The organism is Parascardovia denticolens DSM 10105 = JCM 12538, from assembly GCF_001042675.1.
In the GTDB taxonomy this organism is placed as follows: domain Bacteria; phylum Actinomycetota; class Actinomycetes; order Actinomycetales; family Bifidobacteriaceae; genus Scardovia; species Scardovia denticolens.
Map to the genome: position 1 here is coordinate 1,208,222 of NZ_AP012333.1, position 115,343 is coordinate 1,323,564.

94 protein-coding genes, 3 tRNA genes, 1 pseudogene and 1 riboswitch (2 of these 99 running past the window's edge) are annotated in these 115,343 nt (G+C 56.7%); of the genes and pseudogenes, 21 read left to right on the forward strand and 77 right to left on the reverse strand.

The genetic code is table 11. From position 1 onward, the window contains the following. Window positions 1–1,595, forward strand: the 3' portion of a protein-coding gene (locus PSDT_RS05035) for a hypothetical protein (protein WP_006290322.1). The gene continues 778 nt to the left of window position 1, outside the view; 1,595 of the gene's 2,373 nt are visible here — the last part of the coding sequence; its start codon lies beyond the left edge, outside the window; it ends in the stop codon at window positions 1,593–1,595. Between the two features lie 154 nt (window positions 1,596–1,749). Here PSDT_RS05035 and PSDT_RS05040 read toward each other — a convergent pair whose 3' ends face one another. Beyond that, window positions 1,750–2,994, reverse strand: a complete 1,245-nt coding sequence (locus PSDT_RS05040; RefSeq protein WP_006290321.1) for a pyridoxal phosphate-dependent aminotransferase — start codon at window positions 2,992–2,994, stop codon at window positions 1,750–1,752. 717 nt (window positions 2,995–3,711) lie between these two features. Beyond that, complete coding sequence (ppgK, locus tag PSDT_RS05045) at window positions 3,712–4,482, reverse strand: polyphosphate--glucose phosphotransferase (protein ID WP_006289023.1); 771 nt, start codon at window positions 4,480–4,482, stop codon at window positions 3,712–3,714. A 153-nt stretch (window positions 4,483–4,635) separates the two neighbouring features. On the opposite strand from ppgK, the gene PSDT_RS05050 reads away from it, so the two are divergent. Next, the gene (locus PSDT_RS05050) at window positions 4,636–5,424 is read left to right on the forward strand and encodes a nitroreductase family protein (protein WP_006289022.1); all 789 of its coding nucleotides are present in this window, start codon (window positions 4,636–4,638) and stop codon (window positions 5,422–5,424) included. Window positions 5,425–5,482: 58 nt separating this feature from the next. Here the strand turns inward: PSDT_RS05050 and PSDT_RS05055 are convergent, their stop codons facing one another. The 4 genes from PSDT_RS05055 to PSDT_RS05070 form a co-directional block, all read right to left on the reverse strand. Then, a complete protein-coding gene (locus PSDT_RS05055) occupies window positions 5,483–6,868 on the reverse strand; it encodes an NADPH-dependent oxidoreductase (RefSeq protein WP_006289021.1) in 1,386 nt (461 codons plus the stop codon). A 212-nt stretch (window positions 6,869–7,080) separates the two neighbouring features. Next, window positions 7,081–7,731, reverse strand: a complete 651-nt coding sequence (locus PSDT_RS05060; RefSeq protein WP_006289020.1) for an NADPH-dependent FMN reductase — start codon at window positions 7,729–7,731, stop codon at window positions 7,081–7,083. Next, complete coding sequence (locus PSDT_RS05065) at window positions 7,728–8,819, reverse strand: FAD:protein FMN transferase (RefSeq protein ID WP_006290317.1); 1,092 nt, start codon at window positions 8,817–8,819, stop codon at window positions 7,728–7,730. Before PSDT_RS05065 ends, PSDT_RS05060 begins: the two co-directional genes overlap by 4 nt. Before the next feature lie 2 nt (window positions 8,820–8,821). Beyond that, window positions 8,822–10,090: an MFS transporter gene (locus PSDT_RS05070; RefSeq protein ID WP_006289018.1), complete on the reverse strand. Its 1,269-nt coding sequence runs from the start codon at window positions 10,088–10,090 to the stop codon at window positions 8,822–8,824. Between the two features lie 147 nt (window positions 10,091–10,237). On the opposite strand from PSDT_RS05070, the gene PSDT_RS05075 reads away from it, so the two are divergent. Further along, window positions 10,238–11,137 carry a DUF3784 domain-containing protein gene (locus PSDT_RS05075; protein ID WP_006289017.1) on the forward strand — a complete coding sequence of 300 codons (900 nt, stop codon included), beginning with the start codon at window positions 10,238–10,240 and terminating at the stop codon, window positions 11,135–11,137. A 128-nt stretch (window positions 11,138–11,265) separates the two neighbouring features. On the opposite strand, the gene PSDT_RS05080 is transcribed toward PSDT_RS05075, so the two are convergent. The 7 genes from PSDT_RS05080 to PSDT_RS05110 form a co-directional block, all read right to left on the reverse strand. Further along, on the reverse strand, window positions 11,266–12,735 hold the full coding sequence (locus PSDT_RS05080; protein ID WP_006289016.1) for an alpha-L-fucosidase: 1,470 nt from the start codon (window positions 12,733–12,735) through the stop codon (window positions 11,266–11,268). A 91-nt stretch (window positions 12,736–12,826) separates the two neighbouring features. Then, a complete protein-coding gene (locus PSDT_RS05085) occupies window positions 12,827–14,536 on the reverse strand; it encodes an acid phosphatase (RefSeq protein ID WP_006289015.1) in 1,710 nt (569 codons plus the stop codon). Window positions 14,537–14,607: 71 nt separating this feature from the next. Continuing rightward, on the reverse strand, window positions 14,608–15,456 hold the full coding sequence (locus PSDT_RS05090) for a GRP family sugar transporter (RefSeq protein WP_006289014.1): 849 nt from the start codon (window positions 15,454–15,456) through the stop codon (window positions 14,608–14,610). Window positions 15,457–15,502: 46 nt separating this feature from the next. Next, a complete protein-coding gene (locus PSDT_RS05095) occupies window positions 15,503–17,239 on the reverse strand; it encodes a hypothetical protein (RefSeq protein WP_006289013.1) in 1,737 nt (578 codons plus the stop codon). Window positions 17,240–17,258: 19 nt separating this feature from the next. Next, complete coding sequence (locus PSDT_RS05100; RefSeq protein WP_006290316.1) at window positions 17,259–18,137, reverse strand: carbohydrate ABC transporter permease; 879 nt, start codon at window positions 18,135–18,137, stop codon at window positions 17,259–17,261. Then, entirely contained in the window at window positions 18,134–19,039 is a 906-nt protein-coding gene (locus PSDT_RS05105; protein WP_006289011.1) for a carbohydrate ABC transporter permease, read from the reverse strand. The genes PSDT_RS05100 and PSDT_RS05105 overlap by 4 nt, the downstream gene beginning before the upstream one ends. A 97-nt stretch (window positions 19,040–19,136) precedes the next feature. Continuing rightward, the gene (locus tag PSDT_RS05110) at window positions 19,137–20,408 is read right to left on the reverse strand and encodes an ABC transporter substrate-binding protein (protein ID WP_006290314.1); all 1,272 of its coding nucleotides are present in this window, start codon (window positions 20,406–20,408) and stop codon (window positions 19,137–19,139) included. 227 nt (window positions 20,409–20,635) lie between these two features. On the opposite strand from PSDT_RS05110, the gene PSDT_RS05115 reads away from it, so the two are divergent. Then, window positions 20,636–21,724 carry an ROK family protein gene (locus PSDT_RS05115; protein ID WP_143828303.1) on the forward strand — a complete coding sequence of 363 codons (1,089 nt, stop codon included), beginning with the start codon at window positions 20,636–20,638 and terminating at the stop codon, window positions 21,722–21,724. Window positions 21,725–21,766: 42 nt separating this feature from the next. Next, window positions 21,767–22,699 (forward strand): N-acetylglucosamine kinase, encoded by a 933-nt coding sequence (locus PSDT_RS05120; protein ID WP_006289008.1) that lies wholly within the window; start codon window positions 21,767–21,769, stop codon window positions 22,697–22,699. A gap of 59 nt (window positions 22,700–22,758) precedes the next feature. Here the strand turns inward: PSDT_RS05120 and PSDT_RS05125 are convergent, their stop codons facing one another. The 6 genes from PSDT_RS05125 to PSDT_RS05150 form a co-directional block, all read right to left on the reverse strand. After that, window positions 22,759–23,856 (reverse strand): glycoside hydrolase family 88/105 protein, encoded by a 1,098-nt coding sequence (locus tag PSDT_RS05125; protein ID WP_006291824.1) that lies wholly within the window; start codon window positions 23,854–23,856, stop codon window positions 22,759–22,761. Window positions 23,857–23,937: 81 nt separating this feature from the next. Then, window positions 23,938–24,579, reverse strand: a complete 642-nt coding sequence (locus tag PSDT_RS05130; RefSeq protein WP_006289006.1) for an RpiB/LacA/LacB family sugar-phosphate isomerase — start codon at window positions 24,577–24,579, stop codon at window positions 23,938–23,940. Window positions 24,580–24,659: 80 nt separating this feature from the next. Beyond that, entirely contained in the window at window positions 24,660–25,463 is an 804-nt protein-coding gene (locus tag PSDT_RS05135) for a gluconate 5-dehydrogenase (RefSeq protein ID WP_006289005.1), read from the reverse strand. Between the two features lie 60 nt (window positions 25,464–25,523). After that, the gene (locus PSDT_RS05140) at window positions 25,524–26,360 is read right to left on the reverse strand and encodes a sugar phosphate isomerase/epimerase family protein (protein WP_143828283.1); all 837 of its coding nucleotides are present in this window, start codon (window positions 26,358–26,360) and stop codon (window positions 25,524–25,526) included. A gap of 21 nt (window positions 26,361–26,381) precedes the next feature. Further along, entirely contained in the window at window positions 26,382–27,035 is a 654-nt protein-coding gene (locus tag PSDT_RS05145; RefSeq protein WP_006289003.1) for a bifunctional 4-hydroxy-2-oxoglutarate aldolase/2-dehydro-3-deoxy-phosphogluconate aldolase, read from the reverse strand. Continuing rightward, entirely contained in the window at window positions 27,016–28,050 is a 1,035-nt protein-coding gene (locus PSDT_RS05150; RefSeq protein WP_006290310.1) for a sugar kinase, read from the reverse strand. The genes PSDT_RS05145 and PSDT_RS05150 overlap by 20 nt, the downstream gene beginning before the upstream one ends. Before the next feature lie 330 nt (window positions 28,051–28,380). Here PSDT_RS05150 and nagB point away from each other — a divergent pair, with 330 nt between their 5' ends. Together nagB and nagA are read left to right on the forward strand one after the other, a co-directional pair. Continuing rightward, window positions 28,381–29,169, forward strand: a complete 789-nt coding sequence (gene nagB / locus PSDT_RS08110; RefSeq protein ID WP_006289001.1) for a glucosamine-6-phosphate deaminase — start codon at window positions 28,381–28,383, stop codon at window positions 29,167–29,169. 45 nt (window positions 29,170–29,214) lie between these two features. After that, window positions 29,215–30,534 (forward strand): N-acetylglucosamine-6-phosphate deacetylase, encoded by a 1,320-nt coding sequence (nagA, locus tag PSDT_RS05155; protein WP_006289000.1) that lies wholly within the window; start codon window positions 29,215–29,217, stop codon window positions 30,532–30,534. Window positions 30,535–30,824: 290 nt separating this feature from the next. On the opposite strand, the gene PSDT_RS07920 is transcribed toward nagA, so the two are convergent. From PSDT_RS07920 to serS, 4 genes are all read right to left on the reverse strand, one after another. Further along, on the reverse strand, window positions 30,825–31,841 hold the full coding sequence (locus PSDT_RS07920; protein WP_197540486.1) for a low temperature requirement protein A: 1,017 nt from the start codon (window positions 31,839–31,841) through the stop codon (window positions 30,825–30,827). Beyond that, entirely contained in the window at window positions 31,726–31,974 is a 249-nt protein-coding gene (locus PSDT_RS08425; RefSeq protein WP_006290306.1) for a low temperature requirement protein A, read from the reverse strand. The genes PSDT_RS07920 and PSDT_RS08425 overlap by 116 nt, the downstream gene beginning before the upstream one ends. 339 nt (window positions 31,975–32,313) lie before the next feature. After that, window positions 32,314–32,399 (reverse strand) — tRNA-Ser (locus tag PSDT_RS05165). A gap of 131 nt (window positions 32,400–32,530) precedes the next feature. Then, entirely contained in the window at window positions 32,531–33,817 is a 1,287-nt protein-coding gene (serS, locus tag PSDT_RS05170; RefSeq protein ID WP_006288999.1) for a serine--tRNA ligase, read from the reverse strand. A gap of 167 nt (window positions 33,818–33,984) precedes the next feature. Between serS and PSDT_RS05175 the strand changes: the two genes are divergently transcribed. Then, complete coding sequence (locus PSDT_RS05175; RefSeq protein ID WP_036737397.1) at window positions 33,985–35,262, forward strand: diacylglycerol/lipid kinase family protein; 1,278 nt, start codon at window positions 33,985–33,987, stop codon at window positions 35,260–35,262. Between the two features lie 83 nt (window positions 35,263–35,345). Then, a complete protein-coding gene (gene pgm / locus PSDT_RS05180; RefSeq protein WP_036737396.1) occupies window positions 35,346–37,022 on the forward strand; it encodes a phosphoglucomutase (alpha-D-glucose-1,6-bisphosphate-dependent) in 1,677 nt (558 codons plus the stop codon). 318 nt (window positions 37,023–37,340) lie between these two features. Here pgm and PSDT_RS05185 read toward each other — a convergent pair whose 3' ends face one another. The 4 genes from PSDT_RS05185 to PSDT_RS05200 form a co-directional block, all read right to left on the reverse strand. Next, complete coding sequence (locus PSDT_RS05185) at window positions 37,341–40,109, reverse strand: polyribonucleotide nucleotidyltransferase (RefSeq protein ID WP_006288996.1); 2,769 nt, start codon at window positions 40,107–40,109, stop codon at window positions 37,341–37,343. 168 nt (window positions 40,110–40,277) lie between these two features. Continuing rightward, window positions 40,278–40,547: a 30S ribosomal protein S15 gene (rpsO, locus tag PSDT_RS05190; RefSeq protein ID WP_006288995.1), complete on the reverse strand. Its 270-nt coding sequence runs from the start codon at window positions 40,545–40,547 to the stop codon at window positions 40,278–40,280. 256 nt (window positions 40,548–40,803) lie between these two features. Beyond that, window positions 40,804–41,247 (reverse strand): large conductance mechanosensitive channel protein MscL, encoded by a 444-nt coding sequence (mscL, locus tag PSDT_RS05195; protein ID WP_006291834.1) that lies wholly within the window; start codon window positions 41,245–41,247, stop codon window positions 40,804–40,806. 93 nt (window positions 41,248–41,340) lie between these two features. Further along, entirely contained in the window at window positions 41,341–41,973 is a 633-nt protein-coding gene (locus tag PSDT_RS05200) for a hypothetical protein (RefSeq protein WP_006288993.1), read from the reverse strand. Window positions 41,974–42,084: 111 nt separating this feature from the next. Between PSDT_RS05200 and PSDT_RS05205 the strand changes: the two genes are divergently transcribed. Continuing rightward, window positions 42,085–42,158: transfer RNA gene (locus tag PSDT_RS05205), tRNA-Gly, on the forward strand. 70 nt (window positions 42,159–42,228) lie between these two features. Further along, the gene (locus tag PSDT_RS05210; protein ID WP_006288992.1) at window positions 42,229–44,289 is read left to right on the forward strand and encodes a DUF6020 family protein; all 2,061 of its coding nucleotides are present in this window, start codon (window positions 42,229–42,231) and stop codon (window positions 44,287–44,289) included. Window positions 44,290–44,403: 114 nt separating this feature from the next. Here the strand turns inward: PSDT_RS05210 and PSDT_RS05215 are convergent, their stop codons facing one another. The 20 genes from PSDT_RS05215 to PSDT_RS05305 all read right to left on the reverse strand — a co-directional run bounded on the left by PSDT_RS05215 (window position 44,404) and on the right by PSDT_RS05305 (window position 67,518). Then, window positions 44,404–45,156, reverse strand: coding sequence for a ribonuclease HII (locus PSDT_RS05215; protein ID WP_006290302.1), 753 nt, complete (start codon window positions 45,154–45,156; stop codon window positions 44,404–44,406). Then, window positions 45,157–45,978 (reverse strand): signal peptidase I, encoded by an 822-nt coding sequence (lepB, locus tag PSDT_RS05220; RefSeq protein WP_223293552.1) that lies wholly within the window; start codon window positions 45,976–45,978, stop codon window positions 45,157–45,159. A gap of 266 nt (window positions 45,979–46,244) precedes the next feature. Then, window positions 46,245–46,613, reverse strand: coding sequence for a 50S ribosomal protein L19 (rplS, locus tag PSDT_RS05225; RefSeq protein ID WP_006288987.1), 369 nt, complete (start codon window positions 46,611–46,613; stop codon window positions 46,245–46,247). A gap of 264 nt (window positions 46,614–46,877) precedes the next feature. Next, window positions 46,878–48,467 carry an NAD(P)/FAD-dependent oxidoreductase gene (locus PSDT_RS05230; RefSeq protein WP_006288985.1) on the reverse strand — a complete coding sequence of 530 codons (1,590 nt, stop codon included), beginning with the start codon at window positions 48,465–48,467 and terminating at the stop codon, window positions 46,878–46,880. Window positions 48,468–48,579: 112 nt separating this feature from the next. Continuing rightward, window positions 48,580–48,903, reverse strand: coding sequence for a DUF2469 domain-containing protein (locus tag PSDT_RS05235; protein ID WP_006288984.1), 324 nt, complete (start codon window positions 48,901–48,903; stop codon window positions 48,580–48,582). Window positions 48,904–49,055: 152 nt separating this feature from the next. Beyond that, entirely contained in the window at window positions 49,056–50,216 is a 1,161-nt protein-coding gene (locus PSDT_RS05240) for a GNAT family N-acetyltransferase (RefSeq protein ID WP_006288982.1), read from the reverse strand. 61 nt (window positions 50,217–50,277) lie between these two features. Next, window positions 50,278–51,774 carry an Asp-tRNA(Asn)/Glu-tRNA(Gln) amidotransferase subunit GatB gene (gene gatB / locus PSDT_RS05245; RefSeq protein WP_006288980.1) on the reverse strand — a complete coding sequence of 499 codons (1,497 nt, stop codon included), beginning with the start codon at window positions 51,772–51,774 and terminating at the stop codon, window positions 50,278–50,280. A 73-nt stretch (window positions 51,775–51,847) separates the two neighbouring features. Continuing rightward, window positions 51,848–53,386 (reverse strand): Asp-tRNA(Asn)/Glu-tRNA(Gln) amidotransferase subunit GatA, encoded by a 1,539-nt coding sequence (gene gatA, locus PSDT_RS05250; RefSeq protein ID WP_006288978.1) that lies wholly within the window; start codon window positions 53,384–53,386, stop codon window positions 51,848–51,850. 21 nt (window positions 53,387–53,407) lie between these two features. Beyond that, complete coding sequence (gatC, locus tag PSDT_RS05255) at window positions 53,408–53,701, reverse strand: Asp-tRNA(Asn)/Glu-tRNA(Gln) amidotransferase subunit GatC (protein WP_036737394.1); 294 nt, start codon at window positions 53,699–53,701, stop codon at window positions 53,408–53,410. A gap of 18 nt (window positions 53,702–53,719) precedes the next feature. Then, window positions 53,720–54,346, reverse strand: coding sequence for an ABC transporter ATP-binding protein (locus PSDT_RS05260; RefSeq protein ID WP_231859822.1), 627 nt, complete (start codon window positions 54,344–54,346; stop codon window positions 53,720–53,722). A 62-nt stretch (window positions 54,347–54,408) separates the two neighbouring features. Further along, a complete protein-coding gene (locus PSDT_RS05265; protein ID WP_006290300.1) occupies window positions 54,409–56,397 on the reverse strand; it encodes a hypothetical protein in 1,989 nt (662 codons plus the stop codon). Window positions 56,398–56,652: 255 nt separating this feature from the next. Beyond that, window positions 56,653–57,003, reverse strand: coding sequence for a lactococcin 972 family bacteriocin (locus tag PSDT_RS08735; RefSeq protein WP_081442123.1), 351 nt, complete (start codon window positions 57,001–57,003; stop codon window positions 56,653–56,655). A gap of 189 nt (window positions 57,004–57,192) precedes the next feature. After that, window positions 57,193–57,936: a TrmH family RNA methyltransferase gene (locus PSDT_RS05270; protein ID WP_006288974.1), complete on the reverse strand. Its 744-nt coding sequence runs from the start codon at window positions 57,934–57,936 to the stop codon at window positions 57,193–57,195. A gap of 114 nt (window positions 57,937–58,050) precedes the next feature. Beyond that, a complete protein-coding gene (locus PSDT_RS05275) occupies window positions 58,051–58,800 on the reverse strand; it encodes a type I phosphoribosyltransferase (protein WP_006288973.1) in 750 nt (249 codons plus the stop codon). A 104-nt stretch (window positions 58,801–58,904) separates the two neighbouring features. Then, window positions 58,905–60,020, reverse strand: coding sequence for a hypothetical protein (locus tag PSDT_RS05280; RefSeq protein WP_006290299.1), 1,116 nt, complete (start codon window positions 60,018–60,020; stop codon window positions 58,905–58,907). A gap of 194 nt (window positions 60,021–60,214) precedes the next feature. Next, entirely contained in the window at window positions 60,215–62,821 is a 2,607-nt protein-coding gene (gene clpB / locus PSDT_RS05285; RefSeq protein WP_006290298.1) for an ATP-dependent chaperone ClpB, read from the reverse strand. 89 nt (window positions 62,822–62,910) lie between these two features. Beyond that, entirely contained in the window at window positions 62,911–64,014 is a 1,104-nt protein-coding gene (locus PSDT_RS05290; RefSeq protein ID WP_006288971.1) for a nucleoside hydrolase, read from the reverse strand. Window positions 64,015–64,135: 121 nt separating this feature from the next. Then, the gene (locus PSDT_RS05295) at window positions 64,136–65,371 is read right to left on the reverse strand and encodes an ABC transporter substrate-binding protein (RefSeq protein WP_006290297.1); all 1,236 of its coding nucleotides are present in this window, start codon (window positions 65,369–65,371) and stop codon (window positions 64,136–64,138) included. Window positions 65,372–65,522: 151 nt separating this feature from the next. Then, window positions 65,523–67,313, reverse strand: coding sequence for an arginine--tRNA ligase (argS, locus tag PSDT_RS05300; protein ID WP_036737391.1), 1,791 nt, complete (start codon window positions 67,311–67,313; stop codon window positions 65,523–65,525). Window positions 67,314–67,445: 132 nt separating this feature from the next. Further along, a tRNA-Arg gene (locus tag PSDT_RS05305) sits at window positions 67,446–67,518 on the reverse strand. 349 nt (window positions 67,519–67,867) lie between these two features. Here PSDT_RS05305 and PSDT_RS05310 point away from each other — a divergent pair. Beyond that, complete coding sequence (locus tag PSDT_RS05310; protein WP_006290295.1) at window positions 67,868–68,521, forward strand: CYTH domain-containing protein; 654 nt, start codon at window positions 67,868–67,870, stop codon at window positions 68,519–68,521. Window positions 68,522–68,542: 21 nt separating this feature from the next. Here the strand turns inward: PSDT_RS05310 and PSDT_RS05315 are convergent, their stop codons facing one another. The 3 genes from PSDT_RS05315 to PSDT_RS05325 form a co-directional block, all read right to left on the reverse strand. Further along, entirely contained in the window at window positions 68,543–69,562 is a 1,020-nt protein-coding gene (locus PSDT_RS05315) for a co-chaperone YbbN (RefSeq protein WP_006288967.1), read from the reverse strand. A 118-nt stretch (window positions 69,563–69,680) separates the two neighbouring features. Further along, window positions 69,681–70,745, reverse strand: coding sequence for a hypothetical protein (locus tag PSDT_RS05320; protein WP_006288966.1), 1,065 nt, complete (start codon window positions 70,743–70,745; stop codon window positions 69,681–69,683). Continuing rightward, window positions 70,738–72,453, reverse strand: coding sequence for a hypothetical protein (locus tag PSDT_RS05325; RefSeq protein WP_223293551.1), 1,716 nt, complete (start codon window positions 72,451–72,453; stop codon window positions 70,738–70,740). Before PSDT_RS05325 ends, PSDT_RS05320 begins: the two co-directional genes overlap by 8 nt. Before the next feature lie 134 nt (window positions 72,454–72,587). Continuing rightward, a riboswitch (FMN riboswitch) is annotated at window positions 72,588–72,705 on the forward strand. A gap of 3 nt (window positions 72,706–72,708) precedes the next feature. Between PSDT_RS05325 and PSDT_RS05330 the strand changes: the two genes are divergently transcribed. The 6 genes from PSDT_RS05330 (at window position 72,709) to PSDT_RS05345 (ending at window position 78,406) form a co-directional block, all read left to right on the forward strand. Next, entirely contained in the window at window positions 72,709–73,266 is a 558-nt protein-coding gene (locus tag PSDT_RS05330) for an ECF transporter S component (RefSeq protein ID WP_006288964.1), read from the forward strand. 2 nt (window positions 73,267–73,268) lie between these two features. Further along, window positions 73,269–75,668 (forward strand): energy-coupling factor transporter ATPase, encoded by a 2,400-nt coding sequence (locus PSDT_RS05335; RefSeq protein WP_006288963.1) that lies wholly within the window; start codon window positions 73,269–73,271, stop codon window positions 75,666–75,668. Between the two features lie 622 nt (window positions 75,669–76,290). Next, complete coding sequence (locus tag PSDT_RS08275; protein ID WP_143828282.1) at window positions 76,291–76,536, forward strand: hypothetical protein; 246 nt, start codon at window positions 76,291–76,293, stop codon at window positions 76,534–76,536. Between the two features lie 14 nt (window positions 76,537–76,550). Then, complete coding sequence (locus PSDT_RS08590) at window positions 76,551–76,925, forward strand: hypothetical protein (RefSeq protein WP_211205032.1); 375 nt, start codon at window positions 76,551–76,553, stop codon at window positions 76,923–76,925. A gap of 38 nt (window positions 76,926–76,963) precedes the next feature. Beyond that, window positions 76,964–77,497, forward strand: coding sequence for a hypothetical protein (locus tag PSDT_RS05340; RefSeq protein WP_006288962.1), 534 nt, complete (start codon window positions 76,964–76,966; stop codon window positions 77,495–77,497). A gap of 60 nt (window positions 77,498–77,557) precedes the next feature. Further along, complete coding sequence (locus PSDT_RS05345; protein ID WP_006288961.1) at window positions 77,558–78,406, forward strand: type III pantothenate kinase; 849 nt, start codon at window positions 77,558–77,560, stop codon at window positions 78,404–78,406. On the opposite strand, the gene PSDT_RS05350 is transcribed toward PSDT_RS05345, so the two are convergent. The 14 genes from PSDT_RS05350 to map form a co-directional block, all read right to left on the reverse strand. After that, window positions 78,400–80,055 (reverse strand): MDR family MFS transporter, encoded by a 1,656-nt coding sequence (locus tag PSDT_RS05350; protein ID WP_006288960.1) that lies wholly within the window; start codon window positions 80,053–80,055, stop codon window positions 78,400–78,402. The genes PSDT_RS05345 and PSDT_RS05350 overlap by 7 nt on opposite strands. A gap of 231 nt (window positions 80,056–80,286) precedes the next feature. Beyond that, window positions 80,287–81,078: a pseudouridine synthase gene (locus PSDT_RS05355; RefSeq protein ID WP_006288959.1), complete on the reverse strand. Its 792-nt coding sequence runs from the start codon at window positions 81,076–81,078 to the stop codon at window positions 80,287–80,289. Window positions 81,079–81,173: 95 nt separating this feature from the next. Beyond that, window positions 81,174–82,415, reverse strand: coding sequence for an ADP-dependent NAD(P)H-hydrate dehydratase (locus tag PSDT_RS05360; RefSeq protein ID WP_223293550.1), 1,242 nt, complete (start codon window positions 82,413–82,415; stop codon window positions 81,174–81,176). 162 nt (window positions 82,416–82,577) lie between these two features. Further along, window positions 82,578–84,464 (reverse strand): glutamine--fructose-6-phosphate transaminase (isomerizing), encoded by a 1,887-nt coding sequence (gene glmS, locus PSDT_RS05365; protein WP_006288957.1) that lies wholly within the window; start codon window positions 84,462–84,464, stop codon window positions 82,578–82,580. A 120-nt stretch (window positions 84,465–84,584) separates the two neighbouring features. Continuing rightward, window positions 84,585–85,157, reverse strand: a complete 573-nt coding sequence (locus PSDT_RS05370; RefSeq protein WP_006288956.1) for an NADPH-dependent FMN reductase — start codon at window positions 85,155–85,157, stop codon at window positions 84,585–84,587. Window positions 85,158–85,343: 186 nt separating this feature from the next. Then, window positions 85,344–86,144: an amino acid ABC transporter ATP-binding protein gene (locus PSDT_RS05375; protein WP_006288955.1), complete on the reverse strand. Its 801-nt coding sequence runs from the start codon at window positions 86,142–86,144 to the stop codon at window positions 85,344–85,346. A gap of 13 nt (window positions 86,145–86,157) precedes the next feature. Beyond that, window positions 86,158–87,132, reverse strand: coding sequence for an amino acid ABC transporter permease (locus PSDT_RS05380; protein WP_006288954.1), 975 nt, complete (start codon window positions 87,130–87,132; stop codon window positions 86,158–86,160). Further along, window positions 87,129–88,232 (reverse strand): transporter substrate-binding domain-containing protein, encoded by a 1,104-nt coding sequence (locus tag PSDT_RS05385; protein WP_006290289.1) that lies wholly within the window; start codon window positions 88,230–88,232, stop codon window positions 87,129–87,131. Before PSDT_RS05385 ends, PSDT_RS05380 begins: the two co-directional genes overlap by 4 nt. 183 nt (window positions 88,233–88,415) lie before the next feature. Then, a complete protein-coding gene (gene smpB, locus PSDT_RS05390; RefSeq protein ID WP_006290288.1) occupies window positions 88,416–88,910 on the reverse strand; it encodes an SsrA-binding protein SmpB in 495 nt (164 codons plus the stop codon). 104 nt (window positions 88,911–89,014) lie between these two features. Continuing rightward, window positions 89,015–90,502 carry a CHAP domain-containing protein gene (locus PSDT_RS05395; protein WP_006290287.1) on the reverse strand — a complete coding sequence of 496 codons (1,488 nt, stop codon included), beginning with the start codon at window positions 90,500–90,502 and terminating at the stop codon, window positions 89,015–89,017. A gap of 266 nt (window positions 90,503–90,768) precedes the next feature. Then, the gene (ftsX, locus tag PSDT_RS05400; protein WP_006288949.1) at window positions 90,769–91,692 is read right to left on the reverse strand and encodes a permease-like cell division protein FtsX; all 924 of its coding nucleotides are present in this window, start codon (window positions 91,690–91,692) and stop codon (window positions 90,769–90,771) included. A gap of 14 nt (window positions 91,693–91,706) precedes the next feature. Next, window positions 91,707–93,047, reverse strand: coding sequence for a cell division ATP-binding protein FtsE (gene ftsE / locus PSDT_RS05405; RefSeq protein WP_006288948.1), 1,341 nt, complete (start codon window positions 93,045–93,047; stop codon window positions 91,707–91,709). A 117-nt stretch (window positions 93,048–93,164) separates the two neighbouring features. Then, window positions 93,165–94,298 carry a peptide chain release factor 2 gene (prfB, locus tag PSDT_RS05410; protein WP_006288947.1) on the reverse strand — a complete coding sequence of 378 codons (1,134 nt, stop codon included), beginning with the start codon at window positions 94,296–94,298 and terminating at the stop codon, window positions 93,165–93,167. A gap of 242 nt (window positions 94,299–94,540) precedes the next feature. Continuing rightward, window positions 94,541–95,338, reverse strand: a complete 798-nt coding sequence (map, locus tag PSDT_RS05415) for a type I methionyl aminopeptidase (RefSeq protein WP_006288946.1) — start codon at window positions 95,336–95,338, stop codon at window positions 94,541–94,543. Window positions 95,339–95,722: 384 nt separating this feature from the next. On the opposite strand from map, the gene PSDT_RS05420 reads away from it, so the two are divergent. Beyond that, window positions 95,723–97,810, forward strand: a complete 2,088-nt coding sequence (locus PSDT_RS05420) for a M13 family metallopeptidase (protein WP_006288945.1) — start codon at window positions 95,723–95,725, stop codon at window positions 97,808–97,810. Window positions 97,811–98,086: 276 nt separating this feature from the next. Here the strand turns inward: PSDT_RS05420 and PSDT_RS05425 are convergent, their stop codons facing one another. The 4 genes from PSDT_RS05425 to orn form a co-directional block, all read right to left on the reverse strand. Further along, window positions 98,087–98,644: a single-stranded DNA-binding protein gene (locus PSDT_RS05425; RefSeq protein WP_223293548.1), complete on the reverse strand. Its 558-nt coding sequence runs from the start codon at window positions 98,642–98,644 to the stop codon at window positions 98,087–98,089. A 404-nt stretch (window positions 98,645–99,048) separates the two neighbouring features. After that, entirely contained in the window at window positions 99,049–100,842 is a 1,794-nt protein-coding gene (locus PSDT_RS05435) for a proline--tRNA ligase (RefSeq protein ID WP_171820999.1), read from the reverse strand. 127 nt (window positions 100,843–100,969) lie between these two features. After that, window positions 100,970–102,454: an ATP-dependent DNA helicase gene (locus PSDT_RS05440; RefSeq protein WP_006288942.1), complete on the reverse strand. Its 1,485-nt coding sequence runs from the start codon at window positions 102,452–102,454 to the stop codon at window positions 100,970–100,972. A 109-nt stretch (window positions 102,455–102,563) separates the two neighbouring features. Next, a complete protein-coding gene (gene orn, locus PSDT_RS05445) occupies window positions 102,564–103,292 on the reverse strand; it encodes an oligoribonuclease (RefSeq protein ID WP_006288941.1) in 729 nt (242 codons plus the stop codon). 394 nt (window positions 103,293–103,686) lie between these two features. On the opposite strand from orn, the pseudogene PSDT_RS05450 reads away from it, so the two are divergent. Beyond that, window positions 103,687–105,435 (forward strand): annotated as a pseudogene (locus tag PSDT_RS05450) (glycoside hydrolase family 13 protein). Window positions 105,436–105,659: 224 nt separating this feature from the next. Then, window positions 105,660–106,193: a peptidylprolyl isomerase gene (locus PSDT_RS05455; protein ID WP_006288940.1), complete on the forward strand. Its 534-nt coding sequence runs from the start codon at window positions 105,660–105,662 to the stop codon at window positions 106,191–106,193. 109 nt (window positions 106,194–106,302) lie between these two features. Here the strand turns inward: PSDT_RS05455 and guaB are convergent, their stop codons facing one another. From guaB to PSDT_RS05500, 9 genes are all read right to left on the reverse strand, one after another. Beyond that, window positions 106,303–107,847: an IMP dehydrogenase gene (guaB, locus tag PSDT_RS05460; protein ID WP_006288939.1), complete on the reverse strand. Its 1,545-nt coding sequence runs from the start codon at window positions 107,845–107,847 to the stop codon at window positions 106,303–106,305. Between the two features lie 77 nt (window positions 107,848–107,924). Next, window positions 107,925–108,581: a hypothetical protein gene (locus PSDT_RS05465; protein ID WP_006288938.1), complete on the reverse strand. Its 657-nt coding sequence runs from the start codon at window positions 108,579–108,581 to the stop codon at window positions 107,925–107,927. Further along, entirely contained in the window at window positions 108,578–109,741 is a 1,164-nt protein-coding gene (locus tag PSDT_RS05470; RefSeq protein ID WP_006288937.1) for an MraY family glycosyltransferase, read from the reverse strand. The genes PSDT_RS05465 and PSDT_RS05470 overlap by 4 nt, the downstream gene beginning before the upstream one ends. Before the next feature lie 36 nt (window positions 109,742–109,777). Beyond that, the gene (locus tag PSDT_RS05475) at window positions 109,778–110,653 is read right to left on the reverse strand and encodes an L-threonylcarbamoyladenylate synthase (RefSeq protein WP_006288936.1); all 876 of its coding nucleotides are present in this window, start codon (window positions 110,651–110,653) and stop codon (window positions 109,778–109,780) included. A gap of 47 nt (window positions 110,654–110,700) precedes the next feature. After that, window positions 110,701–111,327 (reverse strand): YesL family protein, encoded by a 627-nt coding sequence (locus PSDT_RS05480; RefSeq protein WP_006288935.1) that lies wholly within the window; start codon window positions 111,325–111,327, stop codon window positions 110,701–110,703. Between the two features lie 303 nt (window positions 111,328–111,630). Next, entirely contained in the window at window positions 111,631–112,956 is a 1,326-nt protein-coding gene (locus PSDT_RS05485) for an ABC transporter substrate-binding protein (protein WP_006291882.1), read from the reverse strand. 347 nt (window positions 112,957–113,303) lie between these two features. Further along, entirely contained in the window at window positions 113,304–114,143 is an 840-nt protein-coding gene (locus PSDT_RS05490; protein WP_006288933.1) for a carbohydrate ABC transporter permease, read from the reverse strand. After that, the gene (locus tag PSDT_RS05495; RefSeq protein ID WP_036737545.1) at window positions 114,140–114,994 is read right to left on the reverse strand and encodes a carbohydrate ABC transporter permease; all 855 of its coding nucleotides are present in this window, start codon (window positions 114,992–114,994) and stop codon (window positions 114,140–114,142) included. Before PSDT_RS05495 ends, PSDT_RS05490 begins: the two co-directional genes overlap by 4 nt. Window positions 114,995–115,123: 129 nt before the next feature. Further along, a protein-coding gene (locus PSDT_RS05500; protein WP_006288931.1) for a hypothetical protein crosses the window boundary here: on the reverse strand, window positions 115,124–115,343 show its end. The gene runs 545 nt beyond the window's last position; only the last 220 of its 765 coding nucleotides appear in the window; its start codon lies off the right edge, out of view — the gene reads right to left on this strand; its stop codon occupies window positions 115,124–115,126.

Consider the following 115,343-nt stretch of genomic DNA (forward strand, 5'->3'; position numbering starts at 1 on the left):
TGAAAGGCCAGCCTTGGGTCGATCTGCCCGTGGACCCCCTTCTGGCCAAAGCGGCACGCCCGCATTCGGTGGCCACCCGCAACCACCTGCTTTCCCAAGGCGCGACCATCTACTGGGACTACGTCTTCTATCAGGGGCACTGGTATTCCTATTTCGGGATCATCCCCGCCCTCCTGCTTTTCCTCCCCTTCCAATTCCTCACCTCGGGCATGCATCCGGGCGGACTCTGGCTCAACTCCATCACCGCCTCCTTCTTCCTTCTTGCCTCGGCCATGCTGTTCGGGACCCTGGCCCTGATCCGCTTCCTTAAACGGTATTTCCCCTCCATCAGCCTGGGACAGACCATTCTGGCCATCATCGCCATGCTCTGCGGAAGCAATATCATCTCCCTTTTGACCAACCTCAGTTTCTACTGCATCCCCACCGCCAGCGCCACCGCTTTGATGGCTCTGGGCTTCTGGCTTTGGCTGGGGGCGAGGCGGATTTACGATCCAAAGCTCGGCCGTTATCGGATGTGGACAGTGGCGGACGCCGATGCCAGGAACGATGCCGATGCTAAAAATGATGCCGGCGCTGGAAACTATGCCAAAGTCGGAGACCATGGCGGCGCCGGAAACACTGTCAATACTAAAAACACCGCCACTGCTGGGAACACCGTCACTGCTGATCAAGCGGAATTCTTCTCATCAGCCCGCATCTTCTGGGGATCCTTCTGCATGGCCCTGGCCCTCGGCTGCCGACCTCCCTTCATCCTTTCCACCCTCTTGCTCATCCCCCTCTACCGCGAACTCCTCGTCGTCCGCCGTCGGGCGACCGGCCGCAAGTCCAGCTGGATCCCGACCACCTTGACCGCCCTTATCCCAGCCCTCATCGCCATGGCCCCGGTGCTCATCTCCAATAAACTGAAATTCGGTTCCCTGCTAGATTTCGGCAGCAAATACCAGATGACCGTGGAGGATCTGACCACCTACAAGGCCCCCCTCAGCTCGGTCGTCCAAGGCTTCCTGACCAATTTCTGGGCCCCCTTCCAAACCACGCCTGGATTCGCCTTCCCCTTCATCAACTCCTACGCCCCGACCTTCCGCCCTTGGATGTATTCCGATAACCTCATGGCCGGGATCTTCGCCTTCGCCCCACTCTGCTGGCTGATCCTGGGCGTCGTGATTCCTGGTGTCTGGCGCGGGCTCTGGCGCAGCCGCACCTTCCTTCTCTTCTGGCTCAGCCTGGGCCTGGCCTTCGGTCTCAATCTGCTGGAGGCCTACATGGGTGGGATCGACTGGCGTTATATGAACGATTTTTCCTGGCTGATCACCCTGGCCTCCCTGCCCGTCTTCGTCCTGCTCACTTCCCGTTTCCTGGTTCCAGCCGCGACTGGCGCCCCAGGAAAACCGGCAGGTCCGGCATCGGCAAACAACCAAGGCGGCAAGGCGATCGGTCGCTTCTTCGCTTCCTTCGCCCTGTGGATCCTGGTCTTGGTCGTCCTTTTCGAACTCCTGGTCTTCGTCTTGACCATCTTCGATCCCTCGCGAGCCCATAGTCTGCTGGCGGTCAGCCCGTCCGTCTTCTACGCCATGAAGAGCGTATTCCTGATTTAGCCAGCTTTAGCTGTGCCTGCCAACTTTGGCCAAACTTAGATAGCTTTAGCCAAACTCAACAAAACTTGGCCAAGCTTAGCCAGTTTAGCCTGAATCAGCCGACTTTGACGCGACTCGGTGCGCCCCTCGTTCAGGCGCCCTTATTCGCCCTTATTCACTCCCATTCACCCTCATCAAGTAAATCAGCCACCGCCTCCATCAGAATCGCCACGTTCCGACGGAAAACCTCCACTTGCGGCAACAGGGACAGAGTCGTATAACCATTCGCCGGCATATCGAAAAAATATCCGGGCTGGGACACCTTGTGGAAGCGGTCAAGCAAGACCGTCGACAAGCGGTTCTCATCTATGCTGGAGGGGAATTTGACCAAGACGTTCCACCCTCCTTCCGCCCTCAAGACATCGAGGGTGGACGAAGGGTCCGCCGCCAGCATCCCCTTCAAAATGGCCAGATTCCGCCGAGCCCTCTCCCTCACTTTGTCCGTTCGCTCCGGAACCTCCCGCAGCATAGGACCCAAAGCGCGAATGTGGAAATCGGAGAAAGGAAGAAAATCATCGGCGATCACGTCCAGGCGCCGCTGAGCCTCGACCACTTCCTCCCAGGGACCGCTGACCTGGATCCACCCGACCTTGGCATGCGGGGCGGCCAGAGCCTTGGACAGGCCATCCAAAGCGAAAGTGAGAACGCTCTTTTCGCCTGCGAGACGGGCACGTCCGGGAAGGGGGTCCAAAGCATAATCGAAGAAAACCTCGTCGGCGATGATGGCGATCCCGTGTTCCCGGCACAGATCCACCAGGGACCGCCGCTCCTCGCTCTTCACGTAGGATCCGGTGGGATTGTTGGGGTTGATCAGCACCAAGGCTTTGACCTTCCTGCCGGCCGACTCCTGCTCGTCAATCAGGCCGTTCAAGTGCTCCACATCAATCGCCCATGAAAAACCGTCATAGAAAAGAGTGTACGGAACCGCGCGGGCCGAGGTGAGGCCGGCGATCGATTCGATCAGTGGGTATCCCGGTTTCGGCCCCATGACCACATCGCCCGGATTGCACAGGAGCATGAAAAGCCAGGCGTAGGCTTGGGACGTGGAGCTAAGCAGATATAGACTATCCGGGTCGACTGGGTCGACCGGCTCGACTGCATCAAGCGCCTCAGCCGACTCGGCTTGTTCTCTTCGCATTCTCGCCTCAAGGAACCGGGCCAACTCTTCCCTGGCGCTCCTTTTCCCTCGTGGATCAGCCGTGTATTCCTCAGGCAGAATGCGAGGCGCCAGACCGAAATGCGTCGGATTCGAATCGTTCAGAGCTGTCAGCTGTTCGCCTTGGGCTTTCAGCCGGGCGGTTTCACGGGCGATGGGGTTCAGCGGGGACTCGTCAATGCGATGGGAGAATTGGTAGGTCACCAGAACAGTCTAACTTTTATAGCTGAATTAGACCCTTTCTCCCCTCATGCTCCGCCATCTCCCACCCTCGAATTTCCTTGTTCTCGCCCTTATTCCCTGCCATTATTTCAGCCTTCCCCTCCCCTCTTCCCAACTGCGTGTGGACTAACTTGATCTATTTGACAAGACCCCTTGTTTTTGGCCCATCTTCTTCTGTACTTTGAGTTAGTCCACACTCCGATGACCAGAACAGAAATTCATGGCGCAAAGTACAGCCAAAAATACCAAAAACCTCCCATTCCGGGATAATTACGCACGAAAAAAGGAGGGCAAAAGTCAAGATTGAAAGAGCGCAAGGGATGAGGGGAAAGGAAGGAAAAAGGAAGAGGAGAAAAGAAAAGAGGAGGAAGCGGGAAAAGAAAAGGTAAAAGAGGAAAAATAAAAGGCGAAAGACGAAAAAGGATAAAAGAAAAAGCGAGGGGTGTTTTGCTTGCCTTCAAGCCAAACACCCCTCACCACAGCTCACCGGAATCGCCTTATTTCAGCTTTCCCTAGGTACTACTTATCCATGTCCAGGCGCTACCTATCTATGTCTAAGTGATACTCATCTAAGGCTTTATGCTCGAATCCCCGCGACCCTGATACCACAAGGCGTAAGACGCGAGGCACGAGATACAAGGCGCGAAGCCCGAGGCGCAGCATCCCGAGTCACAAGGATTCCGGCTGCAACCTCGACGATCAGAGCTGCTGCCCTTCCGCTTGGGAGGCGAAGTAGGCGGCGCCGACGATACCGGCATCGTTCAGGAGCTGCGCGGGAACAATGGGGGTATCAATCTTGATGAAGGGGAAGAACTTGTCGCTCTTCTTGCTGACGCCACCGCCGACCACGAAAATGTCGGGGCTGAAGTAGTGCTCCAGCAGCTTGTAATACTTGGTCAGCCGCTTGCCCCATTTCTTCCAGGTCAGTTCTTTGGCGGAACGGGCGGAATCAGCGCAATACTTCTCGGCGTCCTTGCCATCAAGAATCAAGTGGCCTAACTCGGTGTTAGGGACAAGCACCCCATGCATGATCAGGGCGGTTCCAATGCCGGTCCCGAGGGTGGTGGCGATGACCAGACCTTTTTCGCCTTTGGCTGCGCCGAACTGGGCCTCAGCCAGACCGGCGGCGTCAGCATCATTGACCACGTGGCAACGGCGACCGGTCCGCTCCGACATCAGTTTGTTGATGTCCACGCCGATCCATGATTGATCCAGATTGGCCATGAAGTCCAGAGGCTTGCCGGGCTTGATTGGCGCAGGGAAGGCGATGCCGATGGGAGTTCCGTCCTGCACATCGAAGTGGTCCAGGATCTGCTTGACCACATCAGCCACGGCCTCGGGGGTGGAAACCTCCGGGGTGGGGATGCGCAGACGCTCGTCCGCGAATTTTCCTTCGTACAGGTTTACCGGCGCACCTTTGATGCCGGAGCCGCCAATATCAACGCCAAAAGCTTGAGCCGACTCGATCATGATCCCTCCTTGGACTGCGATTCTAATCGTCTCTTCGATTTTACGCCGGGCGACGCCCAAAATCACGGCCGCTGACTACTCGAGGCGGAACATCAAGGAACGCCGAGGAAGAAAACGGAAGCGGGTAAAGCGAAAATGAGCCATAATAGGTCTATGAGTGATTTTCATACTTCCTTATTGGACGCCATTGATGTGCGCGTCACCACCCGTTTCTATGAGGACAGGCCGATTGATGAGGACCTGAGCCGTCAGCTGCGTCAAAACATTGACGCGATCAATGCGATTTCCGGCCTGCATATTCAGCTGATCGAAGGGCATCCCGAGGTCTTCGCTGAGGCCAATACCTCCGGTCATCTGCGCAATGCCCGGAATTTCATCGCCCTCGTCGGCCCGAAAGACCAGTCGGATGCCTTGGAAATGCTGGGATACTACGGCGAGCGCCTGGCTTTGTCCGCGACCTTGTCCGGTCTGCAGACCGGTTGGGTCGCCGGTTCCTGGGACAAGGCCGCCGCCGAGGCCGCCTGCGCCATCAACCCCGACGAAGCCTTGTACCTATGCCTGACCATCGGCTATCAAGAGGATTACGACCAGCTCATGAACAAGTCGTATGAGGAAAGATGCGCCGAGCAGCAGTCGCATCGCCCCAGCAAAAAGCTGGAAGAGCTTTACAGCGTGGTCGATGACGCTCAAGCTCCCCTGCCCGACTGGTTCCTCGACGGGATAAAATCCGTGCAGAAGGCCCCGTCCGCCATGAACCGCCAGCCGATACACTTCACCTTCAATCCCGGCAACGATCTGGTGCGGGCTTTCAGCCAGTCCAGTTTGGAAGGCCCCGGAATTTTCAGCCTCGTGGATTTGGGCATTGCCAAGCTCCACTTCCAGATCGGCGCCGGCGGCGGGACGTGGGAATGGGGCGATGACGCCTCTTACGCCCGGCGATAAGCGGCGGCCCCCTGCGGAAGCCGCCACAAGACGGAAGCCGCCACAAGACAGAAGCCGATCAGTGCTTGGAAGCTGAAGACCCTGCATCTGCCGATGCTGATCCAGAAGCAGAGCCGGAGGCGGCGGGGATAGAAGCAGAACCGGCAGGAGAGGAGGCGGCATCGGATCCGTGCTTGGAAGCGGAAGAACCTCCGTCGGCATCAGCAGCGGAGTTTCCAGCGCCTACTCCGCCAGGTACGGAAGCCGCCCCAGCGTTCTCGGGAGAAACGATGCGCCCGTCCGCCGTCACCAGCATCTGTCCGGTGCGCTTCAGATAGTCAGCGACGATCGGCCAGACGTCCAGCACCCATTCGTTCACTCCCCTATATCGCCCATCGGAATCCTGCATGGCCTTGTAGCAGTGCATGATGTATTTCTGATTCACCTTGTTACCGGGAACAGCCATGAGCACCAGGTCGGTCCCCCGGCGCAAAGCGTGAATCACCCGCTTGACCCCGGGGATGGCGCGGCTGGGGTGGACGTCCACCATGGCGTCTCCCGCCTGGCTGGGGTCGCGGGGGGCGAGCATCTGGGAGCCGGGGGCCGTGCGGTTATAGTAGAGGAACTGGTTGTTGTCGTCGGCGTAGGTGAGTTCCATTGGCATGGTGTTGAGGAACCAGTTGAGCTGGTCGACGCTCAGGACACCCCGATCCAGCATCACGTAGTCCGATCCGTGGGCGGCTTGGGTCTTTTCCGCGGCTTGCTCCACCCAGTCGTCGGCCTTCATATCCACCCCTTCGATGGTGGTATCGATCGGTTGGCTGGCGGCCAGGTTTTCGGACTCGAAGGAATCGGCAGTCGCTGGACTGGCACCTACACCAGTTCCGGCTCCGGCTCCGCTTCCCTCCCCTTTCATGGCCTGCATGACTTTGACCCAGGAGACGAATTTCGTGAAGACGGTGGTCAGGAATTCCACGGTCTTCGGATCGCGCAGACCGCCTTCGTCGGGCAGGTTCTCGATGGAGTTGCCTAGGAGGAACTCGTCCCCGGGCATGACGACGGCGTTGACGCCCGGGGATTCCAGTACCTGCTTGAGGTCGAGTTGGGCGCGGGAGGACCCTTGGTTCGTCCATGAGGCGCCGACCAGGAGGACGGGCTTGCCCACAAACGGGTGCAGCTTGTAGGACATCCATTCGACGATGCTCTTCATGGCCGGGGTCGTGGTGTGGTCATGCTCGGGTGTGGCCAGGACTACGCCGTCTGAGCCGGCGATTTTCGCGTTCAGGTATTGCAGGAGATCGCTCTCGCTCAGGTCTTCGGATTCGTTGAAAATCGGCACCTGGCTGATGTCGAGGATCTCGATGTCGGCCTCTTGGCGGAAATGGTTGGCCATGAACATGAGCAGTTTGGTGTTATAGGATTTCTTGTCGATGGATCCGCTGATGGCCACGAATTTCAAGGTCATGATCGCTCCTTTGCGTTTTGTTGTCGGTTTGTTCATTGATTCGTTTTTAATTTCGGTTATTGACCCATGCGCCGACTTATCGGCTTATTGGCCTGCCAGCCCGGCCGTCGATTCGATCGTCGAATCAAGCTTCCTCAAATCCGGATTCGGCTTAGGAGGCGTTAAGGCGCTACCCCTCGCCGCCAGCCATGGGTCTTGCCATGGCCCCTGTCTCAGCGCCCATAGACCGGGGAATCAGGGTCGGAGACATACACATAGCGCTTCATCTCCTCCTTTTCGTAAGCGCGGGGGGTCACGGCCTTACTGGCTTGGGCGAACTCCAGGAAGGAGCGGAAGAGGGAATCCAGCTTGGCCACTTGTCCGGAATCGATCAGGTTCCCATCATCGTCGAAGGCCTGCAAGGAATGGTCGACTAGGAATTCCGAGCTGGGCAGGACGAAGGCGTGCAGTTCCGGGGCATCCAGGATGCGGCGCAGGTGCAGTTGGGCGCGGGAAGTGCCCAGGTTCCCATACGAAGCCCCGACGATCATGACCGACTTATTGTAGAAAGGGTGGATTCCGTAGGAAAGCCAGGCCAGGGCGTTCATGAGGACGGCGGGCACCGCATGGTCGTATTCCGGGGTGGCGAAGACCACGCCATCGCTGGATTCGATGGCCGCGGCCAGGTCCTTGACCTGTGGCGGGACTTCTTCTTCGGCCACTTTGGAGAAGATCGGCAGGCCGGCGATGTCCAGGGTCTCGAAGCTTACCTCCGGCCCGTCTTCGCCCGCTTCCGACCGCCGATACCGGTCGGTGATGTAATCGATCAGTTTGCGATTGGTCGAGCCGGTCTTATTGGTCCCGGCGATGGCGACGAATTTCACGTGAACCTCCTTGTTACTACAGGTCCCAATTTACCGTGAGGCCTTCTCATGACCAGACAGGTCACGTCGCCTCCAGCCTGGTTGATGGTATGCGTAACATCCGCGATGGTACGGTCCGATTTCCCGAAGAGCATGCTCGTCCAGATCTCCCCGTCGACGGACCTGCGGGACCGGATGGTGATGGACTCCATATCCGTTTCAAGGGGGCGGCCGGTTTCCGGATCGATGATATGGTGATAGCTTTTGCCTCCGACGACCAGCTTCCGCTCGTAGACCCCCGAAGTGACGACCGAGTTGAGGACAGGCCCACCGCTGGCATCCTCCTCCGGCTCCTGTAGGGAATCCCACGCCTTCCCTGGGGTCTCTATGTTCCTCACCTTCTCTGGGTCTCCCGCTTCCCTAGGATTCCTCACTTTCCCAGAATCCCCTGGAAGATCGATGACCCGCTCATAGACCCCTTCCGCTCGACCCGGGTCCTGCAGACCGACCCGCCAAGGCCGCGACCCCGAATCCGTCATCTTCTCCCCGATCGTGATGATATTCCCGCCCAGGTCCAGCAAGACCGAACGCAGGCCGAGCGAAAGGAGGGAGTCCGCCACAAGATCGCCGATGTATCCTTTGGCCAAACAGCCGAGGTCGATCTCCATCCCCTCCCTTTCCAGAAAAACCGTCCGCTTATCATCATCGCAGATGATCAGGGAGGGGTCGGTCAAAGCCAATCGTTCGCGGATGGCCCCGTCTTCGGGGATGCGGGCGTCGGCGAAACCGATATGCCACAGTTTGACCACAGGCCCTATGGCGATATTGAGGTTTCCGCCGGGCAGGAGGCTATGGAAACGGCCGAGACGGATCAGATCATACAGCTGGGGCGAATCGACCGGGACCGGATGCTTGCCTGCCGCCCGATTGATCTTCATGAGGCCGGAGGAATCATCATTAGCGCTGAAAATCCGCTCATACGAGCGCAAAAGATCTTCGGTCCGATCCAAAAGATCCTCGGCGGATGAATCGCCTGTCCGCCCCGCGGGAAGGCACAAGGCGATTCTCGTCCCCATCAGGCGCAGCTGACGCCAGAGGTAAAAATCCATGATCAGACCTCTTCGACCCCGCGAATGGGAGGCAGCCGTTTATGTTTTTCATACCTGGCGCTGAAAAACCCGAGGAGGATGACGGCGACCAGGTCTATCGGGGCTCCGGCCAAGGCTATGGAATGATAGTCCATGAAGGCGGCCATCAGCGCCCAGCCGCCGATGATCGACCCCAAGGAATTGCCCAGGTTGAAAGCGATCTGCGCCAAGGCGGCCCCCAGCATCTCGCCACCGCCTTCCGAGACTTTGACCATCAGATACTGTTGCGGGGCGGAGACGAAAAACATGCCGAAAGCCAGGATGAAAGTCAAGAGGGCGCTGGTCGGCCGGGACCCCTTGTCGAAAAAGATGACCAGCAAAGCCGCAGTCGCCAGAAGCTGCCCCAAGGCAGCTGTCCCTCCTGGGACCCAGTGGTCGGACACCCTCCCGGCGGTCAGCCCGCCCAGGACCATGCCGAACCCCGCCAGGGCCATCAAAGCCGGCACCGCGGCCGAAGGATAAGTCCCCACATGGGTCAGCCAGGGGGAAACGTAGCTCCACCAGCAGAAAATGCCGGTATTCCCGAAAAGCACCGCCCCCAGGACCAACCAGGCCCGGGGGGACTTGAGGAAACGGAACTGGCCTTTCAGCCCTGCGTCGGGAATCGGCTTCAACTGCGGAATCCAGGCCAGCATGAGGACCACGGTCGCCGCCGCCCACAAGGCCAGAATCGCGAAGGCCAGCCTCCAGGAGACCTTATCCCCCAGCAAAGTGCCCAGGGGCACCCCGACCATGTTGGCTACGGTCTGTCCCGTGACCATGAGGGAGACCGACCTCGCCTCCCTGCCCGGAGCAGCCAGCCGCTGGGCCGCGATGGTCGCCGTCCCGAAGAAGGCCCTATGCGGCAGGCCGGAAATGAACCGGCCGGCGAGCAGGAGGGCGAAATTCGGGGCTGAAGCGGCTATGAGGTCGCCAACCAGGGCGATGATCATGAAGGAGATGAGCAGATTCTTCGGTTTGGCCCGCCGGCCGAAGACCAGGATGAGGGCCCCCAGACAGACCCCGAACGCATAGGCGGAGATGTAATGGCCGGCCGTGGGGATGCTGACGTGCGTGCTCGCCGCCGCTTGGGTGAGCACTCCCATCATGACGAATTCCGCTGCCCCATAAGCGAAAGCCCCGAAAGAGAGAGCGAAAATCCCCCTCCCGCTTTTCCCGGGTTCCGTCTCAACCCTTTGACCGACCTGATCTATGCGGTCCTTGCGATCGACCTGTTCGACGCCTTGTTCCATAGCCGTCCTCCATCGTAATGGTCCTGAGCCTACTCAGAGGCGTGGAAGCGGGGGCTTCTCCAACGATTCCGGTAGATTGGCAACCAATCATTATTGATGAAAGTGCACAACCATCATTGATTTTGCATCATATCGAAGAGAGGCTTTATGGATGACGCCGTCGCGAACCAACCCTCAAAAGCGGGCTTCCTCCTGCGACCTTATCATCCACGCATTGATGACATCCTCTCCGGCCACATGCGGATCTTCCCCGACCAAGAGAAATACAAGATGATCCAATTCGTCAAGGTGGGGGATGATGACTCGCCTCTGAAATCCTCCAGCAACGGTGATGGCAACGGCAACGATGACGATGAAAGCGGTAGAAGCTCCGTCTTTGACAAAGGCTATGCTTTCTTTCTCCTCGCTGGCTGCATCTTTCTCCCCAGCTTCATTCTCGGCCCCAAGTATTCCATCTATTTCTACATCCCCTGCATCATTGTCGCAGCGATAGGGGTCATCCTCATCCTCACCAGCGCCTACCGGGAGAGAAAGCTGCAGGCAAGGATCGGAAGGGATCTGCGGGAGGCCGCCCGAAGCGGCAGCGCCGACCTTTTCAGGAGGGCTCTGAACCAAGCACAGAGGCAGGGCGGCGGCTCCAAGCTCAAAACTCCTTGCTGGAGGGATGCCGCCGACCAAATCGCCAAGGGATGGCCGCGGGCCCGGGACTCCTTGGAAACGAAGTACCGGTACGCCCACCGCACCGGTGACACCAGCGAGGACCCTATCGCCGGCCAGTACACTCTGCTGACCACATGCGACGAAGGCCACCGGCATAAGGAGTTCACCCTGAAAGGATCCATCAACGGCTCCCCTGTCGTTTTCACCGCACGATGGGAGCCGACGCTCGAGGCCTATTCGGTTTCCGCCGCCGATTCGGCCAAAGGAACCGAGATTCCCCCGACCGGGCAGGTGCAGGAAAGCGAGATCGACGCGGCTCATGGTCTGCTGACACTCAAGGATTTCCCCAACGACTTGTATCTTGAAGCAGCTTTGGGGGCGGAATAACTCGAGCTCCAGTTCGCCGCTCACGGTAAACCCCCCCGGAACTCCGATTCTTCCACCCCTCAAATTGTTTTTCATCTAAGTTCTTCAGAGTTTGGGAACCAGAGCAGATACCTAAAGCTTAGAAACCGCTAATTTACATTTATACGAAAGCAAATCGGTGTTTCATCGAATTCATTCTTATTCTGAGACCAAATCACAAGTCCTTCATCACCCTGTAAATATCGAACTACTCCAGCCCCCAATTGCTCAACGGATTCAATTAATCCGTGGAAAGCTGGCATATTCCCTTGGTGATATCGAGCAAAACTACGGACAACAAAACGATCTTGCTTCGAGGGGTTAAGGCAATAGACATAAATCGACCCCCCATTAGTCGTAAAACGGAAATCTTGACTAGTCCACTGCGGAGCGGTCGAGTCAGCAAAAGATCCTGCGGGGGTATGCGTAGGGCCTTCTCCGAATTTCTTCCATGGCTTGCTCCCATAGATCCCATCTCCATTAGCTCGGAGCCACCGTCCTACTTTCTTCAGAATCTTTTGGTCCTGCTCAGGAATTTTTCCATCTCCTGCAGGACCGATATTTAAAAGTAAATTCCCATTTTTACTCACCGTATCAATCAATGTTGCGATAATCTCAGCGGTAGACTTATAGTCTAGATTTTTTGTAAAACACCAAGAATTACGCGCCACAGCCGTATCGGTCTGCCAAACACTAGCGCTTGTCGTTTCGAGTCCCCCTCTTTCCACATCAACGATTCCGCTATTCCATGCCATACCATCCCCTTTGAAACAGATAGCGACATCTTTCTCCAAAGCGGCTGCTCTGTTATGATAATAAGCGCTAAAATCCTTGAGATATGGCTTAAAAGCTTCATGTTGTATCCACCAATCGAAATACACTAGCTCCGGCATGAATCTATCAACCAATTCACAGTTGCGCAACAACCAGTCAGTTAAAAACTCGCGATTAGGGTATGGAGTACTATGCCAATCGAAATGGTCGGAGGGCTCAGGCTTAGCTGGCCAATAGAAGTCCCCACGAGACAAATCTTCGTTGATATCCGATTCAAAATCATGGCCACGTCCCATAAACCACCAGTGTTCGGCGCGATGGTTTGACAAGGCGAAGTGAATCCCACGATCTAATGCGGCTTTTCTCAATTCGGCGATTATGTCACGATAAGGCCCCATCTCAAAAGAATTATAGTGGGAAAGGGAGCTCGCATACATTTGAAACCCATCATGATGTTCAGCGACCGGGAAGTAATATTTTGCACCTGAACTTGCAATGATTTCCATCCACTCGTCGGGGTCAAATTCCACTGCCGCAAACTTTGGGATAAAATCTTTATAGCCAAAGTCTTTTGGAGAACCATAAATACGTTTATGATATCTGCATTCAGGTGAATCCTGGATATACATATTCCTTGAGTACCACTCGTTTCCAAAAACTGGCAGGGAATATAGCCCCCAATGAGTGAAGATTCCGAATTTCGCTGAGGAAAACCAATCTGGGATTTTTGCCTGAGACAGCGACCTCCAAGTCGGCTCATATGGCCCATCAGCAATTACGCTCTCAACATGCTGCATTGTCAACATTTTAAATACTTTCTAATTATCATAATAAATGTCAATATAACGGTTCGATACCGCATCCCACTAATAGTGAAAGGGGAAGAAATATACTTGGCTATCTCGGAGAATCCTTCCTCAAAGCATCATTCCTCCACATCCAAAACCTGCTTTGCATCAAAATAGCCGATGCCACCAAAGCGAGGAAAGAAAACATAAGGAATCTTTGAGTATCTACCCCGGTAGCTGCCAATGTTGGAGGAAGGGACTCCGCATCTTGATGAGAATGGATTCCCCCACCCTCGCATTGAGATTGGGGCTTAACAGCTGGCGTGGAACTCGCAGACTTTTCACCGTTATCCCCTCCATGATTGTTTCTTCCTGGTTGTCCAGGATAAGCAGACGTATCACCTTTTTTATCATCCTTCTGGCTCGGACTGGTTTGGATAACAACTTTAGGACTGTCAGAATCAGTGATTCTGACAATTGCGCCTGTCTTGTCAAGAACAACTTCACTGTCCAACGCGCGGGCTAAATTAATCCTGTTCCAGCCTTCAGCGGACGTATCGAAGACATAGCCCGATTCAATGGAGGTTTTCTCCAGCACTTCTAAGCGCTGTTTCTCATTTAGTGATGGATAAGCAAACTGAAGGAGCGCACTAGCCGATAAGGGGGAAGAGGGTTTTACCCCTTGAGCGTTAATTTTAGGTAGATTGTAGGTCATTCGGCGTGTATAAACAGCCAATGCTGATTTTTTATCTTTGACCGATTCACGAGAAACCACATCAACAAAATCATTCTTGTATCCCCGAGTGGAATCAGCTTTTACATTGCTAATGCATGCTTGAAGGGTGTTCCCAAGATTATCATTTTTGCAACGCCTAACAAGATAAGAGACCAACTCATGATGCGCATTAATAATTTGCTCTTGATTCTTATTGAAATAGTCTGCCGTGGATGCTGTTCCGCTGATACGTCCAGCAATCACATCAAGGGGATAGTGTACTCCCAAGACAATTCGGTTATTACCAGCTTCCGAGGTCCTTGCCAGTATTTCAGGCGCAAGTTCAGGAATCATGGTCGCAAGGATCAAGCCTCTGGAATACGCCTTGTTCGTATGTCCCGAGGGGAAAGAGCCCTCATAACTATTCTTGGGGTAGTCGGCGCTATGCCTTTTCCCATCCGAACCATATGCGTCTGGGACCTTGATGATATCCAAGGTTGGCGCCAACCCATTGAGATTGTTTGTCCCTTTAACTAAGTTCTCTTTATTCGGCAGCCAACGGTCACGCTGAACATATGGCCGTGGAGTTTGGTACGCGTTCTTGGCAGGGTTCGTGCTCCAGCCTGTGGATTCCATAACCGTCTTCGTCAGCTCCAAACTTCCACCATTATAGCCTTCTTCAAAATACCGGCCAAGCACTGGGCCAAAACCATCTTTAAACTCATGCGCTACATCATCGTCTGCGTTCCGATCACTTAAAGCACGCGCTTGCTGTGCATTAATTCCCGAATTCCGGACATCATGTTGGCCGAATTCGTTTCCTTGATGGTTGATTTCCACAATCGTCGAATCATTAGCTTGAAAAAGGAGCTTCCCAGCCTGCTTGACAGCGCCTCCCCGCGCAGTTCCATCATAAGGCGCAGCCGGAGGTGTCCAATAATTATTGATTTCCGAAAATAGAGTCGTTTGTCTGTCTTGGGCAGCGTAAGCTACCTTTACTGGTGTGTTGATACCCGCACATACCAAAACACAGGAGAGCAAACAACCCGCGAGACTTGGCAAAAAACCTTGACTGCTACTTAATAATGTAGTTCCCTTTTTCATAGGATGTCCTTTCAAATGATCGGTTATGGAACTTTTGTTGAAAACGTAAGCTACAATTAATAGAAAACCCCTTATTTCATAATCATTAGAGCGGCTCCTGCAATGATGAGCACCAAGCCTAAAAGTATCCGAGGAATATAACGTTTATCGGTCTCTTGTAAAACAAGGATTGCCGCTACCGTAGAGACGACCACATTAAGTTGTGATAGGACAAAAGCATTAACCATTCCCAACCGCGACATCGCAACGAGGTAAGTAAAAGCCGCTATAGCAAAAATTACCCCAGAGCTAAGATTCTTGAGCGTCTCTTTCGATAGAATTTCAGAGCGTTCACGGGCTGAAATTAGTATTGAAGACAGGAACATCCCAAACGCTTGCGGAAGGAAACCAATCACTTTTGATGACTGATCCGCCAACAATGGTAAAGCCGAATAGAGCCAGTAACCGCATGTAGAGAGAACCAAAATCATATAGTTCTTAAACGTTCCCTCGGAAGAATCCTGTCCACGTTTGTTGGTCAATATGACTCCGACTAAGATGACAAAGAGAGCGACAACGCCCAAAAAAATGAGGCGAGGGGAACCTTTCCACTCGGCAAAAAGAATCCCACCAATGAAACCGTTCCCTACTACTTGCAAAGCGGTAGAAAGGGGCATGGTCAAGCTCACGCCTAAGGATTCATAAGAGAAATACTGCCCCGCTTGCCCGAAACTCCAGAAGAAACCGGACAGGAAAAAAATTATAAAAGCCTTCGGAGTCACGGGGAAACGGCAGAGCACTTCCATGGTCAAAGCAACTAGTAAAACACCTCCAGTAGTTCCTACAAGTTGACTTTGATAAGTCCCACCTGTGACCTTTCGAAGCCACAAAGGAAGAATCCCCCAAAAAAGCGCGGGAACTAGGCCAATAAGTATATTCAACTGGCACCTCTACTGGTTCTAGAGCATGCGACGGATAAATTCAAAATCATCTCAACCTACCTTCGATACTAAACGCATCAGAAGTAAGCCCATTGAAAACGAGCTTTAGTCCGGGAAAAACATCATCCCCATTGATATATTCATAAGCTTCCCCTGACTTATAAGGAAAGTGATATGGTAGAGAGGCGCCGTGCCCCACCAAATCCAAGGCTTGATGTCCGTTGGATACGACCACGGGAGAACCCTCGACAGCGTAGTAAGCTTCACCGTCCTTCAGAGCTCCTTGGATAATCTTAAGGTGTCTGCCCGTAAGACCTAAAGCGCAAGCAAAGGGTGTCGTAGGCCCAGCAAAATGGACACGAACCGAAAAAGCACCGGTCTTAACAGATATTGAAATCCTCGCCGACAGTTCCATCCTGCTCTTATGACGCTTCCCGAACGCCATCTGAGCATAAAAGCGTCCATCATCGGTTAACTCGTATTCGCCTGAAGCCGATTGCTCGGACGAGACTAAGGGCCCATAATATCCACTTGAAATCGTATCTTCAAGAATCCATAAATCCCGATCTCTGGAGAGAGAATCAGGTCTTAAAGGACCAAGATCGAAAAAGTTCGGAGAAATCCGTAACGATTCTAGGCAAATCCCCTGAGTTAAATAACTGAAAATTGTGGGATTGTTCGATAGCCCTGATGCGACACGGAAGAACCGGTTGAAGTCGGATCCTGCATACACGGTGGCCGTCTCTGTAGGCTTTATAAGGCTTCCTCTGAGTACGACACGAGAAAGTTTACTTTCACAGAAATCCGTATAACTCAATTCCTTGCCAGATTCTACCTTCGATTGAGCAGAACAGTTACCATGGTCTGGAAGACAAAGAGCAATCAGCGGATTAAGGACCAGCTCGGTGAGATGACGGGCTGGATCTAAGATCTTTCGTGATGAAAGCTCACGGGCAAAGTCAACTACCAAAGGGTTCTTTTCAATCTGCGCGAGTAATCGAGCTTGGGAAAGAAAAGGCCGCGGGTCGAATGGCTCGAATTGATCCTGCCGCCGGGATTCGATTGTCTCAAGCCGGCCATCAGGCCGTAGCAGCAAGGCTTCAGATCTCAAATTCCGATTGACTATATGCATATAGTCACCCTTTACTAATCGTCTGCTGATAGAAATGAGACAAGGGTTTGTTACATAGGCGGCATAATTCGGACTTCGTTCGGAGTAAAGACCATCCGATTGGATGTCAATGCCCTCACCAAGCCACAATTGCGCACGGTCCAAAAGAGTGGAATCTTCGAGGAAAACGCCGAGACCAATCAAAGCGGATGAAATCTCCCAGCGGTGATTCGGCGTATGGACCCCTCCTCCATACATGGCAGGAGCTGCCTTGCGAGCGATTCGTTTCAAAGAATCCAAGGTGCTTTGTTGCCAAGGAGACAAAGACCCCTGTATCGAGAGCATCTCGATAGCCGAGCAGAGATCATTAATGGTAAAAGCGCTGTCGGGAGGTGATTCAAGGTTATCTCCTCCCGAGAACAAACCATTCTCCAGCTGTAAGCTCTGTAAATGTTCCAGAAGAACGTCGGAAATTCCAAACAATTTTTCGATTTCAGCGATTTCCGCTACTTCTTCGAAACAGCTCAGTGCCACCACTCCTTTGATTCGTTCCATCGTCTCCCGGTGTGACAACTGTTGAAACGTCTTAAAGGCATCAGTCCGTAAGAGATCAGGGACAAAATCCGATAAAGTAGCTTCGATGAGTTTTCTTTTGTAAAGCTTGTCAAGCATTGCCGGTCCTTTCGAAATATCAACCTTTCAAACCTGCATCAAGATCCGCACCAACAATGTATTTCTGGAAAATGCAGAAGAGGATTAAGAGAGGAATCATTGAAATAACAGAGGCTGGAAGCAACACTGACCAATCCACTTTTTCTGCCCCTACCAAGCTTCGGAGTGCGACTTGCAGCGTGAAATTCTTGGGATCGTTCAGAATGATCAATGGCCAAATATAATCATTCCAACGCCATTCCATGGAAAAAATAGCCAGAGTAATCATCGTGGGGAGTGACATCGGTAACATCACGTGCATGAAAATTTGTAGTTCCGAACAACCATCAACACGGGCCGCCTGCATCATTTCGTCGTCCACACTGATGAAGAATTGCCGAAACATGAAAATTCCTGTTGCTGTGATGATGGAAGGAACAATGATGCCTGCGAGGGTGTTATACATCCCCATCTTGTGAACGACAATAAATGATGGCGACATGATGACTTCCGTAGGAAGCATGGTAGTCAGCAAAAGCGCGATGAAAAATGCCCTTGTCCACCAATAATCATATTTTGCCAGCGCATAGCCGGTAATGGCACTCAATGCGACAGTTAAAACTGTGGTGATTATCGCTACGACAGCCGTATTCATGAAGTAGCGTGCAAAATCAATTCGCTGCCAAGCAGCTATATACCCCGAAACTGTCCAGCGCCGCGGGAAGAAACTCATCGGCAAAGCGAAAAGCTCATCGGGGCCTTTGAAGGAGGATAGGAGCAACCAGAAAATGGGAAAGGAGTAAATGATGACCATAACCCAAAGAGCTATGGTTACCGGTCCACAATTCCTCAGTTTAGCTAATACTTTCCGTACAGGATGACGGCTTTGTTTGCTGTTTTCAATCTCATTCGTCATCATTGACCTCCGTTCTTACGATTGACAACCATTTGAATGAGAGTCAAGACGACCAGGATTATCATGAGAATCATGGAGGCCGCAGATGCGTATCCAATTCGGGAATATGAGAAGCCTGTCTGGTAGATATACTGCACAACCAGCCTATTAGAGGTTCCGGGGCCACCATTATTCAAAGCCTGAACCATAGCGAATTCCTTAATCCCACCGATGGAGCCAAGGAGAATCACCATAAACATCGTGGGTGCAATACCGGGGAGAGTGATGTGAATGAATCGTTGCCAAGCATTTGCTCCATCAATCTCCGCCGCTTCATACAATGAAGTGGGAACATTTTTTAGCGCGCCGATAAAGAGAAGCATATTGAACGCGATACCCCAACAACTGGCAAAAATTAGGACAAGAAAAGCCAGGTTGGAATCCGTCTCCCAATGCAAAGCTTTTCCGCCAAAGGCGTGAATAACTTGATTGACAATTCCAAAGCTTTCCCCAAACATCCAGCGCCAAATCAATCCGATGATGATTGGAGAGACCAAGGATGGTATGAAGAAAAGCAATTTCGCAGCTGAACTGCCCAAAGCATGCCTGCTTGTTACAAGAATCGCAGCTAAAAGAGCAAGCGCTGTTGCACAAGGAACATTTATGACAACGTATTCGAATGTGCGTTTCAGAGCAGACCAGAAATCCGGATCCACAAAGAGCCGCTGAAAATTTCGAATTCCAACGAACTTATAATTATCTAGCCCTTTATAGTTCGTAAATGAATAATAAAGGCCAATTACAGCGGGTCCAACAAAGAAAATTATATACAAAATCGCTGCGGGGATGATAAGAGCCAGAGGGAACAGAATTGGCTTTTTCATTTTCGAGGGATTCTTTGCATCACTATATCGTCGCAGAGCCATGAATAATGCTCCTTTGTATTATGTCTCCTGCTCCACAGGAAATCATCGATTCCACAAATGGAGCAGGAGAGCGTTAAGTTACCTGAGCCGATTGAATTTAATCATCCGTAGCGTTGTACCAGGAAGTGTACCCAGCATTCATGCTGCTAATGGCTTTATCCAAAGTTTCTTCGCCAGTGAGATACTTGAGAGTATGAGCTTTCATAGGATCTTCCTCTGTCGTGCCTCCTGCTAAAGTTGCTTGCAGTTGAACGATGATTTGGTGCGAAGCCAGCTCCTTATCAGCAACCTTATTGATATACGTAAGATAAAGTTGCTGATCCTCGTTACGCTGCGCATAGACAGGTGAAATTCCTGCAGTTGCTGGGAGATAGCTCCCCTGCTCACAGAATTTCGTATAATTCTTTTTCTGATAAAACCAATTGAGGAATTTCCGACCTGATTTACTAAAAGTGACCATATAGCTGGTTCCGAGATTGGTTGCCCTTGTTGGCTGCTGCGGCATCACGACGCTCTTCCATTTAAAAGAGGAGATTGAATTGATGAAATCGGCAATTTGCCAATTACCAGAATAATACGCAGCAACTTGTCCTGTTTTGAAGAGAGCTGACGGATCGGCGTTGGAGGCGAAAACCGATTTAGGCATAATCACATCATTATCGATTTTCTTCAAAAACTGCAATGCATCCTTAGCCTTATTATCAAGAGCCCAGCTGCCATCTTTCTGCTTCCGAACCCCCTTTGACCCGAATGAATACATGAAAGACCGTTCGCGATGTGTCGAGGGGTCCATAACAAATCCGTATTTTGCACCAGTCTTCTTCTGAACTGTTGTAACAGCTTGGATGAATTCGTCCCAGCTCCAACTCTCTTCATAAGACTTGGGATAAGAGACGCCAGCTTTATCAAATAATGATGTGTTGATGAACATGCCAACAGCCGTCAAATCAGACGGCATTTGTAGGATTTTCCCTTTCGAATCTTTGGTAACGAGGCTTTTCATCACCCCCGTCTTATTTGAAAGGTCTGTCAGATCCTGTAATTTACCCATCCAGACCGGATCCAGCTGTGGAACGCGGGCGACATCAGGCAAATCGGCGGCCTTACTCGCGTTCGAGATTTTCGTATTCAAATCAGAATAGGGAACTTCCATGATATTGACTTTTACGCCTGTTTCTTTGGTGTAAAGTTTTGCCATGGTCTTGTATGCATCATTCTGATCATCCGAAAAAGTAAGCGTGATGCTCTTTTTATTTCCATCATCCGACGATGTAGAACCGCCATTACCATTCGCTCCGCAAGCTGCGGTGGCAAACAGAGTGGCTGTGGATAAGAGAAAGGCCAATGCTTTCTTCCATTGATTTCTCATAATCGTTTACTCCTCTAGGAATTAACCGGAACCACACCATTGCGTCCGATCAATTTCAGTATAGCATATCTTTTGAGAAAAAAGCCAATCCTTTAAAATAAGCCCTTTACGGCGTGTCTTTTCTCGAAATATCTCGAAATGCTTGGTACAATTTTTATCAAAAATCATATAATTCTCGTCTCTGTGGATGGTTACTGTATGATAAAGACGGATTACTTGGAGGCGCTATGGATTCTCAAAATACCGAATCTCTGCTTGCGAAACGCTGTACCGCGATCGTCAACTATCTATGCACATATCAAACCGCATCAAGCAAAGAGATCGCCGATGGGATTGGGGTTCCTGCATCAACCACTTATAAGTTATGCTCATATCTAAAACAGCTTCACGTAATCCAAGCATCGGGGAATCGGCATATCCAGAGAGGACGTAGTCAGCAGCTTTTTTCACTGAACTCAAGTTTCCAATCGTGCATTGTGGTTGATATTGAGCTGAAAGCTATCGATGGCTATATCACGGGGATTGATAACAGCATACTTTATCACGCCGCTGTTTCCTCTGAATCCTTTCATGATAAACCGAACCACATCGATTTGACTTTGAACCTTATTGATGAGCTTAAGAGCTGGGCAAGCGATCATCAAATCCCTTGCAAAGGACTTTCTCTCATCGTTCCAGGAAGCGTCAAGAAAAATGGCGTTGTAAGTACTGCCAGTGAACTGTCGTGGATGAATGTCTCTCTTGGCGATATCCTCCGCGTAAAATATCAAGACCCGATTTTCATCATCAATAACGCTAACGCTTTCGCAATGGGCGAATCTATGAAACATCAATCATCGGAAAGTAACCGGAAAGTTTTAGTTGGTCTGGTCATCAGGGAATTTGGGGTTGGCACCGGATTAATCGTGAACAATCAAATGATCAATGGTGTACACGGATCAGCGGGAGAAATCGGTTTCAGCTTAACCAATTTGAATTCTTTCGATTCTTATTACACCCTTTCAGGTGATTTGGAGACCCGACTTCGAGATGAATTCGTCCAGGCTAACGATAATAAGGAGAGAGCTTATGACACGATTATCTCTCTCATTTCCATGGCAATCGCGAATATCTGCGTCCTTCTTGACCCAGATACTGTTTTCTTCGATATCGCCCCAAACATCAAGGCGTATATCGACCTCGAAAAAGTACATGAAAAACTCGTGGGCCGTATCCCCTATCCACCGAATCTCGTCGAAGATACGGCAAGTCAAGAAAGTAGAGCAATTGGGGCATCCGCCCTTGTCACAGCTAAAGTAAGAACAACCCTCTTTTAGGGGTGAGACAGCCAAATTCGCCTGATCAGATCGGACTTTTATATGCCCATTCAACAATTTCTCGGTATCGATATCGGAGGCACGAAGACCTCCTTTGCCCTAGAAGATGAAAACGGCACTCGAAGTGATATCACAGTACCAACCACTAGTTGGAGAGAGTGCAGCGATACTGTTAAACTCGAAGATTTGGACCATCTTTTAAACTCCTTTGGACATCTCGAACTACCCATTGACCCGAGGATCACTTCCATCGCCATTGGTATGCACGGTGCGGAGACCGAATCACAAATCCGTAAAATACAATCGTATCTCCGTGAGAAGTTACATTCATCAATAGCCTTGGTGAATGATGCCGAATTGATCAGCATGGCGGAAGGAATCGACGATGCAATAAATCTCGTTATCGGCACCGGTACGATTTGTCTCTCACGCGATAAAGACAACAGACTTATCCGAGCCGGAGGATATGGATACGGCTGGCTCTTAGATGACTATTGCAGCGCACCGGCACTTGTCAGGGAATCAATGAAGGAGATGCTCTCCACGGCGACTACCCAAGGCACCGATTTTATTCTTTCCGATCCCCTTTTCTCCCTTTTTCTTCAAGCTTTTCACGCAGACGACCTTTTTTCATTGACCTTTGCCTTCGGAGAGAATGCACAGGAAACAGCTTGGGGCCATTATGCCCCCCTCGTATTCGATGCGGCAAACGCTGGATCCCCAATCGCACATCGGGTAATTCGCAATGCTATAGACCATGTTTTGGAATATTTAGAGTCGGTTCAAAGGCAGGGAGCGACAGGAAGTTCCGTTGTAGCTGCCGGCGGCGTAATTTTGCACCAGAGAAAGTTACAGGAGTTCCTTGCGAAGAAGCTTAGAACTCTCCCCTTTCCGCTTACCTTGCACATCGCCAACACAGCCCCAGTCGAAGGCGCACTCCGGCTCGCCCAACGGATCGTTGCCCAACAGGCATAAGGGGAAAAGCCTACGGACTCTTCTTTGCCAAGCTGACTGTCAGCTTGGCAAAGAAACCATCAATAAAATTCTCTCAGATACTCGGTAAGAGCAAGAATAGCCATAGCCTGCCCATAAGGCATGGTGGAGAGACGGATATTCATATAAGATTCCTTATTTTTGCCAAGAGGTGTCCCAATTGATACTTGGTTAAGGTCGCCCGTATCAGTGATCTCCCCTATCAAACCATGGACTGCCCGTAAAGCAGCGGCGTGGTAATGACGGTCGAGTAATCGCATATGAATACCTAAAAGAAGGCCATAAGCGATTCCTGCTGTCGCGGAACTTTCCTCATAGGAAGCATCATCATCCAAAACCGTATGCCACATGCCTGTTGGACTCTGCACTTCCAGCAAAGAGCGAACCTGATTCTCAAAAGAAAGCTGCACTACCTGATAGAAGGAATCACTTGGCCCCAAGCCCAATACCGCGACTAACTCAGGCAAAGCAATGGTTGCCCAGGAATTTCCTCTCCCCCAGAACACGGAGCTCAAATTGCTCCGCTCGTTAAAGGACCAACCATGGTACCAATAGCCTGTCGCTTTATCTTGGAGATAATAAATGTGTAAAAGCGCCTGCTTCTTTGCTTCTTCGACATATGACTTATCGTTAAGAAGCACACCAATTTTGGCCAAAGCGAGGACTGACATCATAAGTGTATCATCCCAAATCTCACCAGGATGGCTATCGCCCAACGTTACATGTTGAAAGGCGCCGCCCACACGGGGCAGTTCATGATAGATCCAATCGCCCCAGTTCTCCAGATAAGGTAGATATTTTTTATCGCCGGTCTCTTCATACAAAAAAGCGAGCGTCAGAACCGGAGCCATGGTATTGATGTTTTTTTCCACTTGCTCATTACTCGAGAATTGATCACTGAACCATTCTTCAATCGAATGCAGAATTCGCTGCTCCCGTGTAAGGGAATAATATCGCCATAAGCCGTAAAGACCAACGCCAGCAGTCCATTCCCAATAACGAAAACTTTTGTTATCAATCAATCGCCCATTTTTAGCTCTGAACGAGAACTCTCCTGTATCATCAGTGAGTTCAACCATTCTTAGCGACAACTTATTAATAACTTTGATGAGAGTAGATTTATCAAAGTCTGATTTCATAATCATCTCCTGCTTATTAAGAGACCCTGCAAGAACAGCATGAACGGTTCTTACAGGGATCCATAGTGAGGTGGAAAAAGGTTAGCCCTTCAGCATAGCCGCGATAATATCGCGGATTTGACCATCTTGGGCATTTGCCAGGAAATACTCTTCGAAATGTTTGCCGGAAATCGTATTTTTGACGAATTCTTCATCCAATTCATGAAGAATTTGAGGCATAGGCTTATAAAGGGTACTCTTGAGCGAACGCAAAATTCTCGCATTGCACTGCTCAGGAATTGCACGTTCTCGAGGATACCCTCCACCAATCGGATCGGAGAACAAGCGTTCAAAAATCAATTTCAGATTCAGCTCAGCCCCCCATCCAAAACCTTTCGCGAAAGGAATAGATAAAGCGTTCCCACCATTAATCTGACTGAAAAGATACGCATCGGTGGGCTCAACCGCAAGGCCACAAACCACTCCCGGGAAAGCGTTCAATGCAGTCATGGCGCCTTCACCAGTGCCACATCCGGTGATGACGAAGTCGGCCGCGCCAGAATTAAGCAGGATAGCAGCTAAAAGCCCATTTTGTACATAGGTGAGCTGTGGTTCGTCTTCTTCCCCATACATCCCATAGTTAAAGGATTCATACCCTTTCCTATCGCAAACGACTTTCAACGTATCGAAAATCAGCTGATTTTTCCCAGCTTGAGAATTTTCGTTAATTAAGGCTACTTTCATATGTTTTCCCTTTTTAAAATGTTTAATTTGCACAGTTTTTGCTACTGGTCTTCAAACATCATCACCTACAGACACCACAATCATTGAGGCTGCTTGCCAATATATGCCAAGATGCCACCATCGACATAAAGAACATGCCCATTGATAAAATCCGATGCCTCAGAGGCCAAGAAAACAGCAGGTCCTTGCAAATCCTCTGTTGTTCCCCAACGTGCAGCAGGAGTTTTAGCGATAATGAACTGATCGAATGGATGCCTCGAACCATCAGGTTGAATTTCCCGCAAAGGCGCAGTCTGAGGTGTGGCGATATACCCTGGTCCAATTGCATTGCACTGGATATTCTCACCGCCATATTCTGAACAAATATTTCGAGTAAGCATCTTAAGACCACCTTTCGCCGCGGCATAAGCACTTACCGTTTCACGACCAAGCTCACTCATCATCGAGCAGATGTTGATGATTTTCCCATGCCCCTTTTCAATCATACCTGGAATCACCGCCTTGGAAACAATAAAGGGACCCGTGAGATCGATATCAATTACCCGGCGCCAGTCAGATTCAGACATTTCCACCATTGGGATTCTCTTGATAATACCTGCGTTGTTGACAAGAATATCGATTACCCCCAAATCATTTTCGATGGATTCGACTAACTGACCAACAGCCTTCTCATCCGTAACATCGCACACATATCCCTTAACAGGAATACCGGCTTCCTCGTATGCCTTCATACCACGCTCGACTGAGCTTTCGTCGATATCGTTAAACGAGATCCGAGCACCAGCCTTATGCAAGGCAGAAGCAATCGCAAACCCAATCCCATAACTGGCACCGGTAACCAGCGCGACCTTCCCCTGCAAAGAAAACTTTTCCATTGAGAACATATTGCACTCCTTTTAATATTCTTTCCTATTTTCAAAGGAAAACAAAAAATCAAAGTTGAATCAGTATTCGCTATATCTATCGACAATTGATCGTATTGCGTCTCCTTTCGTCTCTTCAAAAACCACTGATGCCATAGGCTTATTCGTCTTGACCAAATCCAGGATATGCGTGGTTGGAAGAACTCCTAAACCGTTATCACAGGTCTGGACTTGTTCCTGGCCAGGTACAACAGTGAAGTCCCGGACATGGATTGCGAAAATATCGTCGCATAAGGAGTCAAAACCTTTCTCGATGATCCTGGGCAATTCTTCAACATTATGTGCGCAAACCAAAGAGGTGGGATCGAAAATGACGCCTAGCCATGGTGAGCTTATTTCATGAAGAATACGCAGAGTCTTAGAAAGAGAACAAATCGGATGATTGATTCCCGGTTCAATCGCAACCCTGCAACCCACCTCTTCTCCATAAGAGACGAGTTCTTCTATTACAGCCCGCACCGCAGTATATGATTCCTCGGCAAAATTCTTCGGATCATAAACGTTGGGGATGGGGCGTACCGAGCCTGTCTCGCTCGCGACGAAATCCGCGCCAAAACAGCCAGCGAAACGCAGATAGTTCTTGAAACGGCGAATTAGCTGTCGCCGATAGACTGAATCCGGATGTATCATGTTAAAGTAACAGCTTAAAACCGCGATTTGTACATCCGCTGATGAGAACACTCGCCTACAATAAGCTCCAAGTCCAGGATTCATCTTTTTCCCATCAGAGATTTCAGGAAATTGTATCGGAAGCGAAAGCTGGACACCATGAACACCATATTCTTGCAATTTATTTGCAAGTTGAGGAATCGTAGTGACATTAGAAACGTCATGTCCGCGAACTGCTATATTGATCATACTTTAATCCTGAGAATAGCTTCAATCTAAAGCGCTTGAGAGAATCATCCTCATCTTTTTACAATGCCGTGTGACCGCGTCCCAATCATGTGCTTCGTACGCTTGATTCGGCACGGGAAATGAGCCACCAACAGCGAAGACATTTTTGAGTTTGGCAAAAGAAATCATGTTGTCCAAATTAATCCCTCCGGTTGGCAAGAAAGAAACATCAGGGAAGGGCGCCTGGAGCGACGTTAGGGTTTGGACTCCCCCATAGGCGACAGCAGGGAAAAACTTCATATACCGTAGTCCTAATTCACGCACGCACTCGATATCCGTCGGAGTAGCTATGCCAGGAATCACTGACACATCGTTCTCAATACACCATTTCACTACTTTGGTATTAAGAGCAGGTGTAACGATGCCGGAGCAACCCGCGCTGATAGCATTCTTCGCCATGTTGACTTCATGAACCGTCCCCGCAAGAAGAATTATCTCGGGCATCTTTTCGTGAATCTGTTCCATGCCAGCGATTGCGGCACCCGATCGAAAAGTAATTTCAGCTACTGGTGTATCAGCCTCGGCCAAGGCTTTAGCGAGAGGAACGGCATCGTGAGAATCCTTCAAAGTGATTAGAGGTACTAAGCCGATTGTCGAGAGATTCTCGACCAAGGAATCAGTTTTGCTCAATTTCATTACCTTCCCTTAATTGTAATTGTAGGTGTGATTCAATAAAATTCGTTAATTCCTCAGAATTAGGAAGCCCGTCGTTGTCCGACTCAGATTGAGTTTGTATTGCCCCTATCGCACAGCCTCTTTCGAGAGCCCGTGCGAAAGGAAGCCCCTCCGCCAAGGCAGACAGAACTCCCGCTGCAAAACCATCTCCAGCTCCAACGGTATCTACGACCGACTCGACGATAAAAGCACTTACATAAGTCTCATGCTTCCCATCAGTTAGATATGCACCTTTGACCCCATCTTTGATAATCACAAACCGTGCGCCATTCTTGATGAAGAAAGAACCCATCGCAGCGAGGCTATCCTTTTGGCTCAAAAAAGCAGCCTCACCTCGGCCAGGAATTACCAAATCGGCCTTGGAACAGAAATCATTGAGACGGGAACGCATCATCCTCTCGTCCTTCCAGAGAGAAATGCGAACATTTGGATCGAATGATAAAAATATATTATTCCTTTTCGCAATATCCACCATTTCATAAGCGGCTTCTAAGCAAGAATCTGACAGCGCAGGGAGAATCCCGGTCATGTGGATAGCTTTGATTTCATCAAAATCGACTTCGCGTATATCCATGGGCGCGATGGTTGACGCGGCTGAATCATGGCGCCAATACACGACTTCAGGATCACCTTCAGAAACTCTGGATTTCATCATCAAACCAGTGCGGCGATTATCCAGCTTAAACAAATATTTATCAGAGATTTGATTCGACTGTAATTTCAACCGTATTTTACGACCTACCGGATCATCTCCTACTTTGCTAAGGAAAAGAGCTCGCTGTCCTAGACGAGAAAGCCCAATTGCTACGTTCAACTCGGCACCTGCCACAGAGCTGGAAAAATGCCTCACTGTGGCAAGATCTCCTCGGTCGTGTGCGACAAAAAGGCCCAGCGCTTCTCCAGCCAGAAGAAAGGCCTTAGTTCCGCACTCCCGGTTGGTTGAGGACCGAAAGTCATCCATCCGCAGATCAACCATAACAATACACTTTCACATGCTGCCTCTTTGCACCAACAGCTTCTTGTATTGATTATATCTTCTCATTTGATATAAATGAAGCTCGACACGCCACAATTTTGAAAAAAATTAATATGCTTACGAATAGACCTAAATATCCCGTTGTTTTCAACACTTTTATAAGCATCAAATAATACTCTCGTCGCCTTTCAGCTACCGCGAAGAATACGCTATTTGAGTAATTGTTTTATAATCCACCAATCAATTTCAAATATTTTTTCTTATCTGAGAGTTTGTCTTATACTAAGACTGTAATCATTAAGAGACGAACCTCCTAAGGAAAGGATGACCATGTCCGAGATAATCATTGTGGATAGTGAAGAAACCGCTGGAAAGATTTATGCCCGTTTTGTGGCCGATTCCATCAAAAAAAAGCCCGATACTGTTCTCGGACTTGCTACCGGTTCCAGCCCTCTAACCGCCTATCACTGCCTTGCATCGGTAATCAAAGACGAGTGTATCGATATGGGGAGCGTGAAAGGGTTCGCACTGGACGAATACGTTGGTATTGCAGATAGTCACCCAGAATCATACAAAGCCACCATTGCTCGTACGGTCACGAAACCATTGGGGCTTAATCCTCAACTAGTCCATGTTCCAGATGGAAGCCTTGACGGTCTCAAAAATGCTGGATCTGATTATGAAAGAAAAATAATCGAGGCCGGAGGAATTGATATTCAACTTTTGGGAATTGGAGTTGATGGACATATCGGATTCAACGAACCCGGTTCATCACTATCTTCGACAACTCGGGTTAAAGCCCTCACCAGACAGACTCGTATAGATAATGCACGCTTTTTTGGAAATGACCCGAATGCGGTTCCTACGCATGCAATAACGCAGGGAATCGGAACCATCATGCGTGCAAAACATCTAATTTTATTAGCCTTCGGGCGGAATAAAGCTCATGCTGTCGCACAAGCTTGCGAGGGCGGCATCACATCTTCCTGCCCAGCCTCTGTTATTCAACTTCACCCCCATGCAACGATAATCCTTAATAACGCTGCGGCATCCGAGCTCCGCTACAAGGATTATTATCAGTTTTCATATGAACACAAGCCATCTTGGCAAACAATCTGAGTCGTACGAACTCATTTGCTTTTCACGCTGAAACGTAGGTACATCATGCTTTCATCTCAGGAGCAAGAAAAAATTTCTGAATTGATAAACCGAGCTGTACTCGGAACCGATACTTCGCTCTCTCGTAGGAGAGGGTCTTCCGATGAACCTTTAGCAATCTTTAACGCAGTTAAAATCGATGCAAATGGAATATCCCCATCGTTCTGGCTGTTAGCCGAGCAAGGGAAAATCGTCTTATGCGGACACGGAGACACCTTCCAAGAGGAGATTCATCACTATTATCATCAGCTTGCACCGTCTCAAGTTCCCAACGATGAAACAAAACTGAAAATGGTAGATGCTCAGGGATCAATACTTGTTCCAGGATATATCGATATACATTCACACGGAAGCTGGGGGCATAGTTTTGATGAGTCCAATATGAGTTCAATTCACCGTGCTCGTAATGGCCATTTGTACCATGGGACAACGAGACAGGTTTTGTCACTTGTTTCCGCCCCGATTCCTTCTATGCAAAAAAGTATCAGAACTATCTCTAATATAATGAAAAATCGGAATGATGTTCTCGGCTGTCATTTAGAGGGTCCCTTCATCTCCCCTCGCAAGAAAGGCGCCCACGACCTTACGTTCCTCAAATCGCCAACTCTAAGAAACGTGCAGCGATTGACGCATACTGATTCCCATGCAATCAGACAAATTACTCTTGCACCGGAATTGGATAATGGGATTGAGGCGATTGAAGATATTTCCAATTCAGGCATCATCCCCGCTTTAGGACATACTGATGCTGACTATGAGAAATCAGTCGAAGGAATCCAGCATGGGTCGAGGATCCTTACACATATCTATAACGCCATGAATCCCCTTCTTCATCGAGCCCCCGGCCCAATCGCCGCCGCAGTGGAGAACCGCCAGGTCTTTATCGAACTCATCAACGATGGATTCCATATCAAGAATTCAATGGTGTCGATCGCAATGAAATTAGCGCCTCACCGCATCGCATTCATCACGGATTCGATGGCCGCGGCTGATTGCGCGGACGGATTGTATTCCTTAGGGAAATCAGCTGTAACTGTGTACAACGGGCATGCATACATTTCAGGTACAAAAACAATCGCAGGGTCCACGCTCTTTCTTGATGAGGCTGTAGCCCGCGCAGTGTTCGATGAAGGCATCGAGCCGAAAGAGGCCGTGGAAGCTGCAACATTAACCCCAGCGAAAGCACTGGGTCTAGACTCTCCCAACTTAATAACGCATTATCCTCTAGGATTAATTCAACCTGGTTTTTCTTGTGATGTCCTGCTATTGAATAAGAGTGATTGGACAGTTAAATCCGTCTGGCTTGAGGGCATCCCCATTCGTTGATCATTTTCAAGATGCTCATGGATGTTGTAGAATTCCAGAAATTGAATTTATCCTTATGCGCCAATCGCCTTCGTGACCGTGCTTGGAATTATCCTCTTCCCCTCTTGATAAAATGGCAGTAACCGCAATACCTAACAGCAACACAAAATGACGTATATGCCAAAAAGAGCGAGGAAATAAAAAAGGGTGAGGCTGAAACCTCACCCTGCAAAAGCCAAAAGCTAATGCGGAGAATTCAAAATGGCAACCTCGCAATGTGAGCACCATTCTTACTTGGAATTATCCGGAATTCAGGATACATCACTTTTGATCGGCTTGCAAGTCCCCAGAATAACGCCATTGATCCCTGCACAGAGGGCGGCAAACGCGGCTATGGCGAGCGCGTTCCTGCCGATCAGACTCAAGCCAAAGCAGACCACCACAGAAGCGGCCATCAGCCAGCCTTTGCCGGCAGGCAGAGGACGCCGGGCTTGGTTATATCTGCGAGCCAGCCAAATCCCCAGGTAAAACAACCCTATCCCGCAGAAAAGATAGGAGACGGCCGCGAGGAGATTCGCCTCGCTTTCGCTGATGAAATTGAGGGAAACGGTCACCAGGCTGATTCCGAACAGGATAGGATAATGGAGGTAGATCAAGGCGTTGCCGGTCTCCCCCGTCCTGTCTTCATCGATCAGCTGGTCGAACTCGATCACATAGGAGACGAAGAGCAGGGCGACCACGGCGAAGACGAGCACGGACAGCGGGGAGAATTTCGAAGGCAGGAAATAAGCGGCGATCCCCACGATGGTCTCCCCGAAGGTGATGATGGTCAGCAGGGTCAGTCGTTCCAGCAGGTGGCTGAAGATGATCGGACACTGGCTGGTATATTTGCCGGTCAAGCCGGGCGCTATCCAGCTCAGGAGGATGCCGGTCAGGGCGATGATCAGGCCGGCCGCGGTATTGAGTATTCCGCCAACCAGAAGGATCAGGCTGCGGAAAAGCAGAATTCCGGAGAAGGTTAGGGCGATCTGCTTGTCATGCCGCTTCTTGGAGAGGATACAGGTTATGCCGTATTGGACGAAGAGGGTCAGGGACAGCAGGCCGGCGACCAGGAGGAAAGGCCGGTAATCGGCCACATCGGTGAAGCTGTTCGACAGGTAAAGCAGCAGACCGGCGTCGACGAAGTAGAAAAGGGCGTCAATCCACGATGACTTACCATATCGATTGGTGAAAAACTGTTTGGACCATCCAGGAATTGATGAAGACGATGACGACGATGGTGAAGGTGACCAAGGCCAGCGGGCTGATGACGCCCTCGTACAGGTGATGGATCAACTCGGTCGCCCGCGAAATCACATAGACGAAAACCAGGTCGTAAAAGAGCTCGAACAGCGTGACCTTTTTCGCGTACGGACCCTGACTTTTCGTGGAAGCCGGACGCCCGTCTGAAGCCGAGGTCATGGTTACCTCCCCCCTGGAGATGCTTGAGATATGAATGCTTTAGCCGATGCAGCGACTTACGCGATAGCCGATGCAGCTGCTGCCGTAATCAACGTAATCAATGCCACGACCAATACAACGACTCTAGATATAATACAGCTTTGGGCGCGATAGATCTGCGATAGCTCAGCGATAGACTGGCGGTAGCTGAGAGATAAGCGACAAGCGAGAGGACAAAGGCAGATAAGGAGACAAGGAGACAAGGAAACAAGGAAACAAGGAAACCCCCAGCTTGAGGACCGAGTGGCATCGGTCTCCTGGCTGAGCTGAGGGCTCTTTCTCGCTTCTTCGAGCAAGCTGTGGCGGACAGGGCGGGATTCGAACCCGCGGAGCTTTCGCTCGACGGTTTTCAAGACCGTTTCCTTCGACCGCTCGGACACCTGTCCAGTGTGCATGAGGAGGCTCATACGTCCATTCCCTATGCACAGGTTTCAATTATAGCTGAAAGAAAGCCATTGGCAGGCTGGCCGACACGCACGAACCGCGAACCACTATCTATGCCGGCTCACCGGAAGGCCTAGGCTTCCCAGCTGGTAGGTTCGATCACTTCCCGGCCGCCCATGTAAGGACGCAAGGCGGCGGGGATGACCACGGACCCATCCTTCTGCTGATGGTTCTCCAGGATGGCGACCAGCCAGCGGGTGGTGGCCAGGGTGCCATTCAAAGTGGAAACAGGCCGGGTGGAGCCGTCCTCGGTACGCTCGCGGATGTTCAGACGCCGGGCCTGATACTCGGTGCAGTTGGAGGTGGAAGTCAGCTCGCGGTAGCGTTCCTGCGTGGGGACCCAGGCCTCGCAATCGAACTTGCGGGCGGCGGAAGAACCCAGATCGCCGGCCGCGGTGTCGATGATGCGGTAAGGCACTTCGACCTTGCCCAGCATCTCCTGTTCCATGGCCAGCAGCTTCTGGTGCTGCTCGTAGGATTCCTCCTGCTTGCAGTAGACGAACATCTCCACCTTGTTGAACTGGTGGACGCGGATGATGCCCATGGTGTCTTTTCCGGCGGCGCCAGCCTCGCGGCGATAGCAGGAAGACCAGCCGGCGTACTTGAGCGGACCGTGGGACAGGTCCAGAATCTCATCCTCGTGCATGCCGGCCAAGGCCACTTCGGAGGTGCCGACCAGGTACTGCTCATCCGGTTCGCGCAGACGGTAGATCTCCTCCGCATGGGAGTTGAGGAAACCGGTTCCGGCCATGATTTCAGGGCGGACCAGGGTCGGGGTGGTCGCCATGATGAAGCCGTTCCGCTCGGCCTGGTCCACGCCCATGGTCAGCATGGCCAGCTCCAAGCGGGCGATGGCCCCCCGCAGGAAGTAGAAACGGGAACCAGAGACCTTGACGCCACGCTTCATGTCGATGCCGGCGACGCCTTCGCCCAGTTCCAGATGGTTCTTGGGCTCAAACCCTTCGGCTGCGAAATCTCGGATCTGGCCGACCTTCTTGACGACCACGTAATCATCTTCGCCGCCTTCGGGAGCCTCCGGCTCCACGATGTTGGACAGCTTCCACATGGCGGTGGTGTAATCCTCGGTCGCCTTATCAGCGGTCTCCTTGTATTCGGAGACCTTGGCGGCCAATTCCTTGGTCTGGGCGATGATGGCGGGGCGCTCCTCAGCCGAAGCTGCGGCCACGGCCTTGCCCATCTTCTTCTGTTCGGCCCGGGTGGATTCGAAATCGGCCAAGGCGTCACGACGCAGACGGTCGGCCTGGAGGACCTGGTCCACCAGGTCCGCGGATTCGCCCCGCTTGCGCTGGGATTCCTTCACGACTTCGGGGTTTTCACGGATGAATTGAATATCAAGCATGGTTACACAATAGCTGGAAACACAGACGGGGGACGGCCCCGGAGAACATCGGGGAACGCTGGAGAAAAGGAAGGGACTTCCGCCTCCACAGCGGCTCTTTGTGCGAAATCGTGAAATATTTTAGCGTTTCTCAGGAAAAAACAAAAAAATCCATAATAATATTACTTATGAGTCGTGGATGGATCATCGCCCTGCTGGTAGTGGCGGCACTGATATCGCTCGCCCTGCTGGTGGGCCTGATCGTCGGCCTGCGCCGGCGGCATCAAGTGGTGCAAGCCGAGCAGCGCTACGGAGATAAGGTGAATTACGCCTTCATCATCAACCCTTCCAAACCCCAAGCCGAAGAGACCCGCGCCTTCATCAAGAAATTCTGCCTTGACCATCACATCAGCGACATCATGTTCATCGACACCCAGCTGGATAAAGATGGCCGGGCCTGCGCCGAAGAAGCCCTGGCCCACGGGGCGGACGTGGTGGTGGCCTGCGGCGGCGACGGAACCGTGCGCACGGTGGCATCGGCCATATCCGGGACTTCGCACGCCTTCGGGATCGTCCCCATCGGCACCGGCAACCTCTTCGCCCGCAACATGGGCATTCCGGTCGACAACCTGGAGGCCGCCATGACCATCGCCACCTCCCACGGCTCGCGCCGGGTGGACATGGGACGTATGGCCCTTTTGGATTCCGACGACCCTGAGCACAAACATGGCTTCCTGATCATCGCCGGGGTGGGGTTCGACGCCCAGATGATCGACGACACCAATCCCGACCTGAAAAAAGCCATCAGCTGGATGGCCTACTTCTGGGGGGCGATCAGCCACCTGTTCGAGTCCCGCATCCACGGGTCGATCATCCTGCGGAAGGCCGATGGGTCCATCCACGAAACCAAAGGCGAGACCTTCCGCACCCTGATGGCCGGCAATTGCGGGCGCATCCCCGGCTTCACCCTCATGCCCGACGCCGCCTTCGACGACGGGCTGCTCGATTTCGAGACCCTGGACACGACCCACGGGCTGCTCGGCTGGTTCAACCTGGCCATCGACGTGATCCATCAGACGGTGACCCGCAAGGCTGAGCAAAGCCCGATCACCAAGCATTCCACGGTCAAGCAGTACCAGGCCCGCAGCGCCGAAATCATGCTGGAGAAGCCCGCCTTGGCCGAAGTGGATGGGGACCTTCTGGAGAAGACCCAGCATATCCGCTTCACCGTGGACCGCCAGGCCCTGACCGTCCGCGCCCCGCAAATCAATGTAGCCGGCCAGTCCGGGTCTCAGGAGGGTACCGGGAACCCGGGAGACCCTGAGACCCAGAGAGAGGGAAAGACCACCGGGGCGACTTCCCAATCAGCCAACCCGAGAACCAACGACCCTCGGACCACTGATTCCCGCGATAACGGTCCTCTGACCAGCAAAGAAGCCTCCACCCTCGGACAGGTGAGCCTTTAGACTGTCTTCGAAACCGAAAACGCGACTGGCGTCGCCGGTGACCGCTACCATCAGCGTCTGCTTGGCGTGGCACAATGGAGGGTATGGTTGCAAAAAATGCGGGCATGCCCGCCACCCCAGAAGATCTAATCAATGTGGATGAGGTTCTAGGAAAGTACTACGACCTTGTCCCCGACGTGAACGTGCCAGAAGAGCGTGTGATTTTCGGCACTTCCGGACACCGCGGCTCCAGCCTGAAGACCTCCTTCAATGAAGCCCATATCGTGGTGATCTCCCAGGCCATCGCCGAAAACCGCAAGGCCGCCGGCATCACCGGCCCCCTCTACTTGGGCCGCGACACCCATGCCTTGAGCCTGCCCGCTTGGAAGACCGCCATCGAAGTCCTGGTCGCCAACGGCGTGCGCGTGCGCATCGACTCCCGCGACGACTTCACCCCCACCCCCACCGTCTCCCATGCGATCCTGACACACAACCGGGCCGCTGACGGCACCCAGCGCTTCACCGGGGACGACTTGGCCGACGGCATCGTGGTCACCCCTTCGCATAATCCGCCCACCGACGGCGGTTTCAAGTACGACCCGCCGACCGGCGGCCCGGCCCCCGCCGAGACGACCAACGCCATCGCCGCCCGCGCCAACGAGCTCCTGCCGAACTGGAAGAACGTGGCCCGCGTGCCTTACGAGCAGGCCATCAAGTCCGACCTCATCAAGCGTTTCGACTACCGCGAGCATTACGTGGACGATCTGAAGAACATCATCGACCTCGACCTGATCAAGAACTCCGGCGTCCGCTTAGGCATCGACCCCTTGGGCGGAGCTTCCGTGCATTACTGGGAGCTGATCAACGAGAAGTACGGCCTCAACATCGGCCTGGTCAACCCCGAAGTGGACCCCCGCTGGTCCTTCATGACCATCGATCACGACGGCAAGATCCGCATGGACCCCTCCTCCCCCTACGCCATGAAGGGCCTGGTCGACCGGCTGAACGCCGGCGCCTGGGACCAGTATGACCTGGTGGGCGGGACCGACCCCGACGCCGACCGGCACGGGATCGTCTGCCCGGGCAGCGGGGTCATGAACCCCAACCATTACATCGCCGTCTGCGTGGAATACCTTTTCGGAGGCAACCGTCCTGATTGGCCCGCCGGGGCCGGCGTGGGCAAGACCCTGGTCTCCTCCTCCCTGATCGACCGCGTGGCAGCCTCCATCAACGCCAAGCTGGTGGAAGTCCCCGTCGGCTTCAAATGGTTCGTGGACCCGCTCTTCAACGGCGAGGTCGGCTTCGGCGGCGAGGAGAGCTCCGGCATGAGCTTCCTGCGTTTCAACGGCCGCGTCTGGACCACCGACAAGGACGGGATCATCCCCGACCTCTTGGCCGCCGAGATCACCGCCAAGACCGGCAAGAACCCCGGCCAGCTGCATGAAGAGCAGGTGGCCCGCTTCGGCCAGAGCTGGTACAAGCGCATCGATACGCCCACTACCCTAGAGCAGAAACAGAAGTTCGCCTCCTTGACCCCCGAGTCCATGACCGACACCACCCTTGGCGGCGAACCCATCGAGCAGAAGATGACCACCGCCCCCGGGAACGGCGCCCGCATCGGCGGCATCAAAGTGACCACCAAGAACAATTGGTTCGCCGCTCGGCCTTCCGGCACTGAGAACATCTACAAGGTCTATGCGGAGTCCTTCGATTCCGAGGAGACCTTGGACAAAGTGTTGGATGAGGCGACGGCCGTGGTCGACAAAGCCTTGGGCGAGTAGTCGCAGCCTCCGGTTCCGATAATTTCGAATTCAAAAGGATCCCCGTCAGGTTTCAGCTTCGGCTGAGCTTGGCGGGGATTTTTGAAGTAATCGGTGAAACAATCAATGAAGTAATCTCAGCACAGTAATCAGAAAGGCTGGCCCCGGGATTCCGGAGTCAGCCTTTATTCTGAATCGGCCTCGTTACTTCAGCTTTATCGCTGTATTCAGCCTTATCACTGTATTTTGTTGCTGATGCCTTATTTTGCCATCTAAGCTTTGCCGTCTAAGTCTTGCCGCTGCCTAGCAACGAGCGTCAAGCCGAGCGGCTTGGCAGGCCTAGTCGTCGAAGTCGAAATCACGACGGACGCGGCGACGAGGACGGGAGGTGCGCTCTTCACGAGCGGCACGGTACTCGTCGTAGTTCTCATCCTCCTCGAAGTGAGGAGCGCGACCATGGCCGGAGCGGCCACGGTCAGAGCGATCGGACCAGTCGGAACGACGGCTGCGGGACCCACGACCCCGGTCGGAACGGTAACCACGATCGTCGCGGTCATCGCGGTCGGACCTGTCGGAACGGTCATCCTCTTCGTAGCGAGGGTTACGACGATCGTCGGAACGACGGTCATCATCGTAACGGTCGGCACGGGAAGAGCGAGGACGGCGATCGGAGCGAGAAGGACGGTCGTCGAAATCGCGGTCGTCCTCGTCGAAACGGTCGGAGCGGGAACGGCGATCGTCACGATCTCCCCGATCCTCACGATCATAGCGGATGGAACGGCCCCGGTCACCCCGGTCACCCCGGTCACCCCGAGAAGAGCGGTCATCCCGACCGCCGCGAGGACCACGGTCATGGGAACCACGCCCGCCACGGTCACCACCGCGGGAGCCGCCATTGCCCTCTTCATTCTCGAAGCCGGGGATAGCCAAGGAGATCTTGCCCTTGTCGTCCACGCCCTGCACGACCACCTCAACGGTGTCGCCTTCGCGCAGCACGTCCTCCACGGCGTCAATGCGATCGCCGTTGGCCAGGTTGCGGATCTGGGAAATGTGCAGCAGACCATCGGTGCCAGGGGTCAGGTTGACGAAAGCGCCGAAGCTGGTGGTCTTCACGACCTTGCCCTGATACTTCTCGCCAGCCTCGGGGATGTGAGGATGGGTGATCTGGTCGATGATCTGGCGGGCGGCCTCGGCGGCCTCTCCCCCTTCGGAAGCGATGTAGACGGTTCCGTCATCCTCGATGCTGACCTCGGCTCCGGTCTTCTCCTGGATCTCGTTGATCATCTTGCCCTTGGGCCCGATGACTTCGCCGATCTTGTCCACGGGAACCTTGGTGGTGATGATGCGAGGAGCGTAAGGGCTCATCTCGTTGACGCCGTCGATGCACTCGTCGATCACTTCCAGGATGGTGGTGCGGGCCTCATAAGCCTGCTGCAAGGCGCCGGCCAGGATATCGGCGGGGATGCCGTCCAGCTTGGTGTCCAGCTGCAAGGCGGTGATGAACTCGGAAGTGCCGGCCACCTTGAAGTCCATGTCGCCGAAAGCGTCTTCAGCGCCCAGAATATCGGTCAGGGTCTTGTAGACCATCTGGCCGTCGACTTCGCCGGAGACCAGGCCCATGGCGATGCCGGCCACGGGGGCCTTCAGAGGAACGCCGGCGTCCAGCAGGGACATGGTGGAGGCGCAGACGGAGCCCATGGAGGTGGAACCGTTGGAACCGATGGCCTCGGAGACCTGACGGATGGCGTAAGGGAACTCTTCGCGAGAAGGCAGCACGGGGATCAGAGCACGCTCGGCCAAAGCCCCATGGCCGATTTCACGGCGCTTGGGAGAGCCAACGCGGCCGGTTTCGCCGGTGCTGTAAGGGGGCATCTCATAGTTATGCATATAGCGCTTGGTATCAGGACCGGACAGGGCGTCGGTGGTCTGCTCCATCTTGAGCATGTTCAAAGTGGTCACACCCAGGATCTGGGTCTCGCCACGCTGGAAGAGGGCGGAACCGTGAACGCGGGGCACCACGTCCACCTCGGCGGACAGGGTGCGGATATCGCTCAGGCCACGGCCATCGATGCGGTAATCCTGGGTCAGGATGCGGCGACGGACGATCTGACGCTGCAGTTCCTTGAAGGCGTTGCCGATTTCCTTCTCCTTCTCGGCGTCCTCCATGCCGGTGAACTCGGAGGTCAAAGTCTCCACCACGCCCTGCTTGATTTGGGAGATCCGATCCTGACGGGGAAGCTTCTCGGCGATGGACAGGGCCTCATCCAGGTCGGAATGGGCGATCTGGTCGATGCGGTTGTAAAGGTCCTCGGTGTACTCGGGGAAGAGGGGGAAGTCCTTGGTATCCTTGGCCGCCTGAGCCTTGAGCTCGTTCTGGGCCTGGCAGATGACCTTGATGAAAGGCTTGGCGGCCTCAAGGCCGCCGGCGACCACGACTTCATCAGGCTTGGTCATGCCTTCGTCGTAGATGAGCTTCCAGGCGTTCTTGCCGGCGCCGGCCTCGATCATGGCGATGGCCACATCACCGTTGTCAAGGACCCGGCCGGCCACGACCAGCTCGAAAACGGCGCGTTCACGCTCGGACCAGCTGGGGAAGGCCACCCACTGATCATCGATGAGGGCCAGGCGGACGCCGGAGACCGGTCCTTCGAAAGGCAGGCCGGAGATCATGGTGGAAGCCGAGGCGGCGTTCATGGCGATCATGTCATAAGAATCATCGGGGTTGATGGAAAGGATGGTCTCCACAACCTGAACCTCATTGCGCAGGGTATGAGGGAAAAGGGGGCGCAAAGGACGATCGATGATCCGGCAGGCCAGGATGGCCTCGGACGAAGGACGGCCTTCGCGACGGAAGAAGGAGCCGGGAATCTTGCCGGCCGCGTACATCTTCTCCTCCACGTCCACGGTCAAGGGGAAGAAATCGAAGTTCTCCTTGGGGCTGCTACCAGCGGTGGTGGTAGACAGGACCATGGAATCATTATCAAGGTAAGCCGCTACCGCCCCATCGGCTTGCTGGGCGAGACGACCTGTCTCGAAGCGCAGAACGCGCTTGCCAAAGGAGCCGTTGTCGATGACGGCTTCCACTGCTTTAATATCGGGACCCTCCATGGGTTCCTCCTTTATTTTTCTATCAACCTCATTCGCAAGACCCTCTTGCGAATCATCAGCGGCCCGGGGACTTTGGAGGCGGATCCGTGAGCGATCCGCGTTCGGGAGTCCTTGATGAAGGGCCTTAATCAAAAAGAGCCCAGGCTAGGAACCTGGGCCGAAAATTTTTTAGTGACGAAGCTCGAGGCGCTCGATCAGGCTGCGGTAACGATTGATATCCTTGCCTTTGAGATAATCGAGCATACGACGACGTTCACCGACCATCAGAAGCAGACCGCGATTGGAATGGAAATCGTGCTTGTGCTGCTTCATGTGGGTGGTCAAGTTGTTGATACGGGCGGTCAAGAGAGCGACCTGAACTTCAGGGGAACCAGTGTCACCCTCATGGGTCGCGTACTGGGAAATGATCTCTTGCTTTTCTGCATTGCTGAGTGCCACAGTGGCCTCCTTGATTCGTTGCGCGGTGCTCCGACCCGATGCCGAAGCGCTCTTTATCCGCGGGCGATCCTCACGCCGAAGAGCAACTCTACCATCAGGTCCCTATAAAAGGACGACTGAGCGGACCACGGCGGGGCGGAAAGGAAAGACTGACGAAAAACAGGCCCTGGCGGGCGGAAAACCCGAAAGAGCCTGTCGAAAAAGGTCCGGTGAAAAGGCCAGCCGGAAAACTATCAGCCGAAAAGTTCAGGGCCGGTCAGCCAATCCCCTCTTCAACCGCGTGAGCCCTGGAACCGGCGGTCGGAGCCTGCTGGGCGAGCAGCTCCTTGATGTCGGCCAAGAGCTCGGTCTGCTTCATTTCGTTGTCCAGCTCCTCTTCCTCTTCGTCCTTCTTATTGCGGTTGAGCAAGGCGGTCAGCTTGTTCATGGGCAGAACGATGCAGAAGTAGACCACAAGGGCGATGATGAGGAAGTTGATGATGGACCCGACGAAAAGGCCGAACCTGATCGGGGAATTATTGAGGGTGACGACCCAGACGTGCTTCATATCCGGCATCTTGAAGATGGCGGCGATGAGGGGCTGGATCACGCTCGTGACCAGGCTGTTGACGATGGCGGTGACGGCGGAGCCCATGACGAAGGCGACGGCCATCTCCACCATGTTTCCGCGGGAGATGAATTCCTTGAATCCTTTGAACATTATGATTTCCTTCTCGGTCGAAACAGGAAGCAGCACCGGTCCGATGCCGCGATGGATTCCTTCATTTTATGCATAGGGATGGGCAAAAGGAGGTCAGTAGACGACCATGGACACGATTCCCCCCAAGTAACAGATGAGCAGGACCAGGACTTCGACCAGGAAAAGGAAGAGCAAAGCCATCCATGACCGGGTGAGGATATTCAAAGACGAAGTCTTCTTCACGGCCAAAAGAAGGATCAGATAGATGATGAGGAAAAGGGCCAGCCCCGCCCCGGAGGCGAAGACCCCGATGTTGAGGGCGTTGGCGTAACCGGCCGCGCGCCCGTAGACGACGGCGGTGGCATGCCAGAAGCCGGTCTTGACTAGGCCGATTCCGCACAGGAACTGCTGGAGGCTGAAAGCCAGCAAGGTGATGATCCCCCACAAGGTCCTCTTGGAATCCGCCAGAAGCATGCCGGTGGCCATGAAGGTCAAGGTGGTGATGGCCCAGGAGAGCAAGGCCCCACTGGAGGGGTCGTAGGCGGAGACGAGACGGATGAGGCTGGAGGTCTTCTCCAGGGCCAGATGACGGCCGAGGCCATAAGGGAGGGTCAAGGCCAAGATGGTCAGGATGACGAAGACGCCGATGCGCACCGGGTGGGACTGCCTTTTTTGCACGTCGGCCACCGAGAGGTTGGATTTCTCGGCCGATTCCACCAATTCATCTTGCTCTGGCGCGCTGTTCATGACCTCTAGCCTAGCAGCGAGTCACGCCACGGCGGCGACGTCGATAATTCCAGAGCCTATGTATAATGAATCTTGTTCCTGATGGCTTGGTGACTCGCCTGCGGAAACATCGCGAACGTAGCTCAATGGTAGAGCCTCAGTCTTCCAAACTGATTACGCGGGTTCGATTCCCGTCGTTCGCTCCACACCTGCCTCCCGAATGGCGCCTTCCCCATTTTTGCGGGTCTTGGCAAGAATCGACAAGCGAGGTGGCGGATGCATCCTGAAAAGAAAGAAGCCGATTCGCAGGCGGACCTTCGCCTGTCCCCTCCCTCCCGTTTCTTCCGTCTGGCCTGGATCGTCCTGCGCTGGATCCTCGTTTCCTTGGTCTGCCTGTGGCTGGCCTTCTGCACGGCCGTCGGCCCCCTCTACCGGAAGGACTCCACCATCGCCGCCTTCTCTTGGCCAAACGCGGTCATCCTCATCGTGACTTTCCTAATCTACCTTGGCCTGGTCGGGCTCATGGTCTCCCTCAGCCTGAGGGAATCAAGGACCAGGGCCTTCCTGCGGACCCTGGGGTCGAAGCTCCTCCGCCTCCTCCAACAGGCCGGTCGCCTGGCGGCCAAGGCCTTGCTCCCGATCGGCCGCAAAATCCGAAGCCGGTTCCCTGTGATAAATAAGGGGGATAAAGGGAATAGGAGGAACAAGAAAAAAGAGGAGGGAAGCAAGGAGAAGAGGCGGATCTTCTGCCAAAAGATGAAGGTCTGGTCCGTGAGACACACCCAGTCCCCCTGGCAGATCGCCCTGGTCATCGGCTTGTTCTGGGGAGTCTTCCTCTTCTTCATCCCCTCCGTCTTCAGCGCCGACGCCATCTCCCAATGGACGGAAGTCAACCGCTGGATGTGGTTCCTGCACGGGGGGCGGCCCTCCTACTCCGATTCCTTCAACATCGCGGACATCTACCCCATCGCCCATTATCTATGGCCGACCACCTCCACCTACCTGACCAATCAACACAACATCGTCCTCACCCTCATCACCGGTTTCCTGGTGGAGATGTCCTCCCGCTGGACCGGCTCCTTGGATTGGGGGCTGATCGCCGCCTCCGTGCTCCAGGCCCTCTTCGCCCTCTTCTGCGTCTGCGTCACCCTTCCCCGCTTCTTCCGTTATTGCCGCCCCCGCCGGGTCTACCGGGATCCAAAAGGAGCAGGCCGTCAACAGGAGATCAGGCAGGAGGCCGGCCCCTGGATTCGCCTGATCGTCCTCCTCTTCTTCGCCCTGAACCCCCTGGCCGTCTTCAGCATGGGGGCCCTGACCAAATCCCCGGTCTTCGCTTACGCCTTCCTTTGGTGGTTCGGCATCTGGTATCAGATCCTCTCCACCCCGAACAGCCGGAAAATAAGCCCCCGCACGATCATCGGCCTTTTCGTCAGCTCCCTGGCTATGCTGGTCAGCGCCAAATACGCCGTCTACATCATCGCCGCCCAGATCGTCCTGATCCTCATCTGCGACCGGACCCGGTGGAGGGTCTGGCTGATCGGGCTCATGGCTCCCCTGCTCATCTTCCAAATCGGCCTCAACGTGGCCATCAGCACCGGGTCCATCATTAACGGGGACCCCATCGAAAGCCGCGGGGTGCAGGTGCAGCAGATCGCCCGGGTCATGAAGCTGGACCCGCTCAACATCTCCCCTGAAACCAAACAGGAGCTCCAGCCGATCTTCAACCTCTATGCCATGGGAAACACCTACTTCCCCAACGACGCCGACCGGGTCAAGTCATCCGGCAGCGACAGCAAGGTGGAGACCTACAAGTGGAAGACGGTCACGGCTAAGGACATGGAGAAGTTCAACCATGCTTGGCTGGCTTTGGGCAGGCGGAACCCGGTCATTTACACCGACGCCATGCTGGCCAAGATATATGGCTATTTCGACGTCAACGACAAACCTTACACCTCCGTCTCCTACTACCTCAGCACCCCCCAGCTGGACACACAGACGGAATGGCTGAAATCCTGGTTCCCCTGGATGCGCAAGGGCTTGCGAGACCTGACCGATGACCTGCAGGACCTGCCTCTGATCGGCTGGATCATCCGGGGGAATTTCTATGTGGTGGCGGCCCTCCTGCTCATGGGGGCCGAGCTCATCCTGCGGCGGTGGAAGCACCTTCTGCGGCAATTCCCCCTCCTCCTGCTCATGGGGGTGATGATGCTCTCGCCGGCCAACAATTTCGACCGCCACATGCTCCCGGTGGCCTTCGTCTTCCTCCTCATGGCCATCGAGTTCTGCCACGAAACCAGGCGGCATCGGGCCAGGACCCGCCGCTCCTACCTTATGTGAGGCGTAGGCCGCCTTGTGTGATCGGCATGCTTGATTATGCTTGCCCGGCCTGGTCATGCGTAGCGTAGACCGCCTTCCCAGCGGTACCATCTTGGGCGCTTCCGGAAGCCGGCCTTAAACCAGATGCCAGGAAAGACGATGATAAGGACTGGGCCCTTGCTCTTTGATCGCCTCTCGATGCTCGGCGGAACCGTAGCCCTTGTTCTTCCGCCAAGCGTAAGCCTCCCATTCAGGATGCCGGTCGGCCAAATCTACCATATACCGGTCCCGGGTGACCTTGGCTATCACCGAGGCCCCGGCCACGCAGGCGCAGCGCCGGTCCCCCTTGACCACGGTGGTCACGGTCATGTCGTCCGGGTCGATGCGGGCCTGAGGGGCCAGCAAAGACCGGAAGGCGGGGCTGATGTAGTCATAGGGCCCATCCAGGATGACCGCCACCCTGTCCCCGGCCCCGATCAAGCCGAAGACGGCCTGGTCGATGGCCTGGATGGCCGCCGCCCCTAAAGCCTCCATGATTCCGTAAGAATCAATTCCCCTGTTGTCGCAGGAACCCACGGCCGTCCCCGCCGCCCATGCGCGAAGAGGGTCAAGGAGGGATTCGCGTTTTTTCGGGGTCAGGAGCTTGGAGTCTTTGAGACCAGCCGGGATGGGCAAGAGGGGGATGTCTTCGGCCCGGAAAAGGCAGGCCCCAACCATGACCGGCCCGGCCAGACAGCCCCGGCCGACCTCATCGCAACCGATGATCCACTGTGGCCGACGGTCGTCCGCTTCCTGGAGCAAGGCTTCCTCCACCTGCCAGGAAGGAGAAGAATCGTCCCGACCCTGCCGGGGCCGCAAAAGCCGGGAGCGAGGTCCTTGGGCGTCCATTCAGAGGCGCTTCCACTGGGAGGCCGGCCAAATCACCGCCACGGCCACCCCTACGACCGAAGACATGGGGACCAGACCCTGATTGCCGTCGTTGGCATGATAGCGGGAATCGGCCGAGTTCGGCCGGTTGTCCCCCATGACGAAAAGGTTGCCGGGACTGACCCGAACCCGGAAGGCGAAGTCGCTGGGGTTGGCCCCCGCCTTCAGATACCGGCTTTCGTCCAAGGCCTTGCCGTTGACCATGACCGGCTGCCCGCCTCCGGCGCATTCCACCAAGTCGCCGGGCAGCCCGATGATCCTTTTGATCAGGTAGCCGTTCTGTTTCTGACCCCCGTTCACCTTGGAAAGCAAGCCGTTCAAGCCGCCCTGGCCCTGCATGTCTTGGTCGGCCGAAAGCCACTGATGGGTATCGTGGAAGACGATGATCTCCCCCCTCGCCAGGGAGCTCGGCCGCCGGCGGAGCTTGTTGACCAGAACGCGGGAGCCGACCGGCAAGGTGTCCTCCATGGAAGACGAGGGGATGATGAATTGGTCGGCGACGAACAGACGGATTCCGATGAGGATGACGGCGATGATGACGATCATGACCAAGGTGTCCCTGACGGAAGCCATAGTCTGGGCCCGTTTGGACGCGGTCTTGCCGTACTGGGGGATGATGTAGCCGCCGGAGCTGGAGTTGGCTTGGGGGTCATAGTCCCGGGAATAGGCTGAGCGGGGGATCCTCCGGCCTTGGGCGTGCAAAGGCCACCCTGCGCCTGATGGTCTGGTGGGCGTCCACTCTTCGCGGGCGTCGTTCTGTCCGTCATCCTGATTTTGGCTCATAAGCATCCCCGTTATGACAATATCATGACAATGATTATTTGAATTATAGAGAGAGGAGGGGGAATGCCCTCTGGCGTCCCCTTTCCACAGTATGGACAAGCGATGAAGTTTGAAGTTAAGTTATGAAGTCAGAGCTATGGAGTTTTGAAATCTGAAGTTATGGAGGGAGCGGGCCGGACCGGGGAGATAAGCGGGTAATGGCCGGTTATGACCGGGGTTATAAAAAAGTCCCAGGAGAAAACGTCCTGGGACCGGCTCGATGAAGGCTAAGCGACCTTCTGAGTGTTATTGCGACGCTCCACAATGCGGGCGGCCTTACCGCGCAGGTTGCGCAGGTAATAAAGCTTGGCGCGACGCACGCGACCACGGCGGACGAGTTCGATGGACTCGATGACCGGGGAATGCAGAGGGAAGCGACGCTCGACGCCGACGCCGAAGCTGATCTTGCGGACCAAGAAGGTCTCGCGGTAGCCCTTGCCCTGACGGCCGATGACCACGCCCTGGAAGGCCTGGATACGGGAGTTGTTGCCTTCCTGGATCTTGACGTTCACCTTGACGGTGTCACCGGGGCGGAAATCGGGGACTTCCGGGGCGTCCTGCAGACGCTTTGCTTCGAACTGTTCGAGAGCGTTCATGTTCTATCCTCCATCGCCGCCGCATATCAACGATTGAATTTTTTCTCAGCTTGCGGTTTGCCTCAAGCTTCCAGCCGGTCCGGACGGCCGTGACCATCCTGGACCCAAGGGAGACGGCCCTATGCGGCAGACCGAATCCGACAGATACAGACCCACATTATACACGCGGGGGTGAGAATACCCGCTCCCGTGTGGAATCTGGCCGAAGCCGTCTGATTTACTTCTACTTGTTGTCTATTTGTCCACTCTGCCTACCGTGATCGCCTATTTGGCCTCGTGGTAGGACTTTTCGGTGTTGACGCTCCAAACGTTCTTCTTGGAGGTCTTGCCGGACTTGATGTTGCTGACGGCCTCGATGGAAGTGCCCATGGAGTGGTCCTGGTTGTTGTAACGGTGCTGGCCGTTACGACCCACGCAATAGAGGTTGCCGAAGGAATCCAAGTACTCGATCAGCTGGTCGATGTCCTGATAGGTGTCGAAATAGGCCGGATAAGCCTTGGGAACGCGCTCGCGGTGGGAATCAAGGACGTCCTTCTTGCCATTGATCACCTTCATACGGGTCAGTTCCTTGATGGCCAGGTCCGTGGCTTCCTCATCGGTCAGGTTCCAGAAGTCATCGCCTTCGTCGCAGAAGTATTCCATGCCAATCCAGACGGTGCCATCAGGATCGTTGACCAGGTAGGGGCTCCAGTTGTTGAAGATCTGGAAGCGACCGACCTTGTAGCCGGGATCCTGCACGTAAATCCAGTTATCGGGGACGATGGGAGGATGGCCCAAAGTCGGTATGCTGGTGGTGTTGCGGATGCGCAGCTTCTTGACCAGGAGACCGATGGTGACGAAATCGCGGTAAGGCAGGCCGTAGGCGATCTGCTTCATGTCTTCGGGGGCCTTGACATTGGCGTTGTCGATGGCCTGGACCAGATTCTTGAGCGGCATGGAGGAGATGAAGACGTCGGCGTCCAAGGTATGCTCGGCACCAGTCTCGTCCTGATAGACCACGGAGGAGATCTTGCCGGCTTCCTGGTTGATCTTGGTCACCATGGCGTTGATCAGCACCGTGACTCCCTTATCGGTGGCCTTCTTCTCCACTACTTCCCACAGCTGACCGGGACCGAGCTTGGGATACCAGAATTCCTCGATCAGGGAGGTCTCCACCTTGGAATTGTCGGTCTTGTGCTTGGGCATGAGCTTGAGGAAGGCGTTCTTGAGCACGTTCATGATGCTCAGGCCTTTGACCCGCTGGGCGCCCCAATCGGCGGAAATCTCGGAGGGGTGACGGCCCCAGAGCTTCTCCGTATAGTCCTCAAAAAACATGGAGTAAAGCTTGCGGCCGAAACGGTTGATATAGAAGTTCTCCAGATTGTCTTCCGGCAGCTTGTGGAAGACGGAAGCCAGGTAGGAGAAGCCTACCTGCATGGCGATCTTGGGACCCATGGCCTTGAGGGTGTCAGCGCTCAAAGTGACTGGGTAATCCAGGAAGTGCTGGTTCCAGAAGATGCGGGACACGCGGTGGCGCTTGAGCATGACCTCGTCGGTCTTCTCGGGGTCGGGGCCGCCGGGTTCCAGGTCGTGATGCCGGCCCAACTTCTTATCGTCATAAGAGGGGGCGCCTTGCAGGGGAAGGATCTCCTTCCACCACTGCATGATGCGGTCGTCTTTGGAGAAGAAACGATGGCCGCCGATATCCATACGGTTGCCGTTATGCTTGACGGTGCGGGAAATCCCGCCGAATTCCTTCGTCGCTTCCAAAAGGGTCACATCGTAAGCCTGGGAATCATCCTTGACGAGTTCCCATGCCGCCGTCAGACCAGCGGGGCCGCCACCGATGATGACCACTTTCTTTTTCTCTGCCACATTTCCTCCCTTACGGAATCTGAAAAGCAGTAATAAACTTAATAATTCTACCGAGAGAGGCCAACAAGGGAGGATCAGGAGGCGGGAAAGGCGAGCCGGATCCCAGCTGCCTTTAGATTCCGGCGGGGATGGTGGGAGGCATGTCGATGTCGGACTTCTGGATCTCCTCCACGTTCACGTCTTTGAAAGTGACGATGCGCACGCTTTTGACGAAACGGGAAGGCCGGTAGACGTCCCAGACCCAGGCGTCGGTCAGCTTCACGTCGAAATAGACGTCCTGCCCGGCGGAGCGGACGTTGAAGTCCACCCGGTTGGCCAGGTAGAAACGGCGCTCCGTCTCCACCACGTAAGTGAAGAGTTTGATGACGTCGCGGTATTCGTGGTAGAGGGAGAGTTCGGCTTCCGTCTCGTACCGATCCAGGTCTTCAGCGCTCATGTCCGCCTCCTGCTTCTGGGCTCGTCCTGTCAGATGTCCGACTTTTCTTCGTCGCCTTCTGGCGACCCCCTCCCCTCTCAATCTCAGGCTATCTCAAGTCAGCCTAAGCCCTCTCAGGCCGACTCATGCCAGATTAGGCCAGTCTAAGCCTCTCAGTCCGCGTCTTTCCTGGCCTCCGGCTTCTCCTCCGGTTTGCGGCCCCGGCCCAGCTTGCGCCACCAGGGGGTCTTCTCCGGTGTCTTCTCTTCGGCCTCGTTGGGCAGGAAGCCGGCGGGAATCTCTTGGGCGATCTCCTCGGCCACGGCCTCCTCCTCCCGATCCCGCTTGTCGGTCTTGGCCTGGGCCGGATGGTGGGCCGAAGAAGCGGAAGGATCGAAGTCCTCCTGCGTCCGGTCCAGGGAGAAATCTCCATCCATATGGTTCCACTGTTTGCGGGGGGACCCGGATTCGGACTCCCCCTCATCGAAAGTGATGTCTGCCACGGACTTGATGAAGGAATCCTTCTTATGCATCTGAACCGAATGTTCATGCATGGCCATGGCTTCGTTGATGCCCGGGTTGGTCATGATCGGCCTCATGCCGAAGGCTTCCAAAGAGCCGATGGGATCGAACTCGTCCGCCAAAGTGCCCAGGACCTCCAAGTCCTGATACCGCTGGTTCTCCTGGTCCCAGAGGGCGTCCCGGGAATCCCCTTCAGACGTGAAGCCCAAGGATTTGTAGACGGTGGAAGAGCGGCTGTTGCTCTGCGGGACCGCCACCCAGATGCGATGCAGGCCCAATCCGGCCGGCCGGGGGGCGAAACCGTAAGTCATGACCCGGGGCATGGCGTCGCGGGAGAAGCCACGGGAGCGGTAATCCCTCCCCAGCAAGACCTGGATGCGGGCCGACGAGGCCCAGGCGTCGATGTCGACCAGGAAGATCATGCCAATGAAGGCCTCGGAAAGGGGCTGGCCATCCGGCTGATCGTCATCGACCGCGGAAGTGAACATGGACCAGGCGATCAGGCCGCGAGCCTCGGGGTCGTCGAAGCTTTTCTCCGTGCGGAGGTTGCCTTCCGACCAGGCCAAAGACCGGGAGACCCAGGCGTGCACCGTGTCCCGCTCGGCCTTTTCGCTTTTTCCGGTGATGACAGCCGAGTCATGGAAGGCGTCCAAGCCGTCCAGACGGAGGCAATCCTCCCAGGTGGCGGGCCGAAGGACCAGCATCTCGCCTTCGATCTCAGGGATGGCGATGGTGGTCGGGAGCTTGCGCCCCTCGTCCGCCTCGCCCTTGTCGGGACGAATGTCAGTGAATCCAGGTTGAGACTCAGTCATCGGTACTTCCTTGATCGTCATCGGTCTTCGGCTTGCTTCGTCTTCTTTTATTTTACCCGCCTCATTTGATCCGTTTCATGACGATGGCGGTGACGGCCTTTGCGTCGGCCTGGCCCCGGGTGGCCTTCATGACGGCGCCGATGATGGCCCCCATAGGCTTCATGTTGCCGGACTTGAGCTTCTCCACGATGTCGGGATTGGCGGCCAGGGCCTTGTCCACTTCGGCTTCCAAGGCGCCATCGTCGGAGACGACCTCGTAGCCATGGGTCTTGACCACCTGGTCGGGGTCCCCTTCGCCTGCCAGCACGCCGGCCACGGTCTGTTTAGCCAGCTTGTCGTTCAACTTGCCTTCGGCCACCAGGGCCTCCACCCGGGCCACATCGGCCGGAGCGATGCCCATATCGTCCAAAGACTTGCCCTGCTCGTTGGCGGACCGGGCGATCTCGCCCAGCCACCACTTGCGGGCCCCGGAAGCCTGGGCTCCGGCCTTGACGGTTTCCTCCACCAGGTCCAGGGCGTCGGCGTTGACCACGTCGCGCATTTCCAGGTCGGAGAAGCCCCACTCCTTCTGCAGGCGGTTGCGGCGTTCGCGCGGCATCTCCGGCATCTGGGCGGCCAACTCGTCGATGTGATCCTGGGTCACATGAACCATGACCAAGTCGGGATCCGGGAAGTAACGGTAGTCGTCGGCGTCGGTCTTCAACCGGCCGCCTGCCGTGGTCTGCGAAGCCTCATCCCAGTGACGGGTCTCCTGCAGGACTTCCCCACCGTCTTCCAGCAAAGCAGCCTGACGACGGATCTCGTAGATGATGGTCTTCTCGATTCCGCGGAAGGAGTTGACGTTCTTGGTTTCGGACCGGGTGCCGAGAGGATCGTCGGGGCTCTTGCGCAAGGAGACGTTCACGTCCGCTCGCATATTGCCCTGCTCCATACGGGCGTGGGAGATGTTGAGGGCCCGGGCGATGCCGCGGATGGTGCGCACATATGCCCCGGCCACTTCGGCCGCCCTTTCCCTGATTCCGGTGATGGGTTTGGTCACGATCTCCACCAACGGCACGCCGGCCCGGTTGTAATCCACCAGCGAGTGGTCCGCGCCTTCGATGCGGCCATCGGCCCCGCCCACGTGGGTGTTCTTGCCGGCGTCGTCCTCCACATGGGCCCGTTCGATCGGCACCCGGAAGATATCCCCGTTCTCCAGCTCCACATCCAGATAACCGTTGCCGTTCAAAGGCTTGTCGTACTGGGAGATCTGGTAGTCGCGGGGCATATCGGGATAGAAATAGTTCTTGCGGGCGAACTGGGACCATTCGGCTATGTCGCAATGCAGGGCCAGACCCAGCTTGATGGCGTAGTCGATGGCGGTCTTGTTCACCACCGGCAGGCTCCCGGGCAGGCCTAGGGAGACAGGGGTCAGCTGGGTGTTGGGCTCGCCTCCGAACCGGACTTCGGCCGGGCAGAAAAGCTTGGTCTTGGTGCTCAGCTCCACATGGACTTCCAGGCCGACGACGGGATCGTACTTCTTCACCGCGTCAGCGAATTTCATCAATTTTTCAGCCATAATCTTTTAACGCTTACCTTTCATCATTCGCGGTCGAATCACAGATCCGAACCAGGCGTTCGATCATCCGCGGTCAGTCGGCCAGCCAAGGGGTCCGCAGGGACTTCCAGATGGGGCCGCCCCACTTGTCTTCCAAAGCGGCTTCCAAAGCGGCGGCCGGCTTGTACATGACATCATCCTGCATCTGGTGGGATATGAACTGGAAGCCGACAGGCAGACCATCATCACTCAGACCGCAAGGAATGGACATGGCCGGGACCCCAGCCAAGTTGGCCGGGATGGTGGCGATATCGTTGACGTACATCTCCAGAGGATTGTCCATCTTCTCGCCGAACTTGAAGGCTGTGGAGGGGGAAGTCGGGGAAACCAACACATCCACCTGGTCGAAGGCCTTCTTGAAGTCGTCGATGATGAGGGTGCGGACCTTCTGGGCCGAGCCGTACCAAGCGTCGTAGTAGCCGGCGGACAAGGCGTAGGTGCCCAGGATGATGCGGCGCTTGACTTCGTCGCCGAAACCGGCCTCGCGGGTGTAAGCCATCATGTTGGCCGAAGTCTGACGGACGTCATCCGGGGGCATGACGCGCAAACCGTAACGCATGCCGTCGTAGCGGGCCAGGTTGGAGGAGACCTCGGAAGGCATGATCACATAGTAGGCGGCCAAAGCGTATTCGGCGTGAGGCAGGGAGACTTCGGTCACCTCGGCTCCCATGGCGCGCAACTCATCCACGGCCTCGTTGAAGCGGGCTTCCACGCCAGGCTGGAAGCCGCCTCCGCCCAGCTCCTTGACCAGGCCGATGCGCATGCCGGTCAGGTCGCGCCTGCGGCCTTCGGCGGCTTGAGCGGACAAGGCGGGAACGGGTCGAGGGATGGAGGTGGAATCCTTGGGATCATAGCCTCCGATGACTTCCTGCAAGAGGGCCGCGTCCATGACCGTGCGGGTCACAGGACCGATCTGGTCCAAAGAAGAGGCCATGGCGATGGCTCCGAAACGGGAGACCCCGCCATAAGTGGGCTTGACTCCCACGGTTCCGGTCAAGGCGCCCGGCTGGCGGATGGAACCGCCGGTATCGGTCCCCAAGGCGAGAGGGGCTTCGAAAGCGCCGACAGCGGCGGCCGAACCACCGCCGGAGCCGCCGGGGACCCTGTCCGTATCCCACGGATTCTTGGTCGGGCCGAAAGCCGAATACTCAGTGGAAGACCCTTGGGCGAATTCATCCAAATTGGTCTTGCCCAAGATCGGCATGCCGGCCTTCTTCAGCTTCTCGATGACGGTGGCGTCGTAAGGGGGCACCCAACCTTTGAGGATCTTGGAGGCGGCGGTGGTCTCAATGCCTTGGGTGACGATCATGTCCTTGATGGCGATGGGGACGCCGGTCAAAGGGGCCAGGTCCTCCCCAGCCGCGCGACGCTTGTCGGCGGCGTCAGCCTGCCCATAGGCCTGCTCCTTGCTGACCGTGAGGAAGGCGTGAATATCGCCTTCGGCGGCTTCGATCACATCGAAATGAGCGTCGACCAGTTCCCGGGAAGACACTTCGCCCGCAGCCAGTTTGTCCGCCATCTGGCTGGCGGAAAGCTGGACCAATTCCTTACGCTCTTGTGCGCTGAAAGTCATATCTTTTCCATTCCTTCCCGGTTAATCCGCCAAAATCTGGGGAGCGACAAACATGCCGTCTTCCTTGGCCGGGGCGCCGGACAGGGCCTGATCCTGGGTCAAAGGCTTCGCAGGCTCATCGGGACGCAAATAAGCTTCCAAAGGGACCGGGTTCGCGGTAGGGGGAACGTCTTCGGAAGCCACCTCCTGCACCTTGGCGATGGAATCGGAAATGACGTTCAATTCGCCTTGGAGGCGTTCCGCTTCTTTGTCGGAGAGAGCGATGCGGGAAAGGTCCGCCAGATGCTCAATCTCCTGTCGTGTGAATCTAGGCATAGACCCCACTATAGAAGTTCAGCCTGACTTGCTCACATCATAGCAGTAGTCGCATCGGGACATCAGCCTGTCGTCATGCGTGGCGATGAAAACGATGCCTCCACGACGCGCGTGATCGACCAAGAGATCCGTCACCAGTCCCCGATTCGCCGCGTCCAAAGAGGCGGTCGGCTCATCGGCGAAAATAATCTCCGCCCTCTTCCACAAGGCGCGAGCGATCCCCAACCTCTGTTTCTCTCCCCCGGAAAGAACGGCGGCTTTATCCCTCAAACGCCCTTCCAAATGGACCATCCGCAGAATCTCATTGATCCTTTTATCTTGATTCTCTCTTTTCTTCGCGGAAACCTGGAACTTCCACGGCTGATGGGTCAAAGTGATGTTGAATTCCACGGTCTCGTCTTCGATGATTCCATAATCTTGATAAATGAAAGCGCAGTCATTTTTCCATAATTTCCTCCGGGAGCCATCGGTCATCCTGGTGGCGTCCCGACCGTCGAAGCTTATGCTTCCCGAGCTGGGGTCAATGAGCCGCCCGATGATGTTCAGCAAAGTCGTTTTGCCACAGCCAGAAGGCCCGATCAGCCCCACCACCTCCCCCGCGGAGGCCTTGAAGGACACGTCATGGAAAAGCAGCCTTGGCCCCACTCTGTATCCGATATTTTGCAAAGTTATCTCTTTGATGTCCATGAAAGTCCGACCTTTCTATCCTATTCACGGTGAATCATAGCCGCAAAAGCCTGCCGCGCATGGAAAAACGCGAAACCGCATTCCAATCCGATGAAAGCCAATAAAATCATCACGACCGTCAAAACGGGGTGAGAGACAGCCTGCCACTCGTGGGCGAAAAGAAGCTGGGAAAGGGTGAGGCTCCCCGCGATGATGAAGACTGCTTGCAGGAGATAGGAGGAGATGATGCTCAAGTATGGCTCCCCGGACGTATGTCTGACGAATATCCATCGACGCTTGCGGATCATCCATAGCCTGCTGGATATGGCCGCGCAGAGTATGATCGCCATGCAAGCAGTGATGACGAGAATGAAGTCAAGGTAGACTTCATATTCCATGATCTGAGAAGCCAGAACGGCGTCATCGACAATGGAATTGATGGCGTAAACAGCCTGCTGAGCGTTCTCTTGATGCAGGGCCTCTTCGACACCATCAGGCTGCGTGAAGAAAAGATTACCCGTCGTCATGGCCGGATAAAGGAATTGATCGGGATTGAGCGCCTTCAAATCCTTCACCAGGATGATCAAAGGCTTGTGGACCAAGGAGAAAGTTCCGACTCCGCCGGTCGCTAGGAGGACCGGGATGGAAGCATGAGATCCCTGACAGGGGGAATAAAGCATGTCGGTCATGGACTTGGTGGAACCCTTCGCAAGCCAGAGATCATCGTATTGTCGGATTTTCCCAGCCAGAGCGGGGTCGATCATCGAAGGCTGAACCTTGCACAATGACTTTTCCTGAATATGGAGACTGGTCAAAAAGGTCGGATTCATTACGGCGATGCTGTCATAAGGAGCCATAAGACCTGCGTCTATAGTCCCGCGGCTGTTCTGCGCGATGCTATTCGCAGCGGAATAAGACAAAGCGGCTTGCCGCTTGCCTTCCATCCGATAGGCCACACGGACGAGTTTCCGAGCATACGAATCCTCCGTTTTCTCGGAAGGGTCAATCTGGAGGTTCACCGCATGGGATATCTGTCTCCAGCGCGACACGGACCCAAGCTGCTGCCTTGCGACGCCGAAGTTCGCTAAGGCCGTGGGGAAAACAGATACGACGACGATGGTGGATAAGACTTTGATCACGATAGAGCCAACCAGGGAGGCCCTGGGGGCTCCTTCGCGGATGGCGATTTGATGGGTGGAAGGAAAAATCACCACCGTACTGATACTGATGAAAAAGGCCGGGAGAAGGAGAAGACCGAGAAAGAAAATCAGGAGATATTTGATGACGAAGCCAAAAAGATAGAATTTGTGGAGGATACTTAGAATAAGACAAGACAAGAGGAGAAGAAGAAGGAGCTGCAAAGACGAATAACGGAGAAACTCGTAGACACTTTGGGCAGCGATTTCCGCCTTTCCTAGACCGCTTTGGGTTTTGATCCTGACACTCGGCATTTTTTCAGCAAGAAAAGCCCAGACGAGGGAAACGATGAAAAGCAAGGCTGCCACGGCGAGAAAGGGAATGGTGGAATGCGAGCGCCACATATATGCCAATAAATGGTCATTCTTCTGCATATTCTCTTCGATCGTCACGCCCTGTCCTCTGAGGAAACGCGAAAAAGAGAAACACTGGTTCGAATCGTGAAAGAGATAGGTTCCGGAGAGATTTAAGGCTTTTATCTCGCTCGCTGGCAGATAACGCCCTTTCATCCCCCTCCGATACCACGATACGGGGCAGTCCCCTGACGCGCATCGCTTGGGTTTTTGACCGAAATAATAGAGGTTTTTGACGTGAATCACATCCGTCGTATCTGGTTTGACCAGAACCGGAGTTATCCGGGATTCACGGGCCCATTCGTCTATGTTTTCGATCAGCTGCCGTTTCGGGGAAGAAGATGAGGAGACATTAACATTGATTGCATAAGAATAACCCTCAGGGAAATCCTGATCGATCTCGCCCACGGTCACATCGACTAAGACAGCGCAGACAAGCATAATGATGCACAGGGCTATTTGGGTGACTTTTTTAAGCATATCCGTCCTAAATCTTCCTAGCTGCTTCTCAAGTCCAGCCGAACTCACCAGCTTTATATCGTGCTATCTGTCGGTTTCCTACTACTTGAATATCATAACCAATAACCGAATACGTTAAAAACAAGCCGTAGCGGACACGCATAAGTTGCGATGGTGCTATCCATACGTTTTACAACTGATATGGATAGCACCATCGCAACTTACCCGCTTTGTTCAGAACTATCAAATTAATATCCCTGTTAACCGAGCACAGTTTTACCGCACTCTGTAGTAATAGCTGGGAGTACCATCAAATGCCCAAATCTCAGCTGTTGACCATGAACCTTTTGCCGCATATGGAGTGACTAGCTGCTTATTCCTCGATTTAACTGTCGAAGCGTGGGCCCAGCTCGGATGCCAATAATTCGACCATGCTTTTATCTGTAGCGCATGTCCATATTGCCAAGTTCCGCCCTCTGCCGGATGCGTCTCCGCAGCGCAAGCCATTCCCGCTGGGAAAGCTAACATAGTCAACGCAATAACCGACACAATAACTTTGTTCCCATCATTCGCTCCTTTGCAAACACTGTATATGACGAGTAAGAAGAGCGGTACTACTGTTGACATACCACTGTCTGACCATATCTTCTTATCTGTCAGTATATCACAGATATACACATCGGCTCATATATAAATCGCCTTTATATTATCCTCCTCAGATAAACTCCCCCATTTTTATCCGTTTTTCACTTCTTCTCCCTTTTCACTTCTCCGCCCACCTGTAAGCTCGAGCTCAATCCGAGGCTTCACCCGTCCTTAGCCGTGCTGCATCATCCAAGCATGCATGGAAACCGCGGCTGCGGCGCCAGCATTGAGAGAGCGGACAGAGCCATACTGAGTGATGTAGACCACGTCATCCGCTATGCCCAGAGCCTTCCGAGTCAAGCCAGGTCCCTCGGCCCCGAAAAGCAGGACGCACCGTTCGGGGAAACGGTAGGTCTCGATGGGGACCGCTCCGGGAACGATGTCCAAGGCGACGATGCGAGTGTGGATAGGTTGAGCTTTGTTACCCTCTTTACCCTCTTTGGCCGCGGCCTCTTGGGACTCCTTCCGATCGCGAGCGCGGATGTCCGCCACGAATTCATCGATGGACGGATGGTAGTCGATGGTCTGGTAAAGCTCGGTCATAAGGGAGCCTTTGCGGTTCCACTTATGCGGGCCGATGATGTGCACTCGTTTGGCGGTGAAGGCGTTGGCCGTGCGGACCATGGAACCGATGTTGAAGTCGTGGGTCCAGTTTTCAATGGCGACTTCAAAGGAATGCCTCCCGCGGCTATCCAGGTCGGCCTTGATGGCCTCCACAGTCCAGTAACGGTAGCGGTCCATAACGTTACGGCTGTCGCCTTGGTCCAGAAGCTCCGGGTCAAATCGTGGGTCTTGCGCGGGGTCCGGCCGCGGCTGATCCGGGTGCTCCCGCTCCCACGGCCCGACGCCGATCGGCCGCAACTGGGGGTCTCCCGCGGCCATCACTCGTTTGGTGTATTCGCTTGGTTCGTACATATGCTTTGACTGCCTTGACTGGCTGACCTTGTTGTTCTTGTTATCCCTGCTATCGTTGCCTTGGGAAACCTGTCTGCGGAAAACGTATCTTGGGAAAACTTATCCTCCGCAAACTTATCCTCGGAAAAGAGGCAGGAAAGGAAGGTCCTGTTTTTCCTGGGAAAGCGGGTTGACAAGGGTGATGGTCATTTCCTGATCCTGCCCCTCGTCGATATTCAAATCCAAACCCATATCTGTGCCTGAGCCCACATCCGTAGCCGTATCCGTGGACCCCCCGGCGGCCAAGCCCTTCCCCAATGAGCCAACGAGGGAAGTGATCGCCAGCAGCTCGGCGCCTTCGTTCTGCAGGATGCTGAAGTCCAGATTGAGTTCATTGCCATGGCGAAGGGTGACCAAAGACGAGGTCTGCACGAAGGATTTCTCCGACAACCAAGCGTCCACCAAAATGACCTTCTTCCCCTTGATCGACGGCCCTTTGATGGACGGATAGACGAAATCCATCAGGAAACCGTCCAAGTCCTCTCCCCGGGAAGCGGCCGCATGCATGATGGCGCAGACCAGGGGTATGGCGGCTGCGGTCAATGCGCCGACGGCGGTGAAGTCACCGATGACAAAGCCTTTTTCCTCCAGGTTGTCCAACATGACGTGGCCGCAGAGCTGGGCGCCATCGTGGTCATAGGTCACCTTGGTCAATTCGCTGAAAGGCTTGCCCTCGATGTCCGCTCTCACCATTTTTTCCAAGCGCCTGCGGGGATCAAGCATATCGACCGGCAACCGGGAGATCTCCCGTTCTAACTCCTGGCGGGCCTGGGCCGGGCCCGTGGCCTTGAAACCGTCTTGGCTGATATTCCGTTCCTGTGTCATATCCGTTACTTTAGCGGGGCGCTTGCCCAATCTTTCAAAAGACGAAGTGGCACTCAACGCAAGTAGAAAATTGAAAACGTTGAAATTCCGCCGTTCTCAGAAAACTATCTGCCTTGAGTGCCACTTTCCATTCCCAACCTTCGTCTCTTTTCGTCCTTCCACAGCCTCGTTCGACCATCGGCGATCTGCGCGACGGTCATCGGACTGCTGAGGAAACCCGTGCTTTCGGCACCAGCCACGGACAGGGCGCTCATCACCTGCATCATAAAGGAGGTACGCCAGACCGGGTTATCGATCATCTCCTTCTCCGCGATAAAGACCTGCCATCCGTGCGATTGAAGGGAATTGAACCGATTCCAATCTTCGAACCACTGTTCGTGATGGTGCTTCCCGTTATATTCCACCCCGATCCGCCACTGGGGGTAGGCCAGATCCAGGTAATAGACACGCCCGGTAGGGTCTTCCATGCGGAAATTCACGCAAGGCTCCGGTAAGCCATAGCGAAGCATCCACAGGCGAAGCAGCGACTCGCGCGGAGAATCGACGCCTGACCGCATAAGACGCAGGGCTTGCCCGCACTTTCGCCGGCCGGCGAACCTTCCGCACGAATCGACGAACTCGGTTAGCGCGTCAAGCGAGGTCTTGGCCAAACCTTCGTCGCGGCAAATCAAGGAATCACCCAAAACAACGAGATCCCCGAGGAAACAGGTGGAAGCTAGCTGGCAGAAAGCCGCTTCCGGCGAAGAACAACGGAACTCCCCCACCGAGATCGTCTGCCGTGACAGGCTTTGGGACAAGCGATGACAGCGAACTCCTTGCAGATTCACTCGCGTCTGACCGGGCGGGACCAGAACATGCTGGAGCGGGAAATCCGCACGATCTTTGGAAACGTCGGGCTCGGCAATATGGTCTTCGTAGGTGCGGAGATCGGATAGGCGGTTTTCGGAAACTCGATGCTTGGAAGCACGATTCCCGGAAATGCGGTTTTTGAATGCACGGCCCTCGGAAGAATGGCCCTCGTAAGCACGGTCCGGCTTCACGGCAGCCGTATCCAAAAAGCCTACGCCCATAAGACCGAGCGCACTCTCGTGGCTGAAAATCAAGCGGTTTTTCGTGCGGGCCTGGACCTGCCCGCACCACCGAAAATAATCGTTCTGAACCCGCCACGCCGTAAAACGCATAATCTGGCCCGGCAGCGGCGGGTGATAGAGCTCGAACATAAATCGAGTCTATAAGGCGGGCGGCGGAAGCGCCAGTGGAAAATTTAAAATGTGGATAAGTGAGACGAAGTGGCACTCAACGCAAGTAGAAATTCGAAAACGGCGGAATTCCAACGTTCTCTATTTTGTACTTGCGTTTTGTGCCACTTCACTGACGTCGCTTACCTCTCCTCAGAGACCAAATCCTCAGTAGGTCAGGCGGAAAGCTCCAAATGGTCGCCCCCGGTCTGGTCCACCAAGACGGTGTCACCGTCGTGCACCTGCCCGGCTAGGAGCATGCGGGCCAATTGGTCTCCCACCTCGTTCTGCACCAGGCGGCGCAAAGGACGGGCCCCGTAAGCCGGGTCGTAACCGGTGTCGGCCAGCCATTCACGGGCGGAATCGGTCACATCAAGGGTGATACGACGTTCCTTGAGTCGGTCGGCCACACGAGCCACCTGAATATCGACGATCCCAGCCAGCTCATCGCGGGTCAGAGGGTTGAAGACGATCATGTCATCCAAGCGGTTGAGGAACTCCGGCTTGAAGTGGGCGTGTACGGCGTCCATGACCGCGCTCTTGCGCTGGTCGGCGTCCAGGCCTGAATCCACCAGAAACTGGGAGCCCAGGTTGGAAGTGAGGATGAGGATGGTGTTCTTGAAGTCCACCGTCCGGCCTTGGCCATCGGTCAGGCGGCCATCATCCAAGACCTGCAGGAGCACATCGAAGACCTCCGGATGGGCCTTTTCCACCTCGTCGAAGAGAACGACGGAGTAGGGACGGCGGCGAACGGCCTCGGTCAGCTGGCCGCCTTCCTCGTAGCCGATATAGCCAGGGGCGGCGCCAATCAGGCGGGAGACGGATTCCTTTTCCATATACTCGCTCATGTCGATGCGGACGATGGCCTTTTCATCGTCAAAGAGGAAGTCAGCCAGGGCCTTGGCCAGCTCGGTCTTGCCCACGCCGGTCGGCCCCAGGAAGAGGAAGCTGGCGGTAGGACGGTCGAGGTCGGAGATGCCGGCCCGGGAGCGGCGAACGGCGTCGGAGACGGCGGCGACCGCTTCCTTCTGCCCAATGACCCGCTTGCCCAAGACCTCTTCCATGTGCAGGAGCTTCTCGTTCTCGCCCTGCATCAGGCGGCCCACGGGGATGCCGGTCCAGGAGGAGACGATGGAGGCGATGGAATCAGCGTCCACGTGATCGGGGACCATGGGCTCCTGGGCTGATTCCCCGTCCGCGCCAGTCGCGGCGGTCTCCGCGGAGGCGCTGTCCTCAGCGGCGGCCAGCTCCTTCCGGATTTGCGGGATCTCCCCATAGAGGATGCGGGAAGCGTGTTCCAAGTCCCCCTCGCGGGTGGCCTTATCGGCCTGAACCCGCAAATCGTCCAGCTTGGCGCGCAAGTCACCGACTTTGTTGTGACCGGCCTTCTCCGCAGACCACCGGGCGTTCAGTCCAGCCAGTTTTTCGCGGGTGTCGGCCAGCTCGGATTGGATCTTGGCCAAGCGCTCCTGAGAAGCCGTATCCTGGGACTTCTTCAGCTGCATCTCCTCCATTTCCAGGCGGGTCACGCGGCGTTGCAGCTCATCGATCTCCTCAGGCTCGGAATCCAGTTCCATGCGCAGGTGGGCGGCGGCCTCATCCACCAGATCGATGGCCTTGTCCGGCAACTGACGTCCGGAAATATAACGGTTGGACAAGGTGGCTGCTGCCACGAGGGCGTCGTCCCCGATGGTCACTTTGTGATGGGCTTCGTAGCGCTGTTTGAGGCCGCGAAGGATGGCCACCGTGTCCTCCACGCTGGGCTCTCCCACGAATACCTGTTGGAACCTACGCTCCAAAGCCGGGTCTTTCTCGATGTTCTCCCGGTACTCATCCAGAGTGGTGGCACCGATCAGACGCAGCTCGCCGCGGGCCAGCATAGGCTTAAGCATGTTGCCGGCGTCCATGGATCCTTCCGTGGCCCCGGCCCCCACGATGGTATGGATTTCGTCGATGAAGGTGATGATGCGGCCGTCGGACTTCTTGATTTCGTCCAAGACGGCCTTCATGCGCTCTTCGAATTCGCCCCGGTATTTGCTGCCGGCCACCATGGAGCTCATATCCAAGGAGACGATCTTCTTGTCGCGCAGACCGGTAGGTACATCCCCGGCCACCACACGTTGGGCCAGGCCTTCCACCACGGCGGTCTTGCCCACGCCGGGCTCGCCGATGAGGACAGGGTTGTTCTTGGTGCGGCGGGAGAGGATCTGGATGACCCGGCGGATCTCCGAATCGCGGCCGATGACCGGATCCAGTTTGCCTTCCCGGGCCTGCTCGGTCAAGTCAGTGGAATACTTTTCCAGAGCCTTGTAAGAGCCTTCGGCGTCGGGAGAAGTGACTTTGGCTCCGCCTCGAACTTGGGGGATGGCCTTGCGCAAGGCTTCCACGCTGGCCCCCGCATGGCGAAGGATCTCCCCCGCTTCCCCATCACTGGCAGCGATGCCAATGAGCAGGTGTTCGGTGGACACATATTCGTCCTCCAAGGCCTTCATCTCTTTTTGGGCGGAGGCGATGACCTGGGAAAGTTGACGACTGCCATCAGGCTGGGCGGTGGCTGAACCGCTGGCGGAAGGCAGCTTTGCCAATGCCCGTCGGGTTTGAGCCCCGATGGACTGTGGATCGGCCCCAGTGGCCTGGACCAGGCCTCGGACCACGCCCCCATCTTGGCGAAGGAGGGAATCCAGCAGATGAAGGGGTTCCACCTGGGGATTTCCGGCCGCGGAAGCGGATTGGATGGCGTCGCCGAGGGCTTCCTGGGCCAAGGTCGTATACTTTTCGCTCATGTTTTCTCCCGATTCACTTGGATTTTTACACTCTAAGCGGATTAACCGGGAGAATAGGAAGATTATTCCAAAAGTTGAGTTAAATCGGCTCAACTTTTAGAGCAAATCGTCAGCAGCTTGCCGAACCAATCGTCAACGAACCGCTTGGAATCAACCCCTAGGGCTACCTTGGTATGAGGCCGAGGGCCATTGAGCCTGGTTGGATCGCCGATGGTCCGACCGCGCACGCCGAAACCGACGCCCGTCGCCAACTCCACCCGCAGGGCGATGGGAAAAGTCTCGACCAAGCTCGGCTCAAGGGCGACGGCGGCCGCCAAAGGATCATGCAGAGGGCTGCCCGCCAAAAAGACCGGGTCAGATTTCTCGTTCGCGCTCAGGTAATAGTCCAGCATCTGGCCGACGAAGGTCGCCAGGGGGGTCCCCAAGGCTTTGACCTGAGCCTCCTGTTCCCGAGTGACCAGACACCGGTGGGTCACGTCCAAACCGACCATGGTGATGTCCATATCCGTGGCGAAAACGGCCTGGGCGGCTTCGGGATCGTTGATGATGTTGGTCTCCGTCACCAGATTATAGCCATTGCCGGGCTGAGTCAGGACCCCTCCCATCAGGACCAGGCGAAGATCCGGGATGATGGACGGCTCCCTGCGGATCGCCTCGGACACATCGGTCAGGGGTCCGGTGGCCAGGACTGTCAAGCTGGTCCCGAATTCTTTGACCGCCTTGATGATGGCTCCGGCTGCATCGGGAAGAATCCGAAACCGCTTTCGGGGTTCTTGGCGCAGGGCTTGACTCGCGTTTTGAGGGGACTCTTGTTGGGATTCCAGACTGGTTTCCCAAGGGATTCCTCTCCCGTCTTTGGCCGAGCTCGGCCTCACAGGAAGTTCCGCATTCCCGAAACCATTGATCCCGTGGAAAACCGTGCAGCCGGGGTCCACCTGGTAGGGCTTGTCCATGGTCTCTTCGGTCTTCCCCCAGAAGGAAGGCCGAGCGGCCCCCCGATAAACGGGGATCTCCTCCCGACCCAGAAAATCCAACAAGTCCCGGCTGTTCTTGGTCGCGACCTCCTCCGGGACATTCCCGAAAACGCCGGAGACCCCCACCAGGTCGGCATGGGATTCCACTAGGTAGAGGATGGCCAGGGCATCGTCGATGCCAGTGTCGCAAGAGAGGAAAATCCTGGGAGAAGAAGTCATGAGAGTCCTTGCTTTGTCGCTGATTTCCGGTTGCTATTTTCCGGCCGCTGATCCCCAACAACCGTAACGGATACTTCGTCGTGACGGTTATCTCACCGTTACGGCTACTTCACCGCAAAGCCTACTTAACCGCCGCCTGCAGCTCCTCCGGCGAGGTCAGGTACGTGTCGGTGGCCTGTTCGCTGGCCTGGGGGGCGGAGGAGATCGGCCGACCTTTGGCGTCCTGATAAGAATGGGATTCGAAGAGGAAGTCGAAATACTTCTGGGCGGATTCGGTATCCACGGTGCCGAAGGTGGCGGAAGCGGACCGGTAGGCGGTGGCATTCCCCCAGTAGGAACCGGCGGTGATCACCTGCATGCTCCGTTTGACGAAAGGCAGCTTCAGCCCGGCGGTCTTGCCTTCGGGGGAATCGGTCAGAATCTTGGCGGCTTCGTTGGGATGCAGGTAAGCGCGCAGGTAGCCTTCCTGCGTGGCCAGGATGAACTTGCGGGCGATGTCCGGATGCTGGGACAGGTAGGGGCCGGAAGAGATGATCCCGATTTCGTCCGCATTGCCCGGCACCCCGTAGGCGGGTTCGGTGAAGCAGTTCAGCTTAGGGCCGTACATGTCCGCCTGCACCCCTTCCCAGGTGGAGTAGAATCCGCCGAAATCGGCCTTGCCGGTGGACAAGGTGTTGAAAGTGGAGGTTCCCACGGTCACCTTGCTGAACTGGCCTTTGCCCCCATCATGTTGAATCATGCGACGGACGACGGAGTCGGATTCATTGCCTCCGAAAGTGGCGAAGACCTTGCCATCAAAGTCCTTGGGGGATTTGATTTTCTTGTTGGCCGCCAGGGAGCACCAGATGGCGGAAGGCTTGCGCTGGACCTGCATGATGAAGGAAAGCCGTCCGTCTTTGATGTTGGCGTCGGCCACGTTGGACATGTTGGACAGGGCGAAATCGGCGCCACCTTTGGAGACGGATTGTTCGGCCCCGGCCTGGCTGGTGGCCAGGATGGTCACGTCCAAGCCCAGTTTTTTGTAGTAGCCCTTGTCCCTGGCGACGAAGACGCCGATGTGATTGGTATCCGGCGCCCACGACATCATGAAGGTTACTTTGGTCAGGTGGGAGGCCTGCTCTTGGTCGGCGCCAGGGGCGGTGCAGGCGGAGAGGCCCACGACGGATATAGCGGCCACGGCCGTGACGGCGGCGGTCTTGAAAGGACGAGGGCCCCTACCGCTGCCGGCTGGCGCCGACACCTCTCCGGCCAGCCGCGAAGGACCACTCTGCCGGGATGAAAATGAAAGAAATAAAAGAACAGACCGCAGACGCTGTTTGATCGTGGCGAACATGCCATACTCCCCGTCTCTAGCCATAAGCTTGGTGCTTTCAAGACGGCAAGGACTGGCAGAGACGACAAGGTACAGACCGGCCGCCCCAACGCCAAGCGGGAATCATCCTTCCGATCGCCGCAGGTGCCACGCGTTGGTAAGCAGGGTCCATTTTTCCCCCTAGTGGAGACAAAGTCTACATCTTGTCGGGAGCGGTGATGGCCAGGAGCCCCAGACCATTCTCGAAGACCTGGGCGGCGGCGTCATTGAGCTTGAGACGGGCTGCGGCGCGGGCGGGTTCGGGATCCTTGGCGACCTTGATGGCCTGAGCGTCGGCGGATTGGGCTTCCTTCTCGGTCAGCTCCATGGGGACCACCCGCTCGGCCGCATACCACTGGTGATACTTGCCGGCCAGGTCCTCCAAGTAATGGGCCAGGCGATGAGGCTCGTTCAGATCGGCGGCGGAGGCGACCACGGACGGGTAAAGGGCCAGTTGGGCCAGAATCTCGGAATCCGCCTCGGTGTCCAGCAGGCTCAGGTCGGCCCCGCCGACCGTCAGACCGGCCGCGGCGGCGTTCCGGTCCACGTTCTTGGAACGGGCGTGGGCGTATTGCACGTAGTAGACCGGATTCTCGTTGCTGTGCTGGGACAGGAGGTCCAGGTCGATGTCGATGTTCTGGGTGTAGGAAGTGCGTTCCAGCGAATAGCGGGTCGCGTCCACCCCGACGACCCCGACCAGGTCGTCGATGGTGACCACGTTGCCGGCGCGTTTGCTCATGCGGACCGGCTGGCCGCCCTTGACCACATTGACCAACTGGCCGATGAGGATCTGCATGTTGTAGTTGGGCTCGTCCCCGAAGGCGGCGCAGACGGCCTGGAGCCGGTTCACATAGCCATGATGGTCGGCCCCCAGCATGTAGATGGCGATGTCGGCCGGGTCTTGTTTGCGGTGACGCTTGTTCCAGTAGTAGGCGATGTCGCCCATGATGTAGGCGGCTTCCCCGTTGGATTTGATGATGACCCGGTCCTTGTCATCCCCATACTTGGTGGACTTGAACCAGGTGGCCCCATCCTTCCGATAGATGTCCCCCAGATCCTTCAGACGCTGGAAGGCCGCGTCCACCTCCCCATCCTCGTAGACGGAGTTCTCATGGAAGTAGACGTCGAAGTTGACCCGGAAATCGGCCATGGACTGCTTGATCTCGTCGAACATCATAGGCACGGCCCGCTTGCGGAACTCTTCCCGTTGCTCGCTGTCGCCTTCGCCCAAGGGCTGACCATCCGCGTCCTTGCCGCCATCCACCCGGGGCAGGGAAAGCACGTCAATGCTTTCAGCCTTGGCCTGGTCAATCACCTTTTGGGCGATTTCGTCAATATAAGCGCCCTTGTAACCATCGGCCGGAGCCTCCTCCCCGTGGGCGGCAGCAACCAGGGACTTGGCGAAACGGTTGATCTGCTCGCCGTGGTCGTTGAAGTAATACTCGCGGATCACATGGGCGCCGTTGGCCTGCAGGATACGGGCCAGGGCGTCGCCGATGGCCGCCCACCGCGTTCCCCCGATATGGATGGGGCCGGTGGGGTTGGCGGAGACGAATTCCAGGTTCAGGGTTTTGCCTGCCAGGTGGTCATTGGTTCCGAAGGCGGCCTTCTGATCCAGAATCTGATCGACGATTTGAGAAGCCGAAGCGGCGTTCAAAGTGATGTTGATGAATCCGGGGCCGGCCACTTCCACGGAGGCGATGCCCGGGTCCGCCTGCAGGGCCTGAGCGAACTTCTGAGCCAAGTCCCGGGGGGCCATGCCGGCCTTCTTACCCAGCTGCATGGCGATATTGGTCGCCCAGTCGCCATGGGACCGGTCTTTGGGGCGCATAACGGCGATTTTGTCTTCAGCCGGAATCATCTCATTGGCCAGTTGACCGGCCTGTCCGGAGGCCACCAAGTCGTGCGCGGTGCGGGAAATAAGCTGTGCGAGTACTTCAGGATTCATTCTTGTTAGTTTATAGTCAGCGGCATACACCGCCCTCGGCCTTCTCCGACAGGACCGAAAGACTTTAAAAATAACAAGAGGTGGGAGAAAAAGAAGACCCTGATCCCCGAGAAAGAGAAGGACTGTAAAAAGTGGGCTTGAAGGGATTCGAACCCTCGACCTTCTGTTCCGGAGACAGACGCTCTATCCACTGAGCTACAAACCCGAACAAAAGACGCGAGACGTCGGCCGCCCCGCATCGGATGCACTCCTACTCTAACCCATATCACGGTCAAAAGCGACATGGCCGTGACACAACCCAGCCTCGGCCCTTCATTCCCAAGGCCTGTCTGCCTTTCCCGGCGAACGTCCGAGGAAAAGAAGCATCAGCTGGTCTTTCTCCCCTCTCCCACTTTTCCCATCTTTCAAAATCCCACCCTCGCTCCGGGTCCCTATCCTCGCTCCGGACCTCTCCGCATCCCCCCCGAAGAGCGAAGAAACCCACAACGGGTCCAACACGGCGATAGACAAGTCGCGAGTAGGCGTTGGTAGGCGGAAGGCCGTAAAATGAAGCTATGACAGACCCCCTGAATCCGGTGCCCAGCGCCCGGGATTTCGAATACGATCGTCGTTTCTTCTGCACCGCCCTGCCTGGCGACCTCACTGTCAGCGAACAACCCAGCCTTATCATCCAGAGCTACTACGTGCATGAGGACAACTACGCCCTACGGGTCCGGGTCAAGACCCCGGGGGTCCGCCTGGACATGGACGAAGGGACTGACCCCTACCAGGCCTTGGACCGGTTCCAGGACCGGTTCGCCATCGCCACCGTCACCGTGAAAGGGCCATCCCTCAGCGGGACACGCTACGAAGCGGAACGGGAGATTGACCCCGGCATCGCCGTGGAGCTGATCAAACGGGGAGGCAAGGCCTTGGTGAAGACGCGCTACACCGCCTGGATCGGCGAAGACGGGTGGAATCTGGACGTTTTCGGCGGGGATAATTTCCCCTTGATCTGCGCTGAAGCTAAACGGAACAAGCCAGTGACCAACCTGCTCATCCCCGATTTCTGCACGACGGAAATCACCGATGACTGGCGCCTCTCCAACGACGGCCTGGCCGAGCACCCCTACAGCCAATGGAAGGACGCTTTCTTGGCTGAGCTGGAAAGGAAAGGCCCGCGCTTCCATGAAGGATTCGGGGTCAACCGCACGGCGGCCATCGACTGAAACTGAAACTGGCTCAGCGCGTCAGTACATGAGCGTGGCCAGGCGCATGCGAGCCTTACGCACCCTTTCATCCGTCGCCTCAGGAATGGCGAAGTATTCCAAGAGCCGCTGGCGGACGGCATCCAAAGTTTCCGGGTCTCCCTTGTGCCCTTGCAGGAAGTCGAGCAGGCGGGAGAAGGCGTCATCCAGGTGACCGCCGATCATGTCCACATCGGCCACATCCAACTGGGCCTGCACATCATCCGGTCTGTCCCCCGCGGCCTTTCGCACGGTCCTCAGATCCGCCTGACCGTTGCGGGCCAGCAGGGCGGACTTGGCATGTTCCCGGGCGGCGACGAGGTCGTGGGGATTGGATTCCATGATTTTGGCGTAAGCGGCGGCGGCCTGTTCGTATTGACCATCCTGGGTCAGCTGATAGGCCTGCTCATGGCCTGCGGGGATCTGCGCGGCCGCGGGTTGAGAAGAGTCGCCAGAGGCGGCGGACGAGTCGGAACCTTCCCCGGCGCCCTCGTCGCCGCTCTTCTCCAGGTAAGGGGCGGTGCCGGTGATGCCGGCCTGCTGGGCGACGGAGACCAATTGGGGCAAAATCTGGTCTTTGATCTGAGTCAGCTCTTCCTCGGTCGGCATCCCTTGCACGATTGGCATGGGCCGTCCTCCGATCAAGGCGTACAAGGCCGGGGCCCCTTGGACCCGCAAGGCCTGCACCACTTGGGGATTCGTGGCAATGTCCATCCGGACCAGCTGCATCTGCCCTTTCATCCGGTCCACGACGCCAGCCAAGCGGGAAGCCAGGTCGAAGTAACGCTCATCATCCGCCTGCCAGAGCAGAAGCAGGATGGGATAGGTGGCGGACATACGGACCATGGACTCGAAACCGGCCGTATCCACATCCACCACATAGCCGCCCGCGGCGGGAGCCCCTCCTTCTTGCCCGGCAGGGGCCTCAGGCTTATGCTTGAGGGATTCCAAATCAACGGCTCCGGCCAGATTCATCCCGGCCAAGGAACGCTGGGCCTGGGCCCGGCGGGATTGTTCATCCATCGAATGCCTCTTTTCTTTTTTCCTTTATCGCCGGCCATGGCAACGCCGGCTTGTCTGATAGCCGGAACGGCAGACGCGCAGACCCGCCGCTTCGGAAGAATTCACAGGTCGCCAGCCGTCACTTAGCTTGGACGGAGACGGGGACCCGCTCGGATCCCACGCACCTGATCACCGTATTGGTCTTATCCCCTTTGAAAGGAACATACAGGGCGACCACGTTCACATAATCCGCCTCGATGGACTGCTTGCCGTCCTGCTGGCCGAAGAGGGCCTTCTCCGAGTCGGAGATGGGCAAGGACTTGCGGTCTTTGCCGGCGGTGCGGGTCCAGGTGGAATCGATTTCCGCGATCACCAAGGCTCCCAAGGTGGCCTTGGAAGCGTTGGAGGTCCGGGACGTGACCAGCACGCGGATCGCCCCCTTCCTAAAGCTGTATTCCTGCCGCTGGCTGCCGCCGTTCTTCTTGATCCCTTGGTCGATGACGGTGGTCAGTTTCTGCATCTCGGTGCTGAAAGCGTCTTTGTCGAACTTGGAAGCGTTCGAGGAGGAGGTCCCCTTCTGCAGGTAATCGGCGTAGGCCTTCACCGCCTCCTGGGGGGTCATGATCAGCCCATCCTCGTCGGCCGTCCCCTCATGATTGGGGTAATTGGTCTCCGAGGATTTGGCCGTGGCCGGGGCCTGAATGGCGAAAGTCGGCATGGTCACGCCGGGAAGCATGCGGACCAAGCCCCAGAGCTTGTAGTTGGTGCGGGCCGAGTCCTGGGAGAAAACCAGGATCCGGGCCGTCTGCCTGTCTTCGGTCGGGCTGGTGATGGTGTAGAGGGACCGGGGCCAGCGGGACTCCACGGGGACGACCAGCTGCTGGTAACCGGTGGGGATGGTCGCGGCCGGGTCCAGTTTTTTGGTGGCCTTGGCGATGGTGAGCTGGGCCGTGCGAACGGCCAGCTCCGGACCTTCGGCGTATTTGGCCAAGGCGTCCACGTCCTGATTGGCGTCGGCGGAGACCACGTCCTTGATGACCCGGGACCGGATCTTTTCCTCCTGGGTCAGGGTGACCACGGAAGTCTGGGACAGGTCCGATTTCTTCGGCTCGGGGATGCTCCCGCAGGCTGCCAGGGAAGCGACGGTGGCCACGCTCAGGCAGGCGGTGATGATTTTGGGGAATCGCTGGAATCTCTTAGTCATGGTTTTCCTCCTGCTGGGATCCGTCTTCTTCGCTCGGGCTTTCTTTCGGATTTTCCTTCAGGCTTTCTTCTGTATTTTCGCCCGGATCGATCGGGTTTTCCTTCTGCTCGGACCGCCCGTCCCGCCCTGCCTGTTTTTCCTGCTGGGCCAAGGATTCGGCTGCCGCCGCTTCCACATTGGTGATGGACGAATCCGGATTGCTGAAGAGGTCCTTCTTGACGGCGGCCTCCTTTTCCTCGGCCAGGATGTCGACTGTGTTGTCCTCAGGCGGCTGGGAGTTCTCCGATTCCATCCGGGCCAACCAGGCGGACATCTCGTCGAAGGAAGCGGTAGCCGTTTCGGCGGCCTCAGCTTCGTTGGCCTCCGACCCGGCCCCCGCATGCCGGCCCGCATTCTGCTGGGCCAGGTGGGAGCTGCCCGTGGTATGGTCGCTTTTCTTTCCTCTGGCCTTCATCACGATGTCCCGGGCGGACAGGCCGGCTTCCTCATCGGCCGGCTTGTCGGACAGGGCGGCCAGGTTGGCGACCATGTTGGCCTTGGTCGGATCGACGATGGACGGCCCTTCGGACGCGCCTTCGCCTTCCGCGTTGGAGAGGGCCTCCTGGGCGCTGAGGACTTGGTGCTTTTTGCGACGTTTGAAAGGCCCGAAGCCGGAGGAGATTTCCTGGGGGTCGGCGTGGGAGGGGACCTCTTCAGGCCGCTGGTATTGGAAGCTTTCTTCCGCCCCAACCAGAACGGCCGTCGGGGTAAGGTCTTCTTCCACCGCCTCTTGTTCGGCTATGTTCTTCTTGATCCGGGGCCGACGTTTGAAGGTGGCCAAAAGGGTGGCGGACAGGAGGGCGAGCAGGGCCAGGATTCCGGCGGCCAGATACCAAGGCCAGGCCAGGTTGGGCATGGTCGTGCGGTGCCACCGCATGGTCACGGAGGTCAACGGCTGCGAGGAGGAGATGATGATGGACTGCCCCGACGAATCCGACAGGGTCTCGGTGACGGTCCCGGTTTTGCAGGTGACCTTTTCCCAGAGATCGGAATCCTTGAAGGAGATGAAATCATCCCCCGAAGGCTCATCCACGGCCGGGGCTTCCCCTTGGCCTTGGACCTTGGACTTAAGATCGGACAAGGAGGACAAGCCGGTCAGGACGGTGACTTTGTTGTTCCCCGCCCAAGCGGCTGCGTCCCGGGCGCGGCCGACAGCCAAGCAGACTTTGGCATCGGCCGAGGCCTGGGCCGTGACCTCCAGGCGGGACCCATTGACGTTGGCCACCCCATCAGCCGTATAGACCAGGCTGGTGGTCATTTTGCCGGTTTTCGCCTCCAGATAAGGTTTGGGAGCCCAGGCGGTGCTGTAAAGAACTCCGAAGACCAAGTTGATCACGGCCGCGAAGAAGAAGAGCGGGGCGACGATACGCCGCAGGACTTTCTTCCTGGCCCAGCTTTGATGTCCAGACCCTTCCTTTGACTCGGAGGAAGAAGCGGAGGGGCCGTCGGACTCCTCATGGTCGGATGCATGCTCGGCGGCTCCCAGGTCCGCTCCAGCCCCTTCGTTCGCGGCGACATCCGCGGCGGCGTCCTGGTCGGAATCCCGCTCCGAGGATTCCCCTTCGGCGGGATCCTGGTCCCGCAAATCCTTGTTCTCTACGATTTCACCCTCGGTTTCGTCCTTGGTTCCATCCTTGGTCTCATCAGAATTCGTCTTATCGTTTTCCACTATGAGGCTCCTGACTCGTACGTAACGGAACCATTCTAGCGGATAAGAGGCACAATTCCCACACAAAGCGGACAAACCCCTTCCCTCCGGCCCCTTCCTCATGCTATGGTGAACTTGTCGTCCACCGACGACACTCCATGTTTCAGGGCAGGGTGCGATTCCCTACTGGCGGTAGAGCCCGCGACCCGCGAAAGCGGCTGACCCGGTGGAATCCCAGGGCCAACGGTATAGTCCGGATGAAAGAAACGAGTACAAATGAACACCAATCATTCCACGAACCGACCCACGAAAAACGGATGGTCGACGGCCCGCATCGCCCTTTATGCGCTTTTTGTCGCTCTGGGCATAACCTTGAGCTTCTTCGCCATCCCCTTCCCCCCTCTCCCTTTCCTCAAATACGATTTCAGCGGGGTCATCTGCCTGATCGCCGCCTTCGCCTACGGACCCGCGGCTGGAGTCACGGTCAGCATCCTCACTTACGTCCCCCACCTCCTCTCCAACCCTGTAGGGGCTTTGATGAACATGGCCGTCATGATCCTTTTCAGCCTGACCGCCACGCTGATCTACCAGAGGAACAAGACCCGCCCGCGGGCGGCCCTGGGCCTGGTCGTCGGCGGAATATTGGCGACCATCCTGGCCTTGCTGCTCAACCTGGTGGTCACCCCCCTCTACTACCACGTGAACGTCATGCAATACGTCGGCATGATCATCCCCTTCTACCTGCCTTTCAACCTGGCGAAGATGGGTCTGGACGCCGTCATCACCTTCCTCTGCTACAAGCCCGTCTCCCTCCTGGCGAAGAAGGCCCTGTAAGCATGCCCTCCCCCTCCCGGCCTTTGGCCGACCTCTCCCACGTCTCCTACTTCTACCCTGGTCAAGATCAAGCGGCCTTGCAGGACCTGAGTCTGACCATAGAACAGGGGCAATGGGTGGCGATCATGGGGGACAACGGATCCGGCAAGAGCACTTTATCCAGGATCCTGTCCGGCCTGTCCCATCCGGATTCCGGCCAAGTCAGGCTTTTGGGATCGACCGTTTTCGCTGACGGCCAGGTCGACTTCGATTCCTATGACCAGGTCCGCCCCCGCATCAGCATCGCTTTTCAGAATCCGCAAGATCAGATCGTCTCCAGTCTGGTGGAGGACGACATCGCTTTCGGACCCGAGAACCTGGGCTGCCCCCGGCTGGAAATCAGCCGGCGGGTGGACTCGTCCTTGCGGGCGGTGGACATCGCGGACCTGGCCATGGCCGATCCTTTGGACCTGTCGGGCGGCCAGCAGCAGAGGGTGACCATCGCTTCGGCCCTGGCCATGGAACCGGACATGCTGATCCTGGACGAGCCCACCGCCATGTTGGACGCCCAAGGCCGGCAGGAGTTGATGGACCGGTTGCGTCTCCTGCATGAAGGCGGGTTGACCATCGTCCTCATCACCCATAACCGTTACGAGGCCCTGCAGACGGACCGCATCGTGACCATGGTCCGGGGAACGGTGGTCTCGGACCGGAAAATAGGGTCCTCTGGGGGAAGTCGCCGGAGGGCGGCCGAAGATTCCGACCAGGTCAAGGCCATCGGATCAGGTCAGACCATCGGTTCTGACCAAGTCATGGGCTCCGACCAGGTCATCGACCCTCAGGCCTTGCGGGAGAGGGGAATCCCCGTCACCATCCTGGGGGGAGCCCAGACCAAGACCAGCCGGACTTCCGGCGACCCGGTCCTGACGGCTCAGGGCCTTTCCTACCGCTATCGATCCGCCGACCATGACACCCTCAAATCCCTGTCCTTATCCATCCAAGCCGGGGAATTCATCGCCCTGTGCGGGGAGAACGGGGCTGGAAAATCCACCTTGGCCATGCTCCTGTGCGCCTTGGATAAACCCAGCGCGGGCCAGGCCCGCATCCACGGACTCAACCCTTTCGCCCGCAAGAACCGCAAAGAGATCCGCCGCCATATCGGTTATGTGATGCAACATCCGGAGAACCAACTTTTCGCCGATACCGTCGCCGAAGACATCGCTTACGGACCCCGCTGCCTGGGAGCGACGGCGGATCAGGCCCGGCGGCGGGCGCTGGAGACCGCCCGCCTGCTTTCGATCGACCATCTGCTGGACCGGACCCCTTGGGACCTGTCCGGCGGGGAAAGGCGGATGGTGGCCATAGCCGGGGTCTTGGCCAATCAGCCCGACATCCTCCTTTTGGACGAGCCGACGGCCGGCCTGGATGCCGCCACCTCCCAGCGCCTCCTCTCCCTTTTGGATAGGCTGAATGGCGAAGGCCTGACCATCATCATGATCAGTCATGATTTGGCCGACGTCGCCGTCCACGCCAGCCGGGTCCTCTTCCTGCAGGCGACGGGCAAGGACGACAAAGACGAAGAAGGCTCCGGCCAACCGGCCGCCGCAACCGATCAGGCTTCGACCCGATCCGCCCGCGTTGTTCGGTCCGCCGCCTCCACCTCCTCCCTCCTGTCCCGCTGCGACCCCAGAGCACTGATCCTTTCCTCCCTGGCCCTCATGATCGCCGCCTTCACCATCTCCACCTGGCCCATGCTGGTTTGGGGCATGGTCCTGATCCTTCTCGCCTCCTGGGCCGGACGGGTCAAACCCGCCTCTGTCTGGCTGCAGGTGCGGAGGTTCCTCATTCTCTTCGTCTTCATGGGCCTGATCAACATGTTCTTCGTTCACCAAGGCAGGCTCTTATGGTCGTGGGGGGACCTTTCCCTCACCACCGGGGGCTTGTGGTCGGCCCTGCTTTACCCCAGCCGGTTCGGTATCATGATCGTCATCGGGGCCATCCTGCTCATGGTCATCCCCCCGATGCGGATGACCGACGCCTTCGCCAGCCTGATCAAACCTTTGCGCCTGCTGGGGGTGCCCACCAGGGATGTGGCTTTCGTGCTCAGCCTGGGCATGCGTTTCGTCCCCATCATCTCCGACGAATTCCTGAGCCTGCGCCGGGCCCAAACGGCCCGTGGCGCCTCCTTCGGCTCCGGCGGTTTCGGCAGCAAGGTCAAGGCCATGACCTCTTTGGTCGTGCCTGTCCTCGCCGCCGCCATCCGCCACGCCCATAACCTGGCCCTGGCCTTGGACGCCCGTTGCTATTCCAGCGACCGGCCCCGTAGCCTCTGGCATCCTTTGGCCTATTCGGCCGCTGACCTTCTTTTGACCATCTTCATCGTCTCATGGCTTGCCGGTCTGACCCTCCTGAAGCTCTTATAGCTCTTGGGACTTTTATGACTTTCATGGTTTTTATGACTTTTACGGCCCCCTCCCGCTGCGACTATGAACGAACATGAAGGTTACGTACAACCCTGAACAGGCCGGGAAGATTAAGAATGATCATGAAGGACCATGCCTGCCGTATGCTAAAATCCGTCGTCTCCACCAGTGAAAATCCTGCGAAACCCGCTTGACTTATATCTCATATTTCATATTACATTATACTTATTTCAGCTACAAAGTGGTAGTACACACTTTAAAGAAGGGGATGCCGATACCTCGTAACCCACTTACCAGTATCACATGATATTCAATTTTTTCAAGCGTGAACTTATTGACGGTGAGACTCACCATCAATATCTCTCCCATTCTCTTCTGGATAAGAGAATGGGAGCTTAATGAAAACAATTTTTCGCAAAACTCCTAGGTTAATCATGAAAATTAATTTGACTAAATCCTTAGCAGGCCTTATCACATTAACATTTTACTAATTCCTGCTACGGCTTTCGCATCCAGTATCGACTACACAACTTCCCAAGATGGTATACAATCTGAACAAATTCAAAATATCATCAGCGGAACGTCAACCATAGAAGCTGAATTGGCGAGACAACACACGTCAGTGACAGAACAGCTGCAGCATATGTCTGATGAATACATCTCCATGCTTTCAGATCCCACTCTCTCTGCCGAACAAAAAAATGACATCGAAGAAATGATTTCTTGTTTGCAAGATGAAATCCAAGAGTATAGTAGTTTTTCTAAAGAAAGGTTGCAGCTTCAATCTAATCAGTCATCTTCCAAAATCATAACAAAAGTAGGAACCCCCCCCAAGATAAATACTACGACGCAGCAATCACTACTGTGACTGCTTGGTTCCAGATGAAGGGCTATAAATTATCAGCGGAACTTCTCACGCATAATCGCGCAAATAAAAAAAGAAATTCACTTTATCTTCCAATTTATGGAAGCCGAGTCTGCGAATCACCTTTGTTCGGCAAACTTCGAAAATCGTCGAATCGTTTTGGAAGTTCGGCATTCCCCAATCAAGGAAGTACCGTGGAAAGAGATTTATATTACTCAATTCATCGATTTAACTGGTCACGAACAGGAAGCTATGTAACCATTACTGATACTTATGATTGGAGTCAAGATAAGAGCTACACTTCAATTGCGGGGATTGCTGTCAATACGATGTATGCAGCTCAGCAACGAGGTATATTGATTCCATACAAAATCAGTATAACTCGTAACTAATTCGATTTCGACAAATCGAAAGAGTAAAAGGAGGACATATGGATAACCATAACGAAAAAGAAAAAACACGTGAATCCGCATCAGGCAAACGCAAAGGCCTGATCGTCGTGCTCATCCTCTGCCTCGTCCTCGCCATCGGGGCCACGGTGCTGATCCCCCTTTACCGGAACTATCGGAAGACCGTCCGCGAAACCTATCTGGACAGGGTGGCCTCCAGCTGGGGACTGACCCTCCCGGCCAAGAAAACCATGATCCAGCAATATACGGATGACGACAACTGGGACGGAGGCGACCTCCTGGCTTTCACCTTCCGCCCCAGTTCCCCCGTCAAAGGGACGAGCCTGGACCCATCCCGCCTCACTCAAGGCATCTCGCAAGCCGATCTTGACGACCTGAACGATTTGAGCGACATGATGTCCAATGAGGGAACGAAGCCGGCCTTCACCATCCCGGCCACTCCCGAAAAGGCCAGGAACCTCTCCTTACACAAGGTGAAAGGCAAGAAGGCCACCCTCTACATCCTTTTCGACCGATCCCGCCAGACCTACTCCCTGATCGAAGCGAAAGGCTGACAGGCCCCGGCAGGGACTACAATGGTGTCCTGATCCATTCTTCGACCGGGAGGCGAGCTCATGCTCCTCGCAGTGGACATAGGCAACACCAATATCGTCATCGGCCTGCTCGGCCCTGCGGATGAGGCAGGGACCAGGTGGCCACGCCCCGAGGTCTCCAAAGCGACCAGGCCCATCATCGCGACCTACCGCATCACCACCGCGGCCGCCCACACCAGTGACGAATACGGAATCATGCTCCTGCAGTTCCTGGCTCTCAGCTCCTGCAAACCGGCCGACGTGGAAGGGGTCATCATCTCCAACGTGGTTCCCTCCCTCATGCATTCCTTCCGGGCGGCCATCATCAAGTTCTTCGGCCTCAACCCGCTGGTCGTCGGCCCCGGGGTGAAGACCGGGCTCAGCGTGCGCATAGACGACCCCCGCAGCCTGGGGGCCGATTGCCTGGTCGATTGCGTGGCCGCTTACAACCTCTACCCCGCCCCCTGCCTGGTCATCGACATGGGGACGGCCACCACCTTCAACATCGTGGATGACCACGGGGCCATCACCATGGGCCTCATCACCGCCGGCCTGCAGACGTCGGCCAAGGCCTTGGCGGGAGAGACCGCCCAGCTTCCCCAGGTGGAGATCCGCAAGCCATCCACCATCCTGACCAAGAACACGGGCGAGGCCATCCAAGCCGGCCTCTACTACAGCTTCCTGGGCGGGTTGGAGACGATCGTCAAACAGATCTCAAGCGAATACGAGGCCCAAAGACCCGACTCCCCCAAACTGACCGTGGTCGCCACCGGAGGCTTGGGCCGGGTGGTGGAAGAGGACGCCACCGCTTTGGGAATCCTGGACGCCTACGACCCCGACCTGATCTTCAAAGGCCTGGACATCATCTATAGCAAAACGGCCCGCTACTGAATGACGTGATGGTCATGATGATGCTGGAATCCGCCCATCTCCCGGCGAGCGCGGGCGATGGCGCGACGGGCCAGGTCATGCGATGATCCAGCCCCCTCCCCTTTGACCCCGAAAAGAACCATGAGGACCATGATCAGGGCGATGAGGGCGGAGATGCGCAAGACCCATTCGACGGCGAAGACGCTGGAAACGATGACCAAAGACCTTGAGCCGCCCAGGGATTGGAGCCGCAAGCGCTGGAAAAGGGCCATGAGGATGACCAGGATCGGAGCCCCTACGGCCCCGGCGGTCTGCCTGGCCGTGTTGGTCACCGCCGAACCGGCCGACACTTCATCCGGCTCCAGACAGTTCAAGGACCAGGTGGTCACCGGCATCAGGGTGAAGCCCATGCCGATCTGACGGGTGAACTGGCAGATGGAAACCCACCAGATCCAGGTGTTCATATCGATCATGCTCATCATGACCGTTCCGATGAACAGGATGCTGGTGCCGACCAGGGCCACCGGCCTGGCGCCGAAACGGTCGAGCATACGGCCCCCGAGGAACTGGGCGATGCACTGGCCGAAAGCCCCAGGCAGCATGATCAGGCCGCTCATGGTGGCGCTGAAACCGCGGTCGTTCTGGATATAGAGGGGGATGATGACGGTGATGGAACTGAAGGCGAAGAAGCTCAAGGAAGCCACGATGGTGCCCGTGCGGAAATAGCGGTTCTTCAGAACCCCCAGGTCCAAAAGCGGAGGCTCGGCACCTCCTTTCCCCTCTTGAGTGGCAAGTTCGAACCTCCTGGCCATGGCCAGCTGCCGCAGGACGAACCAGACGATTCCGACCAGTCCGATCAGCATCGGGGCCCAGACCAGAGGATGAAGGAAGGGGTAGGACTCGATGTTGGTGAAGCCGAACATGAGGCCGCCGAAGCCGAAGACGGACAGTCCCACCGAGAAGAAATCGGCCCTGGCCTCCTTATCGTTCTCCCCTATATTCCTCAAGGCGAAGAAGCCCAGGACCAGGGCCAGCAAACCGACCAGGGCCAGGCCGAAGAAGATGGAACGCCAGCCGTGCGAGTCCGTCTGCCAACCTCCGAAGGTCGGGCCCAGGGCGGGGGCGACCGCCATGGCCACCCCCACGGTCCCCATGGCCAGGCCCCGGCGGGACAGGGGGAAGAGGGTGAAGACGGTGATCTGCAGCACCGGCCACATGACCCCGGTTCCCATGGCCTCCAGAGTCCTTCCCAGCAGGACCAGGCCGAAGGTCGGGCCCAGCCAGGACAGGACGGAACCGATGATGAAGATGGCCATGGACGACAGGACTATCTGCCTGGCGCTGAAGCGGCGGGTCAGGAAGGCGGTCAGGGGGACCATGACCCCCATGACCAGCTGGAAGATGGAGGTCATCCATTGGCCGGTGGTCACGTTGATGCCGAACTCGTTGACGATGGTCGGCAAGGCGGCCGAAAGCTGGAGTTGGGTGAAGTTGCCTAGAAAAGTGATGAAGGTCAGGGTGGCCAGGGAGATGAAGGCGGGCCTGGTCAGTTTGCCGCCGGTGTAAGCCTTGGCCGGGTCAAGGGGCTTCGCCAGCCTTTGGAAGGCCGACGGCCGCCCTTCGCCGGCCGAAACCGCTCTCTTCCGACCTCCGCCGCTCTGGTTCGTCATGGATGAATCACGCCTCACATACTCACTGAAGACCCACTACCCGAGGATTCGAGACCTGACGGTTCGAGACTCGCTGTCTGAAGACTTCCGTCTAAAAATCCGCTGTCCAAAGACCAGCTCACCACTCAGGTATCTTTTCCGCTATAAAAGGTCACTATAAAAGGCCGCCACGACTCTGCATGTCGGGCCGGCTCACACTGTGACCGTCAGTCGGCCTTTCCACGCGGCCTTTCAACTCGACCTTTCCGCGGGACCCGGATCCGTCACCGTCCAACGCGACCGAAAGTGGAAATCCTGGCCACTGACCGGATCGGCGAAATCCAACTCTTGAGCGACCAACCGCAGAGGGTCGCTGAAATCATCATAAGCGGCCTCAGGCAGGATCTCGGGGTAGAGGGGGTCCCCGACGATGGGCAGACCCAGGGAATTCATATGGACCCGCAGCTGATAGGTTTTGCCCGTCCGCGGGAAAAGATCATACGAGCGCAGGCCTTTTTCCAGGGTCTGACCCCGAGGCTGATCGGCGCTCAAACGGATGATGGTCACCGCGTTGGGCTTATCGGCCTCTTCGCAGGCTTGGAGCACTCCCCTGGTCTTGGTGATGTGGGAGCTGCGAATCAGAGGGAAGAAAAGCCTCCGATCGTCCGGGCAAGACAGGCGGAGGCCGGACTGATCGTCGATCAGCGGGAAAAGAGTGCCCAGGGCCGGGCGGACCACAGGCTTGGCAGGGGCCAGACAAACGTACTTCTTCCGGGCCTGTCTGTTTTGAAAAAGAAGCTGATAATCCCGCCGATAGCGCGGGTCCCGCACGAAAACGACGATGCCCGCCGTCATCCGATCCAAACGGTGGGCGGGGGTGATGGCCTCGTCCCCATACTTCTCCCGCAGCCGAATCAAGGCCGTGGACCGATACCACATCCCCCGGGGAGTGGTCGGGAGGAAATGGGGCTTGTCGACGACGATGATCCGCGAATCCTCATATAAGACAGGCAGGTTAAAGGGAATATCCGGCTCCTGAGTCACCCACCTGTGGAATCCAGGCCCAGAGGATCCAGGCTTATGGAATCCCGGGGCCTGACCGTCACCGGAGACAGGCGCTCCCGCCGGGGAGCAGGCAGTCACCGGAGGAATCCCGGCAAATCGGTGTCGGACTCCCCGGCCGCGGCGTTGTCGATGACGGACTGCCGGTACAAGGCCGCCCAATCCGAGTCCAGAACCAGGCCGATGGCCGCGGGCAGGGTCTGGGCCACATCCATGGCGCAAATCGGATGCCCGGCAGGCATGGGGTGGATCCGGGAATCCGTCGGGTCGGTCAGCAAGGCCTTCTGGCTGTTGTAGTCCCCTGCCGCGATCGCCGCGGCCAGACTGTGGAGGAAGACCCCGGCGGCGGCGACGGTCTGGGTGTCCAGATCGCCCTTATTCATCGCGGAAGCGTTCTGAGCCAAAAGGGCCCCCAGAAGGCCGGCCAGAACGTCCCCTGTACCGGCCGTGGCCAGCCAATGAGTCGCCTCCAATTGAAGAAGCTCGTGGGATGAGTGGGAATCGTAAATGATGGTCGGGGATCCTTTCAGGACGACCACGCATTCCAGTTCGTCAGCCAGGATCTTGGCGTATTTGCGGGGGGCGGACTCCACCTCCTGTCGGGTCACCCCATACCCGCAGATGGTCAGCATGGAGGCCGCTTCGCCCGCGTGAGGGGTGACGACCACATGACGCAGGCTGTCCGCTTCGGTCAAAGGCCGGTTGGCCGCCGCCTGGGCGAAAAAGTCCAAAGCGCCAGCGTCCACCAGGCAGTAAGTGCCTTTGACCAGATGCCGTAAAGAGTTGTGCAAAGCCAGACGGTCGCCAGGGCAGGACGCACCCTCCGGATGGCCCTCTGAGCGGACCCTCGAGCGGTCCTCCTGAGCCTCCTTCGGATGAGCATCAAGGCCATCCTTACAATCGTCTTTTGGGCCATCGGCGAGACAGCCGTCGAGGCTACCTTCCCAATAATCCGGATTGCCGGCGTAGGAGGCCAGAAGCTGGACGGCCAAGGCGTAATCCTCCTGGCCCAAATCCCGGGAGGAGACGGAGGGAAAACCGGAACCAATCACCCAGGAATCGGTATGGGTGGCGAGGCTGGCCCCCATGACCACTTCCGGCCGCCTAAGCAGAATCAGGTCCCTGGCCGCGGCCGGCCCTTCGTAACGCACATATCCGGCACCGCAGCGGGCGGCCGCATTCACCCCCAAGAGGGCGGCCCCGGGGTAGCGGGCTGACCCGGTGAGCAGGGAAACCACTCCCCTGGTGTATTTCGAATCACCCGGCCCGGGATAAGTCACGGCGCGGGCGATCCGGTCGACTGCCACCCTGTCAGACATGGTCATTCACCTTCGCCATTCAGCTTTCCGTTCATTATGTACTATGCACGATGCACCATTCGCTACCCGCCAGTCGCTACTCGCTAGTCGCGACGTGCGACTCACGAGGATCCGGCGACCCATACCCATAAACCAAGCGGTCACCGCCCGATTCCGACGGACCTACTCGACCGTCACCGACTTGGCCAAGTTACGGGGTTTATCCACGTCATACCCCTTCATCTTGGCCATATCCATGGCGAGCAGCTGAAGGGGGATCACATCCACCAAAGGACTGAGCAAGGTGGAGCACTGTGGACGCCAGAAGACCACATCCGCGTAGTCCTTCACGTCCTCGTCCCCTTCTTCCGCCACGGCGATGCAGTAAGCCCCACGGGCCTTGACCTCCTGGATGGCGGAAATCACCTTGGAATGCAGGATGTTGCGGCCGCGCTCAGGCGGCACGATGATCACGAGGGGCTCCCCATCCTCCACTAGGGCGATGGGGCCATGTTTGAGCTCGCCGGCCGCGAAACCTTCGGTGAAGGTGTAGGCGATCTCCTTGAGTTTCAGGGCGCCTTCCATGGCTACGGGGTAGCCGACGTGACGACCCAGGAAGAGGAAGGAACGGGCGTCGACCAGCTTGCGGGCCGTCTCCTCGACAGTCTCGGTCTGGGTGTCCAGAACCTTCTGGATCTTATCCGGCATGGTCTGCAAGGAATCGATGATGCTCCGGATCTCGTCCCGATACATGGTCCCCTTCACCTGGGCCAGGTAAAGGCCCAGAAGATAGGCGGCAGTGATCTGGGCCACGAAGGCCTTGGTGGAAGCGACGGCGATCTCCGGCCCCGCATGGGTGTAAAGGACGGCGTCGGATTCGCGCGGGATCGACGACCCTTGGGTGTTGCAGATGGCTAGGACGCGCGAGCCTTGTTCCCGCGCGTGGCGGACGGCCATGAGGGTGTCCATGGTCTCTCCGGACTGGGAGATGGCCACCACCAAAGTATGAGGGGTCAGGATGGGGTCCCGGTAGCGGAATTCATGGGCCAGCTCCACCTCGACCGGGATCCGCACCCAGTGTTCGATGGCGTATTTGTCCACCATGCCGGCGTAGGAGGCGGTCCCGCAGGCGACGACGATGATCTTATCGATTTGGCGGAAATCCTCCTCTTCGATCCTCACTTCGTCCAAGTTGAGATTGTTGGCCATGTCATAACGGCCGATCAAAGTGTTGCGGACCGCTTCCGGCTCTTCATGGATCTCCTTGTCCATGAAGGAGTCCCAACCGCCCTTTTCCGAGGCGGTGGTATCCCAATCCACGGTGAATTCCTTGGTCTGGGTGGGGTTGCCGTCGAAATCGGTGACGATGACTGAGTCGGCCGTGATGGCCACGGCCTCATCCTGGCCAAGCTCCAAAGCGTGCTTGGTGTAGGCCACGAAGGCGGCCACATCCGATCCGAGGAAGTTCTCCCCCTCCCCCAGGCCGACGACCAGGGGGGAATCGTGGCGGGCGCCGACGACCAGGTCGGGCTGGCGGGAATCGACCGCCAGAAGGGTGAAGGTCCCGGTGACCATGCGAGCCACCCGGCGCAAGGCCTTGAAGAGGTCAGGCCGTCCTTCGTCGGCGATGATCTGGTTCTGCACTTTGCCCAGGAGCTTGGCGGCCACTTCGGTGTCGGTACTGGAGACGAAGCGGTAGCCTTCGGCCTGCAGCTCGAACTTGAGCTGGGGGGCGTTCTCGATGATGCCGTTGTGAATCAAGGCGATATGCCCGTCCTGGCTGATATGGGGATGGGAATTGACGTCGCTGGGGGCCCCGTTGGTGGCCCAGCGGGTATGACCGATCCCCACCGTGGCGTCCGGCATGGGGCGGCGGCCGATGTCTTCGACCAGATTATCCAGCCGCCCTTCCTTCTTGCGGAAGGCGACCCGCTCCATGCCCGGGGAGACCAAGGCCACGCCAGCCGAGTCATAGCCCCGATATTCCAAACGTTTCAACCCTTGCAAGCAGACTTCCAAAGGCTTACTGCATGCCGTGCCCTTACCGGCATATCCAACGATTCCACACATGGTTCCCATTCTATTGCCTTCACTGGGCTTTTCGCCACCAGCATGCGACATCCACGGTTTTCCGCCAATGAGCGGGCAAAGAGAAAGCCACCGGATCACGAGGTCAGGTGGCTTGGGGTTTTAGTGGCGAGGGTTGGCCTCGACCAGCTTGACGAACTTGTCGATGTAGCCCTGGACGAATTCCCGGGTTGATTCGTTGGCGAACCCGCCTTCCTCGTTGATCATGTTTGCGGACTTGCCCAGGAAGACCTCGGGCTGGCCCATGAGCGGCATATCGAAGTAGGACAAGGCCAGGCGCAGGGTCTTCTGGGAGCTGTAGCCACCCATGGCACCGACGGAATGGCTGATGATGGCCCCGGGCAGGCCCTTCCAGGCCACGTCCCCATTGGGCTTGGAGGCCACGTCGATGGCGTTCTTCATGACGGCCGGGACCAGGCGGTTGTTTTCGGAAGTGACGAAAAGCACCCCGTCGGAATCCTTGATGGTCTGGCGGAAGGCGGTATAGGCTTCAGGCAAAGGGGCGTACTCCTCGGCCGGATTGTCGTAATCGGCGTTATACAAAGGCAGGTCGCCGATCTCGACGATCCTGGCCTCATAGCCTTCGGGGAACATGGGAATGACCGCCTTGGCGATCTTGCGCGCGATGGATTCGCGGCGGAGGCTTCCCACCAGAACGGTGATCTTCTTTGACATCATGCATCTCCTTATGAAATCGGGAAGGGACCGGAAAGCCATTCAGGCCTTCTTGCCTTCCTGCCCTAATGGATGTCTTGCGATGCCATTTTATCCTACGGCTTCCGCCGGCAGCGGATTCCAGGCCGAAAGGTGACCCAGGCCACAGCCCTTTTCGCCTGCAGGCTAAAGGCCGCGATTCCCGAGTCAGAGGACCGAATCCAGGAAATCCTTGAAACGGCTGGTGCTGGGATGGTCGATGATGCTGGGGTCCCCCGACTCGACTATCACTCCCCCGGCCATGAAGACCACCTGGTCCGCCACCTCCCGGGCGAAACCGATCTCGTGGGTGACCACCACCATGGTCATGCCTTGTTCGGCCAGCTTGCGCAGGACCCCCAAGACCTCGCCGACCAGCTCCGGATCCAAGGCGGAGGTCGGCTCGTCGAACAGCATGATGTCCGGATGCATGGCCACGGCCCGGGCTATGGCCACCCGTTGCTGCTGGCCGCCGGACAGTTGCGCCGGGTAGTAGTCCAGCCGGTCATCCATCCCCACGGATTCCAGACAGGCCAAGGCCTCCTTCCGGGCCTCCTGCTTGGGCAGGCGGGCCACATGGGTGGGGGCTTCCATGACGTTCTCCAAAACGGTCATATGTGGGAAGAGGTTGAATCGCTGGAAGACCATGCCGATGTGGGACCGCTGCCGGGCGATTTCCTTCTCGTTCAGGGCCTGGAGGACCTCCTTGCCCGCCCGGGAGATCTTTTTGTAACCGATGAGCTGGCCATCGACGGTGATGCTGCCGCCGGTGATGGACTCCAGTTGGTTGATCATGCGCAGGAGGGTGGATTTCCCCGATCCCGACGGCCCCAGGATCACCGTGACCGTCCCCGGGTCCACCTTCATGCTGACACCTTTGAGGACGTGCAGGTCACCATAGACCTTATGCACCTGGTCGATGACGATCTGCGCTTCCTGCTTGTCTGTCATTGCCTGCCTCGTAGTCATATGCCTCGCCTCCTCACGCGTTCAGACCCAGATTGCGGGCCCGGTTCGCCTTGCCCGCCTGCCCGTCTTCCACCGGGGCGGCGGCCGACGTCTTCCCGTCGAAGCCCCGCCCGAAATACCGCTCCAGATAGGTCTGCCCCACCATGAGGATGGACGTGATGACCAGGTACCAGATGGCAGCCACCAGCAGGAGGGGAATCGGCTTATAGATACGGTTGGCTATGGAGTTCGTCACGAATTGCAGCTCCATGGTGAAGGGGACGGCCAAGACCAGGGAGGTGGTCTTCAAAAGACCGATGGCTTCATTGCTCATAGGGGGCACGATGATGCGCATGGCTTGGGGCAGGACGATTCGCCGCATGATCTGGCCGCGGCTCATCCCCAAGGCCTGGGAGGCCTCCCTTTGACCGGGGTCCACCGATTCCAGGCCTGCCCTGACGATCTCCGACAGGTAGGCGGCCTCATTCAGGGCCAAGCCGACCAGGGCCGCCACTCCAGCCGTGAAGATGTCTTGGGTGCTGAGACTGACGAAGGATGGGCCGAAGGGAATCCCCAAGCTGATCTTCGGCACCAGGACGGCGATCAAACCCCAGAAAACCAACTGGGTGTAGACGGGGGTCCCGCGGAAGAACCAGATGAAAAACCAGCTGACCCCTCTGAGGACCAGGTTCTGGGACTGGCGCATGATGGCCAGGATCACGGACAGGACGGTGGCGATGGCGAAGGAGCCGACCGTCAGCAGGAGGGTCCAGCCCACGCCGGTCAGAACATGCTCATTGAAAAGGTAAAGCCAGACCACCTTCCACTGGAAATTCGGGTTGGTGACCACCCCGTGGATGAGCATGGCGGCCAGGATCCCCACGATGATGGCGGCGATCCAGACCCCCGGCCGGGGAAACGGTCGGGCATGGATCCGGTTGGGGATGTCAAGGTCCTTCTTGTCTTGTCCGCCCTGCTTGTCTTGTCTGCCTTCGTTTTTCCGGGTCATTGTTCATCTCCTGTCTTGGAAGCGTCTGGCGAGGCCGAGGAATCGGATGAGCTGGGCGTGGCATACGCCGCCCCGGTCGTGGTGCTGGCTGCATCGGCTGTAGTGGATGTACCGGCCGCACCGGTCGCGCTGGTTGTGCTGACGGCGTCCGCCTTGCCGGAGGTCAGGTCGGGGTTGATGACGGCCTTGGTCACCGCCCCGGAAGCCACCCCCCACTTATCCAGGATCGCCTTGTAGACCCCGCTGTCGATCAGTTTCTGCAAGGCGGCCTGCACCGCTTTGGTCAGCTTCATGTTGTCTTTGGCGATGACGATCCCCATGGGGGCCACTTCCTGCGGCCGGCCCAGGAGCTGCAAGGCCCCGTCGGTTTGTTTGACGGCGTAGGCGGCCACCGGGGTGTCCGTGTACATGAGGTCCACTTGCTTGTTGACCAGGGCGATGGTGGCCGAGGCCTGGTCCGCGTACGATTTGACCGTCAAGGTGGCCTTGCCCTGGGCCTTGCAGGTCCGGGCCATGGCCAGGATGCTTTCTTCCTGGGCGGTCCCGGTCTGGACGGAGGCCGTGGCCCCGCACAGGTTCCCGACGGCGAGTTTGCGGGGATTGCCCCGGGTGACGACGAAGCTGAGCCCAGCCCGGTAATGCTGGACGAAGTTGACGCTTTTCTCCCTTTCCGCCGTGATGGTGAAGGCCGACATGCCCAGGTCGAATTTGGACCCCATGGCCGGGATGATGTTGTCGAAATTGGATTCGATCGGACGCACCCTCAGCCCCATCACCTTCCCGAGGCCCCGGGCTATATCGATTTCATAGCCCATGATGGTTTTCGTGTCCTCACCCGTGTATTCGGCTGGAGCATAAATGGCATTCGTTCCTATGGTCAGCTCGCCCGAATCTTTGATATCCTTCGGAAGAAGGGCGACGACGTCCGGATTGGTCCGAATGTGGGAATAATCGAAACTTTCCGCCTTCTCATCCAACCCGTCCGAAGTGCCGCAGGCCGGTAAGAGACAAACCATCCCGAGGACCAGCACAAGGGCGGCAGCCAAACGCCCCAAGCCAGGAAGACGGGCGGACCCTTTTCTCCATACGCTCATAGACATCACGCCTCCTGTGACCAAGCAACGGAAATACTTCGTTCATATAGCATATTTATACAATATAGTCAGAGGGGTGGATTTATCTATATTTTCTTCTTACAATGTGTAAAATCTTATAAATCGTTAAATCGATCACGGGGTAAGCTTGATCTCTGAATGTCGAAGCCACGGCTTTCCGGCCCCAAATCAGTCCAAATCGGCGCCTTTCATGTTGTGCAGACGCATCTGCCTTTGGGCCTCCCGTTTGTCCTGCTCCTCGCGCAAAGCCTGGCGCTTGTCATACTCCTTCTTACCCTTGGCCAAGGCGATCTCCACTTTGACCCTCCCCTCTTTGAAGTAGAGGGACAGGGGGACGATCGTGTAGCCCTTGGCCTGGATCCCACGCTCGAAGCGGGTGATTTGATCGGCGTGCAGAAGGAGCTTGCGTTTACGTTTGGGGGCGTGGTTGGTCCAAGTGCCGTTGAGGTACTCGGGGATGTTCGCCCCTTCCAACCACATCTCATGATGAGGGTCGATGGTCACGAATGCCTGGCTGAGGGAGGCCCGCCCTTCCCTCAGGCTCTTGACCTCCGTCCCACGCAGGACCAGACCGGCCTCCACCCTGTTCTCCAGAGTGTAGTCGTGGCGGGCCCTGCGGTTGAGGGCGATCACTTGCATGTCATCGGACTGTTTTTTAGCCATGGAATCCGCCTCGGGCCCCAGCTGGGAAAGCTGGGGTTAATTGAGAACAATAAAGAACAATAGAGAATGAAGAGTCAGTAGGGAGAAATAATCGGGAGAGATGATCAGTAGTGGACGTATCGGTAGGAGGAAGCGTTGCCCAAGATGCGGGTATGGGCCACGCCCATATAGACGGCCCCGCATTCGGAAACCAGGATCCGGTTCCCGGGCAGGACCTGTTCCACGACGGCGACGTGCCCATAGACCGGGGCCGAGCCGGCCTGACCCGGATAGAAGGAGACGGCGGCGCCCACATGAGGGATGTTGTTCACGTAGTACCCCAAAGCGGCCGCCTTACCGGCCCAATCGGTCCCATTGCCCAGGTAGGAGCCGGCGGGCAGACCCAGCTGGGTACGGCGGATATAGGCGTACCAAGTGCACTGGCTCCAGGGGTAGGCGTTCCCCCAGATGCCGGGGATGCGGCCGGTGGCGTGGCCGTAGCAACTGGTGGCCGTCGCCGGGCAGTTGCCGGGGACGGAATAGTTCATGCCGGAGGCGCCGGCTGAGGAATTGACGGTATTGCTCGGAGTCGCGGGGGCCGGGGCCGATGAGCCGCTGGAATAGGACCGGGATCCCCCGGACGAAGCTCGTGCCGCGTTCGCTCGGGCGGCGGCCGCGGCGGCGGCGCGTTGGCGGGCCAGCTGGGCGTTGTATTGCTGAGCCGCGTAGGCGGCGGCCCGGGCCTGCTCGGCCTTGCGCTGCTCTTCCAGCTTCTTGTTGTAGGCGGTCACCGCCTGCTGGGCCTGGAGCACTGCCACCGCCTCCTGGGAGGCCTTGGTGGTCAGCTCGGATTTGCGGGCGGTCAAAGTGGTCTGCTTCTGCTCGGCCTGGGTGCGCAAGGCGTCCAAAGAGTCGGCCCTCTGCTGGGCGGCGGCGGCCGCGGCCCGGGCGGAGGCAGAAGCGGAATCCGCCTGCCGCTTCAGAACGGCGACCTTGGCCTCGATCGCCTTCAGCCTTTCCTTGCGGTTCATGGAAGAGTTGAGCTCATTGGCGGACGCGTTGGCCTTGTTGGCTTCCACCCGGCCCACAGCGGCGTCGGCCTGCATGTTGCGCACGAAGCTCTTGCCGTTCTTGGACCCGGTGACCACCTGGACGATCTGGCTGGAATCGGAGCTATGGAAGCTTTGCCGGGCGGCTTGGGCCGTGGCCGCCTTGGAATCGTCGTAGTCCAAGCCAGTCTGCTTGATCTTCGCCTCCAAAGTGGCCTTGTCCCCTTGGGCGGCGGTCAGCCTTTGGCCGGTCTCCTGGGCGGTCTCCTGAGCCTTGGCCGCGGCGTCTTGAGCCGAGGCCAGATTGGACTCAGCCGCGGGGATTTGATTGTTGACCAAATCGTTCAGTTGCAGGATGGTCTGCTTGAGGTCGGACTTGACCCCTGCCAACTCCGCGTTCACATGGGCCTGACTGGTCTGGGCCTTGGTCAGGTCCTGATAAGGATCGGCGAGCGCCTTCGGGGCAGGTTCCACCGTGAAGGCGGCCATGGCGCCGGCGATCAAGGCGATGGCTGCCATCGCCCCAACGAACGCGCGGTTCCTGCTGTTCTTCTTGAGCTCCATGCGGATTCACCTCAATCCTGTGTGTCTTTTCCCGTCCCAGACCCATCCTGGACCCGTACCGAATCCTCGATGCGATCCCAACCCGTCTGTTTCCGGTCTCTTTCGATTGTACTGCCTATGAATTTATCCAAGCTGAAATCCACCCAATTCCAACGGAATCTTCGATTTCCCCTGTCGGTCGCCTTCCCCATCGACCTTCACCATACCGTTACATTCTAGACTGCCGGGCTGAAAAAGCAAGGGGAAAGACTGGAATCCGCTCATGATTACGCTTTCAGGTAGCGCCGCAAGGAGACGCTGGAAGCGATGATGGACAAAAGCACAGCCCCCACCACAAGGAAGGGGGAGATGGCCAAGACGGTCTTCAGATCGATCATGGTCATCCAGGTCATGTTCTTCGCCGCCCAATCAGTGATGAAGACTTTCACGATGATCCCCAAAGCCAGGCAGGACAGGAGGGACCCTATCAGAGAGACGAAGACGCCTTCAAGGATGAAAGGCATGCGGATGGTCCAGTTGGAAGCGCCGACCAGGCGCATGATCTCGGTCTGGGTCTTGCGGGAGGCGGCCGAAAGCCTGATGGTGGTCCCGGTCAGGAGGATGGCCACCAGGATCATGATGACCGCCAGGATCACCGTCCCCACCGTCACGTTGTTCATGACGGAGATGATGGGGTCGAAGACCTCGCGCTGGTCCTCCACGCTCTCCACGTACTTCTTGTTGGAGAGGACTTCGGAGACCACCTTGTATTTGCTGGGGTCCTTCAGCCTGAGGTGGAGGGAGTCCTGCATGTCCCCCGCGGTCAGGGTACGGCCATTGTAAACCCCTCCCGGATAACGCTTCAGGAAGGTGTCCCGGTAGAAATCGGCCTTGCTCACGTAGGTGATCTTCGAGACCACCCCTTCCGTGTCGTTCATGATCGAATCCTCGATCTGGACGATCTGGTCCTGGCTGGGTGATTTCCCGCTCGAGCAATTGGCCGATGTGCTGGTGCCGTCCGGGCAAAGCCAGACCACCACCTCCACCTGGGAATACCATTCGCTTTGGGCCCTTTGCACTTGGGCCTGGGTGAGAACGGAGGCCCCGACGAAAAGGAAGGAGATGAAAGTCACCAAAAGCAGGGAGATGACCATGACCCCGTTATGGCGCAGGCTGTTCCATGTCTCCGAAAGAATGAGTCGTAAACGCATGCTCGCTGTCCTTCCTAGTCCTGCTTGCCTTGCTGCTTGTCGTGGGTCTCGGCGGCTTGGTCGGTCTTTTGGACTTCGTGGTCCTCATGATTGTGATTGTCGTGGCCTTCCTGATTATCGCCTTCATGATTGTCTGCGGCTTGGTTGCTGGACTCCTGTATGGAGGCCTGATCCGGCCTCTGCTCCGATTGGCCTTGCCCTTGCTCCGATTGCCGATTCGACTGCTCCGATTGGTCTGAGCACTGATCCGGCTGCTTGGATTGGTCCGGCTTCCGTTCGGATTCCTCCCCCATCAGGCCTTTGCCCCAGGTCAGGGTGTCCTCCACCGATTGGAAAGTCTGGGAGTAGCGGCCGGTGTTGCCGGAATGGACGTTGCGGGCAAGACGACGTAGACCAGCGTCACGGTCTTCCTCGGTTCCATCCAAGTCAGCCCGATCATTCCCCCCGGACTTGGAGAGATCGGCCTTGAAAAGGAAGTCGGGCGTAGAGGTGGAAGCGAGAGAAGCGGCGGAAGCAGACACGGCTGGCGAATCATCGGCACCGGTCGCTTCGAAGTCCTTAGCCCCGGTCTTCCAGGCCGATTTCAGAGCGGACCTTTGAGCCGACTTCTGGGCTGATTTCTGAGCCGTCGAATTCGCCTCCACTTCCTCATCGGGGAAGTAGACCGACGAATCATAGCCGCCCTTCCGCTCATCACGGACGACTGTGCCGTTATGCAGCTCAACCACCCGCTTACGCATGGAGTTGACGATTTCCTCGTTGTGGGTCGCCATGACGATGGTGGTGCCGGTCCGGTTGATGGCGTCCAGGACTTCCATGATCCCCACCGAGGTGGTCGGGTCCAGGTTCCCGGTCGGTTCGTCGGCCAGGATGATCTGCGGATGGTTGACGTAAGCGCGGGCGATGGCCACCCTCTGCACTTCGCCGCCGGACAGCTCGTGGGGCAGACGGTCCTCCTTGCCCTTCAGGCCGACCGCCTCCAGCACCTGAGGCACGAGAGTCCTGATGGTGGATCGTTTGGTGCCGATCACTTCCAAAGCGAAAGCCACGTTCTGGTAGACCGTCTTGTTCTCCAGAAGCTTGTAATCCTGGAAGACGAAGCCGATGGTCCTGCGATACTGGGGCACATGACGGTTCGGCATCCGCCGCAGGTCGTTCCCCGCCACGCGGATGTCTCCTTCCGTCGCTTCCTCCTCCCGCAAAAGCAGGCTGAGCAAGGTGCTCTTGCCCGCGCCGGAAGCGCCGACCAGGAAGACGAACTCGCCCCGGTCGATGCTCAAATCGACCTTGTCCAAAGCCGGGCGCGAAGCATGCGGGTAGATCTTGCTGACGTGGTCCAAAGTAATCAAAGCCATAAAAATTCCTTTACTGAAATTCCTTTGCTGAAAGCCTGACGGCCTTCAGGGGTCTTCCTAGGTCTTTCCCCGACGAACCGGCCCGATGGGACCGACTTGGGGTCAAGACCGTCCGGCCTACCGGGCCTCCTGTTCCTGTCGTGCTTCTTTCCTTTGCTGATGCCGCCAGCGGATGCCGGCGTCGATGAAACCGTCGATGTCCCCGTCGAAAACGGCCTGGGGATCCGAAGTCTCGTAGCCTGTACGCAGATCTTTGACCATCTGATAAGGATGCAGGACGTAAGACCGCATCTGGTCGCCCCAGGAGGCCTTGATGTCTCCGGCCAATTCCTTCTTCTTCGCCGCTTCCTCCTCCTGTTTGAGGACCAGAAGGCGGGATTGGAGGACGGCCATGGCGGCCGCCCGATTCTGGATCTGGCTGCGTTCATCCTGCATAGTGACCACGATACCGGTAGGCAAGTGGGTCAGGCGGACGGCCGAGTAGGTGGTGTTGACCCCCTGCCCGCCGGGGCCGTGGGACATATAGGTGTCCACGCGCACGTCGCTGTCCGGGACGTCGATGTGGTCTGTCGGCTCCACCAAGGGGATCACTTCCACGGCGGCGAAAGAGGTCTGCCGACGGGAATTGTTGTCGAAGGGAGAGATGCGGACCAGGCGGTGGGTCCCTCCCTCCACTGACAGCTTCCCGTAAGCGTAGGGGGCGTCCACACGGAAGGTGGCCGATTTGATGCCGGCCTCTTCAGCGTAGGAAGTGTCGATCACTTGGACCTTGTACTGATGCCTTTCCGCCCAGCGGATATACATGCGCATCAGCATCTGGGCCCAGTCGGCGGCGTCCACCCCGCCCGCGCCGGAACGGATGGTGACCACGGCCGCACGGTTGTCATACTCGCCGTCAAGCAAGGTTTGGATTTCGATGTCGGACAGGTCTTTGGACAGCTTTTTCAGCTCGCTCCAAGCCTCCTGCTTGCTGTCCTCATCCTCTTCCTCCATTCCCAAGGAGTAGAGGGTGTCGATATCGTCAAGGCGCTGACCGGCCTCGGTCAGGCGTTTGTATTCGGCTTGGCTGGCGGACAGGTTCGACGTGACCCTCTGAGCCGTTTCGGGGTCGTCCCACAGCCCTGGGGCGCTGGCCTGTTTTTCCAATTCCGCGATTTTTCCGCGCAAGGAATCCAAGCCCACCGCCTGGGTTATGGTCTCGTATTTGGAACGCGCTTCGCCTAAATCCTGAGTAAAGTCATAGTCTGCCACAAACCTAACCTTAACGCATAAGGGCCAAAAGCAAGGAAATAGGCCATTTTTTAACATCCTCAGCACAAAGGGGAGGATATTTGCACATTTCGCTTACAAATCAACCCAAAAGCACGTAATGGCCGTCCAAAGCAGCTTGATCCAAGGTTGCTTGATTCAACGTTGCTTGAAGGGGCCACTTGGAAGCTGCTTGAAAGCTGCTTGAAAATCACTAATTGCTTAAGGAAGTTACTTAAATGAAGCTACTTGAGGAGGTCCTTTTCATGGGGGCGCTTGGTCAGGATGATCGGGCCCTCATCGGTGATAGCGATGGTGTGTTCGCTGTGAGCCCCACGGGAGCCGTCCACGGATTTGAGGGTCCAGCCGTCCTTGGAATCCTGGTAAAGCTCATCCGTCGTCTGGAAGAACCAAGGCTCGATGGCGATCACCAGCCCCGGGCGCAGGCGATAACCTCGACCGGCCCTGCCATCGTTGGCCACATAAGGCTCTCCATGCATGATATGCCCCACCCCGTGGCCGCCGAACTCCAGGTTGACCGGATATCCATACCCTGCGGCGACTTCCCCGATGGTGGAGGAAATATCGCCCAAGCGGTTCCCCGGAATGGCCATCTTGATGCCTTCGTGCAGGGCCTCCTCCGTGGCTTGGATGAGGCGGAGGTCCTCCGGGCGCTTATCCTGGCCGACCACGAAACTGATGGCGGAATCCCCCACCCATCCGGCGACGTTGATGGCCAGATCCAAGCTGACCAAATCCCCGTCCTTCAGATCATAATCGAAGGGAACCCCATGCAGGACGGCGTCATTGACGGACGTGCAGATGTAGTGGGCGAAAGGACCGGTACCGAAATCGGGAGCGTAATCCACATAGCAGGACTCGGCATCCGGCCGGGCTTCGATCTGTTCCTTGACGTAGTTGTCGATGTCCAGCAGATTCGTGCCGACCGTCGTGGTTTCCTTCAAATGCTCCAGAATCTGACCGACAAAAGCGCCGGCAGCACGCATCTCTTTGATCTCCTGCGGAGTCTTCAACTCGATCATCGGTATTCGCCTATCCGTTTCCTCTGGTTTCTTCCGATTCCTTCGTGATCGGACGGGGCGGCGGCGAGCGAAACTCGACGACGCCTTGCGAAACCAACCTTGGTTTTCGGAAGACCTTGTTCATCCATTGACCTCCACTATAGTAGTCGCCCCCTTCGGCAGACGGAATCGCGTCCTTTTCACTCTTGCTTGCGGGCTCGTGAAGAAGCTCTTCCCAAGCCCCCTCTCATAGCCCTTCCCATGACGCTTCCTGCGGCCCTTCCCATGACGCTTCCCCTAATACTTCTACTTCCTATGGGCCTTCCTATGGTCCTTTCTTGGGATACGGACTTCCGCCAAAAACCGCGGCCCCGTCCGTTCGCCTCTTCTTGCTAGGTTAGGAGCATGGAACAAACACATAATGAAACCAATGCCGAATTGCAAGGCATCCTTGATAACCTCTCCTCCACCGTCAAGCCCCAGGATGATTTCTTCCGTTACGTGAACGGACCCTGGCTCGACACGTATCAGCTCCCCGAAGACCGGCCCCGCTTCGGCTCCTTCGACCAGCTGATTGAGGATTCCGAAGAGCACGTCCATGACATTTTGGACAACTCCCCTGAAACCGCACCCAAGTCCGCTGGTCTCTACCACGCTTACTTGGATAAGCAGGCGCGCGAGGCGGCCGGCATCACGCCCATCCGCGCCCAGCTGGACGCCCTTGAGGCGGCCTCGAACAAGGAGGAGCTGACCCGCGTTTTGGGCAAGCTGAACGTCTCCGACGGCCCCCTGCCCTTTGAATTCTTCGTGGACGCCGACCCCAAGGACCCGGAAACCAACGCTTTGGTGATGGAACAAGGCGGCCTGGGCCTGCCCAACGAATCCTACTACCGTGAGGATAACTTCGCCTCCGTGCGGGCCGCTTACCCGGTCATGCTGGGCAAGTTCTTCGCCCTCTCCGGCGATGCTTCCGATGAGGAGGAAGGAAGGAAACTGGGCCAGCGCGTGCTCGACTTGGAGACCAAGATCGCCGCCCATCACTGGGACAACGTGCGCACCCGCGACGTGAACGCCACCTACAACAAGCTCGGCCTGGCAGAGGTCGAAAAGGCCTTGACCAACTTCAACCTGTCCGCTTGGCTTGACGCTTGGCAGCAGGAGTTCGACTCCTCTTCCGTCGCCTCCGCCTTCCATGTGGACATCCACAAGGCCTTCGATGGCGCCATCGTCAGCGAGCCTAGCTTCTTGGAGGGCTTTGATCAGGTCTGGCAAGAGGCCTCCTTGGAAGACCTCAAGCTGATCTTCAAGGCCCACCTGCTCATCCACTGGTCCGCCTATCTGACCGAGGAACTGGATCAGATCCATTTCGACTTCTACGGCACCACCCTGTTCGGGACCAGCAAGCAACGCGAGCCTTGGCGTCGCGCCATCCGTCTGATCGACGGGATCTGCGGCGAAGAAATCGGCAAGGAATACGCGAAGCGCTACTTCCCCGCTTCCAGCAAAGAGCGGATGGAGAAGTTGGTGGCCGACCTGATTTCCGCCTACCGCGTATCCATCTCTGGCAGCACCTGGCTGGGTGAGGAAACTAAGAAGAAGGCTTTGGACAAGTTGGACCTGTTCACCCCGATGATCGGATATACCGAGCGTTGGCGCGACTATTCGGCCTTGGACCTCCAGGACTCCTATTCCCTTATGGAGAACATGTTCAACGCGGCCCAATGGTCCAATGGCTACAACCTGAGCCGCGTCGGCCAGCCCGTCGACAAGGGCGAGTGGCTGATGAACCCGCAGACGGTCAACGCTTACTACAATCCGACCACGAATGTGATCGTTTTCCCGGCCGCCATTCTGCAGCCTCCTTTCTTCAACCCAGATGCCGACGACGCGACGAACTACGGCGCTATCGGCGCCGTGATCGGTCACGAGATCGGCCACGGTTTCGATGACCAAGGCAGCGAGTTCGATGGCCATGGCAAGCTGACCAGCTGGTGGACGGAGCAGGATCATGAGAATTTCAAGACCCGCACCGCCGACCTCATCGACGAATACAACCATTTCACCCCCTTGGTCGTCGCTCGTAAGTACGAGGAGGAAGGCAAGGCCGACGGCATGCCTCACGTCAATGGAGGCTTCACCACCGGCGAGAACATCGGTGACCTGAGCGGCGTCAACATCTCCCTCAAGGCCCTGGCCATCTCCGCTGGAGCTCAGAATGACTCCCGCGAAGAAATGGACAAGGCCTTTGAGAAGTTGGGCGTGATCTCCGGAAAGAGCGCATTGGAACGCTACTTCCTTTCTTACGCTCATATCTGGCGCGAGAAGACCACGGAAGGTTATGCGGAGCAGATGCTGCAGATTGATCCCCACTCCCCCGCCGAATTCCGCGTGAACGGCATCGTGGCCAACGTCGATCGTTTCTATGAGACTTTCAACGTTCAACCCAGCGATGCCCTTTACATCGAGCCCGACAAGCGCGTTCGCATCTGGTGACCACAGGACGAGCGTAGGTCTTTGAGTCCGCTTTGGTGAGTTAGACCCTCCTGACGGATGTGACCAGCGTCCTGGCCCTAGGGTGGGAAGCCGACCGGGCTTCCCACCCTTTGCCATTCTCAGGAAAGAGAAGAGTGAAAGGTCGAAGGACTGAAGACCAAAAGGCTGAAGGGCTGACGTATTGACGGGTTGGCGGCTTAAAGGACTGAAGGACTGAGGTTTTGAAGAACCGGCGGAAACCCAAAGGACCCGAATAAGTCCAGTGGGATTAGGCGTCTACGCCTCTTGCCCCACAAGCTCCTGTTGGAAAGCGGGCTGACCCGAAGGCTCAGGGTCCCGCTCGAAGGAACCGAATTCATCGGCTCCCGGCGCGGTCCCCTGGTTCAAGCCTCCCGACTCGTCCGGGAGGGCCTTCCCCTCAGCCCCTCCCGGCTTGTGGACCACGGACTCTTCGGCAGAATCCTGCTGGGAAGGTTTCATACGGATGAAGGCGGAACGTCCCAGAGCCAAATCATGTCCAATGCCGGTTGCATCGATGATGGTCATGGAATGGTTCCTCCCATCTTTTTGCCATTGATCCGTCGTGACGTTCCCGACCACGATGACGGGATCGCCCACATGCACCGAGGTGAGAACATTCGTCGCCAACTCCCGGTAACAGCGCACATCCAGCCAAGTTGTGGAAGCCTCCTGCCACTGTTGGGCCCGTCGATTCCAATAATTCCTGGTCGCCGCGATCCGGAAGCGGCACACGGGGATCGACTGGTCATGACTGATCCTCTTGGGCTCCTGCCCCACATAACCGATAACGGTGACCATCGCCTGCTGACTCATCATTCCTCCTTAATCCGGCGGCATGTCCGCGGAAGGATTCTGCGGACAGCTAATTGAGTCTTCTCCGGACAACGTCATCCGGATACGTCTCCACTATGCGCCAGACGAGGCCGGGATGCCAACAGGAAAGACCAATGTGGTCAAATGTGCCATTTTTCGGCTCTTCTCCACATCTGCCTTCCCTCATGGGGATAAGTGATGTGGATAAGGGGCGAAATCAAAGAAAACGAAAAGACCGAAACGAAAGGATAGAAGAGAAAAGCAGAGAAAAGAGGAAGAGAACAGAAGAGAGAAAACAAGCCTACCTGCCCTGGCCCGGAAAAATCCAGACAAGCACAGGTAGGCCTTGGTTCAAGCAGGTCCTGCAAACGGGACAACAGGTCCTATGAATGAAACAGCAGATCCTACAAGCGGAACAGTAGGTCCTGAACGGCTTGAGCGGCCTGATCCAGCGGGACCACATCCTTTTCGCCCGTGGCCCGGTTGCGGATTTCCACCGTGCCGTCGCTCAAGGTATCCCGGCCGACGACCACGATCATAGGCAGGCCTAGAAGCTCGGAATCCTTGAATTTCACACCAGGAGACATCTTCGCACGGTCATCGTAGAGGACTTCCACATCGGCCTTCTCCAAGTCACCCAGCAAGGACTCAGCCAAATCGTAAGCCTTCTGGTCCTTGCCGGTGGCAATCAGGTGGACCTGAGCCGGAGCTACGGACAAAGGCCAAATCAGCCCCTTATCATCATGATGGGCTTCGGCGATGCAGGACATGACGCGGGAGACCCCGATGCCGTAACACCCCATCCACACAGGGACGGCCTTACCGTTCTGATTCAGCACATTGAGCCCCATGGCCTTGGAATACTTCAGCCCCAGCTGGAAGACCTGGCCGATCTCCACTCCGCGCTCGAAGCTCAAAGGGCCGGAACCGTCAGGGCTCATATCGCCGTGGCGCACCTGCACGGCTTCCACCCTGCCATCAGCCTTGAAATCGCGCCCATAGACGAAATCGCGCACATGTTTGCCAGCATGGTCGGCGCCGGTCACCCAGGCGCTGCCTTCCACCACATGAGGATCCAGCAGGTAGGTCAAAGCCTTCTTGTTGCCGACCTGGCGGCCCTGAGGCCCCACGACGCCCGGCCCCATGTAACCTTTGACCAGTTCGGGATGCTTGGCCAAGTCCTCTTCGGTGGCTTCCTCGATCTCAGCCGGGGAGAAGCTGGCTTCCAAACGCTTCATATCCACTTCGCGATCGCCGGGAACGCCCACAATCACCAGCTCCCGCTGACCGTCAGGATGCTTAACGGCGATGACCAGGTTTTTCAGCACATCGCTGGCGGCCCAGGCGCGGCCATCCTCGCGAGGCGAGCTGGCGTTCAGCTGAGAGACCAAAGAGTCAATGGTGGGAGAATCAGGGGTGTCCACCACGGTGGCCGCAGGGGTCTGGGAATAATCGACCGGATCCATGGCGGGAGTGGTCAAAGCCTCCACGTTCCATGCCTTGCCGGAAGGAGCCAAAGCGAAAGTATCCTCCCCGATGGGCAAAGGAGCCAGGAATTCCTCGGACTCGGAGCCGCCCATAGGTCCTGAGACGGCGTGGACGATCACATAATCGACAGCCAGGCGGTGGAAAATCCGCTCGTAGGCCGCCCTCTCAGCCAGGTAGGATTTCTTCAGGCCTTCCTCATCGATATCGAAGGAGTAGGCGTCCTTCATGACGAACTGACGGCCGCGAATCATGCCGGCTCGAGGCCGGAATTCATCGCGATACTTGCCTTGGATCTGGTAGAGGGTGACGGGCAAGTCCTTATAAGAGGTATACATATCCTTGACCATGAGGGTGAACATCTCCTCATGGGTGGGGGCCAGCAGATAATCGGCCCCGTGGCGGTCTTTGAAGCGGAAGATGTTGTCCCCGTATTCCTCCCAGCGATTGGACATCTGGTAAGGCTCCCGGGGCATCATAGCGGGGAAATGCACTTCCTGGGCCCCCAGGGCGTTGATCTCCTCACGGATGATGGCCTCGATCTTGTTGAGGACTTTCAGACCCAAAGGCAGCCAGGAATAAAGGCCGGGGCCGATTTTGCGAATATAGCCGGCACGGATGAGCAACTTGGCGGAATCCACATCAGCGTCGGCCGGGTCGTCGCGCAAAGTGCGCAGGAACAAGGTAGACATACGTAGTGCTTGAGAACTCATAACCCCACACATTACAGGCGTTTATCGACGAGGGAGGAAGCCGACGGAAGCGGGTGTGAGTGAGAGGAAGTTAGGGAGATATCGGGCGGGAGTGAAGAAGGAAGCCGGAAGAAGCGGGCGGGACGAATCAGAAAAGCTGCCCTTGGCCGAATTCGTCCGAGACCGACTCCGAATCCAAATCCGAATCCGCCCCCTGTCCTGCCAACCTTCCCGAAGATCGGCCGCCCTTACCGACCTGAGCCTGCTTTTCGCCTTGAATCCGGAAGGAGGCCGCCCCTTCCTTCTCCAAGATGGCCGCCGCGGCTTCGGAGGCCCGCCGCAAATCGGAATCCCCCATGATCGCCTGCTGGGAGATGAGGAAGGCCCGGTTGCTGATCCCCGTCAGATAAAGGCCTTCCAGATTCTCCACCCGGGACAGGGCCACATACCCCATCCCTGGAGCGAAAGTCCGACGCAGGTCCATGACCGCCCGGTCCAAGGTCATCCCCTGGGACTTGTGGATGGTAATCCCCCAAGCCAGACGCAGGGGGACCTGGTTGACCGAAGCCAGAACCATCTCCCCGTCCAGGGTCTCCCAAGCGGCCGGAGCCATGGTGACCAAGTGGCCATTATCGAACTTCACCTGGGGGTATCCCCCTTTCCTCCCGGGCAGGAAGCCGGCCACCGTCCCCAAAGACCCGTTGACGTACTGGCGCTCCGGATCGTTGCGCAAGGCCATGACCGTCGCCCCGACTTTGAGGACCAGCCTCTGCGGAGCCAGCATGTTCTTCTTGAGCCTGTCCACCAGCGGGGCGGCCCCGGCCTCGGTCGCCAGGAAAACATGCTCTTCCTGGTTGATTTGTGCCAGCTTGGCCATGTTGAGCGTATCGGCCGTCTTGTTCATCGGGAAGAGGTGGACGGTCGCCTCCCCCTCTTTCGGCAGAAGGCCCACCCGAGTCGTCAACAGGTCGCAATCATCCTGGCTGACCTGGCCGGAGCGGATATTCGAAAGAACGGTCAAGAGCTGGCTATCGTCCTGACGATGCTGCTCGGTCAGGTAGCAGACGACCGGATCTAGGACCTCCCAACAGAGGGCTTCGGTCACATAGCCTTCCGGGTCCTTGCCCAAGGCCGCATAGCGCTGGCGCGAATTCGTGTAAGCCAGGCCCGCATTCACCAGATCCGCATTGGTCCGGGCTTTGCTGACCGGCGGCAGCTGATAAAGGTCTCCGGACATGACCACCTGGATGCCGCCGAAAGGCTGGTCGGACCGTTTGATCGCCCGGCAGACTTCGTCCACCATGTCCAGCAGCCAAGCATGAATCATGGAGACTTCGTCGATGACCAGGACGTCCGTGGCCTTGATGGCCTTGCGCCGCCGGGTTTTGATGCGTTTCAGGACATCCGGGGTGAGGACCGTGTCCAAGCCGACTCCCGACCAGGCGTGGATGGTCTGGCCGTTGATGTGGGTGGCGGCGATGCCGGTGGAAGCGGTCATGGCCACGGTGAGCCCTTGGGCCCGGGCCTGGTCGACGAATTCGTTGAGGACGTAGGTCTTGCCTGACCCCGGGGCCCCAGTCAGGAAAACCGGCACCCCGCTGGAAAGGATGGCGAGCGCTTGTGACTGTTTCACTTTTCGGCGATGACCTTTCTCTGGATCAGCGGCCCCGAGGCCGGGGATTCGAATCAATGACTTCGAAGCCGAGATCCCGAATCAATGGCTCCAAATCAATGGCTCCAAATCAGTAATCTCGCTTTTCGGCGGAGGCCTGATCGGTCAAAGGATCCCCTGCCTGCTCGTATGCCCGCAGAAGGCTGGTCTCTTCCACCTGCCGGCAAGCGGCCTGGGCCTGGTCGGCGTCCAACCCCGGCTCAGGCAGGAACATGGCCGAACGGTAATACCGCAGTTCGTCGATGGATTCGATGATATCGGCCAAGGCGCGGTGACCTCCGTGTTTGACCGGGCGCTGAGAATATACGTCCGGATACCAACGGCGGGAGAGCTCCTTAAGGGTGCTCACGTCGATGGTCCGGTAATGCAGAAGCCCCATGAGATCGGGCATGAACCGGTCTAGGAACTTCTTGTCCGATCCGATGGTATTGCCGGCCAGGTGGGCCTTGCCCTGGCCATCTTCGGGCAAGAAAGGCTTGACATAATCGATCACGCGGGCTTCGGCCTCAGCCAAGGACAGACCCTGCTCCCATTCCTTGATCAGGCCGGAGGAAGCATGCATCCGCCTGACGAAATCGCCCATATGATTCACGGCCGCCTGGGAAGGCTTGATCACAAGGTCGATCCCCTGGTCCAGGACTTTCAGATTGAAATCGGTGGGGACAACGGAGACTTCGCACAGCTCGTCGTGCTCGATGTCAAGCCCCGTCATCTCGCAATCGATCCAAATCAGCAGGGACTTGGCCGGATCGAAAATCTGATTGTCCGAATGCGCCGTATGGTTATCCGCAACGACCATCTCATACCTACCTTTGGCTTGTTTGCCTGTGAACATTTCATTATGGCACAGGGTATGCTCCGCGGGGAGAGATTCTGGCCAGACGGGCCGATAGAGTGAGAATATCCTCGTTCATCGATGACAGGCATGGATCATGACAATGGACTTGCAGTGATTTGCAATCGTTTACAATCGTTTACAATCGTTTGCAATAGTTTGCACTGACTCGTAACGATTCACAATGATTCGCGACGATTGCAATGCCTTGCAACGATTTGCAACGGATTGTAACAACCGGCAGCAGCTCGCGACGAAGCAGACCCGGACCTAGCGCCGATGAGCGGGCAGGAAAAAAGATCTTCAACGGAGGAAGACCATGACAGACGATACGTCCCCCACGACCGCCAACAGCGCGATGAAAGCCGACAGCCCAACCATCATCGACGATTCGAACCCCGACAACTGGTGGAAGCAGGCCGTCATCTACCAAATCTATCCCCGATCCTTTGCGGACGAAAACGGCGATGGACTGGGGGACCTGGCCGGCATCACCAAGCATATGGATTATCTGGAGAAGCTGGGGGTCGACGCCCTCTGGCTCTCCCCTTTCTACCCTTCGCAGCTGGCCGATGGCGGTTATGATGTGGACGATTACCGGACGGTCGATCCCCGGCTGGGAACCATGGACGATTTCGACTCCATGGTGGAGGCCGCCCACAGCCGGGGGCTCAAGATCATGGTGGACATAGTTCCCAACCATTCCTCCAACCATCACCCTTGGTTTCAGGCGGCCTTGGCGGCCGGCCCCGGCTCCCCTGAGCGGGACCGTTACATCTTCCGGGATGGGCGGGGCGAAAACGGCGAGCTGCCTCCGACCAAGTGGTCCTCCACCTTCGGCGGGCCAGCCTGGACCCGGGTGGCGGATGGCCAATGGTACCTGCACTTGTTCACCAAAGAGCAGCCCGATTGGAATTGGGACAACCCTGACGTGCATCAGGACTTCCTGAAAACCATCCGCTTCTGGTGCGACCATGGGGCTGACGGTTTCCGGGTCGATGTGGCCCACGGCCTGGCCAAGGACCTGGACCGGCCGAATCTCGACGATTACAGCGTGATTCCGTCCAGTCTGCCTTCCGATGGCTCCTACTCGCTTTATGACCGCAACGAAGTACACCAGATTTACCGCGAGTGACGCAAGGTCTTCAATCAGTACAGCCCCCGCCGCTTCTCCGTGGCGGAGGCTTGGGTCAATCCCGACCGACAGTATCTTTATGCCTCCGAAGACGAGCTGGGGCAGGTCTTCAACTTCGAGTTCGCCAAGATGGACTGGTCCCGCGACCAGTTCGAAACTGCCATCAGGGAAGGGGTCGCTATGTCCGAAAGGGCGAAATCGCCGGCGACCTGGGTCCTGAGCAACCACGACATGCCGCGACACGCCACGCGTTTCGCCCTTCCCCAGGTCCCCACCCGCAATTACCACCAGTTCGCCAATGACTGGATCCTGCGCAACGGGGAATCCTATCAAGAGGACCGGCCCCTGGGAACCAAACGGGTCAAGGCCGCCCTCCTCATGGAGATGGCCTTGCCTGGATCCGCCTACGTCTATCAAGGCGAAGAGCTGGGCCTCTTCGAAGTGGCCGACATTCCCTGGAATCGGCTGGAAGATCCGGTCGCCTTCAACACCAGCGGAAGCGGATTGGCCAAAGGCCGCGATGGCTGCCGGGTCCCCCTCCCCTGGGATTCGACGGGTTCGGACGGCTCTTTCGGCTTTTCCCTTCGCCGCCCTTCGGATAGCGAAAAGGTCGAGCCTCACCTGCCCCAGCCCGCCTGGTTCAAGGATTTCAGCGTCAACGAAGAGGAAGGCGACCCTTCGTCCATGCTGGCCTTCTACCGACAGGCCTTGGCTCTGCGCCATCGTTTGCAGTGCCCCGACATCTCCTTGGAATGGCTGGATATCAACGGCAGCGATAACCTGCCCGATGGGGCCAACGGCCTTACCGGAGGAATCATCGCCTACAAGCGGTCGAACGGGTGGGCTTGCATCACCAATTTCGGGGCACAGCCCATCAACTTGCCGGCTGGCCAGGTCCTTCTGCCTTCTGGCCCTTTGGATTCCGAAGGCCGTCTCCCTCAAGATACGTCCGCCTGGATAAGGCTGGGCTAAAAGCAGCTGGGCCGAAAGCGACTGCTCGACATCCAACCGCCCCCGCCAGTTCAACCGCTCAGCAAACCAATCACTCTCCGCAACAGACCTTCCAGTAGACTGGGATCGACGATTACCATCGGACCAACCGAATCGACCGGGGTGACCGGACTAACCGGACTAACTGGATCAACCAAAAACCATAAAACAAAATCAGAAAACCGAATCAAACGAAAGGAATTCGTATGAAAGCCACCATCCACACCTCCATGGGCGATATCGCCGTGGAGCTCTTCGAGGCAGACGCGCCCCAGACCGTCGCCAACTTCGTCGGCCTAGCCAACGGTTCCAAAGAATGGACCGACCCACTCGATGGCATGAAGCGCACCGATCCCCTTTACAACGGGACCACCTTCCACCGGGTCATCAAGAACTTCATGATCCAAGGCGGCGACCCTCTGGGAAATGGCACCGGCGGCCCCGGCTACTCCTTCAACGACGAGATCAACCAGCACAAGTTCGACCAGCCTTACATGCTGGCCATGGCCAACGCCGGTCTGCGCCGCGACTCCGATGGCAAGGTGCACGGGACCAACGGGTCACAGTTCTTCATCACCACCGTCCCCACCCCATGGCTGGACGGGCACCACACCATCTTTGGCCAGGTGACCGACGCCGCTTCCCAGAAGGTTGTGACCGAAATCGACGCCGTTGCGACCGGTCGAGGCGACCAGCCTCTCGAGCCCGTCTTCATCGAGAGCATCGAAGTCGCTGAGTAAAAACAAAAGTGGCACTAAACGAAAGTCAAAAATCGAAAACGGCGGAAAATAATCATTTTGGTTTTATTACCTTCGTTCAGTGCCACTTCTATATGTTCAATATAAATGTTTACTCGTGGAAGCCGGTGTAATTCGGGGCTTCCTTGGTCATGACGATGTCGTGCGGGTGGGATTCGCGCAAGCCTGAAGCGGTGATGCGGATGAAACGCCCCTTGGCCTGGAGCTCCGGAATGGTGCGGGCTCCTGTGTAGAACATGGTCTGGTGCAGACCGCCCAAGAGCTCATAGAGCACATAGTTGAGCGGGCCAACGTATGGCACTTCGCCCTCCACGCCCTCGGGAACCACCTTGTCGTCGGAAGTGACGTCGGCCTGGAAGTAGCGGTCCTTGGAATAGCTCTTCTTGCCGCGGGGGGCCATGGCGCCCAAAGAGCCCATGCCACGGTAGACCTTGTAACGCTTGCCTTGAAGGATGACCATCTCGCCGGGCGCCTCTTCGGTACCCGCCAGGAGACCACCCAGCATGACGGTTTCGGCTCCGGCCACCAGGGCTTTGGCGATGTCGCCAGAGTAGTGGATGCCACCGTCGGCGACCAGAGGAACGTTGGCTGCCTTGCAGGCCTGAGCGGCATCGTAGACGGCGGTCAGCTGAGGAACGCCGACGCCGGCGACCACACGGGTGGTGCAGATGGAGCCGGGGCCAACGCCCACCTTGACGCCATCCACGCCCGCGTCGATCAAGGCCTGGGCGCCTTCGCGAGTGGCCACGTTACCGCCGATGATGTCAACGCCTTTGAAAGCGGAATCGGACTTGAGCCGCTGGATCATCTCCAGCATGAGCTTGGCATGACCGTGGGCGGTGTCCACGACCAACACGTCCACGCCAGCTTCCATCAAAGCGGTGCAACGCTCCCAGGCGTCCCCGAAGAAGCCCACGGCCGCGGCCACGCGCAGGCGGCCCTGGTCGTCTTTGGTGGCGTTGGGATATTGCTCGGTCTTGACGAAATCCTTGACGGTGATCAGGCCGGCCAAACGCCCGTCTTTGTCGAGCAAAGGCAGCTTCTCGATCTTGTTCTGGGCCAGCAGTCGGTGGGCGTCATCCTTGGAGATGTCGGCCGGGCCGGTAATCAGGTTTTCCTTGGTCATCACGTCGGATACGCGCAGGCGGTCGTAGTCCTCGGGATCGATGAAACGCATGTCGCGGTTGGTGATGATTCCCAGCAGGCGACGGTCGGCGTCGATGACGGGCAGACCGGACACATGATAGGTGCCGCAGAGCTTGTCCAGCTCGGCCAGGGTGGCGTCGGGCCCGATGGTCAGGGGGTCGGTGATCATGCCAGACTCGCTGCGCTTGACCAGATCCACCTGGTTGGCCTGGTCCTCGATGCTCAAATTGCGGTGAAGAACGCCGATGCCGCCGTTGCGGGCCATGGCGATGGCCATGTCGGACTCGGTGACCGTATCCATGGCGGCGGACAGGACCGGCGCCTTCATGGTGATGTTCCTGGTCAGACGGCTGGTGGTGTCCACTTCGGACGGAATCACATCGGACTCGTTGGGTAGCAAAAGCACGTCGTCATAGGCCAAGCCAAGCTTTTGGAAGGGGGATGGAAGAGGGGAATATGGTTCTGTGTTCAAAGCGTTTTCTATTGCCATACGCTCACTGTAGAGACCCGGTTTGACGAACGCTTCCGCCCCTTGCGGGCATTTTTTTCGGATAGTGAGATTAGGCTTCAGTCCTCAGGAGGGTTCAGAGGGATGCGGGCTTTCATGACCCCGAAAACATTGATGGGGACGATTACGGCCGCGCAGACGAGGATGGTCCAGGCGAGAGCGGTCTTATCCAAAGGCAGGAAGGCCTCCACGAGGAAGCCGATGATGGCCACAGCCAGGAATTTGAAGACCCAGATCATGACGAAGCCGGAGATGAAAGGCTTTCCTTTCAGACCCATCTTTTCCAAGAGGACCATGCTGGTCGGGGTCATCTGGCAGAAAATGCCCACGACTACCAGGCCGCAAAGGCCGCCGACTAAGCCGGGCGTCCCCGAGCGGAACCAGAAGAAGATGGTCGAGGCCAGGGCCAGCAGGAAAAGGGCGGCGAAGGACCAGCGGATGACGGGCAGGATGGCAGTGGTCAGGGGGCGTTTCTCCCTTTCCCTGGTCTGTCGGATCACCTGGTCCATGGTCGGGTCATCCACCGGGGAATCGTCTGTGGTCAGAGACTTCGGAGACCGGCCGTCGCCTTGAGCGGAGTCAGTGGTTTTGGCCGGGACATCCTGTATTCGGTCGTTTTGATCTCGCGCCTCGCCTTGGGCAAGGCCAAGATTCTGGCCGTCGACGTTGCCGGTGCTGTTGATGTCTCTGTTGCGGAAAGCGTTCTCTTCGGTCATGCTTGGGACTCCTGTCTTCGAGGAAGCTGGTCGGCCTGTCCCCTCTCGTCTCCATGACGGGCCTGCGCCTCAGCGAGGCGTCGCTTGTAAGATGGGGCCAGGGTGATGATGGTCAAAGCCGAAGCGATGATCACGAAAAAAATCAGAACATAGCGGACCCGGACGAAAAGGGTCAATACGGAGCTGAAGGAAATCAAAGCGGCCCAGCCCCACAGGGTCAAAACGGCCGACTGCACGCTGTGGCCGATCCGCAACATCCGATGATGCAGGTGCATCCGATCGGGATGCATGGGAGACTGGCCTTTGCTCAGGCGGCGGACAATGGCCAGGACCACATCGAGGAAGGGCAGAAAGAGCACCAGGATCGGCAGAAGTATCGGCATGAAAAGCGGGATATAAAGGCTGGCGTGGATGGCGGTCGGGTCAAGACGGCCGGTCATCATGATGGAGGCGCAGGTGATCAGGTAACCCAGCAGCATGGAACCGGCGTCACCCATGAAGAGTTTGGCCGGATGCCAGTTGTGCAGAAGGAAGCCGACGCAGATGCCGACCAGGGCCACGTCCAGCAGGGTCGCCACTGATGCGTAGCTGGCCGAGGAGCGGGCGATGATGTAAGAATAGGCCCCGAAAGCCAGGCCGCCGATGGCCACGATTCCGGCGGCCAAGCCGTCCAGCCCGTCCACGAAATTGACGGCGTTGATGGAGGCCACCAGGATGAAGGCGGTCAGAGCCATGGAAAGACTGGGTGAAGCGGTGATGAGCCCGTCGCCCCAAGGCAGGGCGACGATCTGCAGCCCTCCGAGGGAAACGAGGACGGAGACCAGCAGTTGGCCGGACATCTTCAGCATCCAGTCCAGGTCGAAGATGTCGTCCAGGATTCCCAAAAGACAGATGAGGGCGGCTCCAAGCAATACGATCCAAATGACGTGGTTCTGCTCGAAAACCGTGGAAATGAAGGGAAGCCGGCTGGCGAAAAGCAGGGAGACGGCCAGGCCGATAAGCATGGAGAAACCGCCCATGCGGGGGGTCGGCACCGTATGCACGTCGCGGGCGCGCACCTCCCCCACAGCCCCGATCTCAATGGCCAGGTGACGGATGAGGGGGGTGATGAGCCAGGTGACGCCACCAGCGACAGCGGCGATGAAAATATACACACGCATCCGGGCGGGACCTCCTAGACAGTTTGTATGGTCATTTTACCGCCCTGACTTTACAGGACGGGGAGGAATGGGAGGGGCAGTGGGAATAGGAGGAACAGTGGGGGCAGGAGGAACAGTGGGGGCAGGAGGAACAGTGGGGGCAGGAGGACCGGGGGGGAGACGACCGGAAGGAAGTCGATTCTCGCCCCCAAGGCCTCGGACCCGGCTCAGAGCCCAAGCGTTCAGGCTCGATTCCGGGACGACCCCCCGTCTGAGGACTTTCAACTGGGGATTGAGCGGCTCTTCGCCCGACAAAGCCTGGGCCATACTGGCCGGATCGAGGCTGATCACAGTGCTGGCCACCGGCCCAGAGGTCGCTCCCCCGTCCAGGTAGAGCGGGACCGATCCGCCGAGTTCGGCTATTGCCTCTTGGACGGTAGTGGCTGATTTATCACCCGAACGGTTGGCGCTGGACGCGGCGACGGGACCGACGAAGTCGATGATCGCCCTCGCTTGCCGACCGGCGGGAAAACGGACTGCCTGCGAACGGTAGCCCTTTTCCTGCCGTGTGGTGACCAGCTGGCAATCATCCTTGACCGGGCAGACCAGACAGACAGCCCCCTTCGGGAATTCGGCGAGCAGGTCCTGGTAGATTTGCGGGAAAATAAGACCGAGCTTTTGCGCCTGGGGAGCGTCCGCGCAGAGAATCTGAACCGATTTCGTCCGCGGCCGGGATTTGGCTTCGAAGATCCGGCCCACCCCCACCTGTGAGCGCGGATCGGCGATGATTCCATAGACCGTGTCCGTGGGAATCACGACCACATGACCTGCGGATAGGAGGTTTTTCACTTCGCCGGCGGTCTGAGGTCCGGCTTGACGAATAGTTGGATGGCGGTTTTGGCGACCGGTCTCATCCTGCTTTCCTGCGTTCATTCTCTTCCCCGTCATATCCTCCATTGCCTTTTCCGTTCCATTCGACTTCATTTTTTCCGCCTATTTCGATTCGGATTCGTATATGGTTGAAGGGCTTTTTCAATCAGAGGAACATGCAAGGCAACCATCATGCCCGGCCCCATGACCGCCAGGAAGAAGACCGACTGGATCCAGTACCGCACGGAAGCCCACAACAGGAAAAGACAGAAAGCATCAATCGCCGCGATCCCTAAAGTCGTTCCCAGGTAGGAAATCGAAAAAATATAAGCGTTTTTCACCGTACTACCGACAGAATTCTCCAGACGAGACTGCACGGGGAAAACCCACCAGAAACCAAAAAGCCAGACAAGAGTCAGTACGACTTTGAAAGGCAGGAGGGCCGGAATCCGCAAGACAAGCCAGGAATAGACCAGCCCAGCTCCCATTAGGGCGAAGGGCAGCCAGATTATCGTGGACTGCTTGAAATTCCGGACGAAAGATCGAGAATAATTCCCGGTCAGCCCTCCGCGATCCTCCTGTGAACGCCGTGCCGTGTCGTAAGCGGCGGTTATGGCCGCTCCGATGGTCACCACTGGAATGGAAGCGATCAGCAGATAGAGATTGATCAACACCACGTCGGTGAACCACCATAAAGCCCGCATGAAACCGGAATCCTGGTCGAAGAAATGTCCCATAAGTATCCAGTCTATTCACGAGACGGATGTCCAGACATGATTCTCTTCTTCCTCGTGTGTACTAAGCCGATTTATTAAAAAAGATAAGCGGAAGATAAAGGGAGATTTTTAAAACTCTGACTTAGTCCACAGAAAGCGAACGAGCCGCGCAAAACCAGCAGACGACTCTATGAAAAGGCAGGCGCGTTAAACACAAAACAGGCATTCAATAAAAAGCGGGCATCCTGCTAATGCAGGATGCCCATTCCATACAAACCGGGAAGTGGCTTAGCGGTCATTAAATTCAATGACCGCGATCAGTCTCTAGTGAGTGGCGTCATACTCCGTCTTCCAACCATCAACGAAGGCCTTCTTCACGCCGTCCCATTTGCCAGTGCCTTGAGCATAAGCGAGCAGAGCGGAGCCGAGGTTATTCTTCCAGTTTTCGGAAGGCATGATGGTGAAGTTCCATGTGACGTCCTTCTTGCCGGACTTGGCGTCTCCCTGAGCGATCTCAACCAGGGGGTTGTCGGACTTGATGGAAGCCATATCCTTGAAGGGGGTGACAAAACCCATGTCCTGGGTCATAGCGTTCTGGCCTTTCTTGGAGGAGACCATCCACTTGAGGAAGTCAGCGGTGGCTTTCTGATCGGCCTTGGAAGCCTTGGAATTGATGCACCAGTAGTTCTCGGAACCGGTAGTCAGACCCTGCTTGGCCTCATTGCCAACACCGATATACAGAGGCATCATGCTGATGTCGCTGGCCTTGAAGCCGGCTTTTTTGAGGTCGGTCCAAGCCCAGGTACCGTTCTGGTAGAAGACGGCCTTGTCAGTGGCGAACTCGGAGGTGGCGTCATCAGCGGTCTTGGAGGAAAGCTGGGTGCGAGGGGTAGTGGAATCGGTCAGATAGAGATCGAAGATGTTCTTGTAGGCTTTCAGGTAAGTCCCCTTGACGGTCTTTGGCTGACCGGTGACGTGGTCGGCCTGCATCTCGAAGTAAAGAGGCATATTGGCCAGGTGGGTCTTGAAACGCCAGTCGGAGCTGGAATCGAAACCGGCGGAAGTGAAAGCTCCGGAAACGCCCAAACCGGACTTGTGAGCCTGGATCTCATCAGCCACGGTCTTCAGCTTAGCGAAAGAGTTGAGCTGATCCATAGACTTGACTGTCGCCCAGGATTCACCGAAGTACTTGTTGAGCAAAGACTTGTTATAGATGATGCCGTAGGTTTCCATGGAGTAAGGCACGCCCTTGACCACCCCATCCTGTTTGAGCGCCAAATCCGCATTCTGCAGGTTTTTATAGACATAGGTGCCGCTCATGTCGGAAGCGTATTTGTTCCAAGTGGACAGGCCGACGGGACCGTTGACTTGGAAGAGCGTAGGGGCGTTGGATTTGGCCATCTCGGACTTCAGGGTCTGCTCATAAGTATTGGCGGCCGCGGTCTGGACAGTCACCTGAACGCCTGTCTCCTTGGTATATTCAGCGGCGATCTTCTTCCATGCATCAGCCGCTTCCGGCTTGAAATTGAGGTAGTAGACCTGACCCTTGCCATTGGAGCTGCCTGAGCTTCCGCAGGCGGCCAACCCGCCCAGCGCCAATACGGATGCGGCTACAGCACCCACGATCCTCGTTACTGCACGATTCATCATCGAACCTTTCCTTTTTTTATGAATCATCTTCTATGGCTCCTGCCTTGTCAGACCGTAACGATGATTCCGACAAATCAGGAACCATTTCATTGTTTCCTCAGAGAAAGGCCGGGGCTAGGGAAAGCCGACGACTTTATGGTCGTTATCTTTCTTCCTACCTTTCCGCCTTCCCTGTCAGGATTGAATGCCGCATGATGGATCCTTGCCACCATACGGCATCCAATCCTACACTTATTTATTTGAACGTTCAAACCCTCGTGTCGTAATCCATACTCGGAGGAAAACAAACTTGACCTCTTCTTTTTCAGGTCGTCCGGCTGCCGCTTACCGACAGCCGGACGACTCGCTCAGCCCTTGACTGCCCCTGCGATTACACCGGAAATGATGTATTTCTGGCAAATCAGGTAGAAGACGATGATGGGGATGATGGCCAGAACCAGGCAGGCCATCATGGAACCCATGTCAACGGACCCATAACCGCCCTTAAGATACTGGACGGCGATGGAAATGGTCTTGTACTTGTTCAGATCCAAAGTCAGATAAGGAAGCAGATAGTCGTTCCAAATCCACATGGTCTGCAAGATCGCCACGGAAATGATGCTGGGCCGCATGAGCGGAATCACGATTCGGAAGAAGGTGTAAGGAACGCTGGCTCCATCGATCATGGCCGCTTCCTCAATGGAGGCGGGCAGTCCCTTGATCACACCCGTGAACATGAAGACGGCCAGACCTGCGCCGAAACCGAGGTAAATGACCCACAGCCCCCAGGGTGTGTTCAGCCCCAGGCTGTCGGAGATCTTGGACAGGGGGAACATGACCATCTGGAAAGGGACGATCATATTGAAGAGGAAGAGGACGTAGATGAACTTGGCGAACCAGTTGTTGACACGTACGATCCACCAGGCGCACATGCTGGTGCACAGGAGAATGAGCAGGACTGATCCGACGGTCACTACCACGGTCCACCAGAAGACGGACCAGAAATTGGTCGCATCTATTCCAGTCGTGTAGTTGGCCATGCCGACAAAGGATTTGGCGTTGGGCAGCTGGAAGGTATAGACCGAGGAAATGTAGGTCTTGGATTTGAAAGAGTTATAGAGAATGATGACTATGGGGAAAACCCACAAGAGGGAAATCAGCGTGAAAATGGTCACCCAGAGGGGCTCATGCTTGACTTTCTGATTCATGCCAGCACCTCCTTGCTGGTGGTCAGACGGTTTTGGATGAGAGCGATGACGGCCACGATGATGAAGAAAATCACGGCCTTGGCCTGCCCTACGCCTTCAAAACCTACACGACCATAGAAGGTGTTGAAGATGTTCAGAGCCAGCATTTCGCTTTGATGAGCGGGGTTCCCGGCGGTCAGGGCCAGATTCTGGTCATACAGCTTGAATCCGTTTGTGACTGTCAGGAAGGTGCAAACCGTGATGCTAGGCATCATCAAGGGAATGATGACCTTGAACATGGTCTGCGAGGGGCTGGCCCCATCCACTTGAGCCGCTTCCAGCACGTCGGTCGGCAAGCTTTGCAGCCCAGCGATGTAGACGACCATCATGTAGCCGATTTGCTGCCAGCAGACGAGGATCACCAAGCCCCAGAATCCGTATTTGGCCGAATAGGTCAGGGATTTGCCCCAGTTTGACAGAATACCGTTGATGATGATCTGCCAAATCCAGCCCAGGATGATGCCGCCAATCAGGTTGGGCATGAAGAAGACCGAGCGGAAGATGGTGGCCCCCTTCATGGCCTTAGTGAACATATAGGCCACGGCGAAAGCCAGGATGTTGATGATGATGGTCGTCACGATGGTGAAAGCCACGGTGAATAGGAGGGAATGCAGAAAAGTCCCGTCGTCCCAAATGTGTTGGTAGTTCGACGCCCCCACGAAAGTTGCATCGGTGATAGTGGTGAAATCACAGAAGCTCAGCCAAACGCCGATGAGAAAAGGCGCGACGAATCCTATTATGAAAGCCACGAAAGTGGGAAGGGTGAATAAGGCCCACCACTTTCTAATCGACTTTCCTGTCATGGTAATCATGAAATCCTCCACTCTACTTTGAGCCTTATATATCCATTTCATTATACACACGTTCTAATTGCCGTAAACATTGGCGTGGCGGCGAATTTTCCAGCAAGCGGAACGAGTTTTGAAGCGCCAGAGGAAATCTCACATGGCGAAACGGATGAGGGCGAAGGCCACAAGCAACAGCGGGTAGGCGAAGAAAAGCATCCATCGGAAGAAAGGATGAGGATAGCACTCCTCGTCGTTGCGAGCGTGGATGAAGAGGACTCCGATGCCGGGCATGAGCATGCCCAAGGCGCCCCACACGCCAGCCGCGTAAGTCATGGTGTTCTCTTTATCCCCCAAGGCGCGGAAGATGAGGACA

Bases quoted from the DNA above. Each gene is read 5' to 3' on its own strand.
- PSDT_RS05215 (WP_006290302.1), bottom strand. From the start codon at position 45,156: ATGGACGCCCAAGGACCTCGCTCCCGGCTTTTGCGGCCCCGGCAGGGT.
- mscL (WP_006291834.1), bottom strand. From the start codon at position 41,247: ATGTTCAAAGGATTCAAGGAATTCATCTCCCGCGGAAACATGGTGGAG.
- PSDT_RS05080 (WP_006289016.1), bottom strand. From the start codon at position 12,735: ATGTTGACAATGCAGCATGTTGAGAGCGTAATTGCTGATGGGCCATAT.
- PSDT_RS05075 (WP_006289017.1), top strand. From the start codon at position 10,238: ATGGATGACGCCGTCGCGAACCAACCCTCAAAAGCGGGCTTCCTCCTG.
- PSDT_RS05185 (WP_006288996.1), bottom strand. From the start codon at position 40,109: ATGGAGGGTCCCGATATTAAAGCAGTGGAAGCCGTCATCGACAACGGC.
- PSDT_RS05315 (WP_006288967.1), bottom strand. From the start codon at position 69,562: ATGGATGAACAATCCCGCCGGGCCCAGGCCCAGCGTTCCTTGGCCGGG.
- PSDT_RS05480 (WP_006288935.1), bottom strand. From the start codon at position 111,327: ATGGGACATTTCTTCGACCAGGATTCCGGTTTCATGCGGGCTTTATGG.
- gatC (WP_036737394.1), bottom strand. From the start codon at position 53,701: ATGCCTAGATTCACACGACAGGAGATTGAGCATCTGGCGGACCTTTCC.
- PSDT_RS05330 (WP_006288964.1), top strand. From the start codon at position 72,709: ATGAACACCAATCATTCCACGAACCGACCCACGAAAAACGGATGGTCG.
- PSDT_RS05320 (WP_006288966.1), bottom strand. From the start codon at position 70,745: ATGACTAAGAGATTCCAGCGATTCCCCAAAATCATCACCGCCTGCCTG.
- PSDT_RS05370 (WP_006288956.1), bottom strand. From the start codon at position 85,157: ATGTCAAAGAAGATCACCGTTCTGGTGGGAAGCCTCCGCCGCGAATCC.
- PSDT_RS05350 (WP_006288960.1), bottom strand. From the start codon at position 80,055: ATGACGAACCAGAGCGGCGGAGGTCGGAAGAGAGCGGTTTCGGCCGGC.
- serS (WP_006288999.1), bottom strand. From the start codon at position 33,817: ATGCTTGATATTCAATTCATCCGTGAAAACCCCGAAGTCGTGAAGGAA.
- map (WP_006288946.1), bottom strand. From the start codon at position 95,338: ATGATCGAGTTGAAGACTCCGCAGGAGATCAAAGAGATGCGTGCTGCC.
- rplS (WP_006288987.1), bottom strand. From the start codon at position 46,613: ATGAACGCTCTCGAACAGTTCGAAGCAAAGCGTCTGCAGGACGCCCCG.
- PSDT_RS05120 (WP_006289008.1), top strand. From the start codon at position 21,767: ATGCCCATTCAACAATTTCTCGGTATCGATATCGGAGGCACGAAGACC.
- smpB (WP_006290288.1), bottom strand. From the start codon at position 88,910: ATGGCTAAAAAACAGTCCGATGACATGCAAGTGATCGCCCTCAACCGC.
- PSDT_RS05265 (WP_006290300.1), bottom strand. From the start codon at position 56,397: ATGCTTAAAAAAGTCACCCAAATAGCCCTGTGCATCATTATGCTTGTC.
- PSDT_RS05290 (WP_006288971.1), bottom strand. From the start codon at position 64,014: ATGACTTCTTCTCCCAGGATTTTCCTCTCTTGCGACACTGGCATCGAC.
- nagA (WP_006289000.1), top strand. From the start codon at position 29,215: ATGCTTTCATCTCAGGAGCAAGAAAAAATTTCTGAATTGATAAACCGA.
- PSDT_RS05485 (WP_006291882.1), bottom strand. From the start codon at position 112,956: ATGATGAATCGTGCAGTAACGAGGATCGTGGGTGCTGTAGCCGCATCC.
- gatA (WP_006288978.1), bottom strand. From the start codon at position 53,386: ATGACTTTCAGCGCACAAGAGCGTAAGGAATTGGTCCAGCTTTCCGCC.
- PSDT_RS05150 (WP_006290310.1), bottom strand. From the start codon at position 28,050: ATGGTTGATCTGCGGATGGATGACTTTCGGTCCTCAACCAACCGGGAG.
- nagB (WP_006289001.1), top strand. From the start codon at position 28,381: ATGTCCGAGATAATCATTGTGGATAGTGAAGAAACCGCTGGAAAGATT.
- PSDT_RS05455 (WP_006288940.1), top strand. From the start codon at position 105,660: ATGAAAGCCACCATCCACACCTCCATGGGCGATATCGCCGTGGAGCTC.
- orn (WP_006288941.1), bottom strand. From the start codon at position 103,292: ATGGTCGTTGCGGATAACCATACGGCGCATTCGGACAATCAGATTTTC.
- PSDT_RS05270 (WP_006288974.1), bottom strand. From the start codon at position 57,936: ATGTACGAACCAAGCGAATACACCAAACGAGTGATGGCCGCGGGAGAC.
- PSDT_RS05380 (WP_006288954.1), bottom strand. From the start codon at position 87,132: ATGACCCGGAAAAACGAAGGCAGACAAGACAAGCAGGGCGGACAAGAC.
- PSDT_RS05495 (WP_036737545.1), bottom strand. From the start codon at position 114,994: ATGATTACCATGACAGGAAAGTCGATTAGAAAGTGGTGGGCCTTATTC.
- PSDT_RS05275 (WP_006288973.1), bottom strand. From the start codon at position 58,800: ATGACACAGGAACGGAATATCAGCCAAGACGGTTTCAAGGCCACGGGC.
- PSDT_RS08425 (WP_006290306.1), bottom strand. From the start codon at position 31,974: ATGACCTCGGCTTCAGACGGGCGTCCGGCTTCCACGAAAAGTCAGGGT.
- PSDT_RS05095 (WP_006289013.1), bottom strand. From the start codon at position 17,239: ATGCTTGACAAGCTTTACAAAAGAAAACTCATCGAAGCTACTTTATCG.
- PSDT_RS05115 (WP_143828303.1), top strand. From the start codon at position 20,636: ATGGATTCTCAAAATACCGAATCTCTGCTTGCGAAACGCTGTACCGCG.
- PSDT_RS05470 (WP_006288937.1), bottom strand. From the start codon at position 109,741: ATGCGTGTGTATATTTTCATCGCCGCTGTCGCTGGTGGCGTCACCTGG.
- PSDT_RS05200 (WP_006288993.1), bottom strand. From the start codon at position 41,973: ATGAACAGCGCGCCAGAGCAAGATGAATTGGTGGAATCGGCCGAGAAA.
- PSDT_RS05435 (WP_171820999.1), bottom strand. From the start codon at position 100,842: ATGAGTTCTCAAGCACTACGTATGTCTACCTTGTTCCTGCGCACTTTG.
- PSDT_RS05145 (WP_006289003.1), bottom strand. From the start codon at position 27,035: ATGAAATTGAGCAAAACTGATTCCTTGGTCGAGAATCTCTCGACAATC.
- PSDT_RS05085 (WP_006289015.1), bottom strand. From the start codon at position 14,536: ATGAAAAAGGGAACTACATTATTAAGTAGCAGTCAAGGTTTTTTGCCA.
- PSDT_RS05395 (WP_006290287.1), bottom strand. From the start codon at position 90,502: ATGGAGCTCAAGAAGAACAGCAGGAACCGCGCGTTCGTTGGGGCGATG.
- PSDT_RS05130 (WP_006289006.1), bottom strand. From the start codon at position 24,579: ATGAAAGTAGCCTTAATTAACGAAAATTCTCAAGCTGGGAAAAATCAG.
- PSDT_RS05210 (WP_006288992.1), top strand. From the start codon at position 42,229: ATGCATCCTGAAAAGAAAGAAGCCGATTCGCAGGCGGACCTTCGCCTG.
- PSDT_RS05475 (WP_006288936.1), bottom strand. From the start codon at position 110,653: ATGAACGCAGGAAAGCAGGATGAGACCGGTCGCCAAAACCGCCATCCA.
- PSDT_RS05375 (WP_006288955.1), bottom strand. From the start codon at position 86,144: ATGACTACGAGGCAGGCAATGACAGACAAGCAGGAAGCGCAGATCGTC.
- PSDT_RS05100 (WP_006290316.1), bottom strand. From the start codon at position 18,137: ATGATGACGAATGAGATTGAAAACAGCAAACAAAGCCGTCATCCTGTA.
- ftsE (WP_006288948.1), bottom strand. From the start codon at position 93,047: ATGGCTTTGATTACTTTGGACCACGTCAGCAAGATCTACCCGCATGCT.
- PSDT_RS05235 (WP_006288984.1), bottom strand. From the start codon at position 48,903: ATGAGCGCTGAAGACCTGGATCGGTACGAGACGGAAGCCGAACTCTCC.
- PSDT_RS08735 (WP_081442123.1), bottom strand. From the start codon at position 57,003: ATGTCAACAGTAGTACCGCTCTTCTTACTCGTCATATACAGTGTTTGC.
- ppgK (WP_006289023.1), bottom strand. From the start codon at position 4,482: ATGATCGAGTCGGCTCAAGCTTTTGGCGTTGATATTGGCGGCTCCGGC.
- PSDT_RS05335 (WP_006288963.1), top strand. From the start codon at position 73,269: ATGCCCTCCCCCTCCCGGCCTTTGGCCGACCTCTCCCACGTCTCCTAC.
- ftsX (WP_006288949.1), bottom strand. From the start codon at position 91,692: ATGCGTTTACGACTCATTCTTTCGGAGACATGGAACAGCCTGCGCCAT.
- PSDT_RS05175 (WP_036737397.1), top strand. From the start codon at position 33,985: ATGAGTCGTGGATGGATCATCGCCCTGCTGGTAGTGGCGGCACTGATA.
- PSDT_RS05105 (WP_006289011.1), bottom strand. From the start codon at position 19,039: ATGGCTCTGCGACGATATAGTGATGCAAAGAATCCCTCGAAAATGAAA.
- guaB (WP_006288939.1), bottom strand. From the start codon at position 107,847: ATGGCAATAGAAAACGCTTTGAACACAGAACCATATTCCCCTCTTCCA.
- PSDT_RS05240 (WP_006288982.1), bottom strand. From the start codon at position 50,216: ATGACTGAGTCTCAACCTGGATTCACTGACATTCGTCCCGACAAGGGC.
- PSDT_RS05385 (WP_006290289.1), bottom strand. From the start codon at position 88,232: ATGTCTATGAGCGTATGGAGAAAAGGGTCCGCCCGTCTTCCTGGCTTG.
- pgm (WP_036737396.1), top strand. From the start codon at position 35,346: ATGGTTGCAAAAAATGCGGGCATGCCCGCCACCCCAGAAGATCTAATC.
- PSDT_RS05340 (WP_006288962.1), top strand. From the start codon at position 76,964: ATGGATAACCATAACGAAAAAGAAAAAACACGTGAATCCGCATCAGGC.
- glmS (WP_006288957.1), bottom strand. From the start codon at position 84,464: ATGTGTGGAATCGTTGGATATGCCGGTAAGGGCACGGCATGCAGTAAG.
- PSDT_RS05280 (WP_006290299.1), bottom strand. From the start codon at position 60,020: ATGTTCGAGCTCTATCACCCGCCGCTGCCGGGCCAGATTATGCGTTTT.
- PSDT_RS05490 (WP_006288933.1), bottom strand. From the start codon at position 114,143: ATGAATCAGAAAGTCAAGCATGAGCCCCTCTGGGTGACCATTTTCACG.
- PSDT_RS05360 (WP_223293550.1), bottom strand. From the start codon at position 82,415: ATGTCTGACAGGGTGGCAGTCGACCGGATCGCCCGCGCCGTGACTTAT.
- PSDT_RS05070 (WP_006289018.1), bottom strand. From the start codon at position 10,090: ATGGAACAAGGCGTCGAACAGGTCGATCGCAAGGACCGCATAGATCAG.
- PSDT_RS05065 (WP_006290317.1), bottom strand. From the start codon at position 8,819: ATGGATTTTTACCTCTGGCGTCAGCTGCGCCTGATGGGGACGAGAATC.
- PSDT_RS05465 (WP_006288938.1), bottom strand. From the start codon at position 108,581: ATGACCGAAGAGAACGCTTTCCGCAACAGAGACATCAACAGCACCGGC.
- argS (WP_036737391.1), bottom strand. From the start codon at position 67,313: ATGAATCCTGAAGTACTCGCACAGCTTATTTCCCGCACCGCGCACGAC.
- PSDT_RS05425 (WP_223293548.1), bottom strand. From the start codon at position 98,644: ATGAGTCAGCAGGCGATGGTCACCGTTATCGGTTATGTGGGGCAGGAG.
- PSDT_RS05110 (WP_006290314.1), bottom strand. From the start codon at position 20,408: ATGAGAAATCAATGGAAGAAAGCATTGGCCTTTCTCTTATCCACAGCC.
- PSDT_RS05310 (WP_006290295.1), top strand. From the start codon at position 67,868: ATGACAGACCCCCTGAATCCGGTGCCCAGCGCCCGGGATTTCGAATAC.
- PSDT_RS05125 (WP_006291824.1), bottom strand. From the start codon at position 23,856: ATGAAATCAGACTTTGATAAATCTACTCTCATCAAAGTTATTAATAAG.
- PSDT_RS05135 (WP_006289005.1), bottom strand. From the start codon at position 25,463: ATGTTCTCAATGGAAAAGTTTTCTTTGCAGGGGAAGGTCGCGCTGGTT.
- lepB (WP_223293552.1), bottom strand. From the start codon at position 45,978: ATGAGCCAAAATCAGGATGACGGACAGAACGACGCCCGCGAAGAGTGG.
- PSDT_RS05345 (WP_006288961.1), top strand. From the start codon at position 77,558: ATGCTCCTCGCAGTGGACATAGGCAACACCAATATCGTCATCGGCCTG.
- gatB (WP_006288980.1), bottom strand. From the start codon at position 51,774: ATGGCTGAAAAATTGATGAAATTCGCTGACGCGGTGAAGAAGTACGAT.
- PSDT_RS05055 (WP_006289021.1), bottom strand. From the start codon at position 6,868: ATGACCTTGAAATTCGTGGCCATCAGCGGATCCATCGACAAGAAATCC.
- PSDT_RS05050 (WP_006289022.1), top strand. From the start codon at position 4,636: ATGAGTGATTTTCATACTTCCTTATTGGACGCCATTGATGTGCGCGTC.
- PSDT_RS05140 (WP_143828283.1), bottom strand. From the start codon at position 26,360: ATGATCAATATAGCAGTTCGCGGACATGACGTTTCTAATGTCACTACG.
- PSDT_RS08590 (WP_211205032.1), top strand. From the start codon at position 76,551: ATGAAGGGCTATAAATTATCAGCGGAACTTCTCACGCATAATCGCGCA.
- clpB (WP_006290298.1), bottom strand. From the start codon at position 62,821: ATGAGCGAAAAGTATACGACCTTGGCCCAGGAAGCCCTCGGCGACGCC.
- PSDT_RS05420 (WP_006288945.1), top strand. From the start codon at position 95,723: ATGGAACAAACACATAATGAAACCAATGCCGAATTGCAAGGCATCCTT.
- PSDT_RS05295 (WP_006290297.1), bottom strand. From the start codon at position 65,371: ATGGCTAGAGACGGGGAGTATGGCATGTTCGCCACGATCAAACAGCGT.